Below are 115,343 nucleotides of genomic sequence, written 5' to 3'. Positions count from 1 at the left end.
AGTGAGGCAGACGCAACCAGTCGAACATTTGGGGATGTTGTTGTGACTGCAAACGGTTTTGTGTCTGACGAATCTGTGATGCTGGGAACAGCTGAAATCAATCAATCATCAGAAGGGATTGGCGTTAAAAGTTCTGGTAACAACGGCTTCCAATTAGAAAACGAAGTCGATTATCGATTCGCGGGTAATGAGGGTGTGTCAGAGCAGTTAATCATAGACTTAGGCAATAAAGTTGCTTACGGAGCAGAAATAGAATTTGAGAAAATGTTTGGTGGTGAACTTGAGAAAGGAATCGCATCTTTTTATAGAGATGGTGTATTAATTGCTCAGCAATCGTTCAGCTCTGACGCAAGCAGTGGTGATTACGCGGCAAATTTCAATGTTCAACAGGGAGGCTTTGATAAAATCATCCTCGAGGCGACCAGTAATGGCAATGGCCCGGATACTGAAGACAACAGTGACTTTACCGTTAAATCAATAACCTTTACAGGTGCGTACTCTGGCGTGCCAATTGCTAGTGCGGATGGGAACCTCGGTGCTGTATATGGAGCTGATGGCCCTGGTTCTATAGTCTTAAATGGAGGTGAGGCTGGTTTAGAGACTCTAGATGGTAAAGACGTGTTGATATACGTCGATCCACAAAACTCTAATAGACTGATTGCAGAGGCTGATGGAGAGCTTGCATTCGAAGTTCAACTTACACCTAGCACTGGAAAGTGGGAGTTCTTCCAATACTTGCCTTTGACCTCACCTTATGGCGATGGGGATATCGATTTTAACTACACGATTACTGATAATGATGGTGACAGTAAAACGGGGTACTTTTCTGTCAACCCTTACGCCCCACCAATTGTAGAAGGTGTAACACTAAACGTTTCTGAGGAAGGCTTAAGCAACGCCATTGCTGATGACTCTGCTCTAAACGGCTTTGATGACACAACTGACTCGAGTACTGATGTAGAACAATTGACGCTGGGTCAAACCGTTGATTCTGTTACGCTCAGTGAACCATCTACAGCTCTTACTAGTAACGGTATCTCTGTAACGTGGACGTTATCAAATAACGACCAAATGCTTATCGGTTCAGCGAACGGTGAAGAGGTTATCAAAATATCAGTCAATGATACTGGAGTGGTATCTACGGAGCTTCTTGGTCCGATTGATCACTCCAACCCATCTGGAGAAGACACCTTAAATATTGAGGTGCCTGTGCTTGTCTCGAATGCTCGTGGTCTTACTAACTCCACAACGGTCAACGTTATTGTGGAAGATGACTCACCAGATTCTGCATCTATTATTCACGATGTAGTTGCAGAAACTAAAGAAAGTGCCAACGTTCAGCTCATAATGGATGTCTCGGGTTCTATGCGAACGGATAATCGCTTGCAGATAATGAAAGATTCGGCAACTCAGTTATTGAATCAATATGAGTCTATCGGTCAAACGCGAGTTCAAATTATTACTTATAGCAGTACAGCATCCACTTACGCTATAGGTGCTGCGACGTGGCTGACGGTCGAGGATGCCAAAGCGTATATTGAGACGCTAACTGCGGGTGGCGCGACTAACTATAACAACGCGCTAAATGAAGCAAAACAGTCATGGGATGATGTAGGTAAGTTAACCAGTGCGTCGAATGTTAGTTACTTCTTGTCAGATGGTCAGCCAAACCCTGCGTCATCATTTATAAACGACGCTCGCGAGCAGAGTTGGATTGATCACCTAACCGATCCTGATAATCAGATAACAGCCCTAGCGTATGGTATGGGCGTTAATCTTATGCCGGAGCAATTAGATCGCGTAGCATATGATGGCTTTTTGAATCAAGACCTTGATGGTGTTGTGGTTCCTGACGTAACTCAATTACCTCCGGTTATGTTGCAGTCAGTGATTCAACCTGTTGGGGGGAACTTGATGTATACCACTTCTCCAGATACAGGTATTGGTGCAGATGGTGGTTATATTAGCGAAATAGAACATGACGGTGTCACTTATTCGTTTGATGGTTCAGACCTAATAGTAACTGACAATAACGATGGTATTTCGCATGCATTTGACGACACAACGATGCAGCTTACTATCTATATCGACAGCAAACATACTCTGGAAATCGACCTAAACGATGGTGCGTATGCATTTTATGGTGCGGTGGGTGATACAGTTGAAACGTTAGACTTCGATTATGTATTGACGGATAACGATGGCGATCAAAGTGAGAATACCCTGCAATTAATTATTGATGAAAACGGAGGAGTAAATGCTTCAAGTAATGGCTCTGCAAATATTATTGAAGCTGAAGTAGATGTAAGTCATGACATCTTGATCGGTAATGATAACGAGGCAGATGTCTTTAAATGGGTCAACGACTCCTTGGATACAGGAACAGATCTAATTAGAGGTTTTGAGAGAGATTTGGACACCTTAGATCTGAGTGAAGTAGTTGAAGATGCAGGGCACAATACGATAGAAGAACTTCTTAATAGTATTGACTTGAACATTGATGGCGATGACTTATCTCTAGAAATAACCCATAACGATGGAAACTCAATTCAAACTATCGTAATAGAAAACGGGGCGACAGAGTTTAGTGATTTAATCGTGGGAAATGCGGACTTTGAGAGAGATGTGTTATCCGCACTAACTAAGGTTAACTTAGAGCCATAATGAAAAAGGGCCAGTAGGCCCTTTTCTTCTGCTTTGTCTTACTTATTCGTAGCCTAAAGCACTTTACATGCAAAACCTTTTAAGTAGAAGCCTTCTGGATATGCTGTATCGGTTGGGTGGTCAGCGGCTTGCTCAAAACGCTCCACAAACTTTACTTGGCGGTTAGCGTCTACGGCTGCATCAGCGATGATTTTCTGGAACAGAACTTGATCCATCAAGCCAGAGCACGAGTAGGTCAGTAGCGTGCCGCCCGGTTTTAGAATTTGCATTGCTAGCATGTTGATGTCTTTGTAACCACGACATGCGCCGTTTAGTTGTGCTTTGCTCTCTGCGAACTTCGGTGGGTCCATGATCACAACATCGAACTGAGTTCCTTGATCACGATACTCACGAAGCAGCTTAAACACGTCTGCATTTAGGAAGACGGCACGCTTCTTCGAAATATCAAACTCGTTTAGTTCTGCGTTGAATTTTGCGGTATCTAAAGCAGGTTGTGACACGTCAGCGTTAATCACACGCTTTGCATCACCTTTTAGAGCGTAAAGTCCGAAGCCACCAGTGTAAGAGAAGCAGTTAAGAACTTCTTTGCCTTTCATATATTTCATCGCTTGCTGGCGACTATCACGTTGATCTAGGTAGAAACCTGTTTTGTGTCCGCCAACGATATCTACACTAATCTTTACGCCATTTTCTTCGATGACGACCGATTTAGGTGGCTCTTCGCCGTGCAAGACGCCCGTGATCTCTTTTAAACCTTCTTTTTTACGAACGGCCACGTCAGAGCGCTCGTACACATTACAATCAGGGAAGCACTCAACCAGAGCGTCAACAATAGCCTGCTTATTGTGTTCTGCGCCAGCACTGAGAAGTTGGCACACAAAGAAATTTTGGTAACGGTCGATCGTAACGCCTGGTAAGCCGTCAGACTCTGCTGCGATAAGGCGATAACCCGTAAGGCCATCACGTTCGATAATGTCTTCACGAAGAAGTTGTGCGTCTTTAAGTCGTTTAACGAAAAACGCGGTGTCGATTTCTTCTTTATCAAAACTCCAAATACGAGCACGAATTTGTGAAGCTGGCGAATATGCCGCCTTAGCTAGCCATTTACCGTCGTGAGTGAATACATCAACCGTTTCGCCAAGAGCAGGTTCGCCCTCAACTTTGTTGATGCCTCGAGAGAAGATCCAAGGGTGCTTGCGCTTGACCGATTTCTCACGACCTTTAACCAAATAGATAGCAGCTGTCATTTCATTAGCTCTTGTTGAATTTTGAAAGGGGCGTATTGTCCGGGATGTGAATGGTAAAAGCAATATCCCTCGGCAATCCAGTACATTGTAGTGACTTTTAAATACAAAAAAGGTCACTAAAGTGACCCTTTTATTTGAATTTGCTGTAACAGATTCCGTTGCTATGCTTTAAGTCCAGTAAGTAGTGTTTCCATGGTGTCGCTTTGCTTACGCAGTTGATCAACGTTTTGTGAAGTCGTGCTTATCATATTGCACACGTTATCTGCTTGAACTCGAATCTCTTCAACGCTTGAGGCGATATTGTCCGCGACTACACCTTGCTCTTCAGCTGCTGTTGCAATTTGAATGCTACTGTCGGAGATAGTTTGATTTTTATCTGCCAAAGAGCCGATTTCGTGATTCACTTCCGTCATGAGGTTTTGTCCCTCATTTGCATTATTAACTGTCACTTCCATCAGCTTAGTAAGCGACTGGCTGTTACGCTGTAATGATTCAATCATCGTTTGGATTTCAACTGTCGCTTGCTGAGTGCGTCCCGCAAGAGCGCGAACCTCATCCGCAACGACCGCAAATCCACGACCTTGTTCTCCAGCACGTGCAGCTTCAATAGCCGCGTTCAGAGCAAGTAGGTTGGTTTGCTCGGAGATCCCATTGATGGTTGTCACGACTTCATCAATTTGTGCTGCATTGGCATCTAACTCGGCAACGGCTTGAGACGCAGATTGAATCTCATTAGAAAGGTTCGAAATCGAGTGAAGCGTATTCTCAACTTTCACTTGTCCAGACTGAGCCACGTTTCGCGCATCATCGGTTTGCGTGCTTGAATCGTGAGCTAGTGTCGCGACTTCTCGAATCGTTGATGCCATCTGTTCAGTTGCACTCGCAAGAGAGTTGAGGTGTTCCTGCTGAGTCGCTGAAATATCTGAACTGTGATGAATCGATTGATTCAGGTCTGAGCTAATTTGTTGCATTAACGCCACAGACTCTTGAATCGACAGCACCATTTGTTGCTCTCGTTCTGCAACTTTGTCTATCGTAATAGCAATTTCACTAAACTCGTCGCGAACAGGGAAGAAGTTCATTCTCGCAGTTAAGTCGCCACCCGCAAGAGTGTTTAATGCTTTGTTCATCGTGAACATCGCGCCGCCAATAAACGTCATGATGTAGTAAACGCCAAGAGCGAGAATAAACAAGCTCACACAGATAATGCTTACTTGAGTCGTTGATAGGGCAGCCCATAAAGAAAGTTCATGGTTCGCAACCAAACTGTACGTACCATTTAAAACAGACACGGATTGCGAACCAGAGCCAATAGAAACGGTTTCTGAACCAGCGATGAGGCTTGCTACTTGAGATTGAGAAAGGTTGCCTGCCTCTATCAGACCTTTCATAAGCATGAGCTCTTCTTGGTACATACTTGAGATCAGTGTATTAGCCGCGCTATTAAGGACGAGAGTGAGAATGACTAAAGCAAGAAGAGGGAGAACGAAGAGCAAATAGAACTTTTCTTGAATCTTTAAGTGAATGAGATACTTATCAATCCAGCGGAATGGAATTTCTTTCATAATTATAATAACCGTGCAAAAACCCACTATCCTTAGTGGGGTGAATAGACGAAAAGAATATATCACTCAGTAAAAAGAAGCGGTACAAAGATGAACGTAAAGTGTGAGAGATTTATAGTAAAAGGTCACGTTCAAGGCGTCGGCTTTCGTTACCATACTTCCCATCAAGGATTGAAGCTAGGGTTAACAGGTTATGCGAAGAACCTAAACAATGGCGATGTTGAAGTGATGGCGTGTGGAACAGACGCGCAAATAGTTGCGTTTTCGGAATGGTTACAAGAAGGACCGCGAACGGCAACAGTAGAGCATGTGATGCAGGAACCTGCGTCGTATAAGCCGTTACGCGGTTTTAAAATTTTATGAATCTACAAGCATTTAGCTGGCTTTGGTAGGCCGGCTAATTTGGTTGCTTGTTTGGCTGGCCCCTTTTTAAACAGCTTGAATAGATACTTACTGTTACCTTTTTCTGGGCCGTGCGCTTTTTCCATCGCTTTCACAAGCATACGCACTGCAGGGGAGGTATTAAACTCTTCATAAAAGTCTCGCACAAAATGCACAACTTCCAAATGAGCATCCGTAAGCTCGATGTCTTCTTCTTTTGCTAAAAGCTCAATCATACCTTCTTCCCATTGAGTATGATCCAATAAGTAGCCTTGAGCATCCGTTTCAATTTCTTTGCCGTTGTAAACGAACATAACGTTTTATCCGTTAAGTAAACATGGATGTTTATAGATTAGCGACAGCCGAGAATGTTCTCAACAAAAGAATCTCGAAGTCGTATCGAGCGAAGCAAAAGCGTACAAAATGGTGAGTGTTTTTGACTGAGCTAGGCACTTTGATATAAATGCTCTTTTATTCAAATAAATAAGAAACTATTCAGTTTGTTAGAAATTTTACGGTGTGAGTACCAACGAAATTGCATGGATATCCAGGCTTATTCATTTTTGTTTTGGTTTTTTCTTGGCTACTTGTCTGATTATGGGATTTTATGGGTGAATGAATAGCTGACAACGTTGTGTTTGTTTTCATAGACCGATATTCTCTTTGATTGATGAAAAGCCTGTATTCAGGTTAGAAACAACAATGATGACAAGGAGTTAGTCATGTCGAAACAACGTTACATTGAGATTAATGACAATGTAAAATCCACTTGGTCCATCGAGCGAATTTGGCAACTTGCAGAATCCTTACCTGTAGAAGAAATTGCGATTGATGATATAAAAGGCCCAAATGAAGTGACTTGGTTTAGTCATGAAGGGCCACAGCCAACCTGCCGTGAAATTGCAAAACATTGCCGACGAATCAACAATGCTGATTTGTCGTATCCGGTAATCTTAACCAGTGACTATCGTGTTTTTGACGGTATGCACCGAATCGCCAAGCAAATCATGTTAGGAGAGGAAACGATCAAAGTGAGACGCTTTAGAGAAAATCCAGAAGCTGACGAAGTTATCGAGTTGTCAGTAGAGCAGGCGTAATACACTGAATTGCACACAAAGAAAAAGCCCGAAGGAATTACCTTCGGGCTTTTTTATTCTACTTAACGAGAAACGATTAATCGTCGTTCATAATACCTAGAATGCTTAGTAGGCTGATGAAGATGTTGTAGATTGATACATACAAAGTTACTGTCGCAGAGATGTAGTTTGTTTCACCGCCACGAATAATGCTTTGTGTTGTCATCAGGATCGCCATAGTAGAGAAAATGATAAACAAGCTGCTCAACGCCAAGTGTAAGAGGGTTGATTGAATAAAGAAGCTTGCAATCATGCCCACAACCAGCACAACAAATAGTGATAGCATTAAGCCACCCATCATCGATAGGTCACGTTTCGTTGTTAGTGCGTATGCCGATGCTGCCATGAAAGATAGTGCCGTACCACCGAGTGCGGTTAATACGATATCGCCCATGCCTGCACCAATGTACATGTTTAGAATAGGGCCAACGGTGTAACCTAAGAAGCCAGTAAATAGGAACGTAAACACAAGGCCAAGACTGTTGTTACGGTTTTTCTCTGTTAAGAATAATAGGCCGTAGAAACCAACCAGCATTAGGATGATACCTGGATGTGGAAGGTTAAATGCCATTGCAACGCCAGCAACGACTGCCGACCATAAAAGTGTCATTGAAAGTAGAGCGTAAGTATTACGCAATACTTTGTTCGTTTGTAGAGCACTTTCTTGAGTTGAAGTGCGGGTAAACATTGGACTGTTCATAATCTTCCTCGATAAGAGACTTTCTTTTAAGTACATTTATGGGATTGAAAGTTCAAAAAATCAAGCCCTAACCATACGTAACTTAGATAAAATAATAATAGAAATAAGATGTTATGTATTTGGCAACTTGTAACACAATATTACTGCCTAGCATAGCTATGTTGATTCTTACACAGATTTTTGAATTTAGTAACAAAAAGCACTGGCTTCATAGAAACCAGTGCTTTTTTATGTCGATTCGGCTAAATCTTAGTGGTGTAAGATTTGCGCTAGGAAATTTTGGGTCCTATCCGATTGAGGATTTTCGAAGAAATCAACAGGGTTGTTTTCTTCGATGATCTCTCCTGCGTCCATGAATATCACGCGATCGGCAACTTCTTTAGCAAAGCCCATTTCATGTGTCACACAAAGCATAGTCATGCCTTCCTCGGCGAGTTCGACCATTACATCCAGTACTTCGCGAACCATTTCCGGGTCGAGTGCAGATGTTGGCTCATCAAAAAGCATGACTTTAGGGTTCATACACAAAGAGCGAGCAATCGCCACGCGTTGTTGCTGACCACCAGACAACTGACCGGGATACTTCTCCGCTTGGTCTGGAATTTTAACACGTTCCAGATATTTCATCGCAACTGCTTCTGCTTCATCTTTTGGCATCTTCTTCACCCAGATAGGCGCGAGCGTACAGTTTTCCAGTACGGTTAAATGAGGGAAGAGATTAAAGTGTTGAAAGCACATGCCCACTTCTCGGCGTACTGCTTCAATGTTCTTTAAGTCTTCAGTTAATTCCGTACCAGAGACGTAAATGCTGCCTGCTTGGTGCTCTTCAAGACGGTTAATACAGCGAATCATCGTTGATTTTCCCGACCCTGATGGACCACAGATAACGATTTTCTCGCCGCGCTTAACGTCGAGGTTAATATTTTTTAGTACGTGAAACTCACCATACCATTTATTCATGTCCTTCAATTGGATCATGTAGTCTTGTTGTTGCGTCATAATACGTCCTTGATCTTGATGAGTTATCGTTTGTGACCGGTATGAAGTTTGTTTTCAAGCCATATCGAATAGCGTGACATGCCAAAACAAAATACCCAAAACACTAACGCGACAAATACATAACTTTCTGTAGCAAAGCCTAACCATTCAGGGTCGGTGTTTGCTGCTTGCCCTATACCGAGTACGTCAAACATACCAATGATGAGTACCAAACTGGTGTCTTTAAACAAACCGATGAAGGTGTTCACGATAGAAGGAATAGTAATCTTTAGCGCCTGTGGCAAGATAATCAGCCCAGTCTTTTTCCAGTAACTTAACCCAAGCGCATCAGCGGCTTCATATTGACCTTTCGGAATGGCTTGTAGACCACCGCGTACCACTTCTGCCATGTAAGCGGAGGCAAACATAACCACACCGATAAGGGCGCGAATCAGTTTATCTGTCTCTGAACCTTCAGACATAAACAATGGAAGCATAACCGAAGCCATGAACAAAACCGTAATAAGCGGAACGCCACGCCAAACTTCAATGTAGACGGTACAAATGCTGCGAATGATCGGCATCTCTGAACGTCTACCAAGCGCAAGCACCACACCAATTGGCAGTGAAACTACGATACCAACTAACGCAATAATGAGCGTAACGAGTAATCCACCCCATTTGTGTGTATCGACCACTTCTAGTCCAAAGACACCCCCGTATAACAGCCCAGCGATGATGAATGGGTAGATGTTTACGAAGAAAAGCCAAATCCACATCCGTTTCGGTGTCTTCTCATACGCGAGTAAAACAGTAAATATGGCTAATGTGATATAGAACAGGCGAGGGCGCCATAGTTCGGACTCTGGATAAAAACCATACATGAACTGCTCCCAGCGCACGCTGATAAATACCCAGCAAGCACCATCTCGGCTACAGTCGTCACGCGTTGAGCCAATCCAGTCTGCGTTAATAAACGCCCAATCCACGATATACCATATTGCAGTTACGACAATATACGCAAGAATGACAGTAACAATGGAATTGATAGGGCCATTAAATAGATTTTTCCGCATCCAACCAACGAAGCCTACAGTATTGGCGGGTGGCGGGAGATCCGGTTGAAATTGATGAGTACTCATATTATCTCTCCACCAGCGCGACTTTACGGTTATACAAGTTCATTAATGCAGACGTAATCAGACTTAATGTCAAGTACACGCCCATCGTCATCGCAATGATCTCAATCGCTTGTCCCGTTTGGTTCAGGGTAGTACCAGCAAACACAGAGACAAGATCTGGGTAACCAATCGCCATCGCTAACGATGAGTTTTTGGTGAGGTTGAGATATTGACTGGTTAAAGGTGGAATAATAATTCGTAACGCTTGAGGAATGACAACAAGCTTTAAAGTTTTCGAGCGTGGTAAGCCTAGCGACATCGCTGCTTCGGTTTGACCATGGCTAACCGCATTAATACCAGAGCGCACAATCTCAGCAATGAAAGAAGCTGTATAAACACTCAATGCCAAAAGTAGCGCAGCCAATTCAGGAATAATGCTAATACCACCTCGGAAGTTAAACCCTTTTAGTTCAGGATAATTCAGTGAAATTGGCATACCAGCAAGGAAGTACACAACCAATGGAAGGCCAACCACTAAACCCAAAACTATTCTTCCCATTGGGGTTTGTTGCCCAGTGAGACGTTGCTTATTGTTCGCCCATACATTAATTAATAAGCTTGCGATTACCCCGAAGATTAACGCGGCAATAACGTAGCTACTGCCAGGTTCCATAGTCGGTGCAGGGAAATATAAGCCACGAACGTTCAGGAAAATAGCTTCACCAAGACTTAAGCTTTGGCGTGGTGAGGGTAATGCTTGAAGAACAGCGAAATACCAGAAGAATATTTGCAGAAGAAGGGGGATATTTCGGAAAGTTTCGATATAAACTGCCGCTAAACGACTAACTAACCAGTTAGAAGAAAGGCGGGCAACCCCCATGGTAAAGCCAATCACAGTAGCCAGAATAATACCTAATACGGAGACTAACGCCGTATTAAGAAGGCCGATGATAAATGTTCTGCCGTAAGAGTACGTTTCATCGTATTCAATTAATGTTAACCCAATACCAAACCCGGCTTCTTGATTCAGAAAACCGAAGCCCGTTGCAATACCACGAGCATCTAAGTTATTGAGAGCGTTGTTTACAATCGTGTAAAAGAAAAATACCAGTGCAGCAATGGCAATGATCTGGAAAATAGCAGAACGAAAGGCAGGATTATAAATCAGGCTCTTGCTTCCGCTTGGTTTGGACATCGTACTTGGCGATGCATCTTGTGTCGGTTTCATACAGCGATAACCTCAAACCTTAGTTATAGATATCGGCCTGTATAACGAAGTTTCGTCCTTGCTGGCTAAAGAATAACTCTCTCATGTCTAGTGGCTTACGAACCTTTAAAGCCGTTCCACCAAGCGAGCGCTTTTCGCCATCCAATGAGCGATCCTTACTCATACAGTGAGATATAATCAAGAAAAAGGGCGGCATGAACCGCCCTGATTAACTCTTTCTATCGGATTGGTGGCGCGTACATAAAGCCGCCTGCATTCCATAGCGCATTAACGCCACGAGAGATTTCTAACGGCGAACCAGTACCGACTGTACGTTCGAAGCTTTCACCATAGTTACCAACTTGTTTGATAACCTGGTAGCCCCAATCGTCGCGGATACCCAACCCTTTGCCTTTAGGGCCATCAACACCGAGGATACGCTTGATGTTTGGATCTGTTGACTTCAGCATTTCATCCGCATTCTTCGAACTAATACCGTATTCTTCAGCGTTAATCATCGCAGACAATGTCCACTTAGCGATGTTAAACCATTGATCATCGCCTTGACGAACGACTGGACCTAGTGGCTCTTTAGAGATGATTTCTGGAAGAACGGCCGCAGAGGACGGATCTTTCAAATTCAAACGCAGTGCATAAAGGCCAGATTGGTCAGTTGTTAATACGTCACAGCGTCCCGCATCAAAACCTTTCGAAGTTTGCGCAGCTGTGTCGAATACCACTGGTTTGTACGCCATGCCTTGGTTGCGGAAATAATCTGCAAGGTTTAGCTCGGTTGTTGTACCTGATTGAACACATACCGACGCACCATCAAGCTCTTTAGCACTTGAGATACCAAGTTCCTTCTTCACCATAAAACCTTGACCGTCGTAGTAGTTCACACCTACGAAGTTTAGGCCCAGTGCAGTGTCACGGTGGAGAGTCCAGGTCGTGTTACGGGAAAGCACATCAATCTCACCAGATTGAAGCGCAGTGAAACGTTCTTTTGCGGTTAGGGGTACATATTTAACTTTCGTTTTATCCCCAAGAACGGCTGCAGCCAGTGCTTGGCAATATTCTACGTCGATACCTTCCCATTCGCCTTTTGAGTTAGGGTTAGAGAAACCAGGTAGACCGGTACTTACGCCACAAGTAAGAAAGCCTTGTTTTGTGACTTTGTCCAGAGTAGTGTCTGCTGCTTGAGCTGATGTTGCCATCATCGCAGTAGAAGCCGCTACGACGGAAGCAAGAACTGTGAGTTTATTTGCCATTTGTATCCTTCCTGTATGATCCATGTTTAATCAGGAGTGACCTGAAATAACGTGTCCAATTCGTTAGAGTTATCGTCCTACGTGATTGATTTTCGAAGAAACGGCATTCGATAGATCAACCAGTTATAAGCGTAGGAAAGGATCTGTTAATTCTCAAATATATAATTTAAATGAAGTTTTGAGAGAACTTACAAAGTGCCTTGAGATTTAGAATGACGAAATGTTAATTGTTTGTAAATAGTGCAATTCATGGACAATTTGGTGCATCAGAACAATCAATAGAAGAGTGAACAATACAAAAGAATAAAAAGTTGTTATTAAAACTGTCATTAGCTGAGCAAGGTGAAGTTCAGTAAAAATTCAAACAAAAATTATTTGTGATACCGAAACAGGGTGATGAGCTTGCCCCATTTTTGGTAGCATGGTCTACAACAGCTAATTAGAGTAATCATGGATTGAAATGCGATATTTTCCTCTGTTCTTAGATTTAATTAATAAACCCGTTCTCGTCGTGGGTGGCGGTGAGGTGGCAAGCCGAAAGGTGGAAGCGTTGCTAAAGGCTGGGGCGGATGTGACTATCGTTTCTCCGACGTTGGTTGATTTTCTGTCTAAGCTTGCTTCTGAGCATCAACTGCGCTGGGTACAACGTTTCTATTCGAGTGACATTGTCACTAAAAACTTTGTTCAAGTGTGGGCGACGACAGACAATCCTGAGCTAAATCACCAAGTGTACAAAGATGCCAAAGAGCTAGGCATCTTGGTTAACGTTGTGGATGATAAGCCTTATTGTGATTTCATCACGCCGTCAATGATTAATCGTGGCCGCATCCAAATCGCTATCTCTAGTGGTGGAGCTTCGCCAGTTTTAATTCGAAACATCCGTGAAAAGCTTGAATCGATACTGCCACAAAACATGGGGTTGATGGCGGATTTTGCTAACTCAAAGCGAAACTCAATTAAAGAGGCACTGCCTAGCGTCGATTTACGCCGCAAGTTTTGGGAGCAATTTTTCTCGAATCCCGAGGTGGAAAACGCGCGAGATAATCGTGAGTTAGAAGCAATTTACCAAGCGACCATGGCAACACCTTTAGATGAAAAGGGAAGTTGTACTTGGATACATGTTGGGAAAGATGTTGAGATGTTGCCAATAAAAGCCGTACGCTATATGCAACAAGCGGAGCTGGCTCTGTACTCAACTCGATGTGAAGCGAATGTGTTAGAACTAATACGCAGAGATGCAGAAAGAGAAGCTTTCTCGAGCGCTGCTGAGCTTTCGGATATGCTGGCCAAGGCTAAAGCTGAAAAGCTTCGAATTTGCGTGTTCATACCACAAGGAACGAGCGAATTCGTATTGCTGCAAGGGCAGGACTTGGTTATCTAGCAATGCCAAATGCTAAAAGTGGATACGTAGTTCGTTACACAAAAGCCAATAAAAAACGCCAGCGGATTATGCGCTGGCGTTTTTACTTACTTCTCAGATTGATTAATCACGGAAGTTGTTAAACTGGAATGGGATACCCATCTCTGCTTCACGAATCGCTGCCATTGTCGCTTGCAGGTCGTCGCGTTTCTTACCAGTAACACGTACTTTGTCGCCTTGAATAGAGGCTTGTACTTTTAACTTTGCGTCTTTGATAAGTTTCACTACTTTTTTCGCCGTTGGAGTATCAATACCTTGGCGGAAAAGCAGAGTTTGGTGCCAGTTTTTACCAGTAACGTCTGGGTCTTGTGCATCCATTGCGTTCGCGTCAATGTTACGCTTCGCTAAGTGGCCGCGTAAAATGTCGCGCATTTGCTTAAGTTGGAAGTCACCTTCCGCAGACATTTTTACGTTTTCTTCTACTAGCTCAAAGCTCGCATTTACGTTGCGGAAATCGAAACGAGTAGACAATTCACGGTTAGCGTTATCAACGGCGTTACGTAGTTCAACCGTATCGATTTCAGAAACAATATCAAACGATGGCATGAAGATTCCTTGATTATTTTGTTATAGGGACTTTCGGGACTTAACAGCGCTTGCCAGCATATCTAGCATTGTAGCAGTGTCTTCCCAACCTAGGCATGGATCTGTAATAGACTGACCATACGTTAGGTTATTGATGTCAGTCATTGGCTGATTGCCTTCAAGAATAAAGCTTTCAGCCATGATACCCGCAATACGAGTGCTGCCTGACTTAATTTGGTTACAAATGTCCTGAGCTACGTCGATTTGTTTTCTGTGTTGCTTCTGACAGTTTGCATGGCTGAAATCCACAACCAAACGTTGTGGCAATCCAAACTCAGCTAAAGCATCACATGCTTGTTTGACTGATGCTTCATCAAAGTTAGGGCCTTTTTCTCCACCGCGCAGAATAATATGACCATAAGGGTTACCACTTGTGCGGTAAACCGTCATTCGACCGTTCTTATCTGGCGAGTAGAAGTAATGCGATGCTTTCGATGCGCGAATTGCATCAATTGCAATTTTTACGTTGCCATTTGTGCCATTTTTGAAACCAACTGGGCAAGATAGTGCCGACGCCATTTCACGGTGAATTTGTGATTCCGTTGTGCGAGCACCAATCGCGCCCCAAGTGATCAAATCCGCGATGTATTGGCCAGTGATCATATCAAGAAACTCAGTAGCAGTCGCAAGACCAAGCTTGTTGATATCCAGTAGTAGTTTACGAGCTTTATGAAGACCAGCTTCAAGTGCGTAAGAACCATCTAGGTTAGGGTCCGTAATCAAACCTTTCCAACCAACTACTGTACGAGGCTTTTCAAAGTAAGTACGCATCACGATAAACAGTTCGTCTTTGTACTTGTCTTGGATTTCACTCAGGCGAGTGGCGTAATCAATGGCAGCTTCAGTGTCGTGAACAGAACACGGACCTACAATCGCAAGAAGGCGATCGTCTTCACCCGATAAAATGTTTTCAATCTGACGACGAGATTGAGCGATACGGTCTGCAACGTCATCCGTAATAGGATGTACACTACCTAGCTCTGCTGGGGTAGGCATTGGACCCAAAGGCTGGGTTCTCAATTCATCTGTTTTTATAGGCATGTTATAGCTTTATTCTCTATTGCGAAGGGGTAAAGATAACGGAATTACAGGCAGGAATAAACCGTTTCACGGGAATCTTCGCCAGGAAATACCGAATTGTATACAAAGGTGTAGGTATTCATTTAAATGACTTATGTATAAATGACAAAACTTGATCATTAAATCAATATATATACATTTGAATTTATAACCATTTTATCTATCTCGCTGTAAGATAATCTAAGTAACTGCGATAAACTTCATACCTCACGGGTGACGCCGTCACTTCATGAGGGTTAAATAACTCGTGAGATCGAGCTTTTGTTAACATTTCTTTGACATCTATTTCTTTCGTTGATTAACTGGTCTGACTAGATTGGTAAGGAGACCAAAATGTTATCAGCTCTACGTCGTGCGAATTTGTATCTAAATCTGTTTGGCTTTTCAAAAGTGCCGCTGATTTGGCTTTGCCACCCTAAAATCATTGCGATTGATAGCAAGCATGTTGAGGTTCGTATCCCATTGCGCAGAAGAACGAAGAACCACCTGAATAGCATGTATTTCGGCGCTTTAGCCGTTGGCGCTGATGTTGCTGGTGGTTTTCTTGCTATGAGTAAAGCGCAAGAAAAGGGAGAAGCGATCTCGCTAGCATTTAAAGGTGTGAAAGCCGAGTTTTTAAAGCGCCCGGAAGCCGATGTGCACTTTGTTTGTAACGATGGTCATGTCATTGATGAGATGCTCGAGCACACCTTGGCAACGGGTGAACGAGTAAATCGTGACGTAAAAATTGTCGCGCTGTGTCCTAACTTACATGGTGACGAGCCAATGGCTGAATTTTCGCTTACTCTTTCGATAAAAAAAGCAGCCCAACAAAGAAAAGAGGCTGCCTAGTGGTTTGTGGCTCGTTTGTTTAAAGGCGTTGGCTTAATTGAGTTCAATCTTCTCGATAGAGACGATTTTGGAGCGATTTAAGACCACTTTCCAGCGGTAATAAACAGGCTCATCGGTGTGGTTGTCCTCTTTGACAATCACATTGAGCAAATGACGTTTCTCTACTGACTCTTTGGTTACTTGACCTTCATTTAAACGGTAAACTCGGTTTGAGCTTTTATCCATCAAGCGGATGATAGGGCGCAAACTGATGTTCAATGTTTCTCTCGTTTGTTCGTAACCACTCAAGAAAAGAGAGGTCGCCATTTCGGTTTTCTCGTGATAATGAAGAATCTGCTCTTCACGTTGAACGACGCGTTTTTTACGTATTCTTTGAATCTTATCCGGCAAGCTACTTAAGGTACGATAATCGAGCCACTCCAATTTTTTGCCAACCACTTTTTTCGTCGTTGGATCAACGTACTTCTTACGCCATTTTGGTTTGCCTTTACGGATCCATCGCCACATGGCATCGCGTAAATCATCTTTAAAGATTTCTCGTAAAGCGTAAATAAAAGACATCGCGATAATGAATGAGGCAGAAATTTCCCCCAGATAATCGCGAGCGAGAATCACGGTCGAGGTCACGACAACCATCACTAAACCGGTTGCAATACCTTTGATAGCGCGCTTAATGTTGTTACCCATCGATATGGTTTCTTCACGAAGCACGATAGGGTGTTCAATCAATCGCCTTAGCAAGCGCATTTTGTTAGATAGGCGAGTAACGTCTTCAACGACTCTTGATGAGTTGTATTTGTTGAGTTTACGATGGGCTTGCTCTTTCTCACATAGCGTGATCAGGCGCTTCTTGATCGTGCCATAGTCGCCTTCACGTGGGAGATGAGCCACCAGTGACAGGAACTTTTGCTCGGTATACCAAGACAGATAGTTATCGATGTTAACGTAGTAGCGTTTTAAGTTCTCTTCATAAGGAATAGAACGCCGCAAGCGCTTTAAAATCTCAAGCGTGAGCTCGATAACTTCGTCCACTTCATCTTCCGTTACGGAGTTGTTCTCATGTTTGTTTAAACTTGCTACCGCTTTGTCTAGCGCGATAACGTATTGGTAAGCGAACAAACTCAAACTTACTCGGTATTGCTGATTCGACAGGCGTCCACGTTTGGCAAGCCGACTGTGTACTAGCGGAAGAAGGATTTCAGTACTGTAATAAGATCGTTGCTGTGTGATTGAGGTGTAATAAAATTCGGATTCACTGATGATATCGGCGTTTAAACCAAGCTCACCAGGTATAAAAAAGTAAATATCTAGGTCGACACTTTTGCTCTTTGCGAGTGCATGACTGATTTTTAATGTTATTGAGTCTTGTTTATCGACGGTGACCAAAGAAAGCTCCTGACTTTGCTAAAGCATTCTTAACTTATGCGTTCCGTTGAGCTGGTAAGTATAAGAGTGCTAAAAGAGTGACTGGGGCATATAGCTGAACGACAACAGCATAACAGAGCACTATGCTTTTCTCTCTGATTTTCTTGTTAGTTTAGGTATAATTCCACGTAAATTTAAAAAGAGACAAAATCAATGATTAAAATTGGTCAAATTAACAGCTTAGAAGTCATTAAAAAGGCTGATTTTGGCGTATTTCTGGATGGCGATGATTACGGTTCTGTTCTACTACCTAGTAAGTATGTACCAGAGGGTACTGAAATTGGTGAGCATGTAGACGTATTTCTGTACTTCGATTCAGAAAGCCAACTTGCTGCGACCATTGAAAGACCAATTGCCCAAGTGGGTGAATGGGGTTTAATGAAGATTGAGGGTGTGAACGCGACAGGTGCTTTTGTAAATTGGGGCATCAAAGAAAAGGACTTACTGATTCCTTTTAGTGAGCAACGCACTCGCTTCTCTGCCGGACAAACCATTTTAGTGTATGTTTATACCGACAAAGCGTCAGGTCGCATTGTTGGTACGACTAAGTTCAATAAATGGTTAGATAAAACTCCAGCGAATTATGAAGTTAACGAACAAGTTGATTTGATCATCGCAGAGCGTAGTCAACTTGGTTATAAAGCTATCGTTAACGGTAAGCATTGGGGCATGATTTTCCCATCGGATGTTTTTGGTAAGCTTTACATCGGTAAAAAGCTGAAAGGCTTTGTTAAGCACATTCGTGAAGATGGTAAAATCGACCTTGCTCTACAAAAAGTAGGTGTGGCGAAAATGGACGATCTTTCTAGTAAGATCCTTGACCTGCTAGAGAAGAAAGGCGGATTTTTGCCTTTGAATGACAAGTCGTCTCCTGAAGCGATTTTTGATGCTTTCCGCACAAGTAAAGGGACTTATAAAAAGACCATCGGTGGCTTATACAAGCAGGGTAAAATTGTCATTGAGAAAGACGGTATTCGTCTAGCGTAGTCCAAACTCACGTATAGCGGATCTACAGCCAAAAAAACGGCCCAAACTTTTCCTTTTTTTGGGCCTAGGGGAAACGGCTCCGCAGAGCCTGCGCTAAACTTGTCCAACAATAATTTTGTTGGAGAACATAGAGAGAAATGCCACATCAAAGCATTACTTTGATACAACTAGTTTAGTACAGCGTGTCCGGATCGCTAGCGAGCCCACTTGCTTTCATACTTACGAATTAAAAAGCCATCGCAAATACGATGGCTTTTCATTTATTTATGGTTCGTTACGTCTTTTAAAATAAGTTCTTATCTCGTACTAATTCGCGAGGGAGGCCATTCTTTATTCGGTTGCTTACCCACTTGCCAAGGCCAATAACTGCGCCTTGATAGGTGACAAGCACTTCGCCTTTACCTGTTTTCATTCCCTCAGGAATGGTTTGTGGGCGAACATCACGCCCCATGTACCATTCGCGCGCTTCTTCAATACTGAGTTCAATGGCGTTGCTTTCAGAACCTGTCGCCAGGGCGGTCGCGACTTGGTGTTGCCAACGGTAGCCATTTTTATGGGCTTCCGCGATCTTTATACCCATACGGGAGAAGCGTAATTCGCCGATCATCGCTTCTAAAGCATTAGGGAATAACCAGACATCTTTATCGCGAAGCCATACAGAACTGTCATTTGGAAGTTTAATACCTAACGCGCTTTGGAGTTGTTGAGCAATTTCTGTCGATTCTTTTTTTGATGTTTTGGCAAAGGGGAATTTCCCCATGCGCTTTTTGACTTCTGGCGCCTCAACAGCAGCCAGTTTGCGAATTCTTGCAACAAAGAACCCTTCACAGTCGTAGACCTGTGGGAAAATATGCAAAAAGCCTTCTTCAGTTAGGGCTGCCTCTGCGTTTTCAAACAAGTTCTCAAGGCTTTCAAACTCTACAGCATCCCCAAAGGTTTCTTTCAAGTGATGACAAACTTGTTGGTTTTCTTCTGTACTGAGCGTACATGTTGAGTAAACCATCACACCACCGGGCTTTAATGCATGGAAGGCGCTTTCAATAAGATCTTTCTGCGTGTCAGCGATGTCGAGTACGGAAGCTTGCGTCCAGTTTTTCATCGCATCTTCGTCTTTGCGAACGGTGCCTTCTCCAGAGCAAGGCGCGTCGAGCAAAACCGCATCAAATTGTTCTGGTAGCCAACCTCCAAAAACGCGCCCATCGAAGTTACTTAGTGCGGCGTTACGTACCCCACAACGTTCCACATTAGCGTGCAGTACTTTTACACGACTTGCGGCGTATTCATTGGCCACAAGTACACCTTCGTTGTTCATTAAAGCTGCAATTTGAGTGGTTTTTGAGCCTGGAGCGGCTGCGGTATCTAACACGGCATCGTAAGATTCATCATTCATAAACAGAGCAGATACCGGCATCATCGAACTAGCTTCTTGAATGTAGAATAAGCCAGACATGTGTTCTGCTGTGTTGCCTAATGGTACAACTGACTCGTCCGCTTCAATCCAAAACCCCGTGTCACACCAAGGCACAGGAGAAAGCTTCCAGCCTTTTGTTTCTGCTCGTTCTAAAAACGCTTCAACGCTGATCTTCAACGTATTAACTCGAATACTCTTGCGCAGTGGCTTTTGGCACGATGCGATAAAGTCTTCCATGTTGAGGTGAGCTGGAAGGATAGTTTGGATTTTTTCCAGAAACGCGTCTGGGATGTAAACATTAGGATGCAATGTGGGATCTCGTTTGCAGAATTAGTGGCAAATAATATACGAAAGCGAAGCAGAAACGAATAGTGACAAGGGCCAAGCAATAAAAAAGAGCAGCGATTGCTGCTCTTTTAAGGTACTCAAACTTCAATTGTACGTGAATTGAGCTTTATTCTACGGCTTAGGAATCGCTGTACGCCATTGAGTCCAACCTTCTTCAGCTTGTGGATACAAAAAGAAAGATTGCCCACTCTTTGCCGCTGGTGGAATAGTCGATTGCTCTGGCGTTGAAAACGCAATTCCTCCGCGAACTAAACTATCAAAGGTTCCCGCTTTGATGTTAGCGCCGGTAAGCCCGATGGAAACATCTACTCCTGAAACATTCCAGAACACACTGTTTTGACGAACGAGGTAAGCGTATTCAGGCTGTATTTTGATAGTCGTGACGATGCGATCAGCAAATTCTCCTAGGCTTACGTCGGTCACTTGGCCAACTTCCATCTGGCGGTAAAGAATAGGGGTACCGACTTGTACTGAGCCTCTTTGTTCACTTTGTAACGTAAACATGATTCCATGCACGCGTTCTGAATTATTTTCTAATTGAAAATCAAATTTAGCTTTACCTTTACCTGGTTCAACACTGATGGATTTCGACACCAACGCCCCGAGGTTTTTAACGCCACCTAAACCAATTTCTGGTTCAGTTAGCCAAAAATGTGAGCCTTCAACCGCAATGTTTTCTACGTATTCAGGTAGGATCCTTGCAGTGACTTCAACCATGTTACGACGAAAATTCGGTACAACCAGAGTGATTTCACCAACTTTAACACCTTGATATTCAATCGGCATTCCTTTAGCAATCTCTTGCGAACCGTCGGTTTCTAAAGCAATGACGCGCCCAAACTTGCGAGCGGTTTTTTGATCAGAATACAGCTTCCAGTTTTCTCCGATTTTGTTTTCAACGCCTGGTACGGAGTCAAAAGCGATGCCACCTTCGATTAACGACTTCAAAGGGTGAGCTTTCACACTGACGCCAGCTAATGATGCATCTATCTCAATCCCTGAACGATTCCAAAAAACGGTTTGTGGCGTTACAAGGTAAGCGAAGCGGTTTTCGATAGTAGCCTTAATTAGTACTCCGCCATCAACTAGTTGGAAATCGGAGACGTTACCAACTGGAAGATTACGATAGAGTAGAGGGCTGCCTTTGGAAATCGGCGGCAATTCAGAAGCAAATAGTGTTAGCGCCCTAGAGCCACTTTGATTGTACTGCGCCAATTCAGCCAATGATTCATTTTGGAACAGTTGATACTCTTTTTGAATATCCTGCTTGCCTTCGCTCACAAAACTAATTGACCCGGTTAACAACTGCTTTGCTGGAGGAACGGTAACGCTGAGCCCCGATTCAGTTAACTCTGCTGATGCACTGCCGGTTACATAAAAACGATTGTTTGATTTGATCAGATGTTTGTATTCATGGTCAATCAATACATCCATAAATACTTCGTGTTGTGATTTTTTATCTTCCTTAACTAGGCTCACTTTGATGATTGAACCAACAACGATGCCTTTATAAAGTACATTGGCACCGCTATCTAGGCCAAACGAATTGTCGGACACCAACCGAATCGCGATAGACTTTTCTTGCTGTTGGTTAAACACGTTTTTACGAATCGCAGTAAAGCGGCGAGAGCGTTCACCCGCGCCCGGCACGATCGTTAAGAAGTTTCCTCGCACTAAATTAGCAATGTTTTCAACACCAGAAAGGGACACCTTTGCTTCTTCTAAGACAAATCGAGTACCTGTCGTCAGCATGTCACTAAAAGCGGGTTGAATTGCCGCTGACGCCAATATCACTTCTCGACCTTCGGAAAGGCTCAAGTCCGTAACTTGGCCAATTTCAATTCCGCGATACATAATTGGAGCGCCTTCTCCGCTGATCTTGCTGTCATCAGGTAGGACGATTTTAACCGCGATGCCTCGACCAGCAGTTTTCAAATCTTTATACAAACGGAACTCGGTGTTCTCTTCTACAGGCTCACCATCATCCGGAGAGTCGACGGCGATGGCGCCACCTAGTAAGGCACTCATGCTTTCTAGTCTTACATCGACACCTTCAAAACCGATGCTGGCACCAATTCCACTGACGTTCCAGAATCGACTGCGGTTGTTAATGATATGTCGGTATTGATCCTGAATGTTGGCTTGAATAGTGATAGATTTTGCATCTTCATCTAGCTGGTAACTGTACACTTCACCGATTGGGATTTTCTTATAAACAATTTGAGAGCCAACCGATACACCACCTAAATCACGGCTTTTGAGCTTAATATTCAAACCTTGAGAAACGCGTAAATCTGTTGGGGCAGAGTCTAACGCATGGAATGTTGTCTCAAACTCTTGACCATCTCCGGGTTGAATCGAGATGTAGTTACCTGAGACGAGCGCATCCAGTCCGGAAACTCCCGTTAGGCTAGCTGTTGGTTTTACTAACCAAAAGCGTGTTTTATCGTTCAGTAACTTTGCAGCTTCAGGATAGATATCAGCATCGACATAAATACTGCCGAGATCTTCGGTGAGGTTAATGTCTCTTACCATGCCGACTTCTAATCCTTGGTAACGGATAGTGGTTCGGCCGGCGACAAGACCAGCGGCATCAGAAAAATAGATTTGCACTCGTTGTCCTGCATCGTGTATCGACTTCACAACAAGCCAGCCAGCTAAGACCATGGTCAAAATTGGCAACAGCCAAAGAGGAGATATGCCTTTACTCCGCTTTACATCTGGTACGTATGACGTTTGAGAACTGTTCTGATCACTCATTCATTGACTCTTTTTCTGATTGTTTTGGGCTTGTTTGGTCCCAGATTAGCCTTGGATCAATACTTTCTGCTGCAAGCATGGTCAACACTACGACAACACCAAATGCTACGGCGCCATATCCTGGTGTGAAATCCAGTATCTGACCACGATCGACTAACGTCATCATGATAGAAATAACAAACAAATCCATCACAGACCATTTACCGATCCATTTAACAACAAAGTAAACCATCATTCGTTGTCTCTTAAACACCGAACGTTTGAATTGGATGCAAAGCATGATGTAGGCGAGCCCAAGTATTTTAATCACCGGGACAACGATACTGGCAACAAAAATGATCGCAGCGATTCCATACATGCCGCTTTTTACCAAACCAGCCACGCCTGAAAAAATAGTGTCCTCCAAACGCTTACCATTGGTAAGCAAGATGGAAATAGGGATCAGGTTAGCAGGGAAGATGGCGACCGTTGCTGCGATGAGGTAAGCCCATGTTTTCTGAATGGAGTTTGGCTTGCGATGATATAACTCGTGATGACAACGCTGGCAATGGTCACCTTCAGGTTGGGACAAGTGGCATTCATGGCAATGCACATCTTTATGCTCAAAAGCATATAAACTTTCTGGCTTCCAAGCTTCCCAATAACGACGGACGCTGATTCTTGAAACTAACAAAACGGTAAATATCTGCAAAAGAACCAGACCAATTAACCCTGGACCGACGAAAATGTCGGAATAATCTTGGAGTTTAAAACAGGAAATGGCGATGCTAACTAAGAACACATCCAACATAACCCAATGCTTCAAATGTTGAATTAGCCACAGTGAGATACGAAGCCCACGGAACCATCGTTGATGTAAAGAAATATGTGCCGTTACCACTGAAACACAAACCGTCAGTGGCGCAAGAGAGCTACAAAATAGAATGAGCAATGAAAGAAGAACAAATCCTTCTTCCATCAATGTGATCATCCCTGAAGGTAGGGTTGCCGGAATCATCACACCAAAGAGTCGGATGCTAATAAAGTTAAAAAAGTGCGATGGAATAAATAGTAGGATGCAGGTTATCGCGACGGCTAGATTACCAGAGAGGCTAGGGCTACCTCCGCGATATAATTGTGTACCACAACGAGGGCAGTGTGCATTTTTGCCATGGGGTAAGTCGACGATGTCGACAGGCAATTCACAACCTTGGCACAAACGTACGTTATTGGGTTGCATGGCGTGCTTAGACAGAGAGGTCATAACGACCTCTCTAGCTTGAACGATTTAAGCGTGGGACTGTATGCCCCCATATAAGGTTTGATATAAGCCTTCTTGCTCAACTAACTCACCATGAGTACCTGTTTGCGTCACTTTCCCATCTTCAAGCACGTAGATCAAATCGGCTTGTTTAACAGCGGACAGTCGGTGCGCAACGATTAATGTTGTTCTACCACGTAAGAACTCGGTCAGTGCTTTGTGTAAAGCCGCTTCAGTAGCGGTATCTAGCGCAGACGTGGCTTCGTCTAAAATAACAAATTGAGGATTACTCAGCACCATTCTAGCAATGGCCAGCCGTTGTCGTTGACCTCCTGACAAACGAATGCCATTACGACCAACTTGAGTATCCAAGCCGTGGTTCAGTTGAGAAATAACATCTTGCAGCTGAGCCACTTCAAGCGCACGCCAAAGTGACATTTCGTCAAAATCCCCACCAAGCGTTAGATTATGCCTCAAGGTGTCGTTAAATAGTATAGGTTGCTGTAATACCACGGCAATTTTGTCGCGAATTACTTCAAAACCAATATCTTCTGTTAATTCATCATTAAAGCGAATGCTACCGGAGTTTTGACGGTAAACCCCAATAAGTAATTGTATCAAGGTTGACTTACCACCGCCGCTTGCACCAACTAACGCCACTTTCTTTCCTGCCGGCATATGTAAAGAAAGATTATCTAGGACTTTGTTTTCATTATTGTAAGAGAAATTAATGTTTTCTACTTTAACGTCAACTTCTCTACCTTCTTTGAAAGGATTTACCTTAGGAACCGGTCTCTGCTCTTCTTCTAACTCTAATAAGTCGTTGATGCGTTTTAATGCGGCTTTAGCGCTGTACCAAGAAAACTGAATCCCAAGCAACTCTTGAACAGGAGACAGCATGAACCATAGGTAACCAAAAACGGCAAATATTTGGCCAATAGTAAGGTCACTGAACATGACCATTAACATTGCGACAGCTCTGAATAATTCAAAGCCGATCAAAAAGAGAAGGAAAGATACGCGACCAGCCGCTTCAGATTGCCAAGCATACTTGTCTGCATCAACGCGAACTTGGTTCGCACTGTCTTTGAGTTGTTGGAGGAATTCTCGTTCTTTATTGGCCGCGCGTAGTTGGTAGATTCCATCTAATGTTTCAACTAAGCGGTTTTGGAAAATTTCAAAAGAATGATTTTCCTTCCGTTTCAGATGTTTAACCATACTGCCTAGTTTACGTGAGAAGTAAATGACAATAGGGTTAACTAACAGGATAAACAGACCAAGTCGCCAATCGAGCCAAAGTAGAACGATAGCAGTACCAATAACAGTCAGAAAACTGATAACGAATTTTGCTAACGTAGAACCAATAAATTTATCAATGGTCTCAATGTCAGTGATAAGGTGTGCGTTGATTCCTCCGCTACCTTTGGTTTCGTATTGTCGGATGCTGATACGGCCGAGTTTGTCGATCATTTTACTGCGCATCTCAAACGTGATGGTTTTTGAAACAAGCGTAAATTGTCGGCTTTGAAGGATATTTAATCCTTGGCTCGCAGCTCGCATAAGAACAACCAAGAACAGGGTGAAGAAAATATAGCCTGTCGGAGTGTGCCACGCTTCAGGGAGAATGGCATTCATGGCATCTAAGCCTTTTGCAGGTTGGTCCAATAAGACCTCATCAACCATCAAAGGCATGAGGAGGGGAATTGGAACACTAATCAAGGTTGCAAGCACCGCTATCAAGTTCGCTATGATCAGCTTGGACTTGTGCTTTTTTACTTGTGTTATCAACCAAGAACGGCTAATAGTGTCATTTTTCAGAAGCATTGTAATTGAGAATAAGTCCTATTATAAAGTAGGGCTGCATTTTAGCGCCATACATTGAGAATGGAAGCTTTTATAGTAAGTAGGAAGTTAATATGAACTTAGAACAATACCAAAGACTAACCAAACAAGCTGTTGCTCTAATTGAGTCTGAACCAGACTTTATTGCGAACCTAGCAAACTTGAGCTCATTGCTTTTCATGGAACTTGACGATCTTAACTGGGCAGGCTTTTACCTAACAAAAGGTGAAGAGCTTGTTCTTGGTCCGTTCCAAGGAAAACCAGCTTGTGTTCGTATCCCAATGGGTCGAGGCGTCTGCGGTACTGCTGCACAAACTAATACTATACAAAGAGTATACGACGTTCACGAATTTGAGGGGCATATTGCGTGCGATGCAGCGAGCAATTCAGAAATTGTGATTCCATTTTCTATTAATGGAAAGGTGGTTGGTGTACTTGATATTGATAGTCCAAGTATTGGCCGATTTAATGAAACAGACGAAGAAGGTCTCACTCATTTCATGGTTGAAGTAGAAAAGCTGCTTAATTCACACGCGAACGACGCATAAATTAGCCTTCGAGTGTGGTTTTTCCTTGGCATGTCACTATAATACGAGAATATTTTTTCTTAATGCTCGCGGAAATCCGCTCAAATCAGGACCCCTCATGACTGAAAAGTTAAAAAACAGCAAAGAAGTTATTGCATATATTGCTGAATGTTTCCCTAAGTGCTTTACTTTAGAAGGTGAAGCAAAACCTCTGAAAATTGGTATTTTTCAAGATCTTGCGGAACGTCTAAATGAAGACGAAAAAGTAAGCAAAACACAGCTTCGTGCAGCGTTAAGACAGTACACTTCATCATGGCGTTACCTACACGGTGTAAAACCAGGTGCAGTACGTGTAGACCTAGATGGCAACCCTTGTGGTGAGCTAGAAGAAGAGCACGTTGAACACGCGAAAGCGACACTTGCAGAAAGCAAGGCGAAAGTTCAGGCTCGTCGTAAAGAACAAGCACAAAAAGCTCGTGAAGAGGGTAAGGCGAAAGCGAAACCTGCGGCTAAAAAGCCTCAACAGCCTCGTCGTACTAATAAACCAAAAGTACAAAAACCAACTAAGCCTGTAGAAACGCGCGCTCTAAATGCTGATGAAATCACAGTAGGTAACGCAGTTAACGTGAACATGGGCAAAGGAAACATGGCAGCGACCATTGTTGAAATCAATAAGGATGATGTACGTGTTCAACTTGCTAACGGCCTACAAATGGTTGTGAAAGCGGAGCACTTGCGCGCATAAAGGAGATACTCCTACGCATGAATTGCCGTTCAAAAGTGACCCTGATTGCTGCTAGCTTATGGCTAGCAGCATCAGCTCAGGCTCTTGAAGCCAAACTACATAAAGATGACCTGCCGGTTCTTTCTCCTGAAGTTCAGCATGAAACAGCTAGCAAACGAGTCACCTCGCGATTTACCCGCTCTCATTATAAGCACTTCAGCCTCAATGATGATTTCTCTAAAGCGATATTTGAACGCTATGTAGAGTTGCTTGATTACAATAGAAATATTTTCACTCAAGCAGACATCGATTCATTTAAAAATTGGTCAGTCGAGCTTGATGATCAGCTTAAATCGGGCAACAACCAAATTGCTTTTGATGTTTACAACCTCTCAATGCAGAAGCGTTTCGATCGTTTTGCTTATGCGTTAACTCTACTCGATGAAGAGATCAAGTTTGATACCGATGACGAGATAGAGTTAGACCGCTCTGAGGCCGCATGGCCAAAAGACGAAGCAGAGCTCAACGAGTTGTGGCGCAAGCGTGTGAAATATGACGCGTTAAATCTGAAACTGACTGGCAAAGAGTGGCCAGAGATTAAAGAAGTTTTAGAGAAGCGTTATAACAACGCGATGAAGCGCATCACACAGACCAACAATGAAGACGCATTTCAGTTGTATATGAATGCCTTCGCGCGACAGGTTGACCCTCATACAAGCTACCTTTCTCCACGTAATGCCGAGCAATTCCAATCGGAAATGAACCTTTCTCTAGAAGGCATCGGCGCTGTTTTGCAAATGACAGACGATTACACAGTAATTCGTTCACTTGTTGTTGGCGGTCCGGCATCAAAGAGTAAGCAACTTGGTGAAGGGGACCGAATCACTGGTGTTGGACAAGACGGTGAAGAAATTGTCGACGTGATCGGTTGGCGTCTGGATGATGTTGTTCAGTTAATCAAAGGCCCTAAAGGCACAAAGGTTAATCTACAGATCTTGCCAGAAGGTAACGATGCGAAGAGTTACATTGTCACAATTGTTCGTGACAAAGTTCGCTTAGAAGATCGTGCGGTTAAGTCAGAAATCATCGAAAAAGACGGTAAGAAGATTGGTATTTTAGAAGTACCAAGTTTCTACGTCGGCTTATCGAAAGACACCGATAAATTACTAGCTGAGTTGAAAACCAAAAACGTTGACGGCGTAATCGTTGATCTACGCAACAATGGCGGTGGTGCGCTAACAGAAGCAACGGCATTGACAGGTTTATTCATTAAAGAAGGCCCTGTAGTTCAAGTCCGTGACAGCTATGGCCGCATCAAAGTGAATGCCGATACCGATGGAAAAGTGAGTTATGATGGCCCATTGACGGTATTGATTAACCGCTACAGTGCTTCAGCATCTGAAATTTTTGCAGCGGCAATGCAAGATTATAATCGTGCAATCATCTTAGGTGAAAACTCTTTCGGTAAAGGTACAGTTCAGCAACATCGTTCACTGAATCATATTTATGATCTTTTCGATAAAGAGCTAGGTTATGTTCAGTACACGATTCAGAAATTTTATCGTATTGACGGTGGAAGTACGCAAAATCGTGGTGTTGCACCAGATATTTCGTACCCAACGCCAATTGAGGCTTCTGAAACTGGTGAAAGTGTTGAAGACAATGCTTTACCTTGGGATCAGATTGATAAAGCACAATATCAAACGTTTCCAAGTAACGACGCCTTAGTTGAAAAACTTACTGCTCTTCATAACAAGCGTATTTCTGATGAAATGGAGTTCCGCTTTATCAATGAAGACATCGAGAAATATCGTAAAGAAAAAGACGATAATACTTTGTCTTTGAACGAAAAAGTTCGTAAAGCTGAATCGGATAAAGCGGAAGCCCTTCGATTACAACGCATAAATGAACGTCAAGTTGCTTTGGGTAAAAAAGCATTCAAAACATTGGATGACATACCAAAAGACTACGAGGCTCCTGATGTTTATTTAGATGAGTCTGTCGCGATTATGGTCGATCTACTTAAGCAGGAAAATCAGTCATAATAACTGGCAATTTAGAATAAAAAGAGTGAGTCTTTCAGATTCACTCTTTTTTTATGCCTTTTTGCCTTCCGCTGTCTCGATATCGAGCAAGATATTCGCTTATTTTCCCCCAATAATTTACGTGATCTACATCTAAAATTTCGCGAAAGTGAGGACTACTGGCTAAGCTAAAAGAAAACGATAAGGATGCCGATATGAAGTGGTTCTTTATTTTACTTAGCTTTTGCTGCTTTAGTGTGTTTGGTGGAGAAAACACCAGAGAAGATGAATTAAGTCACTTTGACACGCCGTTTCTCATCGGAGACTGGTATTTGATGAACCCAAACCCCGAAGAGTCGGCTGAAAACTTTCGTGCGATCAAACTCTCATTAGGTTCTGACTACAGCTTTTCTATTGATATTCAAAAGAAAGACTATTCCGTTGACCATTGGGAAGGGCTGTATAACGCAAATGAAGACACCATCGTTCTTGGTTTAAACACCGACGAGCCTCAAATTTATGCCTATCGCAACAACCATAATACGCTTGATCTTAATGGTGTAACATTCACTAAGGGATTATCCAATTCACTTGCAGGTATTTGGTCTAGCTCTCACGTATCTGGCGACGGTCTTGTGGCCAACAACATTAATCAGATGGATTTGATACTTCAACCTGATTTCGTGTTCATGTTTAGGGTTTCGAACGAAGAAGGGGATGAGTCCATCAAACAAGGTGTGTTTTACACAGAAGATGAGTTTTTGGTTCTGTTGTATGAAAATGGCGAGCATGGAACCACGTATAAGCTCAACAAGAATGAGCTAACGATCGAAGATTCCAATGGTGATATGTACGCCGTACTCAATAGAGTTACGCCATGATGCCTTTAACATGCGCCAAATTACGCGTGCGTACGGTAAGTCATTAATGTTGTTTAAATGTTAATCAAAAAACGGAGCTAGAGCACTAAAAGCTCCGTTTTTTGATGGAAAGACTTGTATTCTGATACCACAACCCCTACAAATAGCTTATATAGTGATACCAGAACTGCATTTTTGATCATGCAGTCTGGTATTTTTGTTGTTCGACATACAAGGATTTATGCTCATGTCTCAAGCTCCCCTGGCCAAATATCGTAAAGATTATAAAGAGCCATCTCATGCGATTACTGATATCGATCTTACTTTTGATCTATATGACAATGACACAATCGTTACGGCGGTATCAAAAGTTGCTCAAAAAGGCGATACAACAACGCTAGAACTCGATGGCGAAGGGCTTGAGCTACGCGCTGTAAAAGTAAATGGTGAGGATTGGGCTCATCACGAGGTGAAGGAGTCATCGCTGGTACTGACCGATCTTCCATCCGAGTTTGAACTTGAAATCGTCACCAAAATTGATCCTGAAGCGAATACAGCACTCGAAGGTTTGTACAAATCAGGCGGCGCATTTTGTACTCAGTGTGAGGCTGAGGGCTTCCGCCGTATCACGTACTATCTAGACCGTCCGGATGTTCTAGCAAAATACACAACAAAAGTGATCGCAGATAAAGCGGTTTATCCATATTTGCTGAGCAATGGTAACCGAATTGCAGAAGGCGATGCAGAGAACGGTCGTCACTGGGTTCAATGGCAGGATCCGCATCCAAAACCAGCTTACTTGTTCGCCCTTGTTGCAGGCGACTTTGATGTATTGCGTGACAAATATACAACGATGTCAGGTCGCAGTGTTGATTTAGAAATCTTTGTTGATAAAGGTAACTTAGATCGTGCAGGCCATGCGATGACATCGCTGATCAACTCGATGAAGTGGGATGAGGAACGCTTTGGCCTAGAATACGATCTGGATATTTACATGATCGTTGCTGTTGATTTCTTCAACATGGGTGCAATGGAAAACAAAGGCTTGAACATTTTTAACTCAAAATATGTGCTGGCGAACGATCAAACTGCGACAGATCGTGATTATTTAGGCATCGAAGCTGTGATCGGTCATGAGTACTTCCACAACTGGACTGGCAACCGTGTCACTTGTCGTGACTGGTTCCAACTAAGTCTAAAAGAAGGCTTAACCGTATTCCGAGACCAAGAATTCTCTTCTGACTTAGGCTCTCGTGCTGATAACCGTATTGATAACGTACGTATTATTCGTGGTCCTCAATTTGCGGAAGATGCAAGCCCAATGTCTCACCCGATTCGTCCTGACAAAGTCATTGAGATGAATAACTTCTACACGCTAACGGTGTATGAAAAGGGCAGCGAAGTTATTCGTATGTACCATACACTCCTTGGCGAAGAGGGCTTCCAAAAAGGAATGAAACTTTATTTTGAACGTCACGATGGTACCGCCGCGACGTGTGAAGACTTTGTTTCTGCAATGGAAGATGCCACCGGTGTTGATTTAAAACAGTTCCGTCTGTGGTACAGCCAATCGGGTACACCAACGCTGCGCGTAAATAGCGAATACAACGCTGATGCAAAAACTTACGCACTAACGGTAGAGCAATTTACGGAGCCGACGCAAGACCAAGCAGAAAAACAAGCGCTGCATATTCCGTTCGATATCGAGTTGTATGATTCGAAAGGTCGAGTTATCCCACTGGTGATTAACGGTGAATCAGTTAATAACGTGCTGGATATTAAACAAGATAAGCAAACGTTCGTATTTGAAAATGTCGAAGAACAGCCAGTGCCATCTTTGTTGCGTGAATTCTCGGCACCAGTCAAATTAGAATACGATTACAGCGATGACGAGTTAGTCTTCTTGATGAAGCACGCAACGAACGATTTTGCTCGATGGGACGCTAGCCAAATGCTATTGGCTAAATACATTCGTCAGAATGTGAAAAACGTTCAAGCGGGACAAGAAGTATCGCTTTCTGAAGGTGTGATAGATGCTTTCCGCGGTGTGCTGTTGGATGAAACGCTTGAGCCTGCTTTCATTGCTCAAGTTTTCTCTATGCCTTCAATCAATGAGATTACTGGTTGGTACCAGCAAATTGATATCGATGCCGTAGACAAAGTGCTAAACAGCATTACAGTGTCACTTTCTAAGGAATTAGAAGATGAGCTAAGTGCGACTTATCACACGCTTAAGCAAACAGAGTATACGATCGACCATGCTGCTATTGGCAAGCGTGCTTTACGTAACCGTTGCCTTCAGTACCTAGCATATACGGAAAAAGGTAATGATTTAGTCAACGCGCAGTACGCATCTGCAAATAACATGACAGATACGATTGCTGCGATGAGTGCCGCAAATAACGCTCAGCTCGAGTGTCGTGAAGCACTTATGGCTGATTATAGCGATAAATGGAAGCACGATGGTTTGGTTATGGATAAGTGGTTTGCACTGCAAGGTAGCAATCCTGCAGAGGATGCTCTTGAAAAAGTAAAAGCAACCATGAACCACGAAGCATTTAGTTTGAAAAATCCGAACCGTACGCGCAGCTTAATTGGCTCGTTCTTAAGTGCGAACCCTGTACGTTTCCATGATAAATCCGGTGTAGGTTACCAATTTGCCGGTGAAATTCTTCGCCAACTAAATGATTCGAACCCACAAGTAGCTTCTCGAATGATTGATCCTTTGCTTAAGTTCCGTAAATACGATGAAGCTCGCCAAGCAATGATTCGTGCAGAACTTGAAAAGCTCAAAGCAATGGATAATCTTGCTAAAGATCTATTCGAAAAAGTGACTAAAGCACTAGACGAATAGTAAACAACACAATAGGGTGGTCATTAAGACCACCTTATTTGTTTATGTCACTTAGTTTTCACTTCATGAACTATTACTACTTCAATCTCAACATTTCATATCAAACGTTTTTATCTCATTATTCTGGTGCGGCAAGTGTTGTTCAAGTTGTCACACACAACGGTTTGCGTTTGCAGTTACCCGCCGCGAGATTTAGACCATTTCTTAGTCAATTGGGCGTTAGAGGCCAGTTTAGACTAACAACTGACCAAAATAATAAGTTTCTTAAGTTAGAAACTCTGTGATGTATTGTATTTGCAGAGAGTTAAATAGGAATCTTAGTCACAGAATCGGACATTTCACCTCTTACCACTACGATTAGTTGTTAAACATTTGTAATTATGCTTTTACAATGGGCACATGCATTACCTATGCTTAGTTTCTAAGGTAACAACCTAGCTACTAAGTCCCCCTACAAAACAACAATTCTAATGTGGAGTGTGAATATGACCGCGCGTGAAAATGTAGTGCCGGTTCTGCTTGAAAAGGTTTACCAACTGATTCAAGACAAACTCGAGCTTTCTCACCAAACGCTTGTAACTAAACTTGCTCAACACTTATTCAGTAACATTGCTGATGATGATCTAATTCAGCGAAACGAATCCGACCTTTATGGTGCTGTCGTTAGCCTTTGGCACCATATCAATGAAAAAAAACCAGAAGAGATTTCGGTTCGAGTATTTAACCCGACCGTAAGTCGTCAAGGCTGGCAATCCACACACACAATCGTAGAAATTGTTGTTCCAGATAGTCCATTCTTAGTGGACTCAGTCAAAATGGCTTTAGCACGTTTGGATCTTGTTTGTCACCTAATGTTGAATAACCCAACACAGATTCAGCGTGATAAAAAAGGCCAAGTTACAGACGTAAACGGTGAGGGTGGTGTTCTTCAATCACTTTTCCACATAGAGGTAGACCGCCTTACTAGTAAAGACGAGATGCAAGCGCTTAAAGAAGAGCTGTTAAGAATTCTATCTGATACTCGCTTAGTCGTTGATGACTGGAAGCAGATGGTTGATAAGCTTAAGTTTGTTACTGATGAACTTGAGAAAAATAAAGATCGTGTTTCTATCCAAACTGATCGTATGGATGAAACGATCGCATTTCTTCGTTGGCTAGAAGATCATAACTTTACCTTTATGGGTTATAAAGATTATGACTTAAAAGAGGTCAATGGTGATACCGAACTTGTTCCTGCTAAAGAAAAAGGACTAGGTCTGTTTGCTGATGACAAGCGCGTGCGTAGCGTCAAGCTCTCTGAATTATCAGATTCAGCGCGATTAGAAGCGAAAAAACCATACGCTCTGATCATCACCAAAGGTAACAAAGCATCTCGTATCCACCGTCCGGCTTATACTGATTACATCGGTATTAAAAAGTTTGATGAAAACGGTAAAGTAATAGGTGAGCATCGCTTTACTGGTTTATATACCTCCGCCGTTTACAACCAAGCGGTACAAAGTATTCCTCTGATCCGTGAAAAAGTTGACCGTATCCTTGAAGCAAGTGGATACCGCCACGGATCATACTCATACAAAGCATTGCACAATATCTTAGAAAACTACCCACGCGACGAGTTGCTTCAAGCTAATGAAGAAGAGCTGCTTGAGGTGGGAATGGGTGTTGTACAAATGCAAGATCGTGACTTGCTGCGTTTGTTTGTTCGTAAAGACCCATTTGGTCGTTTCTTCAGTTGCATGGTTTATGTCACTAAAGATCGTTACAACACAGAATTGCGTCGTCAAACTCAACGCATTCTTAAGCAGTACTTTGGTTGCGAGCAAGAGGTTGAATTTACAACGTACTTCTCAGAAAGCCCACTAGCGAGAACACATTACATTGTTCGTGTAGACAATAACAACATTGACGTAGACGTGAAAAAGATCGAGCAAAATCTAATGGAAGTTTCTACCTCTTGGGATGACAGACTAAAAGAATCCATCATTGCTAACTTTGGTGAAAGTAAAGGCCTTCCTCTTTCAAAAGAATATATGAGTGCGTTCCCTCGCTCATACAAAGAGGACATGATGCCAGGTTCTGCGGTTGCAGATATCGAGCGCTTAGAAGCGTTAAGTGATGATAATAAACTTGGTATGTTGTTCTACCGACCTCAAGAAGAGGGAGCAGATTCCAAAGCTGTCCGCTTAAAGTTATATCATCGCGATGAACCAATTCACCTTTCTGACGTAATGCCGATGTTGGAAAACCTTGGTTTGCGTGTGATTGGCGAATCGCCATATGAGATCGAGAAAAACAACGGTCAGACTTTCTGGATCCTTGACTTCTCTATGCTGCATAAGAGCGAGAAAACCGTTGACCTTCGTGAAGCTCGTGATCGTTTCCAACAAGCATTTGCTGCCATTTGGGCGGGTAATCTTGAAAGTGATGGTTTCAACCGATTGTTATTAGGTGCGTCTTTATCTGGCCGTGAGATTTCCATTCTTCGCGCTTACGCACGATACATGCGCCAAGTCGGCTTCCCATTCAGTCAGCAGTACATCGAAGACACGCTAAGCCACTACCCAGACTTAGCGACAGGTCTAGTCAAGCTGTTCACCAAGCGATTTGATCCGAAACACAAAGGCAGCGAGAAAGGCCAAAACGATCTAATTAAAAAGCTAACAGAGCAGTTGGATCGTGTAGAGAGCTTGGATGATGATCGTATTATTCGTCGTTATATTGAAATGATCATGGCGACGCTTCGTACCAACTACTACCAAGTAGACGAGAATAAGCAGCCTAAGCCTTGGTTATCTTTGAAAATGAAGCCAAGCGATATTCCTGAGATTCCGCAGCCTGTACCTGCATTCGAGATCTTTGTTTACGCACCAGATATTGAAGGTGTTCACCTTCGTGGTGGAAAAGTGGCTCGTGGTGGTTTGCGTTGGTCAGATCGTCAAGAAGACTTCCGTACGGAGATTCTTGGCTTAGTAAAAGCGCAACAGGTTAAGAACACTGTAATTGTACCAGTTGGTGCAAAAGGCGGCTTCGTTTGTAAACGCCAGCCATCTCTCACCACTCGTGATGAAATTTTTGCGGAAGGTCAGCGTTGTTACAAACGCTTTATCCGTGCACTGCTAGATGTGTCAGATAACATCATTGAAGGAGAGGTGGTACCACCACAAAACGTTGTTCGTCACGATGAAGATGACCCATATCTAGTAGTGGCTGCCGATAAAGGCACAGCAACCTTCTCAGATTTGGCAAACTCTGTTTCTGCAGAATACAACTTCTGGCTAGGTGACGCATTCGCTTCAGGTGGTTCAAACGGTTACGATCACAAAGCAATGGGTATCACCGCAAAAGGTGGTTGGGAATCTGTTAAACGTCACTTCCGTGAAATGGGCATCAACTGTCAGACCACTGATTTTACTGCAATCGGTGTAGGTGATATGGCAGGTGACGTGTTCGGTAACGGTATGCTGTTATCGAAGCATATTCGATTGCAAGCTGCGTTTAACCACATGCACATCTTTATTGATCCAAATCCAGATTCAGCCAGCAGCTGGGAAGAGCGTAACCGCTTGTTTAATCTGCCAAGATCAAGCTGGGAAGATTACAACAAAGACTTGATCTCTCAAGGTGGTGGCATCTTCTCTCGTCGATCAAAATCGATCCAGTTGACGCCAGAAATTCAGAAAATGTTAGGTACTAAGAAAGCATCTTTAGCGCCTAACGATCTGATAAAGATGATCTTGAAAATGAAAGTCGATCTGCTTTGGAATGGTGGTATCGGCACTTACGTTAAATCATCAACAGAAACTCATACAGATGTTGGCGACCGTGCTAACGACATGCTGCGCATTGACGGCCGTGACTTAAGAGCCAAAGTGGTTGGCGAAGGTGGTAACTTGGGTATGACTCAGCTTGGTCGTATCGAATACGCACTAACTGGCGGTCGAGTGAACACGGACTTCGTTGATAACGTAGGTGGCGTTGACTGTTCGGATAATGAAGTCAACATCAAGATCTTCCTCAATGGACTGGTTTCAAATGGCGATCTTACGGTTAAGCAACGTAACCAAATTCTAGAGTCTATGGAAGACGAAGTGGGTGAAATTGTCTTGGATGATGCTTACCGTCAGTCGGAGTCGATCTCTGTTACTGAACAGCAAGGTGTTGGCATTGTTAAGGAGCAAATTCGATTCATCCACACTATGGAGAAAGCAGGGTACTTGGACCGTGCTCTCGAATACATTCCTGATGATGAAACGCTAATCGAGCGTGAAAAACAGGGACTAGGTCTGACTCGCCCTGAGCTATCAGTGTTAGTTGCCTACGGTAAAATGGTACTTAAACAGCAACTTGTTACGGATGAAATCGCAAATGATGAATTCCATGCAAAACAACTTGTTGAATATTTCCCAAGTGCGTTACGACGTAACTATAAAGATCAAATGGTTAATCACCCACTGCGAGCTGAAATTATCGCTACAGCATTGGCTAACCAGATGGTTAATGAAATGGGCTGTAACTTCGTTACTCGTTTGCAAGAAGAAACTGGTGCAAGTGTTGTCGATATTGCCAACGCTTACAGTGCGGCTAGAGAAATCTTTGATTTAGAAGAAATCCTCAAGCAAACTCGCAAACTTGATAACGTTGCGACAGCGCAAGCTCAATACGAAATTATGTTTTACGTGCGCCGAGCACTGCGTCGAATTGCACGCTGGTTGCTTCGTAACCGTAGCGGCAAATGCACGGTCGGTGAGTTGATTGCTATCTACAAGCAAGATGTCAATGTTATTACTGAAACCCTAGACACTATGTTAGTTGAGTCTGAAGTTGAAGAACACAATGAGTTGGCTCAAGGTTGGATAGAGAAAGGGGTTGAAGAGAAACTCGCTCACCAAGTTGCCCGCTTATCAAGCTTACAATCTGCACTGGATATTTCATCAGTAGCAAGTGAAACAGGTAAAACGGTTGAGCAAGCATCGAAACTCTACTTTAACTTGGGTGACCGTTTATCGTTGCATTGGTTCTTGAAGCAAATTAATAGCCAAGCCGTTGATAACAACTGGCAAGCACTTGCAAGAGCGGCATTCCGTGAAGATCTGGACTGGCAACAACGTCAACTTACCGCTCAGGTACTGACTTGTGGCTGCTCAACCGAAGAGCTTGACGTGATGGCTGCGTTAGAAGATTGGATTGAAACTAACGAGCAATCGTTGCACCGCTGGGAGAGTATCTTAAACGAGTTCAAAGTTGGCTCAGTACACGAATTTGCTAAGTTCTCTGTAGCACTTCGAGAGCTAGTACTTTTAAACCTCAACTGCTCATCGAAAGAGTAGTGGAATAATCAAGTCATAAGTAAAAGCCTCGTTATTTAACGGGGCTTTTTATTATCTATTATTCACATTTGGAACGAAAATAGTTACATTGTCACATTGAATTGAAATTAAAACAGAGTGAAATCGATTGCTTTTAAGCGGTTAGTTACGATTTTTTTCGCAGAAACTTGATTGTAATTGTTTGTTTTATATTTAAAAATCTTATAAAGATATAGGTTTTTACTTATTACGTTCATTTTCATTGAATTACGATGAAAAACGGTAAATAATATTGTCCCGTTTATACGGGGCTTTTTTCTTTCGGAGGCACAATGCTTTACCGTCTAGCCAGAACTGGCTTTTTCCAACTCGATGCCGAGAAGGCACATGATCTTGCAATCAAGAACTTCCAACGCTTTAACGGCACACCACTTGATCTCTTTTACCGCCAACAGTTACCAACTCGTCCAGTTGAGTGTATGGGTCTAACATTCCGTAACCCTGTTGGTCTTGCGGCTGGTTTAGATAAAAACGGCGAATGTATTGAAGCATTTGATGCCATGGGCTTTGGCTTTGTCGAAGTCGGCACTGTAACGCCACGACCACAACCAGGTAATGATAAACCACGCTTATTCCGTTTAGTGGAAGCAGAAGGGATCATCAACCGCATGGGCTTTAATAACCTAGGCGTTGATAATTTGATCGAGAATGTTAAACGAGCAAAATTCAATTGTGTTCTCGGAATTAATATCGGTAAAAATAAAGATACGCCAATTGAGAAAGGGGCAGAGGACTACCTGATTTGTATGGAAAAAGTGTATGAGTATGCTGGCTATATTGCAGTAAACATCTCATCGCCAAACACTCCAGGTCTTCGTTCACTTCAATATGGTGAAGCGCTTGATGAACTGCTTTCCGAATTAAAAGCGAAACAAGCGGAGTTATCAGAGAAGTACAACAAGTATGTCCCGTTAGCATTAAAGATTGCGCCAGATTTAAGTGACGATGAAATCTGCCAAATCTGCGATTCTTTATTGAAAAACAATATAGATGGTGTGATCGCGACTAACACAACTTTGGATCGCACGATCGTAGAAGGGATGAGACACGCCAATGAGGCAGGTGGCTTGAGTGGTCGCCCTGTGCAATCACGCTCTACGGAGGTCGTACGTAAGCTTCATGAAGAGCTTGGAGACAAACTTCCAATTATCGGTGTTGGTGGTGTAGATTCCTATGTTGCAGCCAAAGAAAAGATCATGGCAGGCGCTAAACTTGTTCAAGTCTACACTGGCTTTATTTACCACGGCCCAGGTCTCGTACGTGATATTGTTAAGAATCTTTAACATATACATCAAAAACTACTGAAAAATCAGTACCTGTTACATAAAAAAGAGGACTTTGTTTCCTCTTTTTTTTTATCCGTTCGTTTGTAGAATTTAAAAATCACGAGTAGGTAATTAAGCGTCTTACCTCTTTACCACTGATTTAACTAGTCAAGAGAGAACGGAATAATGCTTAAACCCAGCGACAAATGGAATTGGTATTTTGACGAGCAAAAAGCTTGCTTAATGCTGGATCTGGGGGAGGAAATGATTTTCCAAACCAATCTATCCCGAAAATTGTTGGTTAACTGTGCCTTCTCAAACAATGAATTTACCGTTGATGACGCCAGCGCATTTCAAACGTTTAATGAGCGCATTCGCTGTCTCGATATCAGTGAATATCGCCAAGCTGAATTAACACTGTATTGTGTTGCTGCAAAGCGTTTTCATAAACCTGTACAGCCTAAGAGCTGGTTCTTCGATGCACAGTCCTCTGATTATGAACCTCAAGAAGGGGACATGGTCTTTCTCACAAATCAATATTCTGATGGTATGTTCATCGTTCTAGAACCAGGCGAAACATCGAGCTTATGTGCTTATGTTAACCAAGAAGCCTTTGTTCTTGATGGCAATAAGGCGCTTCAATTTGGGCAGCCGATTAAAGTAATGCATGATCGCATGGCTTGTGCAAACCACCTCTTTGCAATGACCCCTATGGCAATGGTGGGTTAAAGCTGTTTAATTTTTCTTTATTTCGTTCCTTTGTTTGCCTTAATCGACCTTATTGGGTCGATTTTTTTTGTCCTTTCCTCTGACACTCCAATCCGAAAGACCATGAAACTGTTTGTTTTCTATGCATGCAAACATGAAGCTGGTCACTTTTATTTTACTTATTTCAATTTGATTACTCCTTTAATTAGGCAACCTAGCGCCTAAAACAACCCTATTTATTCCCCTATAAAGGGTATTTGTAAGTAATTTACATCAACCAATCCCAGCTGGTATATACCAAAATGCATGCAAATAAGTATTCACTTCTTCTAAAGGAAACAAAATACGTTCATGAATGAAAAACATTCAAACTAAAGATGTTGAAAGTTTTAGATCATTTGAGTGGTGATGATTTGAACTAACGGGTGGGAAAATACCTTTAAAAACGAGGCATTGATCGTAAAGTCAGGTATAATTGAAGCCATTTTTTATCAGCGAAAGAACACTATGAATCAATATCTCGCGGTAACTTCAAATGGCATGGAAAATTTGCTTGTTGAAGAACTGACTAAACTAGGCATTGAAAATGCGAAACCAGTACAGGCAGGCGTAAAATTTAAAGCGACAAACGAACAGGTTTATCGCTGTTGTTTGTGGAGCCGTTTAGCGTCTCGATTTGTACGTGTTTTATCTGAGTTCACGTGTAACAACGACATGGACTTGTATCTATCCACTTCCACTATTAACTGGGTTAACCAATTTCATAGCTCTAAACGCTTTGTTGTGGACTTTAACGGCACAAACCGTGAGATTAGAAATAGCCAATACGGAGCTATGAAGGTCAAAGATGGCATCGTAGATTGCTTTGAGAACAAAGGCTTGCCACGTCCTAATATCAGCAAAGAACGCCCAGATATTCGTATTCACGTTCGTTTGCATAAAGATAAAGCGTTGCTTGGGGTAGACATGGTAGGTAGTGGTCTTCATCAGCGTGGTTATCGACCAGAATCGGGTCGTGCGCCATTACGTGAAACGCTTGCTTCTGCGATTATCATGCGTTGTGGCTGGGATGGGCATCAACCATTACTCGATCCAATGTGTGGTTCTGGTACTTTGCTTATTGAAGCGGCAATGATGGCAGCCAACATGGCACCTGGCGTTAAGCGCAAACAATGGGGCTTCGAAGTTTTGGAAGACTTTGAACCGGAGACCTGGGCTGAGATTAAATCAGAGGCTAATGTTCAAGCTAGACGAGGTGTCAAGAAAGTTGACGCTAAGTTTTTTGGATTCGATAACGACCCCAAAGTATTAAAAGTCGCTCAAGAAAACGCCCGCAGAGCAGGTGTTGAAGAGTTGATTGAGTTTGCGCAAGGTGATGCTGCAACTATTACTCGTCCCGCAGGATTTGAACACGGTGTTATCGTTTCAAACCCACCTTACGGTGAGCGTCTAGGAACTGAGCCGGGGCTGATTGCGCTCTATACCGCGTTCGGTGGACAGCTAAAATCTGAGTTTGGCGGATGTAAAGCATCTATCTTCTCTAGCTCAGACGAGCTCTTGAGTTGCCTTCGTATGCGCGCTGATAAACAGTTTAAATTGAACAATGGTGCGTTACCGTGTCACCAAAAGAACTACAGCATTGCCGAGCGCAGCGCTGATGAAGTGAAAGGTGCAGATACTAACGTTCAAATCGCACCAGACTTCTCAAACCGTTTGAAGAAAAACATTGGCAAGATTGGCAAGTGGGCGCGTAAAGAGAAACTAGACTGCTATCGTATCTACGATGCAGACCTTCCAGAATACAACGTAGCGATCGACGTGTACGGCGATCAAATTGTGATTCAAGAGTACGCAGCACCTAAGAACATCCCTGAAGAAAAAGCCAAGCGTCGTCTAACGGACATTATCCGTGCGACGATTCAGGTGACCGGTGTCGAAGCGAACAAAGTTGTACTGAAAGTTCGTGAGAAGCAGAAAGGTCGAAGCCAGTACCAAAAATTAGGTCAGGTATCAGAGACGCTCGAAGTAAACGAGTACGGTGTGAAGCTGATCGTTAACCTTCATGACTACCTAGACACAGGCCTGTTCTTGGATCATAAGATCACTCGTCGTCGTCTTGGCGAAATGGCACAGGGTAAAGATTTCCTTAACTTGTTTGCTTACACTGGTAGTGCAACAGTGCACGCTGCAGTTGGTGGGGCGCGTTCCACTACAACTGTCGATATGTCAAACACCTACTTGAACTGGGCGAAAGACAATATGCAGCTTAATGGCTGTGTAGGGCGTCAACATAAATATGAACAAGCGGACTGTTTGCAATGGCTAGAAAACGCAAAAGGTGATTACGACTTGATCTTTATTGACCCACCTACGTTCTCTAACTCTAAGCGTATGGAAACATCATTCGATGTACAACGTGACCACATTAAGCTGATGAAGAACCTCAAACGTTTACTGAGAAGTGAAGGCACAATCGTATTTTCAAATAACAAACGTCATTTCAAGATGGATGAAGAATCACTCGCTGAATTGGGTTTGAAGGCTCAGAATATTTCTTCTCAAACGTTACCATTAGATTTTGCGCGTAATAAACAGATTCATAACTGTTGGCTAGTAACGCACGCGTAGTATAAACAAAAGGATTAATACGTGCTGATATTGTATAGCACGGAGGGATGCCATCTTTGTGAGATGGCATTTGCTCTAGTAGACCAAGTCGGTTTGGCCGAGCAAACAGATATCATCGATATTGCGTTCGATGATGTACTATTTTCTCGTTACGGCGTCACAATACCCGTCTTAAAATATCAAGATTCTGAGTTGAACTGGCCGTTTGACTTAGAACAACTCATACATTGGTTGGATAATAATGGCATTACTTACCATTCATAACGCACAACTTGCATTTGGTGACCACCCATTGCTAGATAAAGCGGAGTTCGCTCTTCAAGAAAACGAACGCGTTTGTTTAGTTGGTCGTAACGGAGCAGGTAAGTCCACGTTAATGAAAGTGCTTGCCGGCGACATTTTGTTGGATGATGGCAAGATTCAAATAACTCAAGACGTAGTAGTTTCTCGGCTTGAACAAGATCCACCGCGCAATCAAGAGGGTACGGTTTACGAATACGTATCTGGCGGTTTGGCTGAAATCGGCGAACAATTGAAGATCTATCACGATCTTCTCGATCTTGTTGCTCAAGACCCAAGTGAGAAGAACATTAACCGTTTGGCGAAAGTTCAAGAGCAACTTGATCATTCTAATGCTTGGCGCTTTGATGACCGTGTTAAGAACGTACTTGGCGCTTTAAAACTAAGCCCAGAAACCAAACTGGCCGATCTATCCGGTGGCTGGCAACGTAAAGCTGCTTTAGCTCGTGCGCTGGTTTGTGATCCTGATGTATTGCTTCTTGATGAACCAACAAACCATCTCGATGTGACAACGATCGAATGGTTAGAGAACTTCTTAAAAGACTTCAAAGGCTCGATCATCTTTATTTCTCACGACCGTGCATTCATCAAGTCGATGGCGACACGCATCGTCGACTTAGATCGCGGTCAATTAGCTTCTTTCCCTGGTAATTACGAACAGTATTTGAATGACAAAGAAGAAATGCTTCGCGTCGAAGAAATGCAAAATGCTGAGTTCGATAAGAAACTAGCTCAGGAAGAAGTGTGGATTCGTCAAGGTATTAAAGCACGTCGTACTCGTAATGAAGGCCGTGTTCGAGCCCTTAAAAAACTTCGTGAAGAGCGTCGTGACCGTCGTGAAGTTCAAGGTAAAGTTAACCTAAACATCGATGATGCTTCTCGTTCAGGTAAGATTGTATTTGAAGCAGAAAATGTATCTTTTGCTTACGAAGGCAAGACAATTGTCGACGACTTTAGCTTTAACATCATGCGTGGTGACCGTATTGCACTTATCGGACCAAATGGCTGCGGTAAGAGTACGGTACTTAAATTGCTATTAGGGCAATTGGAAGCGCAGTCTGGTCGTTTACACTGCGGAACAAAATTAGAAGTCGCGTACTTTGATCAGTACCGAGAGATTTTGGATCCAGAAAAGACAGTGATCGATAACTTAGCGGATGGGAAACAAGAAGTAATGGTTGGGGGACGTCAGCGTCATGCTCTGAGTTATCTCCAAGACTTCTTATTTGCACCTAAGCGCGCCAGAACCCCGGTTAAGGCACTTTCCGGTGGTGAGAAAAACCGATTATTGCTAGCCCGTATCTTGTTGAAACCAAACAACTTACTTATTCTTGATGAACCAACTAACGATTTGGATATCGAAACGTTGGAACTTTTAGAAGAAATGCTTGCCAATTATCAGGGTACATTATTGTTAGTGAGTCACGACCGTGAGTTCGTAGACAACACAGTAACAACCAGCTGGATTTTTGAGGGTAACGGTATAATCGAAGAGTTCGTTGGTGGTTATCATGATGCTAAACAGCAGCGTGACCAAGTTCTTGCTTCGCGCAGTCAGGTTGAAAAACCAACGAAGAAAGAGAAAGTGGTTGAGGAAACTCCCAAAACTACGCAACCTAAGAACAATTCGAAGAAGTTATCGTATAAGCTGCAAAGAGAATTAGAGGCTCTACCAGCTAAACTTGAACAATTAGAGTCGGATATCGAGAGCCTTCAGGAGCAAGTGAACGATCCAGAGTTCTTTGCTAAACCTGTAGAGCAAACTCAGCCGGTATTGGAACAGCTTGCTGCACTAGAGCAGGAGTTGGAAATCGCATTCGAGAGATGGGAAGAACTCGAAGCAATGCAACAGGATAGTTAAGAATTCAATGAATTGTAGTAATAAATTCAAATTGACCGCCATTGCAATGATGGTTGGTACCACAATGAACGCACAGGCGGCATTGTATCAAGTTGTTGAGGTTTCACCTCAGGATCATGGTTCAAACGGTGACTACCAAACGGCTTACGGGGTTGCAATTCAACAGGGCGATGCAGGTACAGAACCTTCAACAGGTTCACCTTTCGCTTTAGGCTGCTTTGATGCAGCAGCAAACTGCACGCCAGAGCAGTTTAAACTTGCAATGGAAACTCGCACTACGCCGATTTCAGCGACACAAGCCGTGGATGGGAACAGCTATCGTGAAGAAATCCCATTCGGATTAGACGCTGGCTTTTATTACATCCAAGAACTCAAAGACTTTGAGCGTTACTGTTACAACCAGCTTCGCTATTCCACCTGTGACTCATGGGCTTCAGTAAACTGGACGCCGTGGAATAAAGAACGTAGTAAAGACTTTACTTCTAATGCGTTAGCGTTCATAGAAGAAGATTCTGCTGCTTATAAAAATGAATATAACAATGTTATTAACCAGCTTACCGAGGGTGGTGCAGCTGTCGGTAATCAGAGTAAAGTTAGCACAGAAAATACTTCTACATTAGAAACACGAAATACCGTAGTTGCACCAGTAGAGCCAAATATTCTTACTGGCGATAGTGACGCAAGTGTTGTGCAAAGCCATGCTTGGAGCACAGACGGCATTTTTACTGTTGGCAGTGTTTCTCGAACAGCAAGCAATACCAATGGATCTCACCACACATCAAAAGCAGCGATTTGGGATCAAAGCGGAACCGTCAGTGAATTGGCTTGGCCTAGTGGCACATCTAAAGATGGAGAAAGGTTAGCTCAAGGGAGCATGCGTGACCTTGTCACTGATGGAACAACGGTCTATGGCGTAGGTTACAACACTTACAGTGATGATAACTACCTGAATGCGACTGTTTTTGTCGGAACTCTAGAAGCCGAAGGTAGCGTTGAAAACGCAACTTGGAAAAATAAAGTTGTTGTAGGAGCTAGACAGCGCGAAGGTGATGATACGGTTCATACAAACTCACGCTTAACCGACGTTAACTCTAATTTTGTTGCTATTGGTGAAGCGAAACGTTCGGGCGGATACTTAATGCCAACGGGCTCTGCTCCGAATCGTCTCTTTATCGTAGATGATGTTCGTAAGGATTCTATTAGCGCTTTTTACCCAACTACTGGCATTTTCTTTAGCGGTGCGGGCGGTAAGATGGGCGGTATCAACTCTTACAATGAAATCGTCGGGCAACTTGATGCGGAAACGACTCGTGAAGACGATGGCAAGCCACGTCGTAAGCGCGGTTTTATCTATCCATATAGCCTAGGTGGCGAGACTAGTGAACGTGCTGCAACATTGTTTAATGGAAAAGCTTGGTTCCTAGACAGTTTGACTAATGGCGGTGATTACTCTGAACAAAACAATCAGTTCCGTATTATCGACGCAACTGATATCAATGATGCAGGTGTGATCTCTGGTACTGCTATGAAATGTGCAGGTGGTTATAGCACAACAGCAAACAATGCGACATGTAGCTCTGAAGAGCAAATTGTAGCAGTCAAACTAGTACCTATTGCTGCCGCAACTAAGGACGACATCGTATCTCGAAGCATTGACTCAACGACGACAGAGCGTCAAGGTGCAGGCCTTGGTTGGTTAGCTTTGACCATGCTTGGATTGTTTGGGTTCCGTAGAAAATAGTTAAAAATCGTCAGTAATTTTTAAATCAAGCAGAGGCTCACACATTTGAGTCTCTGCTTTTTTTATGCCTTGAGAAATTGCCTACTTTGATCGATTCTTATAAGTGGAGTCATAAAAACTCCATCAAAGTTTCACAATAACAGCTGTACGTTAGTAAATGGACCTGTATGAGGAATTAACTATGAAGAGACAAAAGCGTGATCGCCTAGAACGAGCTCAATCTCAAGGCTACAAAGCTGGATTGAATGGAAGGTCTCAAGAGGCTTGCCCATATCAACAAGTTGATGCTCGGTCGTATTGGTTAGGTGGTTGGCGTGATGCCAGAGATGAAAGACAATCTGGTCTCTACAAATAAACTCTCCACATACAAAAAGAAGGATTCGAAAGGGCTCTACGGAGCCTTTTCTACATTATAGGGACATAGGGAAGTAGGTTAACACTCGATAACAAAAAGGCTCCTAAATAGGAGCCTTAATAAATCGATTAAAATCGTGATTAGAAGCTTGAAGTGTCTTGGAACAAGCCAACTTTCAAATCTTTTGCTACGTAGATTTCTTTGCCGTCCACACATACACGACCGTCAGCCAAACCCATCACAAGCTTACGGTTTACAACGCGTTTCATGTGGATTTCGTACGTCACTTTTTTCGCTGTTGGCAGGATCTGACCTGTAAACTTCACTTCGCCAACACCCAGAGCACGACCTTTTCCTTTGCCACCAACCCAGCCAAGGAAGAAACCAACAAGTTGCCACATCGCATCAAGGCCAAGACAACCCGGCATTACAGGGTCGCCAGGGAAGTGGCAGTCAAAGAACCACAAATCTGGAGTAATATCCAATTCCGCCAAGATCAAACCTTTACCAAAATCGCCTTCAGTCTCAGACATTTTAGTAACACGATCCATCATTAGCATGTTTGGCGCAGGAAGCTGAGGGTAACCAGGCCCAAACAGTTCGCCTTGGCTAGAAGCAAGTAGATCGTCACGGTTATAAGAATCACGTTTGTTTTGCATTATCAATTACTCCAATTTTTGATAGCTGCATCTTAGTGAACACGTGTACGCTAAACAACTCCGATCAGTACTAGACAAACCAGTTTTTGATGCGCTGCACAATTCCTTCTGGATGCTCATGTCTTTCAAAGTTTTCAATACGTTCCGCTATTTTGCCAATAATGCTATCGTCTTCACCTCTAAAAGGTTTATTCATTACAATCGGAATAGCTTCATCTACGGTAGAAACGGACCAAATATGGAACTCACCATTTTTAATGCTTTCTATTACATCTTTATGTAATGCAAGGTGTTTAAGGTTTGATTTTGGCATCACAACACCTTGATTTCCTGTAAAACCTTGATGTTTACAAACCTGATAAAAACCTTCAATTTTTTCGTTCAAGCCACCAACGGCTTGCACTCGACCAAACTGATCAACAGCCCCTGTAACCGCAACTTGTTGATTAATTGGAGATTCAGATAAAGCACTTACCAAGCAACAAAGTTCTGCAAGAGATGCGCTGTCACCATCAACTTCACTATAAGACTGTTCAAATACGATGGAGGCTGAGTAAGGCAGTGGTTCATCCAGTTTCAGAGCAGAGCTCAAGAAAGCTTGCATAATCATCATGCCTTTTGCATGTAGATTGCCTCCAAGCTCAGCTTTGCGCTCAACATCGGAAACATCGCCATCACCAAAATGAATTACACAAGATATTCGCGCAGGCTCACCATAGCTGACAGGGTGCCCAGCCATATCAATAACGGTTAGGCCATTGATTTGACCAACTTGTTCCCCAGTTGTCTCAATGATGACTTGTCCATCTAAAATATCGTACACGGCACGCTGAGGAAGGTAAGATTCTCGGTAATACTTATCGTCAATCGCTTTATCTAACGACTTGTAATCTAATGCGTGGCCATCACTGAACTGGCTAGCAAGCGTTAGAAGTTGAGAGTGCCACATTACTCCTAAAGGCAGATAATGTTGATCTTCAGTAAATCTCATACCGGCCAGCAACAATCTTCTAAAACCACATTCAGTTAAGTGAGGCAGCTGATATTGAGAACATATCCAGTTCACTAAACCAAAGTAATCTGTCAAATTCTGCTCTGACAGATGAATATCTTCTTCAACTTCCGTATACATGGCAAAGCCAGAACAGAAGTCTTCATCGATGTATTCTAGCTCTGCTAACTGACTTCTTTCTCCTGTTACAATCAGTTTTACATCATAAGCTTTAGCTTGCGGTACTGAAGTAGGTAAACGAGTAGGGCTTAGGTTCAGTGGCTCGATAAGGTTTTGTTGAATTGCAGACTTTATATTTGGCCAAAGCCCTGGGTTAGCCAAAATTAGATTAGCCGGTACAATTAAGTAACCGTTATCTGCCTGTGAAATTAAACCAGGTTGGAAGGCAATATCACCACTTACATCAACACTGTAACGGTCAAATAAACGTTTGGCATCAAGTGATTCCGAAAAAACTATCGCAGCGTTAGACTGGCTCTGAAGAGCTTTACTGATGAACTCTCTATATACAGAATTATCTACGCAGTTAATGAGTAGTACTCGCGTCAATCCGGAAATTTTTGAAAAACGAGATATCGTTGCCGACATTCTCGGTTGGAGATCAGTAAAAGACTTCTTTGGTAACGAAGGTGCAGACTTTAAAAGTGCTTCGTACTGCTCAAGTGAAGGTGTTACGTCTTGCCAATTAAGTTGGTTCATTAAAATTCATCGTAATTCAATCTTGCCGACATTATAACGAAACGGACTATAACACCCTAGCACCAATTTGGTTTGCTCTCGGCATTCATCTCTCAATGAACAATACTTAGACAAATGAGTGATCAACATCGATACTTCTAAGAGTTTTATTTGCCCAAGTAAACCATCTGGGTTACGCTGTCACTAGGTTATGTTTATGGGTCGGAACAAATGAAATATCAGCAGCTTGAGAATCTAGAATGTGGGTGGAAATGGAAGTATCTCATCAAAAAATGGAAAGATGGTGAAGCGATTACCCGACATATTGATACAAGCGAAGCAGATGCAGCGGTCGCAGAACTAAAACGCCTTGAACACGAGCCTACACTTGTCTTGGCTTGGATAGAAAACCACATGTCAGAAGAGTTAGATAATAAACTCAAGCAGGCTATCCGAGCGAAACGGAAACGTCACTTCAATGCAGAGCAAGTCCATACAAAGAAGAAATCCATTGATTTAGATTACCGAGTTTGGGAAAAGCTTTCTAGTAGAGCGAATGAACTTGGTTGTACGTTATCTGACGCAATTGAATATTTGCTTTCCGAAGCGTCGAGAAGTGAAAAAGCGAGTCAAAAAGTTACCTCAATTAAAGAGGATTTGAGTAAATTGCTATCTAGCTAGGATAGGGAGTGCCAAATGTTATATGTAATCTTAATTGCAGCCATCGTGATCTTTTGGTTGATCGCAGTCGATAGGCCGGTGTTAAAAGTAAAGTTCGATAATGGCCATATTAGTAACGTAAAAGGGCATCTACCTCCTTCTTTCAAACACAACTTACAGGATATTAGTGAGCATAACCCGTTTACTGGTGAAATGAAGGTGTATAGCCAACGAACAGGAATGCGCTTAAGCTTTTCCAAAGGCATTCCCAAAAAAGTTCAACAGAGGATTCGTAACGTTTTTCCGCACCAGGGCTTCAAAGCAAACAAAGGCAAGAAGCGCGCTTAATTACATATCAGTTACTTCATCATGTTAAATGGGACGCAATGTGGCGTCCCATTTTCGTATCTACAGAAAAATTACTTATCATCGAACAATCAACAACATAAACGGACCAAAACGATGAGATACGTTGTAACTTTAATGATATTGATCTTTGCAAGTAATTCAGTTTTTGCTGACGATTCAGAAACGAACCTGTTGGCTAAAAAGATTAAGACTAAGCTTCAAAAGAAAGTAGACAATAAGTTTGATAGCTATCAAGGTTATTGTGACGTCATGATAGAAATGGAGCACAAAAGTAAAAACGCAGTAATAAAAAGAGTAACCAGTAGTGGTGACCAAAAAGTGTGTAGGTACGTTAAGTCCAACTTGAAGAAAGGAAAACGCTATCGTTACAAATTCCCCGAAAAGTACATTCGCCTCCATATAACCACAGGCTTATAAATGTTTCAGAACGCCTTGATTAAGAGCGAGTGAACTGAGCTCGTGATTTTTGGCAGATTTCGTTGCGGAGCGATTAGAGCGTTTAGCTGATTTTTGCTGTTGTACGAGGCGAGTATGAAAGGCTTTTTTGTTTGGTAGCGCTTAAGTTAGTAATCGTGATGCCATTGAATGGCAAATTCAGTGAGTTGGCCATCATCACCATACATAGATTGATTCAGGTACTTACGGAAGAACACGCCAGTAAGTCGAGGACTACGCGCGCATCAATTTTCAATAAGAGATTTGATTTGCTTCGTAAGCATAACCACAAACCAAACTAGCGATTGCAAGTCCACAGGAACCTCGGTTAAAGCCTCAAAAGCCAACAATGTTGTTAATCTTAGGATGACATTTTAAAGTGTCTAAAACCGGACATTATTGCCTTGAGTTTACACTCTCCTCAGTGCGCATTATATGTGTTATGTTAAATTATATATCGCCGTACGCTAAATATTATCTGAGTATGCTCCTATTCCCTTGCAGATTTTAAATTTAAGGGCTTTAGCATTAAACATAATGGTTATTTACCATAAAATACTTAATATAGATCTTAATAATCTATCGATTGTTAAGATCTATATTAACGCCTTTTTACTTATTGAAATGACTGTATAGCTTCAAAGATATCTTGTCTTCTAACTGGCTTGGAAATGAATCCGTCCATACCGGCATCCAGGCATTTATCTCTATCGCTTTCTAGCGCATGTGCAGTTAACGCTATAATTGGGGTCCTGAGACCTTTATCTCGAATAAGTCTTGTTGCGGTAATTCCATCCATCACTGGCATCGAGACATCCATGAGAATCAAATCGATTAAATCCTCATTCTCTTCTAAAAATGTTAATGCCTCTGCTCCATGGCTTGCGATATGAACATTATGGCCAAGCTTATTTAAGATAAGCTTTATTACGAACTGATTCGATTCGGTATCTTCTACGACGAGAAGTTCCATTGCTTTTGTCGGTTGATTGGTTTCGATTCTAACTGGACGATTTTGATTACAACGAGTCAAAACTGGAATCGAAATCGTAAAGGTTGAACCAACATGCTCATCACTTTTAACGGCAATCTTTCCACGCATCATTTCGACTAAATGCTTGGTTATTGCGAGCCCCAGTCCTGTACCACCGAAGCGTCTCGTGATGGAACGGTCTCCTTGATGAAATGCCGTAAACAAATGCTCTTGCTTTGCTTTAGATATACCAATTCCAGTGTCAGATATTGAGATCACAAGTTCAGCATCTTGCTCAGATACAGAAACTTTTACTTCACCTTCGTCTGTAAACTTTATTGCATTCCCTATTAGATTAAACAGAATTTGAGATAACCGCGTGGAGTCAATCCAAAATTGTTTGTCATTAGTGACAGTACAGTTGAGCTTGAATTTAAGATTTTTCTTCTTAGCTATTTGTTTTTGCTGAGAAATAACAAAAGTGACAGTGTCTCTTAAGTTAATCCATTGTTCATTGAGCTGAAAGCGACCTGACTCGATTTTAGAAAGATCAAGAATGTCACTGATTATCGCGAGAAGTAACTCTGCAGAGCACTCCATTTGGCTCAAAGCATCAATTTGTTCTTCTGACAAGGTTGATTGCTTCAGTATATCTAGCATTCCAAGAACGGAATTTAAAGGGGTTCTTATTTCATGACTCATCATCGCTAAGAACTCCGACTTAGACCGGTTCGCAAGCTCTGCTTCTTCTCTTGCTTTAGCGAGCTGAGTTGTTCTTACTTCAACGATACGTTGTAACTTCTCTTTGGTCTCGATATCAATGACCGCCCTTTCAATTAAGGGACGAAACCGCCTCAAGGTTTCCTTATTCTCTATGCTAAAGTGCCCTTTCTGAGCTCCAATAAGTAGGATTACGGTTTGCGTTACTTCTGAACGTATACCAGTTAAAACGACCGAGTTTACATGGCTTTTTATAAAGCTGTTTAAGTTAACAAACTCAGCGAGTTTATCTGGCTCGAACAGTAGAATGCATTCACCATTGAGAGCTCTTTGATAGGTGTTACCGTGTAACCAGGATACATTATCAAATACGCTATTAGTTGATATCAATGTCTTGAAGGGATATCGTTCACCATCACGAGTCAGTACAATAAAATCATCGAAGTTGATGTACTTTTTGAGGACATTGTTTAATCCCGTAAATATCTCATGCCGATTCTTTGCCTCACTCATCGCAGATATCGCGGAAAGAATGGCCTTGTTTTCATCGGCGAGTAGTCGTTCTCTTTGTCTAGCCTGCTTTAGCTCAACTAACGCTTCTTGAAGCGCTTCCTGTTGATATATGTCTAAGTATTTATCTTTCATAAGGTTTATGGAATATAGCCGATGAAATCATCAGGTTTCCATGTCCATTCTCACCACCAATAAATCTACCTTGCTCGCCGAAAGTAAAAGGGCAAATAAAAGGCAAATGTTCTAGTTCTTGGTTAATTTGTTCACAAACGCTATTCATGTCTTGCATTAAGTGCAACATGGGACCTGCGCAAAAGATATTTATCACTCCAATTTTTCGAGACTCTTCTAATTTTTGGTTAAAAGCGGCATTGACGACTTTTGCAGCGCGCGCAACGAGATGCTCACGACTTCCTTTCATTAATGTGAGCTCGTCACCCTCTTCTATTCGTGTAAACAACTCGATTCCACCATCTTGCGTCTCACGGATCGGATGGGATAACTTGTAATATGGGCGATCATAGAGATGACCTGCGATCCGCCCTAATGGATAAGCACTCGAGTTTGTAAACAGCATATTATCTTTACCTACTTGGTTATCCTGGTGATTTGTCCACCTTCTATAAACATTGAGCGCAGGTTCGTTATCAATTTCAAGTAAGCATCTATCGTTGGTCTTGGTTGCAACACCTTTGATATTAGTTGGTGTATGTCCAGCGCTAAAAGCGATATCAACAGGTTGAGAGGAGTAAAAGAGAGTTAAGCTTAAACCTGAAGTTTGAGAACCTTGGGCGGTTATCACAGACCATTTCCCAGCGATGTTATTATCAGCGGCCGAACCACCAATAATTGGAATTAGAGTTCCAAATCTTTCATCTATAGACGCAATGATTGATTCCTCTTGCCCTGGTGTAGCATGAAGTAGAATTAAGTTTGGTACCTCTCCTACACGGTTTGCGTTCTCAAGGGCCATATCCAAAGCCTTGGTGACGCTGTCACCTGAGTTGTGATTAGAAATACCAGTACCATAAGCATGAGGACCTGTATCATAAACAGCAAGTGCCGCAATTACTGGGCCTGTATGAAAGCCCTGATCTGTCATTACGGCTTGACATGAACTGGCGCCATGAAAAGGCACACCAGGAAAATGCGCAAGAAACGCTTCTCGAATCAACTCGAAATTGTATTCTTCCGTGTAGTAACACATCACGTAAGACAAGTTCTGTTGTGTCAATTCGGACCTGAGCGTTTTTATCGCTGAGTCTTCATCTTTAATATGAGTAAAAACTGATTGGCAATGCATACGATTTTATAATTGGATATCACTCTGCTGTTATACCATTCCAACCAATTTTCTCTAGGTAAGAAGGTGTTAATTTCATTAATAAGTTACGATTATCTCGTGATAGATCGTATTTATAATTGAACTACAACAATGTTTTCACCTTTTTTAAAGGTGATTTTTTTCGATTCAGGCATGATGTCCCATTCTACTGACTTATGCTTTTCGTTGAGATTGATAAAATTACCAGATTGATTTAGATCAATTTTTAGAGTGCTACTTTCTGTCGTTTCGAGCGAAATTCCCATTGAGTCACGATTAATCGTGATTATTTCTCCTTCAATTGTTACATCGCATCGTTCTTTTTGTGAACAGTCAACGCTATTAACACTCTCGTGTGTAAAGGTACGCCAGAAAAATGCGCTTATTAAAACACTGAGCATGATTAAGATTTGTGCAAGTCGCGCCTTTGTTAACTTTTGTGCAGGCATAATTACTAATATCCTTGTTACAAACTTCAAACTTTTTAAATAAAAAATGATTTCCAGAGGTCCAGTAAGGTTACTACCCTGTCATTGAATTGTTAATTCAAGTATAGTGTCACGCTGAAAATGCCACTTTTTATTAAAGTCAGCAATGGAAATAAGGTGATGATAACACTTGAATTCTAGAGTTTACTTGGGTGGTGTTACGACGCAAGTCGTGTTGGAAGTAAAAGTGTAGTTAATTAGAAATTGGAAGCATGCAAATGAGCCAAGTAAAGCAGCTTGAACAAAACTACAACTATACAGTCGTTCGCCAATTTACCCTTGTGACCATTTTATGGGGCATAGTTGGTATGGCTGTTGGTGTTTTGATTGCCGCTCAATTAGTTTGGCCACAGCTAAACTTTGATACGCCGTGGTTGACGTACAGTCGCTTACGTCCACTGCATACTAATGCGGTAATTTTTGCGTTTGGTACCAGTGCTCTGTTCGCAACGTCTTATTATGTTGTACAGCGCACATGTCAAACACGTCTTTTTGGTGGCCCACTCGTTGCCTTCACCTTTTGGGGTTGGCAAGCAATCATCCTGGCAGCAGCCATTACTTTGCCTCTCGGTTTAACATCGGGTAAAGAGTATGCTGAGCTAGAATGGCCTATTGATATCGCAATTGCGCTAGTATGGGTATCATATGCGGTGGTGTTCTTCGGCACACTAGTGAAGCGAAACACGTCACATATTTATGTGGCAAACTGGTTCTTCGGTGCCTTTATTATCACAGTAGCAGTACTTCACATCGTGAACAGCATGGCTATTCCTGTGTCACTTGGTAAATCTTACTCGATTTACTCGGGCGCAGTGGATGCGATGGTTCAGTGGTGGTATGGACACAATGCGGTAGGTTTCCTACTGACCGCTGGTTTCCTAGGTATGATGTACTACTTCGTTCCTAAACAAGCTGAACGTCCTGTTTATTCTTACCGTCTATCTATCGTTCACTTCTGGGCACTTATTTCTCTATATATTTGGGCAGGCCCTCACCACCTTCATTATACAGCGCTACCAGACTGGACTCAGTCTCTAGGTATGGTTATGTCGCTGGTTCTATTTGCTCCTTCTTGGGGTGGTATGATCAACGGTATTATGACGTTATCTGGTGCATGGCATAAGCTTCGTTATGACCCTATCCTACGTTTCCTAATCGTTTCACTGTCGTTCTACGGCATGTCTACCTTTGAAGGCCCGATGATGTCGATTAAGACGGTTAACGCACTTTCTCACTACACAGACTGGACCATTGGTCACGTTCACTCTGGTGCGTTAGGTTGGGTTGCGATGGTCTCTATCGGCTCTGTATATCACTTGGTACCTCGCCTATTTGGCCAAGAGCGTATGTACTCTGTTGGTCTAGTTAATGTGCATTTCTGGCTAGCAACAATCGGTACCGTTCTTTACATCGTTGCGATGTGGATCTCTGGTGTAATGCAAGGTCTTATGTGGCGCGCGGTTAACTCTGACGGTACGCTAACTTACAGCTTTGTTGAGTCTGTAGAAGCGTCTTATCCGTTCTACTTTGTACGTTTCCTAGGCGGATTTATCTTCCTATCAGGTATGTTCCTAATGGCATACAACACGTACAAAACGGTAAGTGCACCTAAAGAAAGCCTAAAAGCTATCCCACATCCGGCATAAGGAGATTTAAGAATGAGTAATAATTCTAATAATCGCCATGAAATCTTAGAACGTAATGTCGGTTTGTTGGCTATTTTTATCGTGTTTGCTATCAGTTGGGGTGCTCTTGTAGAGATCACTCCTCTGATTTTCCAAAAGCAAACGACTGAACCTGTAGAAAATCTGCGCGCTTACACTCCTTTGGAGATGGAAGGCCGTGATATCTACATCCGTGAAGGTTGTAACGTCTGTCACAGCCAGATGGTTCGTCCTTTCCGCTCAGAGACTGAACGTTACGGTCACTACTCTGTTGCTGGTGAGAGTGTTTGGGAACACCCATTCCTTTGGGGCTCTAAGCGTACAGGCCCGGATTTAGCTCGTGTTGGTGGTCGTTATTCTGACGAATGGCACCGTGTTCACCTGTTAGATCCTCGTGAGCTTGTACCTGAGTCAAACATGCCAGGTTTCCCGTGGCTAGCTGAAAACGTTTTAGACGGTAAGCTAACTCAGAAGAAACTTGAGCTATTTCGTGATCAGTTCGGCGTTCCATACACTGATGAAGAGATCGCGAATTCGGCTAAAGAAGTAGAAGGTAAAACAGAGATGGATGCAATCATCGCTTACCTTCAGTCTCTTGGTCATGCAATGAAGTAAGGGGATCATATGGATTTCGGTACAATTCATAGTATTTATACCGTTGTACTCTTCGCTAGTTTTATTGGCATCGTATGGTGGGCATTTAGTAAAAAGCGTAAAGCACGCTTTGAAGAAGATGCCAACTTGGTGTTTGCTGACGAAGAACAAAAGACCCCTAATAACCAAGGAGTGAAGAAGTAATGACTACATTCTGGAGTCTCTGGATTATCGTGATTACTGTCGGTACGCTAGTAGGCTGTGCGATTCTCCTGACTTGGTGCGCTAAAGATAAAATGGGCGTCGAGGAAGGGGAAGACATGGGCCACGAGTACGATGGTATTCGCGAGCTAAACAACCCTCTACCAAAGTGGTGGACTTACCTGTTTGTAAGCACATTTGTGTTCGCAGCAGTTTACCTTGCCCTATTCCCAGGTCTAGGTAGCTTCAAGGGCTTTTTAAACTGGCAGAGTTCGGCTCAAACCGTTCGCTCACTAGAAGAGTCAAAAGAAGCCATCGCTGCAGCACAAGAGAACAAGCAACTAAACCAATATGCAAAAGAACTGGATGATGCCGACGCTTACTTCGGCGAAGCATTCCGTAAACTTGCGCACAATGACAGTGGTCTACGCCCAATTCCTGAAATTGCGCAAGATCCTGAAGCATTAAAAGTTGGTCAGCGTTTGTTTTTGCAAAACTGTTCTCAATGCCATGGCTCTGATGCACGTGGTCAGAAAGGCTTCCCTAACCTGACTGATGATGCATGGCTATATGGTGGCGAGCCAGCAGCGATCGTTACAACCATCATGCACGGCCGTATTGGTCAAATGCCAGCATGGAAAGATGCCCTTGGTGAGCAAGGTGTTCAAGAAGTTGTAAGTTACACACTTAGTCTATCTGGTCGTAAAGTAAATGCTCGTGAAGCCGCGGCAGGTAAAGCACGCTTCGTAGTGTGTGCAGCTTGTCATGGTACCGATGGTAAGGGTAACCCTGCAGTCGGTGCGCCTGACCTTACAGACCAAGACTGGTTATTTGGTGACTCTCGTGCAGCTGTAACAGAAACCGTAATGAACGGACGCTCAGGCGTAATGCCTGCGTGGAAAGACATTTTGGGTGAAGATAAAGTTCAGCTCGTTGCCTCATATGTCTGGAGTTTAAGTAACTCAGAGAGTAAGTAACTGAGATATTACGTAACATAGCAATAACAGCCCCTTTCATAGGGGCTGTCTTTCCTTTAAATTTAACGCCTTACATTTTTTCATTTAGCTGTTGAGAACTTTTTTATGGTAAAGCCTTGGTATAAACAATTTTGGCCGTGGTTCCTAATCATCCTTCCTCTTACTGTCGTAGTTTGGACTGTGATTACTGTGGTCGTTTTCTCGAACAACTCTGTTTCTTTAGTCGCCGAGGATTACTATAAAAAAGGCAAAGGCATTAATATCGACATTAGTAAAATGAATGTCGCTCGTGACCTAGGTCTTAACGCTGAGATTTCCTCTGAAAATAACAATGTTGTGATTGTTTTCGCTAAAGGGAAGCTACCTCATTACCCTGCTCTAACGGCCACTTTCACTCATCGTACTCTTCCTGATCGTGACTTCACAAAGCTTGTAACAGCGGATGCATCTGGTAATTACCGACTAAAAGCTGAGGAATCTATTCAAGGACCATGGTTTGTTGAACTACAACCACACGACAAGCAATGGATGATCCAAGGTAAAGTTGAGTTTCCTGCCTCTTCAACACCGTTAATGAAGTAAGCATATGTGTAAATCCTGTTATCACTGCGGTGAAGATGTACCAGCCAACACGGATTTCAAAGTAGAAATATTGGGTGAAATTCGCGACATGTGTTGTCCGGGCTGCGAAACTGTGGCGCAGACTATTGTCGATAGTGGTCTTGTATCATATTACCAATACCGCACTGCGCCTGCAGAAAAGGCAGACCTAGTACCAGAGCAACTCCAAGCTTTAATTCATTATGACAATGCGGATGTACAATCTGAATTCGTACGAAATCGCGAAAATGTTTCTGAAGTAACCCTTTCTTTGGAAGGCGTTTCATGTGCCGCTTGTGCGTGGTTAATCGAAAAGCAAGTTTCTAATACGGCCGGGTTGGTATCTATCCGTGTTAATACAACCACCAATCGAGCGTTACTAGCCTGGGATAAAACTCAGGTACGGTTAAGCGAGCTCCTTTCCGTTATTCATAAACTTGGTTACAAAGCTGCACCTTTTGAAGCAGATAAGCAAGAAGCCTCTTACCATCGAATGATGAAGCAATATCTATATCGGCTAGGTATTGCAGGTTTAGCAACCATGCAGGTCATGATGCTCGCCGTTGCACTGTATCTCGAAGTCTTTGGTGATTTAGAGCCAGAGTTTAAAAGTTACTTTCGTTGGGTAAGTTTGATTTTTGCTACTCCTGTTTTGCTTTATTCCGCTCTTCCATTTTACTTAAACGCATGGCGCAGTATCAAAGGCCGAACCCTTGGTATGGATGTCCCGGTTTCTATTGCGTTGATCTTTGCCTATGTTGCAAGTTTAGTTGCAACAGTAACTGAACAAGGCGAAGTCTTCTTTGAATCTATCTCGATGTTTACCTTCTTTTTGTTAGTAGGTCGATTCTTAGAGATGCGCGCTCGTCGCAAAGCTGCTGCAGCGAGTGGTAACCTTCTTAAGTTGATTCCGGCAATTGCTACAACGCTGGACGGTGATCAGATACCCGTGAAGACGCTAAAAGTTGGCGATCGTATTCGCGTTCTACCTGGTGAACATATCCCCGCTGACGGTAAAGTTATTTCAGGCCGTATTCATATTGATGAATCCATGCTAACGGGTGAGTCAGTGCATGTTGTGAAACGAGAAGGCGATATTGTTTATGCGGGAACGCTAAACGGAGACGAATCATTTGAACTTGAGGTAGTAAGCTCAAAGGCCGATTCAATGATTTCTAACATCGTGCGTTTACAAGATGAAGCTCAACACTCCAAACCTAAAATTGCGGAAATTGCAGACATTGTCGCCCGTTACTTTGTTGGTGTGATTCTTATTATCTCTGCTGGTACTTGGTTTTACTGGCATCAAACAAAACCAGATGATGCGTTTTGGATCATGCTGTCTGTGCTAGTCGCTACGTGTCCATGTGCGCTATCTCTGGCCACACCGACCGCACTCACTTGTGCTACCTCTAGAATGGGTAATTTTGGCATTTTACTTCGTAAAGGCCATGTGTTTGAGACATTATGTAAGATCAACCACTTAGTTGTAGATAAAACAGGCACTCTAACGAAAGGTGATATTGAGATCTGTGATACAAAAGTGTTGAGTGATCTTCCAAAAGAAGATTGTCTCTCTCTAGCCGCAGCATTAGAAGCTCATGCAAACCATCCTATCGCTCGCTCTTTTGCAAGTTACGCCAATGATGACTTTATCGTGTCTGATGTGCAAAACGTGATTGGGTCAGGGATTGAAGGGATATGGAATGGCAAAATCGTTAAGATAGGCAGTGCGGCTTTTGTTCAAGGCAAAGAAAGTGGTGAAAGCCAGGCGGTCTATCTGTCGGTTGATGGCAAGCATGTCGCTAGCTTTTACTACCGCGACCCTATCCGAAAAGAAAGCAAAGCCTTTATTCAACGTTTTGCTGACGCTGGAATTAAGACAACCCTGCTAACTGGTGATTCTCTCTCAAACGCCCAACCAGTGGCGAATGAAATTGGTATCGATCACATCGTCGCGTCAGCAAAGCCAGAAGATAAGCTTGCATACCTTAAGAGCTTGGACGAAAACAGTATCACTATGATGGTTGGTGATGGAATCAATGACGCGCCGACTCTCGCCGGAGCTCACCTTTCTGTCGCAATGGGCGGTGGTACAGATGTCGCTAAAGCTTCTGCAGATATGACGTTACTTGGGGATAATCTCGAAAAGCTACTAGAAGCACGTTTGCTTGCACTGCGTACAAGAAAGATTATTCGAGAAAACTTGGCTTGGTCTTTGGGTTACAACCTGTTAATTTTGCCTTTGGCGGTCGCAGGTTTAGTGGCTCCCTACATTGCAGTAGTTGGCATGTCTGCAAGCTCAATTATCGTTGTATCTAACTCTTTGCGCCTGCTCAAAGAGAAATAAGTAGAGAAAGCAAACATGGAAAGTCTTTATATATTGATTCCCATCGCTATCGTTCTCGTTTGTGTTGCTGTCGCCGTTTTTCTTTGGGCGGTAAGAAGCGATCAGTTTGAAGATCTTGAACGGCAAGGGCACAACATTCTTCTCGACGAAGAAGACCAATCTAATAGTGATAAAAAGTAGCGACCTTTATGACTCCTGATTTTATCGGTGCGTTGATGATCGGCTTAGTAGGAGCCGGTCATTGTATGGGTATGTGTGGTGGTATCGCGTCTCTGCTTACCATGGGCTCTTCTGCTAAAAATAAAACCACCCCTCTTATCCCCCTCTTCTACAACCTCGGACGATTGATCAGTTATACCTTAATAGGAGCATTAGTGGGTGGTGCTATATCAGGTTTATCTGAGCTTAGTGGGTTAACGCATTCTCTTGCTTGGTTAAGGCTGATTGCTGCGTTATTCATGATTCTGGTCGCGCTGTATATTGCTAAATGGTGGCAAGGCTTACTTTTAATAGAAAAGCTAGGGCAGTATCTCTGGTGCTTTATCTCGCCGGCAGGGAAGAGTTTGTTGCCATTAAAGCATCCTCTTCACGCGTTGCCATTTGGCTTTATTTGGGGTTGGTTACCATGTGGTTTAGTTTATTCAGCGCTTACTTGGTCGGCGGTTTCTGGTAGTGCGATGAACGGCGGCCTAATTATGCTTGCGTTTGGGCTCGGAACGCTACCTGCAATGCTTATTATTGGATACGGTGCCAATCATTTTCAGAAATTACAAAAATCATTAATATTTAGAAATATTTCAGCATTAATCCTTATTGGCTATGGTACGTATACCGCTGTAGGAGCCTTAGCATTACTCGGTTTCATATAACGTTAAACTCTATTGAGGTGACATTTTTGCTACCCTTTAGGATTAAGCGATGCTAAAATATTGATGTATATCAAATAGTGAAAGGTTGTTATGATTTCTGAAAAACCTGCAACAAAGCGTATCCAATCAGGCGGTTGCGCCATTCATTGCCAAGATTGTAGCATTAGTCAACTGTGTATCCCGTTCACTCTAAATGAGGCAGAACTTGACCAGCTTGACCAAATCATCGAACGTAAGAAGCCTATTCAAAAAGGACAAGAGCTTTTTAAGGCCGGTGATGAACTAAAATCGCTATACGCTATCCGCTCTGGTACCATCAAGAGCTATACGATCACAGAGCAAGGTGATGAGCAAATCACAGCGTTTCACTTAGCTGGAGACTTAGTCGGTTTCGATGCTATCACTGGTGACTCCCACCCTAGCTTTGCTCAAGCACTCGAAACGTCGATGGTATGTGAAATCCCATACGAAATTTTAGACGATCTATCGGGTAAAATGCCTAAGCTTCGCCAGCAAATCATGCGTTTGATGAGTAACGAAATTAAAGGTGATCAGGAAATGATTTTGCTTCTTTCTAAAAAGAACGCAGAAGAGCGACTAGCTGCTTTCCTTTACAACCTATCAACGCGTTTTTCTCAGCGTGGCTTCAGCCCTAGAGAGTTTCGTTTAACTATGACTCGTGGTGATATTGGCAACTACCTTGGTCTTACAGTCGAAACGATCAGTCGTTTGTTAGGTCGTTTCCAGAAATCTGAGATCCTAAGCGTAAAAGGTAAATATATCACTATCTTAGACCACGATGCATTGATGGAACTTGCTGGTGTAACTAAAGAATAATACACCCTAATTATTGATGTAGCTCGAAAATGAGCTACATCATATTTCTCATAAATTCCTTTCGAAAGTCCTCAAAAAGTTCTCCAAACTAAGCTACAGTAAAAATGTACGGTGAGTACTCCAAAATACTGATTTAATTTACATTCAGAATCTGGTTTTGCAATAGAAGTGGGCTTAGTTATGAGTATATACAGTAAGATCCTTGTTGTAGCTGACATCAATAATGATGAGCAGCCCGCACTTGCAAGAGCTGTTCAATTAGCTCAGAAAAGTGTATCTAGAAGCCGAATCACTTTCTTTTTATCCATTTACGATTTCTCGTATGACATGACGTCAATGCTATCAGTGGATGAAAGAGATGCTATGCGTCGAGGTGTCATTCATCAGCGTGAGCAGTGGATGCGTAAAATTGCTCAACCATACCTAAACGATGGCTTCGACTTTGATGTTTGTGTTGTCTGGCACAACCGTCCTTATGAGGCGATTATTGCTGAAGTCTATGCAGGCAATCATGACCTAGTCATCAAAGGCACACGTAAGCATGATGTTTTAGAGTCTGTCATTTTTACACCGACAGATTGGCACTTGTTGCGAAAATGCCCTATTCCAGTGCTTCTTATTAAGAATGCTGCTTGGCCGGAACAAGCAAGTATCCTTGCCTCAGTACATGTGGGCTCAGAAAACCCGACTCATATTGATCTCAACGATACGATGGTCGAGCGATTAAAAGAAATCACCACTCGGCTTGAGGCCAAGCCATATCTTGTTAACGCCTACCCCGTTACACCGGCGAACATTACGATTGAACTTCCTGAATTTGACCCAACGACTTATACCGATGCAGTGCGAGGTCATCATTTAACGGCTATGAAAGCACTACGCCAAAAACATGGTCTTGATGAAGAACAAACGATAGTTGAGCAAGGTTTACCTGAAGATGTCATTCCGGCAGCTGCAGAGCGCTTGAATGCTGCAATGGTTATTTTAGGTACTACAGGGCGAACTGGGCTTTCTGCTGTCTTTATTGGTAATACAGCGGAGCACGTAATTGATAAAATAAATTGCGATGTGTTGGCTCTAAAACCAAAAGGCTACATTAGCCCTCTCGACCCAAATACAGCAACCTAATCTCTCCTTAGTATTGCTATGTATTGAGCGCTTTCAAATAAGCGCTAATAAATCCCCCCAATACAGGGGGATTTTTGTTTGGGAACAGTTAAAGCGTTGGGTACAAAAAAGGAGGTCTAATTGACCTCCTTTTTTACGAGTTAGATGTTCGTAACATCGATGAACATTGATTCATCAATATTCGTCGAAGAAACGACAGCCTCATTAAATTCATACTCTTCGCGGTTACCTTCACGATCTAGCGGTAAGTTAACAAAGTCGAACAATTCGCGGTCTGCTAGTTGGCTTGGGCTTACGTTTTGAATTGATTTAAAAATCGCTTCCACACGCCCTGGCGTCTTCTTATCCCATTCAATCAACATTGCTTTTATAGATTGACGCTGAAGATTCTCTTGAGAGCCACAAAGGTTACACGGAATAATTGGGAAATCCTTGTGCTCAGCGTATTTGATCAGATCTTTTTCACGACAGTAAGTCAATGGACGAATGACCACGTTACGACCATCATCAGAGCGTAGCTTTGGTGGCATCGCTTTAAGGCGAGAGCCGTGGAACATATTCAAGAACATTGTTTCGACGATGTCATCCATGTGATGACCTAGCGCAAGCTTAGTTGCACCAATCTTCTCTGCAAATGAATACAGCGTACCACGTCGCAGGCGTGAACACAGACCACAAGTGGTTTTGCCTTCTGGTACCTTCTCTTTTACGACGGAATAAGTGTCCTTATCGACAATATAGTAAGGGATATTCAGTGTTTCGAAATACTCTGGCAGAATGTGCTCAGGGAAGCCCGGTTGTTTTTGGTCTAGGTTTACCGCAACCACTTCAAATTTGATCGGTGCGGCTTTTTGAAGATTCAGCAGGATATCAAGCATCGCGAATGAATCTTTACCACCGCTAATACATGCCATCACAACATCGCCTTCTTCGATCATGTTGTAATCAGTAATGGCATTTCCAACATGTCTTCTCAGGCGTTTCTGAAGCTTGTTGAATTCTAGGGTTTCTTTTCTTGTATCTATTTGGTTCATTGCGGGCTCTCACATCGCCGATAAATCGACTAGGACTTCCTAACATGGGTTTCTTTGGGGCGTGGATTATACGAGCTTTTTACGCAGGATTAAATGCTTGTCTTATTGAGTCTTTAAGAAAAGAGTGTGAAAGATACTTTAGTTACGGTCACAACTGAAAAAAGAGCCGCAATTGCAGCCCTTTCTAAACTCTCAGTGTTCACTTCTTTGCGTTAGGCAGATAAGGTAGCACTCGCATCGTCGGTTCTGGTAGTGTCATTGTGCCACCTTGCCCTATTTCACTTAGTGCGACTTGTATCTTGCCATTGACAATTGGCTTTTCGGTTCCGTTTGAGAAAATCACTTTATCATTCAGTTGATTTGCAAACTCCATCGTCACACCTTGAACTTCCGGTGTAAACCAACCCGCAAATATACCGCCTAAATCTTCCAGCATCGTCTGCATTTGAGGTAGAAGAGGCTTAAGTTGCTCGTAAGAAACGTTACCCTGTAATGGTTCTTTGGTCATCACGACAAGTGAGTAATCGCAACGTGTATCTTTTGGGGTATCGACAAAAACCAACGGATTCGCTGACTTTAAGTTTTTATCAACTGGTAAAGGCAACTCTTGTGAAGCAGGGATAACAAACTCTTCATAGTGCTCTTCTTTTTCCATCCAAGCTTTTTCTATCGTACAAATTTGTTTAGTTTTTGCGTCCACAAAAAAGACACCAACTTTCACATCGTCATGCCCTTCTTTATTGTTGTTTTTTAGTTGAGTATATAACTTTGAGTACGTGAACATGTACTCTTGAGCTTGGGTTATCGGCGATGCAAGAATTAGCGCCGCACTTCCCAACAGACTTAGGCTTAACTTTTTCATTTTATCCGTTATTTTATTGCGTCCAGTAGGCGTTGTTATGACGAATCATAGCGCGAAGATCGTGTACATAGGCGATGCCACGTTCAGAATAGGCTAGCAACCCATGCGTTAACTCTGACGCGGTTGCGACCGTTAACAAGCCCTTGTTCTTTTCAGCCAGAGATGTTCTGATTTCACGCAGGTCTGCATACGCTGGGTTTCGATTAACATTCATAAAGTAGCCATGAACAGACTGTTGTACAGAATCGAATTTTTCAACTTCATGAACTTTGTTAGCGCCACGTTGCGCTGGAACAATTCCACAGCCCTTTTTATAACACCATTGGCCGAACAAGTTGTTTGCTTGAGTAGCAAAACGAGAAGTGCCCCACGCAGATTCATTTGCCGCTTGAGTTAGAACCAACGCTTCTGGTAAGACGTTCACTCTCACAAGCATCTCGTCTAGCCATGCTTGATCAATCTTATCGTTACTCAAGGGCAACGAATACAGAGATGATAACCGCTGAGCATACTCTTGTTGTTCTTGCGTCACTTGTCCCACCTTTAAAGAGGTAAGAAAGGCCCGCTCATGACGAATTCGTTGATTCTCAAGAGCAATTTTAGGCCTTAAAAAATCAAAAAAAGCAGCTTTTTTCTCTTTCGTATCTTTTATTGAATTGAAGTCTGGGATATCACCGATGTATGGCAAGTGTGATAAATCGACATGCTTAATCTTGCCAGAGAGTACGTCAGGATTTTCCACATATTTAAACTGTTTCTCGTAGTGTAAATATGGGCCTATAGAAATGAAAGTGGCGGCTATACAGGTTGCCGCCACTCGTAAACTTATTGATTTCAAAGAATTAGGCATCAAACACCTGTGAGTTACCATCGTGATCATTATCGTTTTTCTGTGTTGTAACGATCTTAAGCTTAATTCCAAACATTTCGCGGTAGAGTATGCCTTTCAAATGGAAGAAGAATGGCAGCACAAAAATCAAGCCAATACCGTAGAACATTGCTGCAATAATAAACATTAACATCACGCCTAAGTAAAGCCCCGCGACCACAAAAATCTTCTTGTTGATTGCGCGAAGTGATAACAGCAACGCTTGCATTGGTGGCACCCTTTTCTCACAAATCAACAAAATAGAGTGACTAAATGCCAAGGAAAGATACAGCGACAGTAAAGGAAAAATCATACCAACTACACCTTGTAGCATTAAGCTCATGAGCGTTGCTAGAATAACAGGAATGGTGAACTGCAACCCCTTTCCAACATGGCGCAACTTAGTCTTCAGGCCAGCGACATGGCTCATAGCCATCAAGCTGATCCCCGCATAAATTGGTGCGCTAATCACCTCATAACTGAAATTCGCGACATAAATAGAAGACACAATATCGTTTGTGAACGACTCTGGGTTCTCAAATGCATCAAGAATAACGGTCAAATCGCCCAACTGCAGTTTTAATGCAATATAGAAAATACCTAATTGGACAAAAAGCAATACAATAATGGCAGGAGAAAATGATAAAAAGTGCTGGATGGTTGCTCGCCAAGCTTCGTTAAAAACCGCGCCAGCTTTAAGCTCGTAGTTGCCAGACAAAGCTCGCTCTACACTCCCCCCAAGATTGAAATCTTTCTCAAAATCGTCGTTCATAGTTTATCCAAGACTAACTTGTAAAATTTTGACTGGAATTCCAGTCAATTAATGTAATCGTCATTATAAAGAAATCTTTCCACATCTAACATCACAACTCACCTACAATCCTTGCAATCTCAACTGTATGGTTGATAATTAACCACTTTCAAGGTCATGAAATTGAAACAATTGTTGAACAAAGTTTAGTGCTATCAAACTGTGTCTAGATGCCAATTAATCTCATAAAAACAGTATGGTAAGGAATGATGGCTTTTTCCTGCAAAATTATTTCTGTTTCAAGATAAGAAAATGCTTTAATTTCACACTTTTGGTGATTATGATGCGCGCCTCAAAAGTGAATGGTTAGTGTCACATCAGCTGGGATAATCCCGGCTTGAACGTGGGGGAAATACAGACGTTGAACGCAAAACCGCAAGCAGGAAAGCCAGTTATTCGTTTATCTGGTATTAGTAAAAGTTTCGATGGTAAGGAAATCATCGGTAATTTAAATCTGGATGTTAATCATGGTGAATTTCTGACGATTCTCGGGCCTTCTGGTTGTGGTAAGACAACAGTTTTACGCATGATTGCAGGTTTTGAAACGGCAGATAACGGTCAAATTATTTTGGATGACCAGGATGTAACACAGGTTCCTGCAGAGCAAAGGCACGTCAACACGGTATTTCAAAGTTACGCATTGTTTCCACACATGACCGTATATGAGAATGTCGCTTTTGGTCTTCGTATGCAGAAAACGCCTACTGCGGACATTGAACCACGAGTAATGGAAGCGCTACGCATGGTGCGCCTAGAAAAAATGGCACAGCGTAAGCCTCATCAGCTTTCTGGTGGTCAGCAACAACGTATCGCCATTGCGCGTGCGGTTGTTAACAAACCAAAAGTACTGCTGCTAGATGAATCTCTATCTGCACTTGATTACAAACTGCGTAAGCAAATGCAAATCGAGCTTAAACAGCTTCAGCGTCAACTTGGTATTACCTTTATCTTCGTTACGCACGATCAGGAAGAAGCCCTATCGATGTCTGACCGCATTATTGTTATGCGCGACGGTGTTATCGAACAAGATGGCTCTCCACGTGAGATTTACGAAGAGCCGAAGAACCTATTTGTTGCTCGCTTTATCGGTGAGATCAACGTATTCAACGCAACAATGCTAGAGCGTATCGACGAGAAACGTATCCGTGCAGAAATCGAAGGTGTCGAGTCTGTTGTTTACTACGATCAGGAAGCGCAAGCAGGTGAAAAACTGCAAGTACTACTTCGCCCAGAAGACTTACGTATCGAAGAGATCAAAGAGTCTGAAGAAAAAGGCATCGTAGGTCACGTAACAGAGCGTACCTATAAAGGTATGACGCTTGATTCAGTTATCCAATTGGATTCAGGCATGCGTGTAATGGTTAGCGAATTCTTTAACGAAGATGATCCTGATGTGGACCACTCACTTGGCCAGAAAGTCGCTATCACTTGGGTTGAGAGCTGGGAGGTAGTCCTCAATGATAAGCAAGAAGATTAATCTTCAAAACGCGATCATTACCTTAATCGTCGGTTGGTTAACACTTTTCGTGTTGGTACCAAATGTGATGATTATCGGTACGAGTTTCTTAACGCGTGATGAAGCAAACTTAATCGAAATGACATTTACTTTCGACAACTACTTACGTCTACTCGATCCCTTGTATGCGAAAGTGCTGATGCACTCGTTCTACATGGCGATTGTGGCGACGTTGTTGTGTTTAGTAATTGGTTACCCATTTGCTTACATCATAGCGAAAATGCCAGAGAAATTGCGCCCATTCATGTTGTTCTTAGTTATCGTACCTTTTTGGACAAACTCTCTTATCCGTACTTACGGCCTGAAGATTGTTCTGGGTACACAAGGTATTTTGAACAAATCATTAATGGCGATGGAAATCATCGATAAGCCATTACGTATTATGTACACCGAAACAGCAGTAATGATTGGCCTTGTGTACATCCTGCTTCCATTTATGATTCTGCCGCTTTACTCGGCAATCGAGAAGTTGGACAACACTTATATCGAGGCGGCGAAAGATCTTGGTGCGAACAAGTTCCAAACCATTACGAAAGTGATTCTACCTCTTACAATGCCTGGCATTATCGGTGGTTGTTTGTTGGTTCTGCTACCAGCACTAGGTATGTTCTACATCTCTGACCTTCTTGGTGGTGCGAAGAACCTACTGATTGGTAACGTTATTAAGAGCCAAGTATTGAACGCTCGTGACTGGCCATTTGGTGCTGCGACCAGTATCGCCCTCACCTTCGCAATGGCTGTGATGCTTTACGCTTACTACAGAGCAGGCAAACTATTGAATAAGAAAGTGGAGCTAGACTAATGGGACGCACAGTTAGATTTAGCTTTATGGCGCTGGTGTATGCATTTTTGTATCTGCCAATCATCGTCTTAATTGTTAACTCATTTAATGCCAACAAATTTGGTATGAAATGGGGTGGTTTCACCACGAAATGGTACGAAACCTTAGTAAACAACGATAGCCTAATGCAAGCTGCATGGCATTCATTGAACGTAGCGGTATTCTCAGCGACAGCAGCAACCATCATTGGTAGCTTAACGGCCGTTGCCCTATTCCGTTACTCGTTCAAAGGTAAGGGTGCGGTAAACGGCATGCTGTTTGTCGTGATGATGTCTCCAGATATTGTAATGGCGATTTCATTACTTGCTCTGTTCCTGGTATTGGGCGCACAGCTTGGCTTCTTTACACTATTGATTGCTCACATCACCTTTTGTCTACCATTCGTTGTGGTAACTGTATACAGCCGCTTAAATGGCTTTGATGTGAAAATGTTGGAAGCAGCAAAAGACCTTGGTGCAAGCGAGTGGGTTATCTTGAAACAGATCATCCTTCCTCTCGCTAAACCAGCGGTTGCCGCAGGTTGGTTATTGAGCTTTACCCTGTCTTTGGACGATGTGATCATCAGTTCGTTTGTAACGGGTCCAACATACGAAATCTTGCCATTGAAGATTTACTCAATGGTTAAGGTGGGCATTTCACCGGAAGTTAACGCCCTAGCAACGGTGATGTTGATTGTTTCTTTGGTCTTGGTAGTAATTTCTCAGTTGCTAGCAAGAGAAAAAGTGAAGTAGAATCCGCACCTGTTAACATCACGAAACAGAATGGTTACATGCCATTCTGTTTTTCTATCTATCGTCCAAAATTGGACAACGTTTGGTTTGGAGCTAACGTCAATGAAAAAATGGGCTACTCTATTAGCTGGTAGTGCATGTGCGCTTTCTCTGTTCTCTGGTACAGCGACAGCGGATGAGAAAGAACTAGTATTTATGAACTGGGGTCCTTACATCAACAGTAATATCCTAGAGCAATTTACTAAAGAAACTGGCATCAAAGTGATCTACTCGACTTACGAGTCGAACGAAACTTTGTACGCAAAGCTAAAAACTCATAACCAAGGTTATGACCTAGTAGTACCTTCAACGTACTTCGTGGCGAAGATGCGTGACGAAGGCATGCTACAAAAGATCGATAAGACTAAGCTGAAAAACTTCGGCAACCTAGATAAAAACTACCTAGACAAGCCTTACGATCCAAGTAACGACTACTCTATCCCACACGTTGTTGCGATTACAGGCCTAGCGGTTAACGCAGATATGTACGATCCAAACGACTTCCAAAGCTGGGCTGACCTATGGAAGCCTGAGCTTGAAGGTCAAGTAATGTTGATGGACGACACTCGTGAAGTGTTCCATATCGCTCTGCGTAAACTTGGCTACTCAGGTAACTCAAAAGACCCTAAGCAAATCGATGAAGCGTACGCTGAGCTACAAAAGTTGATGCCTAACGTTTTAGTTTTCAACTCTGACAACCCTGGCGCACCTTACATGTCTGGTGAAGTGGGCGTTGGTATGCTTTGGAACGGTAGCGCCGCAGCGGCACAAAGTGAAGGCCTGAACCTTAAACTCGTTTTTCCTAAAGAAGGCGGTATCGGCTGGGTTGATAACTTCGCTATCTCTTCCGGTGCGAAGAACGTAGAAGCCGCTCACAAGATGATTGACTTCCTACTGCGCCCAGAAATCGCAGAGCAAATCTCTCGTGATACTGGCTACCTAACGGCGGTGGAAGAATCGAATGCTAAGTTTAAAGACGTTGCACCACTGTTCCCTTCTCAAGAAGACCTTGACCGCGTTGAATGGCAAGATGCGGTTGGTGATCTAACCGTTAAATACGAAGATTACTTCCTAAAGCTGAAAGCGGGACAATAATCTAGCTTGTGTAACAAGTCATCAACCATAGGAAAATAGGCAGCAATACGCTGCCTATTTTTGTCTTAGGCTGATATAATCGCGCGTTGCTAGGTTTGTTTGTCTTGGTATCATAGATTTATCGTCTCATAACAAGGAGACAACGATATTCAAGCTAAATGAACATATTTGTGCTTACTGCGATTTGGCTCAACTTGATAACTCCAGCTAGTATTGACTTGTCCAATCGCGAAACAAAACGGAAAACAAATGAAAAGTAAATTCTACGCAAGCGCTCTATGTGCAGCGACGCTCATCGCTACCCCTGCAATGGCTGCTGATCAAGAACTGTATTTCTACAACTGGTCGGAATACATTCCAAACGAAGTTCTTGAAGACTTTACAAAAGAAACTGGAATCAAAGTTATTTACTCTACATACGAATCTAACGAGAGTATGTACGCAAAACTAAAAACTCAAGGTTCTGGTTACGACTTGGTAGTACCGTCTACCTATTTCGTCTCTAAAATGCGTAAAGAAGGCATGCTACAACAGATCGACAAAGATAAATTATCTCATTTTACCGATCTTGATACTAACTTCCTAAACAAACCGTTCGATCCGAACAACAACTACTCTATCCCATACATTTGGGGTGCGACCGGTATTGGTATCAATGCTGACATGCTAGACAAGTCATCGGTTTCTAAATGGGATGATTTCTGGGATAGCAAGTGGGAAGGTCAACTAATGCTGATGGATGATTCTCGCGAAGTATTCCACATTGCATTGACTAAGCTTGGCTACTCACCAAACACGACTAACCCAGAAGAAATCAAAGCCGCTTACGAAGAACTGAAAAAGCTAATGCCAAACGTATTAGTATTTAACTCAGACTTTCCTGCAAACCCTTACCTTGCGGGTGAAGTTTCACTAGGCATGCTTTGGAACGGTTCTGCATACATGGCTCGTCAAGAAGGCGCGAACATCGACATCATCTGGCCAGAAAAAGGCACTATCTTCTGGATGGACAGCTTAGCTATTCCAACTGGCGCGAAGAACGTTGGCGCCGCTCATAAGATGATCGATTTCCTACTACGTCCTGAGAATGCAGCTAAAATCGCACTAGAGATTGGTTACCCTACTCCAGTTAAAACGGCACACGATCTGCTACCGAAAGAATTTGCTAATGATCCAAGCATCTTCCCACCACAAGAAGTGATGGACAGCGGTACTTGGCAAGATGAAGTTGGCGAAGCGAGCGTAATGTACGATGAGTACTTCCAAAAGCTAAAAGTGAATAACTAATTCGTTAGTTTTAAAGATATGAAAAAGCGGCTCATGAGCCGCTTTTTTGCTCTTAATGACAAGACAAAAACTCTTCCTGTTGAAGTTATTACGCTCTTTCTTTTCCTTCTAGAGCCAGTATCTCGTCAACTAATTTTGGAACCTCAACGCTTGCTTTTCCGTAGCGTTTCTCCTCAAATTCACTTTCTACCGCACTAGGTTCTAGGTTAATTTCAATGGTATGTGCGCCGTGCATTTTTGCATCATGAACAAAACCTGCTGCGGGATACACAACGCCAGAAGTCCCAATAGAAATAAACAAATCTGCTTCTTCTAATGACGCGTAGATATCACCCATTCGCAGTGGCATTTCACCAAACCAAACAATATGTGGTCGCATTTGTGAAGGGATCTGACAACAGTGACAAAGTTCGCCTGTCTTAATGTCCTCATTGTGCTCTACTACTTGGTTAGATTCACTACAGCGGGCCTTGAGCAACTCACCATGCATGTGAATCACATTCTGACTGCCGCCTCTTTCGTGAAGGTTATCTATATTTTGAGTGATGACCGTCACTTTACCTTCTAACTCAGCCTCTAGACGACCTAATGCTTCATGCGCTGCATTAGGCTTTATCGCATTATCTTGAAGTTTCTTGCGGCGTTGGTTGTAAAAGTCTTGAACAAGGTCCGGATCGCGAGCAAACCCTTCAGGCGTTGCTACATCTTCGATACGGTGATTCTCCCATAGGCCATCTTGCGCACGAAATGTTTGAATACCAGATTCGGCCGAGATACCTGCACCAGTAAGTACTACAATATTTCTATAAGGGAAATTCATAACTCATCCTTGCTGTTTTTTCATTAGCTTAACACTGAAAGAATAGCAACAGTAGTAATATGGATTAGACCATAGTCGTAATGGTCACTATTAGAATTACAATTTAAGAGGAACAGCAATGAGACAAGTATCTCTAACGTTTACATTGCTTCTGACTTTGGCAGGCTGTCAACTTACCAATGTTGACAGCGAAGTCGATGATGTAAAGGTAAGAGTCAGCACCAATGATGATGACCATCGAGGTAATGGTAATTTCTGTCCTCCAGGCCAAGCCAAGAAAGGCAATTGCTAAAAGAGCGGCTTTATGCCGCTCCCATATTGGCCTCAATCCTCGTTGGTCGAAGATATTTTATGAATGGCTAGGTCAGCGCCATTGAATTCGTCTTCTTCTGAAAGCCTTAGTCCCATACTGGTATTAATCGCGCCGTAGACTGCAAGCGCCCCAAGCACTGCGATGGAAAGGCCCAAAAGCGTTCCTAGAAGCTGAACGATAATGCTCACGCCACCTAGCCCACCCAATGCGCTTTGACCAAAAATCCCAGCGGCAATACCACCCCAAGCGCCACATACACCGTGTAAAGGCCAGACACCTAGCACATCATCAATCTTGGTTTTGTTTTGTAGGTGGGTAAAAAGATAAACAAATAGCACGCCAGCAATCGCACCTGTCACTAAAGCACCGATAGGATGCATTAAGTCTGAGCCCGCACATACAGCAACCAAGCCAGCTAGTGGGCCGTTATGAATAAAGCCAGGGTCATCCTTACCAGCCAACAGTGACGCGACAATGCCCCCGACCATTGCCATCAATGAGTTCATAGCCACCAAGCCACTTATGCCTGACACGGTTTGAGCTGACATGACGTTGAAGCCAAACCACCCCACACATAAGATCCAAGCTCCCAAAGCCAAAAACGGAATATTCGAAGGTGCAAAGTTGGTATGCTTTCCTGCTCGAACTCTGCCTTTTCTCATGCCCAAAAACACAACGGCAACCAACGCTATCCAGCCGCCAACACCATGCACAACAACTGAACCTGCAAAGTCGTGAAAGCCATAACCAAAGGTATTTTCAAACCAAGCTTGAACACCAAAGTTTCCGTTCCAGATCATTCCCTCAAATAACGGGTATACGATGCCGACAGTGAAAAATGTTGCGATTAGAATCGGATAAAAACGAGCTCGTTCTGCGATACCACCAGAAACAATAGCAGGAATCGCTGCAGCGAAGGTCAGCAAGAAAAAGAACTTCACCAACTCGTAACCATTGCCTTGAGATAATGTCTCTGCATCAGCAAAGAAGGTGCCGCCATAAGCGACCCAGTATCCAATAAAAAAATACGCGATGGCGGATATACCGAAATCAGCCAATATTTTAACTAAAGCATTAACTTGGTTCTTTTGGCGCACGGTTCCTACTTCAAGGAAAGCAAAACCAGCATGCATCAAAAAAACCATGATTGCGCCAAGTAGTAAGAAAAGTGTGTCGGAACTTTGCGTGAGAGTTTGTACAGCGCCGTGTACCTGATTGGCAGTTACACTCATTATGATTGTCTCCGTTGATCTGTAGCGCACTTATCCTGTGCATCAAAGTTAGGCTCATCACCAATTTGGTGAACTTAATTTATAGAGCGTCTAACAGAGCAATTCTCATTCCATAATTTATATTTCTAACACTTACGCTTTAATTTATTGTTTTGTATGAACTTTAATAAAATTACGTATTCTTGAAATGGTGTTTAACATGCTAATAAATGCACCAATATGGTTTTAGTGCACCAACATAATGCGCACTATATGGTTCAACAAACAGCAAACTCTCTACCATAAACGTAAAAGCCACCCCATGAGAGGTGGCTCATATACGGAATTGCTAACTAAAGGGGTTTATCGAGTGATCTTCCCTGCTTTTACATCTTCTAACCAACGTCCTTCGACAAGATAGGGAGGAAGCCAACCAGTTTCAACAGATAGACGGTTGCCTTTGTCGTACCACATGCAAGCCATGCCAAGCAGAGGGAAGTTGATAAAAGTTCTGATGCCTATCCTATCTGGTCCTAATTCTCTAAGATGATATTTCTCTTGGAACTGTAGGTTTTTAACGAGCACTTCCTCAAAATCATAACCAATGTTAGTAGTGAGCGCTGCGAAGGTTTCTAGGATCCCCATCGCAATTTCCAACGCCCAGTTATCCCCTTGGGCTACCGCTGCGTCCATTGCTGCGACGAGCTTATCAGGATAGTCCGATGTGCGATTATGAAACGACTGGATGACATCTACTAACATGTAAGACAATTCACCCGCTTTAGTAGAGCTTTGTCTCATCAAAGAAATCGGAAAGTTCGCCAATACGTCCATGCTAGGTTTATCACGCACAATCACCGAAGTAAAATACGCATCTAGCCACATTGAAGGACAAATGAAGCCTGTTTTTAAAATACCTTCCCCATCCCATGTCACTTCTGGATAGCCGAGTATCTGGATACTTAATGGTTCTTTCTGATACATAGCGAGCCGATGATAACATGCGCCCATTAGCGAAGTTTCATAAAGACGCAAGGTACATATTTGCTCATCTTCATGTGAGGCTTGAAACCAGGTATACCAGCGAACCTGGTCAATGGCAAAATCACCAAGACTGACCAGGTTTTCCCGCCTGATTTTAAGACCTTCTTTTCTGTTATCTAAGAGCCGGTTTATAAATTTTTTCCGATTCACAATGGCTTGAGTGTCAAGTTCAGGATTTGCTTTGCGCTCTACAACTTTGACCGATTCTTTGCTTTGCATTTTTACTTTAGTCCTTCTGAATCAATTTTAAATTCTGCCACTTCTAGTTTTACGTCCGAGGCTTTTCCACTTTCTGGGATGCTTGCTTGAGTATGTATATATCGAATAGGTATGCCGGAGAAAGCTGCAAATTGGATTTCGTCGGCAGCTAATTTTTCAGTCGTTCCTTCTTTATTCTCTGACATTAACTTAACTATTTCCGCCGCATATTTACTTGTCCCTTGCTGATATGCTTCATTGCCAATTTTACGACTGCCGAGCGGGCTGCTGCCCCCCTTAGCCTCAACGATGATGATTTCTTCAGGATCATCTGAGAGGTAAACCATATCAAAGTCGCCCGGCTTCGAAATTGAGGTTCCAATATCTTTGGGATGAAGCAGCTTAGCATTAGGACGTTTACTCCGGACAAAGTCATCCGCGGCCAACTCACCTATTTTTGCAGACTGTTGGTTAATATTACCAATTTGAGCGTTATATCCCTCTTCGCCAGCTCGAGCGTCGATTGCCTCTTGACGCTCTTTTAAGCATTCGTCAATTTTTTCTTTGTTTCTTTCTGTTAGCTCATAATCACTCGTATTGAGTTCAGAGTTTTCTTTATACTCTGCTTTATTCAGCACAAGATCTTCAGTAAAGATCGTGCAACCTTCTTCCCCGCCAACTTTCTCTGAGTCAAAAACATGCGCATTTACAAATTCCTCAATCCCAACAACATACTGCACTTCGTGTCGGCTGCCATCTGAATGATTGATATGACGATAAAAAGTAATTTCATTTTTCTCGCAATCAATATGGTCTAAATCGTATTCATATCGAATATGATTTTTACCTTTGGGTTTTCGGATTTTGACTTGCGATCGAACGCCATCTTCTCCGACGGATGACTCTTTTGCTGCTTCTAAAATCTGATCGCAAACCTCTTGGGGGACATCGCTTTGCGCTTGATACTCTGCCAACATTTGACCCAAGCGTTTTAGCCCTTCTTCACAAAGGAAACCTGTTGGATCAATCCACTGGATAGGGTTGACTGCATATTGGTAATGATTAATACCACCAACAATAGATATCGGATCTTGTTGGATAAAACGTCCTAGTTTAGGATCGTAATACCGAGCGAGGTTGTAATGTAAGTTGGTTTCTTGATCGAAGTACTGTCCTTGAAAACGCAGTGGATTTGCTACATTTTCAATATGTACATGAGCAAAGCCGTTAGCATCGTAGCTGGCACTCCATACAACATTCCCTTCGCAATCGATCAGTCGCTCTGGTTTACCAACTTGATCGCACTGGTACCAATAAATAACGTCATTTTCTAGCAGTGCCACTGGCGTGTAAGTTTCGGGTTGATATAGGTACCAACGGAAAGCACCTGAAGAGCGTTCACCAATTAAACGTTCACCTTCCCACAGGAACTCCGTAACGCCTTTTTGTGTAATTTTTTTCGTTCTGCGCCCTAATGCATCATATTCATATTGACTGATACCATCGTCGGTGTGAACTTCAATGAGCTGATTTAACGCATCAAATACGCGAGTCTGAACGTGTCCTTGCCCCTCACGTTTTGTCTGGTTTCCTTGCGCGTCATATTTGAACCTGACACCATCGTGTACTTCAATACGATCAGCGAATACCTCTGAAGTTGGCAAAGTAGGATTGCCAAAACTATCGTATTCAAATTTAGTCACATCTCCGGAAGCATTGACTCGTTTAAGTTGCCCTAAGGCATCGTACTGATAGTGTGTTGCTCCTGCCGTATTATCAATGATTGATGAAATACGGTTTTGCGCATTGTAAACGTACTTTTTCTCTCTATCTGGCCAATGCTGTTCAACCAAACGACCAACACCATCATAAATGATGCGCTCATTAAAATATGCCGTTTCAATTTGGGAAACTCGTCCCATTTCATCGTAATGAAATTTGATTTGAGGTAAATCTAGGTTTCCAAACCGAATCGCTGAAAAACGCCCATATCGATCATAAGAGAAGTTCAGCTCCGTATTATCTGGCAGTACCTGAGATACGCGTTGGCCAACTCTGTTAAACTCCTGCGTTATCTCAAACTGGCCTTGAATGCGCTTTGTTAAATGCCCGAATGAAGAGTATTGGTATTGCAATGTGTGATGGCGATTGGATGCGAAAGTAAGTCGCCCACCAAGCGTATAATTGAAGTGGTTCTCTACAATACTGCTACCATTTCCTGCTTTGACGTGCTTGAGATAACCCGCAGCGTCATAGCGATACAGCACCGTCCTATCGGCGACTTGCTTACGATGGATTCGCCCCATATGATCATAATCAAATTGGCTTTGTAGATTATCAAACCCGACAGTTCCTGACAGCTGGCCTTCATCGTCATACAGGAATTCGAACTCTAAGCCGTCACTCCGAACTAATTTAGTCAGGTTACGTTGTTGATCGTATTCGTAAGAAATATGGCTGCCATCGGGAAAGATGACTGCTTCTTGTTGCGCGAGTGCTCCCCATTGATACGAGGTAATGCCTGCTGGCGTTCGAATCTGAGCAACACGGCTGTGCTCATCGTAAGAATATTCTTCGCTATAACCGACTTTGTCTTCGTCGTTAAAATAACGAACTGATGTACGCCTGCCAAATTGATCATAAGCGAGTTGAGCAATACACCCATCGGGATAAGCAACGCCATTCACTAAATCTTCTTCATTGTAGCTATAACGAAGTAATGTACCGTCTATTTCATTCGCGATAAGTCTTTGTTGTTCATCCCACCACCACTGACTTTTCTTACCATCTTCAGACTCTTTTTTGACGACTTGACCGTGTTTATCGTAATCATATTCCGTGACACAGCCGAACTGATCGGTATCCCAAACTCTTTGACCGAGGCTATTGTAGTAAGCCTTCTCGATATCCCCGTCAGGTGAAACCGTTTTAACTAACTTACCTAAGCCGTCATAACCATATTGAATTTCTTTGCCAGAGGAATGAAACTTAGAAACTAATTGACCATGCTGATTATATTGATAATTGACCGTTGACTGATCAGGATAGATAGCTTGCGCTTTTCGCCCTAATTCATCATATTGCCATCGCCAAGTTCTACCTGTGGGGCTTATTTTCTCGAGTAAGTTACCCTGCTCGTCATGCAAGAAAGACCATTGATGATCTAACGAGTCAGAATAAGAAGAGTGATTTCCTTGATAATGGAAGCGATAGTCATAAATTCCTGCGTCCCCAACGTTTCTGATGCATTTCGCTTTTGCACCTTCGCCATCCCATTCAAAATAATGAGTAAAGCCAGTTGGTCGTACACGTTTAACAATTAAATGCCCGCGGTATTGATACTGTTCCTTTAAGCCTAAATGATTAGTTGCACTGACCAAATCATCGTGCTCATCATAGGTATAAGTTGTCAGAACTTTTTGGGACTTTGCATTTAGCAGTTCTACAAGGCGTCCTTGCTTATCATATTGACATTCAAGAACCGGACGCTTGTTGTATGCAATCTCGATCAATCGATGGTTTCGAGAATACTGCAGTTGAAACGTTGAAAACGTGCCATTTCTGACTTGTTTAACAACCCAACGATCATCTTTCTGTTCAAATCGATATTGATGCCCACTAGCGAGCGTCACGATCCGAGTTGCTGAATTTAGGAAATAACAGCTCGCACCAGCGTATATCTGGTAACTTGTTGCTCCAATATCTACTGGCTCAAATTCTGTGATATCGGCCTTATCGTCAACAAACTCCCAAGCGATAACATTGTCTTTCTCGTCCGTCTTTTCGCGTAATTCAAACTGAAATGCATGTCGCCAACCAAAGCCCATTCCATGATTTACATCCGACTGCGAAGAGCGGTAAGTACGCTGCCAAGTAGTACCTTGTTGTAGCTCGATATCATAGAGTTCGAGAATTTCTTCACCCGTCACAAGTGATACAGGATCACCGGCTTTCTCATGTTTTTCGCTGCTTTGTTGCTGAGGCTTGGCGGATGCGGCACTTCTGCCACTCTTTTTATTCGACTTCCCCTTTCCCTTCGATGGTTTTGCATTGACGGTATTTTGAGTCGGTGGAGGCGTAACCGCTGACGAGAGTGCGTAGTTTTCGCCGGTAGGTACAATTCGAGCGACATGCAAATCACCGTTCACCAAAGCATTGGCAAACGTTGAATTATAGTGTTGGGAAGTAAGCTCACCGTCAGGTATGTTTGGCTTGAATTGACCAATCGTATAGAACAAGTCCTCGACAGAGCGAAGGTCAAGCTCACCAAAGCTCTCAAGAAACTCTATTGCCTCTTGTTTGGTCACGAATGTTTTAGGTTCGCCGCTAGTAAGTAACTGACCAGAGAAGTGATAACTTTCGCCAAAGCGATTCGTGATAGGAATGACGAATTGAGGGATCATAGCCGTAACGTGTTTGTCCTTTTCTTACCTTGCCGCATCATTTAATGCTCGTTTCGCTCTTTTTATTTGTGAGAGCAAGATGCCTTAATCAAACATCCTCCGATAGAGATTCCTCTGTATGCGTAGACTGAATGTATTGATGGCAATTTTCACGTATGCAACTCTTTGAATTTCTGAGCGCAGCGTACTTTAACGGGACGATGAATCCTGAGTAAATGAACAATAGCGTGAGTGAGACTAATGTCTCATCGTGACGCGATTTTTTTACATGTTTCTTACTTAACTATGATTTTCTGCCCAGTTACGTAAATTCACTCAATAAGTTGCATCAAGTATCACCACTGCGACTCAACGCTTCATATTTGAGACAAAACAGCAACAAAAAAACCGCCTATTACGGCGGTTTTGCTTAAAGAATACTGATTAAAGGTTTGGACCTGTCGATGGTCTGTGTGGTTGGTTATTGAGCAGTTGCTGCATCCCTTGAAACATTCGCATAAACCACACCAAGATGGCTAATGCAGCAAACACCATCCCTACCCAAGGAATAAAGTAAGCGATGGTTTCAAGCAAAGTACTATGCAACCAATAATCACTCACGCCAACGAGTACACCGTTAGAAGTCGCGACGGTGACGATCAACACAACAAAAAACGTCAGGTAGAGAAAGAAGGTGCGAATTAAACCGTAGTAATGAGAAATCACTACGTCGCTGTCTTCTCCCTTATCTAATCGGTAACCCGCATAGATAATTGCGATAACGCCTGAGATCAGAAACGTAAACGGGGTCAGACAGCTCAGGATGTACGCAACCCAAATCCCGTTATGAGGTTTGTTCATTCGCTTTCGCTCCTTTTACTTCCGTTTGTGCCGTATCTGTTTCACCCATCGCTTCTTTGGACTTCACTTCCTCATACCAAAGATCGTGATGCTCTTTCGCCCATGTTTCATCAACTTCACCTGTCACCATGCCTTCTAGCGCACCTTCCATACCGAATAGACCAATATAGATGTGGAAGATAAAGCCACAGATTAGAATCAGCGCCGAAATCGCATGAACTAAGTTAGAAAGCTCCATGTCACGGCGAGTTTGGCCAAAGATAGGAAAGTCCAGAACTAAGCCACTCACTGCCGCGATAGCACCAAAGAAGATTAACAACCAATAGATTGCCTTCTCACCACCGTTTGAGAAACCAGCTGACGGATGTGTGCCTTTGTGTTTACCAACCATGCCGCCCATTTTCATAAACCAACGAACATCTGTCATGTTTGGAATCGACTTGCGCCACCATTTAAAGAGCACGAGCATCAGTAAAATGAAGAACAATGGTCCCATGTAATTGTGGTACTGCTTCGCCAACATGACGATAAAGCCCCAGAACTCAGTAGGAACGTACGGTTTTAAGAAGTGCTTACCGTAAACTAGCATCAAACCACTGAATGCCAGCGTTAAGAATGTAAACGCCACACTCCAGTGAAGCGCGCGGTCTAAACGAGACCAACGCTTCATTTTTTTACCAGTACGCGGCTTGCTAAGCATCAAAGGACCAACGAATACGTAAGCCATGATTACCATTGCAATACTGCCGAAAATCGCGACAGCACCAGCAGGAGACATCCATTTTTCTTTTAGAATGTACCAAGTCTCACCAGGTTTACTGATCAATACGCCATGTTCTGGCGATTGAGACGTGGTGTAGCCTTCTTGCCCCTCTCTGACTTCGCGCCAATAGTCTGCCCCGGCGAGTTGCGTGATCTCCTGTTGAATAACTTTAGAAGATTGTCCCTCTGCTGAAGCAGGCATTGCAAAAGTCAGCAGCAATGCCGTCATCATTGACAACATTGCTAGAGATGCACGTTTAAGCGTGTTTAACATGTGCCTCTCCTTACTTAGCTTTTCGTCGCATCGTAAGAAAGATCGTTTCCGTCTGTCCAACCTGCGTTTTTCGCGCCGCGTTCTACCACACGTTGACGGAAAATGTCAGAGACTTTCTCTGCGTCACCCGCAAGCAGCGCTTTGGTTGAACAAAGCGATGCACACATCGGTAACTTGCCTTCTGCGATACGGTTCGCACCGTACTTTTGGCGTTCTTCCTCAGAGCCAGGCTCTGTTTCTGGGCCGCCCGCGCAGAAAGTACATTTATCCATTTTGCCACGTTCACCAAACGCCTCTTGTTTAGGAAATTGAGGTGCGCCAAACGGACAAGCAAACAAACAGTAACCACAACCGATACACAGATCTTTATTGTGAAGAACGATGCCGTCTTCAGTATGTTCGAAACAATCAGCTGGACAAACTGCCATACAAGGCGCATCGGTACAGTGCATACAAGCAACAGAGATAGAGTTTTCACCAGCTTCACCGTCGTTTAGTGTTACCACGCGGCGACGCTGAATGCCCCATTCAAGCGCATCGTCGTTTTCGTTCTTACATGCAGTAACACAGCCGTTACACTCGATACAGCGCTTGGTGTCACATAGAAATTTCATTCGTGCCATTGTCAGACTCCTTACGCTTTACGAATGTTACATAGGGTTACTTTGGTTTCCTGCATCAAGGTAACCGGGTCGTAACCGTAAGTGGTTGCCGTGTTGGCCGATTCGCCAACAACGTAAGGCTGTGTACCTTCTGGGTATTTAGGACGTAGGTCTTCACCTTCGAACTTACCGCCAAAGTGGAACGGAATGAACGCCAAACCAGGTTTCACACGACGTGTTACCATCGCTTTCACCTTGATTCGTCCCTTCTCTGCACCTTCTACCCAAACATCATCACCATCTCTGAAACCAAGGTCGTTCGCGTCTTTCGGATTTACTTCGACAAACATTTCTTGTTGAAGCTCGGCAAGCCATGGGTTTGAACGCGTTTCTTCACCACCACCTTCGTATTCAACCAGACGACCAGAAGTCAGAACGATTGGGTACTCGCCCGATTTGTCTTGCTCTTGAATGGATTTATACAACGTAGGAACACGGAAGATTGCATCTTTGTCTTCCCAAGTTGGGTAATCCGTTACAAGGTCACGACGTGGTGTGTAAAGTGGTTCACGATGCAGTGGCACACGGTCTGGGAACGTCCAAACAATCGCACGCGCTTTCGCGTTACCAAATGGAATACAACCGTGCTTGATCGCGACACGCTGAATACCGCCAGAAAGGTCAGTCTTCCAGTTTTTACCCTCTGCTGCCACTTTCTCTTCAGCAGTTAAGTCGTCCCACCAACCAAGTTGTTTCAACAACTTGTCAGTGAACTCTGGGTAACCGTCTTTGATTTCACAGCCTTTCGAATAACTGTCTTCTGCAAGAAGGCTCTTGCCTTCAAATTCCACACCAAAGCGCGTACGGAAGTTACCGCCACCTTCTGCAACCGTCTTGGACGTATCGTACAGAATGTGTGTACCTGGGTGTTTCATTTCTGGTGTGCCCCAGCATGGCCAAGGTAGACCATAGGTTTCACCGTTGACAGGGCCACCTTCCGCTTCCAGTGTGGTTTTGTGGAACGTATGCCAGTTTTGTTGGTGCGCTTTCAAACGCTCTGGGCTTTGGCCTGTGTAACCAATCGTCCACATGCCTTTGTTGAATTCACGCGTTAGGTCTTCAATCACCGGCTGGTTGTTTTCAACACGGATGTTTTTGAACAGAAGATCGGAATAGCCCAGTTTCTTCGAAAGCAGGTACATGATTTCGTGGTCTGGTTTTGATTCAAACAAAGGTTCAATCACCTGATCACGCCATTGTAGAGAGCGGTTAGATGCGGTAACGCTGCCGTGTGTTTCAAACTGTGTTGTTGCAGGAAGCAGGTAAACGCCGTCGGTACGGTCGTTCATTACCGCAGCAACCGTTGGGTATGGGTCCACAATCACCATCATGTCCAACTTCTGCATCGCTTTTTTCATCTCAACACCACGTGTTTGAGAGTTCACTGCGTGTCCCCAGTAGAACATTGCACGGATGTTTTCGCGTTGACGAATGTTGTCTTTGTTTTCCAGTACACCATCAACCCAACGAGATACAGGAATACCTGCACTGTGCATTGGTTTCTGACCGCTATAAGCGTTGTCATCGAAACGACCTTTGATCCATTCGTAATCGATTTCCCACACTTTTGACCAATGACGCCAAGCGCCTTCAGAAAGGCCGTAGTAGCCCGGTAGCGTGTCAGAGAGCACGCCAAGGTCGGTTGCGCCTTGTACGTTATCGTGACCACGGAAGATGTTTGCACCACCGCCTGATTTACCAATGTTTCCAAGCGCTAGCTCAAGCACACAGTAAGCACGTGTGTTGTTGTTACCAGTAGTATGCTGAGTACCACCCATACACCAAACAATACAGCCCGGGCGATTTTCAGAAAGCAGTTTTGCTGTTTGGTAAACGTCTTCTTCGCTTACGCCTGTTACGCGCTCAACTTCTGCTGGCGTCCATTTCGCCACTTCAGCACGGATCTCATCCATACCGAATACACGTTGACGGATGAACTCTTTATCTTCCCATTGGTTTTCGAAGATGTGCCACAACACACCCCAAATGAATGCTACGTCAGAACCAGGACGAAGTGAGACATAGTGATCCGATTTTGCTGCCGTACGTGTACGACGAGGATCCGCTACGACGATCTTACAGTTGTTCTTCTCTTTTGCGATCAGAATGTGCTGCATCGCTACTGGGTGTGCTTCAGCTGGGTTTGAACCAATGAATAGCATCGACTTACAGTTGTGCATGTCATTGAAAGAGTTGGTCATCGCACCGTAACCCCAAGTATTCGCTACACCCGCCACGGTTGTTGAGTGACAAATACGCGCTTGGTGGTCAACGTTGTTCGTACCCCAAAGTGATGCCATTTTTCGGAACAAATACGCTTGTTCGTTGCTGTGCTTTGCGCTTCCCAAGAAGTAAACCGAATCAGGGCCGGACTCTTTACGGATGTCCATCACCTTGTTACCGATTTCTTCGATCGCTTGATCCCAAGAAAGCTTTTTCCACTTACCGTTTTCAAGCTTCATTGGGTATTTAAGACGGCGCTCACCGTGGCCATGTTCACGCAGTGCTGCACCTTTTGCACAGTGACCACCGGCGTTAAATGGGTGGTCGAATGCAGGCTCTTGACCCGTCCAAACACCATTTTGAACTTCTGCGTAAATACCACAACCCACTGAACAGTGAGAACAGATAGTACGTTTTACTTCTGTTTTCGCTTCTGGATCGACTGATTTTGCTTGCGCTTTTTTCATCATTCCCGGTGCGAATAGACTAGCACCAACCACTGCGCCACCAGCGGCAAGCGAAGTGTTTTTCATGAATGCACGACGAGATACGCCAAGCTGGTTCGTTTCTTTGCTCACACTGTCGGAGCGTTTGACAAGTTTCATCCGTTATCTCCTAAAGTGTGTCGTAGTAATCGCGAATGTGTTGAGTTTCACGATACCCTTTCTTCTTCACGTCGTTTTCAGAAGGCTCAACCGTTTCTGAAGCAACGGCCACTTTCGTGGTTCCCGCAACAACAGCACCGGCAACGGCAGCGGTTGTGAAGCCTTTTAGGAGATCCCTACGGCTTGTGTTTATTTCTTTATTATCTTTCATCATTGCTTCCTTACCTTACGGTAGATCTTTGGAGACTCATGCCTCTCTATCGATATGACCAAGTACTGCTCGATTACTCGTAATCAGTGACGTTTTTCACATCAATTTTTAATTTGTTCTTACTGCTTTTGGTGTTCACGCTAAAGCGCACTTGCTCTAACGTTAAAAACGCATCGCAAAGCTGTGCAGCTGGCTTGTAGAAGTTCACGCTTTCTGCGCTCTCTAGTTGGCGCGTAAAAGATTGGAACCAAGGGGCAATGTGTTTGTTAAACACCGCTTGTTGAAGTTCTTCCTCTTCACCTGTCAGCATTGCCATCACTTCGCACAGTGCAGAAATATGGTCTTCAGGCTCTTTCACGTTCTCTTCTCGTTCGATGCCTAAAAGATCCAAATCGCGACGAATTTCCGCTAACGGCTTTTCCATCATCGAGCCAGTACGATGCCAAGATCCGAATGGCACAACTTCACCACGTCCAATGCCAATAAACAGATCTTGATATTCTTCTTCTAACGCTTCTCGCTGCGCTTCGTTCGCGGCTTGTTGCAGTGCGAGCCAAGCTTTTTGCATCGCGCTCTCAGACGGCTCAATTTCTAGCGATTTCAGGAACGCCAGCATTTCATCACTAGGCGCACTACGAAAAAGTGCGGATAAAACGAGATAAATGTCTGTTCTCAGTGTTTGTTCTTGTTGTGTGTCCACTGCGAGCTCCTAGTATTTCAGTTGTTTCATTGGGTCTTCTGCCATCGACTCAAACATGTCGATCACACGGCAGTCTTCACACATCGCGATACGATTGATCGCCGCTTCATCAGAGAAATGAGAGTGACCGCGTAACTTGTTTTGTAGCATGTCGATCATAGACTGAGGTGCGAATGGCTTATGACAGCGAATACATTCCGCTGCTTTCTCTTCGTGAATCACAACCGCTTTTTGGCGCTCTTTTTTCACCCAGTTCATACGAGGCGTAAGCGTCAGCACTTTCTCTGGACACGCTTTCTCGCACAGCCCACATTGAATGCAGTCTTGCTCGACGAATTTAAGCGACGGAGATTGACCATCGGTATGAAGTGCACGTGTAGGACAAACTGCCACACAGCTCATACACAACGTACAATCTTTGCTCTCACAAGAAACATTGCCGTAAGGCGCGTTTGCTGGCAGCTCAACAATGTTCTCGACTGGAATACGAGAAGACGACAACGCATCCAACGCCGTAAATAGACGCTGACGTTTGTTACCTTGCAAATCACCTAATGCCAAATCAAAAGACTCAGTACAAAGTGTCGGAGCACCTTCACGTAGTGACTCTAGATACAGAATGTCGATGGTTTCTTTGGCGATACCAAGCTGACCGAGCAGCTCTTGAGCAATACCAACTTCGCTATTAAGCACACGAATAATGGTTTGAGGCATAAAACGTGAAGCCGCAAACAGCACCTGAGTAGCACCATTCACAAGCGCGGCGAACCAAGTATCAATACCAACCGAAGGCAGTTCTTCCACCACAATTGGAATCACATTATCTGGCAGTGCTTTTAGTGCCATCACGTTGTAGCTCTCGTGGCGAGAACTGCAAATCAATACGATAGGATCTAAACCACCCGCTTGCTCATAGTTGGCGAGCGTACGTTCAATAAACTTTTGCGTATCTTCAGGGTTTGGCAGTGCGTAATGAATTGCTTCTGTCGGACACGCTGTAGCACAAGTACCCACGCCTTGACATAGGTATGGGTTGATCTCGATGCGATGGCCCGTTTTGTCGCTGCCTTCACTCGATAGTGCCCCTGCCGGACAAGCATCCACACACCGTTCGCAACCTTTTACGCCACGAGAGCTGTGTGCACATAAATCGGTATCTAAACGGAAGAATTTCGGTTTATCGAACGTCCCCATTAAGGTTGGAATCTCTTCCAACGCTTCAGCCAGTTTCGGATAGCCACGACCTACTGGGTAGTAGCCCGGTACTGGGACTTCTTCCGACATGCAGCTGTTAAGGCAAAGATCGAGTACGATATCGAAACAATCGCTATTGATCGCGACCTTGGCAAGATTGTTGGTCGAACCATGATTTTCAATCAGAACTTCAAACGTACCTAAGAACCCTGAAACCTGAACCGAATTGGCGTAATAAAGCTCGGGATTTGTGCCCTTTTCGCCATCGGTAGAAAGCAGCGTTAGGCTGTTCATTTGCGACAATTGCGCTGCCGCACTTTCGATGATTGCTGTTGGGCCCACAATCAAAGTATTACCGCCGCTTTCATAGCTTACGGTTGGTGGAATAAGATTGGTCAACTCTACGGTATTTTCGAAAGCGTACAGCCTCGCTTTACCGTTATTGGAAGTTGCTTGTTCTAATAATTGTTTCAGCATTGCTCAATTCCATTTATGAACATGGATAGTCTTTTCCATCTCTTAGTGTAGTTAGCGCCGGAGATTCTGCTGATTAACTTATCAATGAGAATTCTTATTCCGCCATCTATAGGCGATGAATACTACGCAGTGCGTCCGTACTAACTTCAACCAGATTGGTATTGAGCAACAAATAGCAAGTGTCATGCCAATAAAATATCAACTGAAAATCAATAGGTTATCAATTTTACTGACAAATAGTAGGGATAAAAAAACCGGTTGAGACATTTTGTCTCAGCCGGCTCATTGAGTGTTTAGTCAAAATGTACCTATTATTTATGTGGTATATTTTGTCTCACCTCGTTAGACTGTGATTCTTCAGCAAAAGTATCACTTTCACTAGACACTGTGTTTATATACAGTTCATTTTCATCTTGAGTAATTTGGGCATTTTTGTCGGTGTTTGACTCTGCGTCTTCAACTACCTCAGATGCGATATCGTTAGCGTTAAGCTCAGACCCTTGCGCAGTTTCAGCGTCTGGTTCGTCTTCCACTTTGTCTTTAACCCAATCACGCAGCGTCTCAGCGACGTCTTGAGAAAGTGACTTTAAGTTACTGTAATCATCATCGTAATCGTCTAGGCCGTCACGCACGTTAAATTCTTCGGACAAGAACATTTTGCGCAGCGCAGCTTTCTTGACACTTTCTGAAGCTTCAGAAACCAGCAGTTGCGCCACAGACATTTTTTCGGTTTTTTCAGTCTCTACACTCGCGGTAATGTCTGGAGCCTGACTATCCTCATTGACGTTCAAAGCATCTGAGCTTTCGTCAGCGTTTGAAAGCGCTGTGACACTATCTTCGGATTGCGCCGTCTCTGCTATCGGCGTGATCTCTTCATCATGTTGGGAAGATTCTTCTAACTTACGTTTCGACCAACGGCTTAAAAAACTAGTTGCCATTTGCTCTGCCCGCTCCTTTGCGTTTCTTACGTCTTACTTCTAACAACTCACCGTGGCGACCGATAAAGGCTTCCATCCAAGCCTGAACGGCTAACGGCATATCGTTAGATAGTACAAGGTTATCACCATCCATATATTGCGCCGCAACAGATTGTGAAGCCGTCAGTAACTGTATCGCTGGTTTTTCACCAGACTCGACGTTATCCATCACTAAAAAGAGTTTAGGTTGCAGAGAGCTTAAGTTAAAGCGGTAGTCTGTACGTTCATCTTTATGTAATTGCAACGGACAAACATCTGGAGTCTCTTCCGTCGGATTCAGCGCAAATCCTGTCAACTGCCATTGGGTTGTCACCCAAATCCCTGTACTGATCTCATGCTCAACAAGCTCTACGCCGATTGGCCATGTATCCTCAGTCTTTTCGTAATTTTTTTCGAAATCTTTCTTATCCGACATAACTCACCCAGTCTTTCTATTTTTGGTCTGAAAACACACAGGACATTTTGCCCCCGTTTTCGACCATTTTTATTGTCTTCGAAGCAATAAACGCGCCAAGCTGATATAACTTAGTCTATATACTCCCTCAGGCTATAAGTACCAAACTAGACGAAACTCAAATGTATTGATGTGTCATTACTGCGAACTCGCAGTTTTAATGCATTGTTGACATAAAACCTCGCAATTTCTGTGGGAACCGCTATTTTGGAATGAGATTTGCTAGCCATTTAAAAAGCTAAAATGCGTAGCAACCTAACGCTCTTAATCACTAGGACACGACTGTGCTGAAACCAAATATTATTAAAACCAGTGAAAATCCCCTGCAAACCATTGAAGTCGATGTGTATGACGAGTACGGCGAAAAGCTCACGAAGCAAATCGCTTGCGAGCGTCCTCTTACGGTCATGCTGAACTGGAAAGAAGTGGTCACGCTCATGACGCTAGGTTCGCGTCCAGAAGCACTAGTACTGGGTTATTTAAAAAACCAAAGCTTCCTGTCCGATCCAGCCGCGATTGAATCCGTTATTATTGACTGGGAAACGCATTCCGCAGCGGTGATTACTAAAGAAAACACTGAGCACTTAGAAGGCGCCCTGAAAAAGAAAACCGTCACCTCAGGTTGTGGCCAAGGCACTATGTATGGCAACGTGATGAAGCAGCTTGAAAATTATCAAGTGCCTCAAGTTCCTCTTAAGCAGTCAGAAATTTATTCTGCGCTGGAAGCGTTAACTCATTACAACGACACCTACAAAAAAGCGGGCGCAGTACACGGCTGTGCGGTTTGCAAAGGTAATGAGGTGTTATCATTTGTGGAAGATGTCGGCCGTCACAACGCAGTGGATACACTTGCAGGTGAGATGTGGCTCAAAGAAGAAACAGGTGAAGATAAAATTTTCTACACAACTGGTCGCCTTACATCAGAGATGGTGATTAAAGTGGCTCAAATGGGCATTCCTGTTCTGCTTTCTCGCTCTGGCGTTACTCAAATGGGGTTAGATCTAGCGAAGCAATTTGGTATTACGACCATTGCGCGTGCGAAAGGTTTGCGCTTCCAAGTGTTTACAGGAGCCGACAAGGTTGAATTTGATGTAAAAGGCAACCAATAACACCTTTTCAGTGTAAACTAAAACCAATAATGCGGATTCACAGAGGATGTGGACTATGAATAATGACCAATTGTGGAATTTTCTGCTTACGCCCAGCGGTATCATGCTTTCTATGATTATTACCTTTGGCGTGGTCGGGATCTATGCGTATATAACCGGTCAGTTTAAGGATTAAGGCCAAATATCAAAAAAGCCTCGCTAAATAGCGAGGCTTTTGCTTTTTAAACGCTTTGCGAGTAATTACGCGTCAACGCCACGAGATTTTAGGAACTCAGAGTAAGTGCCTTTAAAGTCTGTGATTTTACCATCGCGGATTTCGATAATACGCGTTGCTAGTGAGTCTACGAATACACGGTCGTGAGAGACGAAGAACAACGTGCCTTTGTATTGCTCAAGCGCCGTGTTCAAAGATTCAATTGATTCCATGTCCATGTGGTTGGTTGGTTCGTCCATTAGCAGCATGTTTGGCTTGTGCATCATTAGCTTACCAAGCAGCATACGACCTTGCTCACCACCAGACAGTACTTTTACTGACTTCTTAATGTCATCTTGACCAAACAGCATACGACCAAGGAAACTACGAACGACTTGCTCGTCATCACCTTCTTGACGCCATTGACCCATCCAATCCGTTAGATTCATATCTTCTGCAAAGTCATGCGCGTGGTCTTGCGCGTAGTAACCGATGTTTGCATTTTCAGACCATTTGAACTCACCAGCACGCGGTTCAAGTACACCAGCAAGCGTGTTTAGAAGTGTTGTTTTACCCACACCATTTTCACCGATGATCGCAACGCGCTCTCCCACTTCAAAAATTGCATTGAAGTCTGAGAACAAGTCCTCTTCAAAACCTTGGCTCAGGTTTTCTACAATCAGAGCGTTACGGAACAGCTCTTTAGACTGTTCAAAACGAATAAATGGGTTTTGACGGCTAGACGCTTTCACTTCGTCCAGTTTGATCTTGTCGATTTGCTTCGCACGAGATGTCGCTTGTTTTGCTTTCGATGCGTTTGCAGAGAAACGCGCAACGAAAGTTTGTAGCTCAGCGATTTGTGCTTTCTTCTTAGCGTTGTCGTTTAGTAGACGTTCGCGAGCTTGAGAAGCCGCCGTCATGTACTCGTCGTAGTTACCTGGGTAAACACGTAGTTCACCGTAGTCCAAGTCAGCCATGTGTGTACATACTGAGTTTAGGAAGTGACGGTCGTGCGAAATGATGATCATTGTGCAGTTACGCGCGTTTAGCGTGTCTTCCAACCAACGGATTGTGTCCATGTCCAAGTTGTTGGTAGGTTCGTCAAGAAGCATCACATCTGGGTCTGCGAATAGAACCTGCGCTAGAAGCACACGAAGTTTCCAGCCTGGTGCTACTTCACTCATTAGACCGAAGTGCTGCTCCATTGGAATACCCACCGCAAGAAGAAGTTCGCCCGCTTTGGCTTCTGCCATGTAGCCGTCCATTTCCGCAAACTGAACTTCTAGGTCAGCCACTTTCATGCCGTCTTCTTCACTCATTTCAGCAAGTGAGTAGATACGGTCACGCTCTTTCTTCACTTCCCATAGCTCTTTATGACCCATGATAACGGTATCGATTACCGTAAATTCTTCGTAAGCGAACTGGTCCTGGTTCAGTTTTGCAACGCGCTCGTTTGGATCGTAGCTTACGTTACCACTGGTTTGCTCAAGCTCGCCGCTGAGGATCTTCATAAAGGTTGATTTACCACAACCGTTAGCTCCAATTAAGCCATAGCGATTGCCTTCGCCGAACTTAACTGAAATGTTTTCGAATAGCGGCTTAGCGCCGAATTGTTGAGTAATATTCGCTGTGGAGATCAAAACCTTTACCTTAGCAATTGGGGTGTATTTAGAAAAACCGGGCAACGGTACTTGTTCATGCTACATACTGCAAGTGTTGTTTTTATTAATTCACTCCAAGTAAAATCATTGTAAGGTTTCTAAGAAGCAAAAGCGCAAACATAAATGCGTCATTAAATACAAAAAAGAGCCACTATCGTCAGTGGCTCTTTTTCCATTAATACTTCAAAAAAGTGACTAAGCGATGTTCGTCACCTCTAGGATCAGTTCGGCTTTTTTAGGTAAATAAATACTGAATTTACTGCTTTTTCCCCATTCAGACTCTGCTTTTAACTCACCACCCGTTTGGCTGAGAATACTTTGGGAGACCGATAGCCCTAACCCTGTGCCTTCTCGTTTCGTTGTGTAAAATGGCGAGAAGATTCGACTCAAGTTTTCTGGTTTAATACCGCAGCCCTCATCGATAACATGAATCGCGGCTCCTTTCACTTCTCCCTCGTCAATCCAGTCTTCACTGACTACTGTTAACGTGCCTTTACCGCTCATTGCGTGAATGGCGTTCATTTGCAAATTAACTAAGATTTGTAGCAAGTGGTGACGGTTTATCTCGACGGACGTATGCGCTTGTAGGTCAGTCACAAACTCAACGTCGCGTTTCTTGGTGCCAGTTTTAACCAAGGTGATGCTTTCATCAATGATAGGATTGACATGTTGCCAAGTGATTTCATCTTGAACACCGCCTTGGCGACTGTATTGCAATAAACTGCGTGTGATATTGCGGATACGATCAATTTGCGCGTGAATCGCATCAATTTCTTCTTGTACTCGACTTGCATCGTCACCCAACTCAAAATGGATCAATTCTACGTTGCCAAGAATCACGGCGGTTGGGTTATTAATTTCGTGAGCAATCCCCGCGGTGAGTTCTCCCAATGCTGCCAGTTTTTCATGAACAACGAGTTTGTCGCGAGTTTGGTTAAGCAATTGAATATGCAGCTCAAGATCTTGGGTTTTTTCTCTCAGGCTTGCCGTACGCTCTTGAACTTTGCATTCAAGTTGAGCTGCGGAGTTTTTCAGTTCAATTTTGCGCTCTTCTAGCGCGTCTAACATATCATCAAACTGTCTGGCTAACTGCGCAAGTTCATGATCGGCATCTAATCCTAACGGGCCAATCCGTTTTTCTTTACCTTGTTGGACCTGCTTCACCACTTTGTGAATGCGTTCGATCGGTCGAAACAGATCATAAGAACCGCGATATACCATCACGCCAGAAACCAGCAATAACATAACCGTAATCAAGCTGATTTCGGCAATGTTGGTCATGTAGGCTTTAACGAATGGCCACATTAGGTAACCGGTATAAAGCATACCAATGACGTTGTCGTATTGGTCTTTGATCGGTTGATACGCCGTAATATACCAAGCGTCATACACATATGCTCGGTCAACCCACTGTTCACCCTTCGAAAGTACTTGGTTATACACTTCTGCGCTCACGCGAGTGCCTATGGCGCGCCCTAGTCTATGATCGCTGTCTAGAGGAACGTTGGTGCTCACACGCAAATCATCGAGAAATACCGTCAACGTACCCACAGGGCGAAGGCGGTCATTATCACTTAAGTAAATGAGATCGCGGATTTGATCCACCAGCACTGTACTATTGTTAAGGAGCAAACCACCATCCAGAAAGCCGATCAAATCATTCGCTTGGCTGTATACCGGAATCACGGTTCGACTGACTAACCCACGCGCCTCCCTGTCACCATCAGCAAGAATAGGCACTTCTGCTCGTTTGGCGAGTTCAGGATCGAGGCGTTCGAGTTCTTCTTTATTGAGTACATCAAAAAACGATTCGCGCTTGGTGAGATCCATAAAGCGGAATTTGTTTTCCATGGAATTAACGCGTTGGAAAGAGAGAAAATCTAAAGCATATCTTTTCTTCTGCTCTGTGACCCACTTTTGCAGGTCACCTTGTGGCGTTCCTTTATTAATGCGAATACGGAAATCGTACGAATCGGCAAACGCCCGCACGTAATTGGCTTGCTTTTGCTGTAACAACGTTACACTGTTATTTGCAACACCAAGACGTTCCGAGACATCAAGCAGCGCATTTTGCCACGTGTAATGAATAGACCAATAAATGGTAATGCCGATCAGAGCTAACAATGTGAGGAAAATCGGCGCAGAGGTTAAGAATAACAAGCGATAACGCACCATGGTTTTAAAACGGTGCGTCCATTTTGACAATCCTTTGTACTGTGGGCCGTTAGTCGGCATATTCCTCATCCTCAGAATCCCATTCTTTGTATTTACGTTCTAAGGTCTTGCGAGCTACGCCCAAGTCACGAGCAGCAGCAGACTTATTGCCTTCATGCAAGTTAACGACTTGTTTAATATGTGCTTTCTCGACTTCTTTTAACGTCCAGCTGTTTGGATAGCCTTCGCCAGTAAATTCTTTGCCTTCTCTAAAGGTTGGTAACTCAGCAGAGTGAGAAACAGTAATCGATACATTAGGCAGTGAATGCCCGCCATTCAGCTCTCGCCAATAGTGTGCAGGTGGTTTGCCAAGCAAGATACAACGCTCAATCAAGTTTTTCAGCTCACGAATGTTTCCCGGCCAATCGTACTCACTCATGGCTTCCATGTCCTCGTGCGCCCATTTGGGCGCAGGCATACCGAGCTCGCGCGTCAGCATGTTGCTGAAAAATGGCACCAACTCAAATAAGTCGGTTTTGCGCTCTCGCAGCGGACACACTTCAATTTTCAGAACGTTTAAACGGTAATAGAGGTCACTGCGGAAATTACCTTGATTGACCTCTTCTTGCAGGTTTCGGTTGGTTGCCGCTACGATACGGACATCAATACTGATCTCTCTTTCTGAACCGACAGGGCGAATCGTACGCTGCTCTAACACACGTAATAATGATGCCTGCATTGCAAGTGGCATCTCCCCGATTTCGTCAAGAAATAAGGTGCCACCGTTCGCAACACGGAACAAACCTTCACGCGATTTTTTTGCACCGGTAAACGCGCCCGATGTATGACCAAATAACTCACTCTCTAAAAGCTCAGGTGCAATCGCGCCGCAGTTGATTGGCACAAACGGGCCCGTTCTCCCACTCGCCTGGTGGATACCTCGTGCAACTAGCTCTTTACCCGTACCCGACTCACCTTCCACCAAAACAGAAGCGCGTGATGGTGCAAATTGGTTAATAAGTTGCTTAAGCAGGCGCGTTTTTTCTGAGCCGCCGATGATCTCTGAGGTATTGTGACGTTGGTAATCGCGTGTCATGGCGTACTGCATGCGTTCGTTCAAACGGCGATCCATACAGCGACTGACCGCTTTTAACATCTGCTCAAGGTTGAATGGTTTGAGGATAAAGTCGGAAGCACCGAGCTGTAGCGCTCGAATGGCAATTTCTAAATCCGCATAACCCGTCATAAAAATCACATCGGCACGTTTGTCATCATCTTCAAACGCTTCTTCCCACTCAATTCCAGAACGCCCTGGCAGATTAATATCCAGTAAGATCAGATCATAATGTCGAGAATTACGCAGTTGTTCTGCTTCTTCGATGCTACCAGCTGTATCGACATGTGAAAAAAGCTTACCCAATGCCTTTTTCAAGATGGCTTGCATGCCTAATTCATCATCGACGACCAGTACGGAAAAGGCGCTATATTGTTGGTTTGTACTAAGATGGGATTGAGTAGACATATTTACCCCAGATGGATTTCGATGGGACAGAGTGTACCAAGTTTAAACAGAGATACCCTACAAAAAGTGCGACATTTTGTACCAACGCAAACTTTTATGCAAATAACCCCATGATTTAGTGCATAAACCAAGCACTTTAAGCTTGTAAAAGGTTGGCATCTTGTTTGCTATAAGGTGGATACGGAGCCCATTTAAGTGATCTCAGGATGTTGATGTTTGCTTATTCCAACACCCTGAGACAACTTGCGTATTACGCTAATCGCTCTCGTCCAAAAAGGCTTCTCCCTAAAACCTGGAGAGATTCCAAAGAATCATTGGAAAGGAACACATAAAAATGAAAAAAATTGCGCTAACTCTGGCTGCAACGTCAATCACGCTTGTAAGTTACTCTGCGTTTTCTGCTCAAGACGGAGAACACGTTCGCCTTGCAACCACAACCAGTACTTACCATTCAGGTTTACTTGATTACCTGCTTCCACAATTTGAAAAAGACACGGGCTACAAAGTCGATGTTATTGCTGCAGGTACTGGTAAAGCCTTAAAAATGGGCGAAAACGGTGACGTAGATTTGGTGATGACACATGCACCAAAAGCTGAAGGCGCATTTGTTGAGAAAGGCTACGGCGTTTTACCTCGCAAGCTAATGTACAACGACTTTGTGATTGTAGGCCCGAAAGCTGACCCAGCAACAATCAAAAATGACGAAGGCGTGTTAGATGTATTCAAAGAGATCGCAAACAAAAACGCAACGTTCATCTCTCGCGGCGATGATTCTGGTACACACAAAAAAGAAATGGGCTTCTGGGCTCAAACTAAAATCGAACCGAACTTTGGTGGCTACCGTAGCGTAGGTCAAGGTATGGGCCCAACTCTAAACATGGCGTCTGAAATGCAAGGCTACACCATGACGGATCGCGGCACATGGCTGGCTTACCAAAACAAATTGGATCTAGAAATTCTGTTCCAAGGCGATGAAAAACTGTTTAACCCGTACCAAGTTATTCTTGTTAACCCTGAGCGTTACCCAACGATTAACTACCAAGGTGCGAAGGCATTCAGTGATTGGTTGGTAAACCCTCGCGGACAGGAACTTATCAATGGTTTCCGCCTAAACGGTAAACAACTGTTTGTTGCGAATGCTGAGAGCAAATAACGCAATATGAATCTTGCTGATACAACACTGGAAGCGCTTCGCTTACTGGTGAATTTTGATGCAGACCTATGGGAGATCGTTGCGGTCTCCTTTAGTGTTTCTATTACGGCAATATCTTTGGTGGTATTGCCGTCTATTTTGATGTCCTTTGTCCTTGCCTACACCGACTTCCGTGGTAAGTGGTTCTTGCTGTCCATTGTGAACACCTTACAGGCGGTGCCAACGGTCGTGATTGGTTTGCTGTTGTACATGATGCTTTCAAGAGCAGGGCCTTTGGGTGATTGGCAAATGCTGTTTACGCAAAAAGCCATGATCTTAGGACAAATGATCGTCTGTTTTCCGGTTCTGGTTTCCATGATGCACGGCGCGCTTCAATCGAGTGACCGTCGCGCAGTTGAAACAGCGATTACGTTAGGTGCGTCAATCCCTCGTATCGCTGCTACTATGATCTGGGAGACACGTTTTCCTTTATTGGCGGCTATCATTGCGGGATTCTCACGAATCGTCACAGAGGTAGGCTGTTCAATGATGGTTGGTGGCAACATTATGGGCGTAACCCGTAATATTCCGACTGCCATTGCTATGGAAAGTAGTAAAGGTGCTTTTGCGCAAGGAGTTGCATTAGGAATTGTATTACTATCGTTAGCGTTAGCGCTCAACTTCCTCTTATCGAGCATGAGAGGCAAAGGCTATCTAAGAACATGAAGCAAGCAATCGACTCGCCATCGACCCAATGTAAGGGTGAATTATGACTATAAAAATTACCGCCGAGCAATTGTCCATGCGCTTTAAAGAGCGTGTGCTTTTCCACATCCCTGAATTGGCCATTGGTCCAAACGACGCGATTTACCTAAAAGGTGACAATGGCGTTGGTAAAACCACCCTACTCAAGATCCTTGCAGGTTTGCTCAAGCCTTCAACGGGTAAAGTGGTGGCACCGAAAGATACTTGGTTGAAGAAGTGGACGCGTCGCAATGGTCGTGTTGACGTGATTTATCTCCATCAGTCTCCTTACCTTTTTGACGGCACTGTTTATGAAAACGTCGTTTATGGAGTAAAATATCAACAAGACACGGCAAAAGATAAGCGAGCTCAAGTTATTAGTGCGCTACGCATGGTAGGGTTAGAAACCTTAGCCGACGAACACATCTCTGTATTGTCCGGCGGTGAGAAGCAACGCGTAGCAATGGCACGAGCTTGGATCTTAAAACCATCGATTTTGTTGATGGACGAACCAAGTGCCTCTCTCGACCAAGAGTCGATTGAACGTCTGGTTATCATGGCAAAAGATCTGCTTGATCGCGGTTCTAGTATTGTTGTGACTAGCCACCAAGCGAACGCGTTGACGGATTTATGTAAAAAACAGTGGTGGATTAAAGACAAGACTTTGGTAGAGTCTCCACTCTTGTATGTCATACCAAAAGAAACATCCCAAGAGAACGCATATGCTTCAGCCAACACAAACTAGTTGGGTCATTTTGGCTGGTGGTCAAGCCAGCCGTATGGGTGGAAAAGACAAAGGTCTGATCGAACTGAATCAGAAGCCACTCATCGAACACGTTATCGAACGTTTATCTCCGCAAACACCACGCATTCTAATCAATGCGAACCGAAACCAAGACGCCTACCGTGCGTTTGGTTTCGTCTTCAGCGATCAATTTAAAGATTTCCCAGGTCCGATGGGCGGTATCCACGCGGGCTTGGTTCATGCAGAAACCGATTGGGTTGGCTTCGTCCCTTGTGACAGCCCTCAAATCAACACTGATCTTGTTGAACGTTTTTGCAGCGCAGTAAAAGAAGACACCGATATTTTGGTTGCTCATGATGGCGACCACCAGCAGCCTGTCTTCACGCTTTATCACAAGCGCGTACTGCCAAAGCTGACCGCGTTTTTAGAACGTGGCGATCGTAAGATCATCCTACTCTACAAAGAGTGCAACACCAGTTACGTTGACTTTAGCGACTCACCAAACTGTTTCGTCAACTTAAATACGCCTGAAGAATTGGCGCAATTTGGACAACTCGAATCATGAAACACACGCTAAACATCCCTATTCTTGGTTTTGCTGCCTACTCTGGTACGGGCAAAACCACGCTACTTGAAGCCCTATTGCCAAAGCTGACCGAAGCAGGTTTACGCATTGGCATGCTAAAACATGCGCACCACAACTTCGATGTCGATAAGCCGGGTAAAGACAGCTACCGTTTACGCAAAGCTGGCGCATCTCAAATGCTGATTGCTTCTCGCAACCGTTTTGCGTTAATGACAGAAACGCCAGAAGCCGAAGCGGAGTTTGAATTCCTATTAACACGTTTTGATGAAGACATGCTTGATGTGGTTTTGGTCGAAGGCTGCAAAAACATCGCGTTTCCTAAAATCGAATTGCACCGTGAAGAAGTCGGCAAGCCTTGGCTTTATCCAAACGATGAAAACATCATCGCTATCGCTTCAGACGGCGGCGAGTTGGACTCTGAACTGCCACAAATGAACATCAATGATCTTGAAGCGATTGCTCAGTTCGTTATTCAGTATGTTCAAGAAGCGAAAGCACCAAAAAACAAAGAGAAAGAAGCCGCATGTTGCGACACACTTTCTCCTGCTTTCCTTTCTGTGGTTCAAGGCCAAGAGAAAATCCTTTCTTTGGTGAACACGGTTTCGGAAATAGAAGCATGCAAGATTGAAAACGCCTATGGCCGCGTTCTTGCGGAACATATCGTTTCACCAGTAAATGTGCCGCAATACACCAACTCCGCGATGGACGGTTATGCCATCCGCAGTGATGATGTTGACCGTGATAGCTACCAAGTGGTTGTTGAAGTGATGGCGGGCCATGCTTACGATCAACCTCTGGACGTTGGTCAAGCGGTGAAGATCATGACTGGCGCACCAACACCACGTAACGGCGACACAGTGGTCATGCGTGAGCAAGCCTCTCAAGAAGGTGACAAGGTCACCTTTAACGGTGCGAATATCAAAGCAGGCCAAAACGTTCGTCAAGCAGGTGAAGATCTCGCTATCGGCAGTGACGTCTTTACCGCAGGCACTCGCCTAGCCTCTCCAGAAATGGGCATGATCGCTTCGCTTGGTTTTGGTGAAGCGAATGTGTTCCGCAAAGTGAAAGTTGCCGTGTTCTCCACCGGTGACGAAGTACAAGCGCCGGGAACAGAGCAAAAAGCGAATTCTATCTACGATTCCAACCGTTTTACCATCATGGGCATGCTTGAAAAGCTCGGCTGCGAGATCTTGGACTTCGGTATTCTGGAAGACAACGAAAAGTTAATGATTGAAGCGTTGGAAAACGCATCGGCGCAAGCGGACGTGGTTATGACTTCTGGTGGCATATCTGTTGGTGATGCGGATTACATCAAACTTGCCTTGGATAAACTTGGTCAAATAGATTTTTGGCGAATCAACATGCGTCCGGGACGTCCATTAGCGTTTGGTCAAATCAACAACAAGCCGTTCTTTGGTCTGCCGGGCAACCCTGTTGCCGTGATGGTTTCATTCATCAACTTTGTCGAGCCTGCACTGCGTAAGATGCAAGGCGAACAAGGCTGGAAGCCTCTGAAAGTGAATGCCATCGCGACTGAAAACCTTCGCTCTCGCCAAGGTCGTACCGAGTTTAGTCGAGGAATCTATGAACTGGATAACACTGGCCGTTTAACCGTTCGTACAACAGGCAAGCAAGGCTCTGGTATTTTACGCTCAATGAGTGAGGCAAACTGTTTGATCGAAATCTCCCCAGCTATTGATACAGTAAAGGCGGGAGAAAGCGTGACAATTATCCCACTTCAAGGCAGAATCTAGCTCAAACTAGAAATTCAAAGGTCAGCGAGTCTGGCCTTTTTGTTTAATATACAGAAACCTTTTCAGAGAGACAGCTATGGCTCGCACCATTCTTTACACTTACAAAGACCAAGACAAAGAACTGACGTTCTCATACCAGCAACACCGCAACATTCAAGAAGCAGTTGCAGAAGCCGAAGGTATCGATATCACTGAGTTCCTAAAGATGGAGCAACAAATCGAAGCAGTGTCTGACACTAAAGCGGTGCGAAACTACCGCGACAACTACTTCAGAAAATTAGGCTTTAGCAAAATCACCCTAGCTCAAAAAGAAAACCTGGGCGTAGGCAAAAAGAACAAATAAGCTTAGCTGCAAACAGAAAACTCACGATTCGTCGTGAGTTTTTTATGCATGCTACTTTTGTTCATGATCCATACCCGAGCATACCGAAATTACTTAGGTATATGAGTTACTTGGGTATACAAGTTACTTCGGTATATAAGTAAAAGCCCCGTTTAACCTTGAAAGTCTAAACGGGGCTTTAAATTTCTTCTTACTTTATATCGAGTAAGGTTTAAGTCATTACTTGATGTTTAAGAACGCAGCGCCGCGTACACCACCTGAATCACCGTGTTTTGCTTTGATGATCTTAGGACACTTAGCCACAGACAATAAGTGTTTAGGGATGCGTTTTGGCATCTCTTCGTAAATCAATTCGAAGTTAGATAAGCCGCCACCAAGTACAACGGTGTGTGGGTCTGTTGCAGTAAACAGGTTTGCAAAGCAGATCGCTAGCAGCTCCATAAAGCGCTCGACGTGCTCTACTGCTTTCTCTTCACCCTCTGCGTGCGCTTTAATAATGTCGATCGCTTTCTTCTCTTCGCCGTAGTAATGCGCGTAAAGAAGCTCGAAACCACGACCAGATAGGTAACTATCTAAACAGCCTTTGTTGCCACAGCCACAACCCAGTAATGGTGCGTTTTCGCCTAGGTGGAACCATGCGTCGATAGGAAGACGTGTGTGACCCACCTCACCCGCTACGTGGTTGCGGCCAGAGAATACTTTGCCTTCGTAGATAAAGCCGCCACCAAAACCAGTACCAAGGATCAAACCTAGTACAGATGGTTCATCTTGAAGATCTTCGTCCCAGGCTTCAGAAAGCGCGAAACAGTTTGCATCGTTTTCAATTTTTACGCTGCGACCGATTTTAGCTTCTAGATCAGCACGAAGTGGTTTGCCTTTTGCCGCAGGAACGTTAACTGTTAGTACCGTTGCATCATCGGCGTCTTCCATACCTGGTAGGCCAAGACCAATCGTACCTTCGCAGCCAAACTCTGTATCGTATTTATTCACCAATTCCGTAATGGTATCAACCAGCAGCTCGTAGTTGTCTGTTGGTGTAGGTACACGTTCCGTCGCTACACGCTCAAGCTTCTCGTTAAATGCACCAAATTCAATTTTAGTGCCACCGACATCAAAGCCGTAATACATGTATTTCTCTCCTAAAAAATGCTTCAAACGACTCTCAAAAATGGCTAGAGTCAAAAGTATAAACTGATGGCATTATCCATATCTGTACGCCTGCAAACCGTGACCGAATGCAGATTTATCCCCTCACCGAAGCCAGTTGAACAACATACCATCAACAAAAGCTCATTCCTTAGAGTCAGCTCTCGGTTTTCATCCACTCTTTGAAACGTTTCAAGTGTGGCTGGTTAGGGTCGTTTTTGACTCGAGTCTTGCTCAGCATGTAAGTTTCTCTGAAGGCTTCAAACCACAATTGAAGGCATTCCGCAGCTTTCGGCTCACCAGCTTGTTTTAAAACTAATGTCGCGACTTCGGCGGTTGAAAGATGCTGCTCATTCTCGGAGCGGCGCATGATGTATTCAGACAGAGATTCCGGCTCAATGGAAAGCACAGGCAAAGATTTAAGAAAATCAGAACGACGGAATATCTTTCGCGCCTCACGCCAGCTACCATCAATAAAGATCAGCAACCATTTTTTGTTCTCGACATCTTCTTTTACCAATCGCCCTGGCTCTAGATCTTCAATTAAACGAGAGGGATCATCCACATAGTCTGCAGGAAATACAATCACCGGTTGGTAACTGTCATCCTGTAGTAGCGCTAGCATCTCTTCAGACGGTTCTGTTCGGTTCCATTGATACACGTAAGTCTCTTGAATCGTATCAGCGATTAGACGACCGGTATTACTTGGCTTAAACACTTCGTTTTCAGAAACAATCAACATACATGCAATATTGGCCTTGATGTTTGGCTGAAGGTCGCACAAACAGTGTTGCTCAGAAACCTGGCAATATTGACAACGAACCACTTTACATCCACGCGCGTTGAAAGGCTTGGTTGAGATAGATTGTCGGTACTGATATAAACGGTGGAAAGCGTGAATTCTCATGGTAAGTAATGCCAAGTAAAAAGTAGAGCGCGATTCTACTGATATTATGGTTTCGCCTCAAGATAAGCCCATCAGCAGTGTGTTGAAATAATTTCACTCTTATCTCGGTCATAGATAAAGAAATAAATAAGGGAATGACAGTGACAGAAACGACATTTCAAGAACCCTCATGGCTCAGATTAGGCTTTTTCCTTGGCGTATTATTGCTTTGTGCCATTTGGGAGAACAAATTGCCTAGAAAAACACTGACCGCTTCGCGCAGGTTTCGCTGGGTCAATAACTTGTCATTGGTTGCTTTTAACAGCCTAGTTATTGCTTTAATCATGCCTATCGCCGCCTTTCAAGCTGCGGTCATAGCTCAGGAGCAACAATGGGGGCTGCTGAATATTCTGTCCCTCCCCGCTTGGTTAAATATTTTTCTAACCGTCATTTTGCTTGATTTCGTCATTTACGCTCAGCATGTTGTCTTTCATCATGTAAAACCGCTGTGGAAGATTCACCGAATGCATCACGCCGATCTCGACATAGACGTCACTACAGGCGCACGCTTTCATCCCTTCGAAATAATCATTTCAATGGGAGTAAAAATTGCAGCCGTGTTTATCTTAGGTGTTTCACCTATCGGAATTGTGGTATTTGAAATTGTGCTTAATGCGAGCGCGATGTTTAATCACAGTAATGCAAAACTGGCTTTATCTATGGACCAAAAACTGCGAAACGTCATCGTTACACCAGACATGCATCGCGTGCACCATTCAGTGATAGTAAAAGAGACCCACTCAAACTTTGGTTTTTTCCTTTCAGTTTGGGACCGCTTTCTTGGGACATACCGAGCTCAGCCTAAGTTGGGTCATGAAGATGTTGTTATTGGTGTGCCGGAAATTAGAGACGAAGAAGAGCAAAGATTAGATAAGCTGTTAACGCAGCCCTTTCGCTACAATAAAGAGAAGAAGTAATGGTTGAAAAAATATTGTTGGATGAAGTATGTCAACAAAACGAATAGACCAAGCCTAAACCCCAGTTAAACACTACTTCATCCTCATGATGTGTAAGAACAGATTAGTTTTCTGCTAGCTGACGCTTTTTGTTTAGCTGAGTAATACCAACAAATAAACCAACAACACCAAGCACTGCAGATGCCAAAGCATTGGTGTTCATTACTTGCTGTGCCTCTATTGAGCTGTATAGAAAAGCAAGGCTGAAGAAAGTGGTGGCAAAGCTCAAACCTGTCAGTACGCTGAAACCAGCAAAACTGGCCAAGTCTTTAAAATCGTTCATAACGAGTCCCTGTTTACAATCCTTAATCGAGTGTTGTGAAAATAATAATTAACGAAATATTTGGCGCGATTGACTATGTTTTCGCGCATTCCATAACCAGATAGATACCCCAAATGAGAACCCTAAAAACAGTGTCTTCATTTGTAGGGCGACGTTGTTATCTAATATTTCTAATGTATAGTGAGCGTGGGAACTAAAGATAACATTGGTTATAAGAATCAATAACATAACGACTATGCCAGAGCGGCGATGCTTGACCAATAGATACACTGCTAATAAGTCCAATAGTCCCAAAGCGCTCCAATACATATTCAACCAGCGTGGCGCAAAATCGTAAGGTAAAAAGCCACCAACAATGTTGTCATAAAGATGAACCACTCCGCCAACTGTCATAAAAAGGCATAAGAGAAACAAGACGAATTTATCCATTACCGTTTCCTTATCTGAATGAATGAGCAAAGCATATAGAAGTCACTTAAACATTTGTAATCTCATCGCCATTTTTGAGATCGACAGTGCCATTATCAACACGATGAGAACAGTAACGGCTACTCTACCTTCTTTATTTGCTTCTAGTAGAAGCATAGTGTTTGCTTTGTCATTGTCCCAAATCCGCCAATGCAACGACAGAATCCTCCTTTAAATCACGCCTTGGTTTAGCAACTCTCGTACCTTTTCCAACCCGCGCTGAAACACAGTATGTGCATTCGCGGGAAGGCCGCTCTCGACATCGTGCCAGAAGAACGCGAAATCATGTCCACCATCGTCTTGCGTATGAAACAGCCATGAATTAGCGAGATCAGCACACTCACACAAAACAAAATGCCATGCTTGATTTTGAAAGCCACTGTCCCATGAGCATAAATATCGTGCGGAACGAACATGTGTGATACCAGACTCCTCAGCGAGCTCCCGCTTGGCCGCTATGATGTAACTTTCATCAAACACTTCAACAGTGCCCTTGACGAGCTGAACACCCGCCAACGGATGTTTAAAAAGTAGGATCTCTTGATTTTGATTACGTAGAACGACGGGGCAAACTTTATCGATCACAAAACCACTCCTTCTTATGGCTTTAGCTTTCTCTGGATATAAAAAAATCGCATGAAGCTGCATGATTCATTCCTTTGAATTCTGGCGACATTCTAGTCAACGAGTCCCTCGAACAAAGCATTAACATCACGTTGTGATAACTAAACCCTTTAGAAATGAACGAGATGAGATGTAACTCACTTTTGCGATGCAAATAGGAGCCATTAAATGAGTAGCCGTAACAAAAAAGCAGAACCGAGGTTCTGCTTTTAGTCGGTGGAAACATCTCATTTACTTGGTCTGATGAAGCTCATACTTGTGCAGCATTGCTTGCTGGTGCCCAGCAATTTCCGCCACTTGCTCAGAACTCTCAACCATAGACTCAAGCTGCAGCTTTGTGCGTTCGCCAAGATCAGAAATATGTGTGATGGATTGAGATACATCTGCCGTCGCTCGTTCTTGTTCTTCTGTAGCAACTGAGATTTGCTCAACACGTTCTTGAATGTGCTTAACCGCGAGGTTGATATCAGAGAATGTCGATTTCACTTCATTGCTGGACTGTAGCGCGTGGGTCATTTCTTCTCTTGAATCATTAACTGCTTGGCGCGAGCGCTCTGCGGCAGTAATAAGCTCGCTCATCATTTCTCGGATGTTCGTAGTTTGTTGAGAGGTATCACTTGCAAGTTTGCGAACTTCATCAGCGACAACCGCAAATCCACGCCCTTGCTCACCAGCACGGGCAGCCTCTATTGCCGCGTTGAGAGCAAGTAAGTTGGTGTTGTCCGCGATCCCACTGATCATATCCACCATTTCACGAATCTGTTTAACACGCTGGTCTAGCTCTAACATTGACTGTTCATTTACATCCAAAGAGCTTTCTAATGACTCCAAACGTTCGCGGTTTTGTTCCACGACTTGAACCCCTTTTTCAGTGTGTTGGGTTGCAAGGAGCGAGTCCTGTGAAGATGCATTTGTCACCATTGCTATTTCACGAATAGAGGCTTCAAGCTGCGTTATGGTCGTGATCATACTCGACAACGCTTCATTTTGTGTTGCCAACCCATCACTTGTTTGTTCGGCTGCACTGTGACTTACTTCTGCCGTCTGATAAAGCGTTTCACAATTGCGCGTCACCGTTTGAATGGAGTCATGTGTGGAATCGATTACTTGATTCAACTTTCGTGCTACTTCTTTCAGCTCATAGGGGCCGACTTCTTCTGCCTTGTCACGAAAATCATGTTCGGTAAGTGCTGAAAGACGCGTTAGTACATTCCTTAACCCTCGGTTTGTCCATGACTTGAGACTAAACCAAGTAACCAGAATAATAAAAGAAATCACACACGCCGCAAACACGAGCACAACGCTGACCGATTCAATGGTCTCGTTGACCACCCGCTCTTTTTCATCGATCAACTGACCAGCGGTTTGGGAGATTTGATCAAGTAACCGCATGGTTTCATCCGCAAGCATCGAAGCCTGTTTAAACTCTGAACGTTGCAATTCCCCTTGTTCTAGTTTGGCGAGGATCAAACGCAGCACGCCCTTTTCACTAAAGCCTTGTTTCACCATCTCATATGGTGCGGTTAAGCTTGCATATTCACTTACTTCAGGATGGAAAGATTGGAAGTCTTCATAGGCGAGTTTAATACCTGCTATGCGATTTCGCATTTCTCGGTATTCTTTTTCGGCTTTGTTTAATTCTGAGTGCATCATCATGACTAAGAACGTACTTTCCATTGAGCTTGCAGAAGCAATGAAACGGTTAGCGGCATCGCTCGACTCAGGATTATCAGCACTAAGAAACGAACTGATTCGATTCATTTCCGGACCGATAGAGCTAAGCCCATAGCGAAACCCACCAACAGCGGCATCAATATCCATTTGAATTTGTATCACCGAAGATTGCTTCAACAAAATGGACTGCGTGATGTTATGTAAACGCGCTAGTTTGGTGTCTAACTCCTCCGAGAGTTGCTGAGCTACACCAGACGCTTTCACAACCAAAGTTGTGCTTTGAGTTGCAAGAGAGTCGATTTGCTCTTTTATGAGAGGCAACTCTTTCGGCTCAGTAATCTGCATACCATGGTTGAGTAGCTTAACCATCTCCAATACATTCCTGGTTAACTTTGCGTTTGCCATCGCGATTGGTAATGCTTTTTGCGACAAGTCTTCAAATTGTTCCCCTACCTGTTCCATTCCTTTGAAACTTGAGACAGAAAGGGCTATAACAAGAGCAATGATAGTTAAAAATGTTGCACTGACAGCCTGAATCAGTGAGAGTGATGTGCGTGAGCGTTTTCGCTTTGCCATAATCAATTTTTATTCTTTCTTAAGGTCGAATCGGTTCTGCAGTGATTCCGTCACATTTGTGAGACAAAACCGTGATTTGCAGCCCATACTATGGATTGGTTATGACACTAATATTTCAGTTGTGAGTCATAGAGATGACAGGTGGTGATTTGCGTCGAGTATATTTTCCTTTGATAATCAGTGTGCTACTAAGCGCCTGCTCTTCTGGGCCTGAGCCTAGTGAGCAAGCACAGGTGACAACACCTACAAATCAGCTATTGTCGGACAACCCTGACTTGTTCGACTTTTACACAGAGTGGCACGGCACGCCTTATCGCTTAGGCGGGACACAGAAATCTGGAATTGATTGCTCAGCATTTGTACAAAAAGCGTTTATTGAGGCTTATCAGCTCTCGTTACCAAGGACAACGAAGCAGCAATCAAAGCAAGGTGTGGAGTTAAGTTGGACGGATGCCAAGCAAGGGGATCTAGTGTTTTTTAAAACAAGACGTACAACTTATCATGTCGGAATTTACTTGGGTAACAAGCAGTTCATGCATGCATCGACGTCTAGAGGTGTGATTATTTCAAGAATCGACAACCCATACTGGGCATCTAAGTTTTGGCAAATAAGAAGAGTTACAATGTAACTCCTCTCACTCTTTAACCGGACATTGCTGTAAGTTAAAACAATATCAGTCGTAAGTCGCAACAGCATTATCGAACAGATTTTTGACCAGAGCGATGTATTCATCAAGGAACGTGATCTGTTCATTGGTCGCTTTTTTATGCCATACCCCAGCCAATATCTCACCAAGATCTTCAACAACTGCATCAGCCTCTTTCAACAATTTGAAGCGTACGCTCGAGTGAAGTTCTGGATTTTGCTCAAAAATCGCCATGATGTTTGAAGCCACCATATCGGTGACAACATCTTCGATGCTTTCGGATCCAGTGTCGCCAATTTCGGTCGTAAAAATATCTAGATTTAGAGACAAGTGCTCGATAAGAGCGAGATATCCATCGGTTTCTAAAACCACTGTTTTTCTCCGTTTATTGCAAGCCTTCGAAGCTGAAAGCAGAATAGTTTCAATAGTAAGACATGCCGAGAAAATTTCATTAACTTATTTCATATTAACAAACATTCACGAACCAACTGGATGATTTTCAAACAATTGAGCTTTGCTTCACTGAATTCGGATACAGGGTTTCTTCAAACCTTTTTATATTTCAGTCATTTTCATGCAAACAGGTTTGGTTACGACCATTTTCTTTTGCACGATACAGCGCAGCATCGGCACTCTTTAACCATTGAGTGTGAGTTTCAAAATAAGGCTTATACTCGCAAACACCAATACTTATCGTGTAATTAATCAAAAAATCTTCCACTTTCACGATCTCTTGCTCAATTCTTTTGCGCAAACGCTCTGCGAAATAGCAAGCTTGCTCCTGGTTTGTGTGAGGAAGTAGTACCGTAAACTCTTCACCACCAAAACGACCGCAGATGTCACTGCTTCTTGCTGTTTTTCTCAACAAGGCAGAGGTTCGACGAATGACTTCGTCCCCTGTCGGGTGACCATAAGTATCATTCACCTTCTTAAAGTGGTCGATATCGAATATTACTAATGAGCATGGTCCGTCGATAACTTTTAAGTGAGCAAACTCATCTTTCAATGATTGCTCCCAATAAGCGCGATTAAATAAACCTGTTAAACCATCTTTGCGACTGATTTCCGACAAATGTTGATTTGTTTCTTTCAAATGAATGCGATTTCTCGCAGTTTCAGAAACATCATTGACTTGAATCGCTATGTGGCTGACCTCTCCTGAAAGCCCAATTAACGGCGTGATCACGATATCTTGATACATAAAATCACTGCTGTTTGAAACCGGAGAAAAATTGTTGAACTTAAAAAGGTACGGTCGGTTTTCCCAGCTAGAAAAAGAACGAGTTTCCAGATCGGCGGCAGCTTTTATCTTGGTTTCTAGCCAAGTTCTTGGCAGCTCTTCAAAATGCTCAAATAAACATTCACCAAGAATTTCTTGTGATAGAACGCCACTGTATGACTGCATAAAACTGTTCCACACACACACTTTATACTCTTGATCCAAAACAATAAGCCCTGAATCCATCGTATCGAGAATTTGTGTGACCCAATGAAAGTCTGCTATGTCCAGCGTGATATCGGACATTAGATTAGCTCCATGATTTCATAGATTATTTCTACGGATGGCTTATCAATTAAAAACAGTACCTCGCACTCGAAATCGAGCGCTTCTGCCATGTAGGTGTATTCAATAGTAAAGAGCTCGCCCAACTCGCCTTGCTCTTCACAATAAGGTGTTAAGGTATCCACAATGCCTGGCTGACGAAGTGAGAATTGCTTGTCGAGTTGATCGCCTAACGACGTGAGAAATGACGAAACCAGTAGGTTAGAGATATTCAAGATGATTTCATTATGAGGCGTAAACTCAAGAAGGTAACCTAATTTTTCCCCAATCTGATTGATATCCCTACCACGTAAGCACACCAGTGCCTCCCCGTGAATACCACCACCGACAAACCTCTGCGCTACCGCAACGGAACTGTCACGCCCAACCACATCAACCAGTGTCATATGAAGCTCGCCGTAGGACAAAGGTCCAACATGAGGAACAGGAAGTTGGATGAACTCATGTAAATGGTCGGCCATAATCGCAGCCCCTTTACCAAGGGCAATGTTCGCAATTTCACGGAATTTGGCTAGTAAGGAAAGCTCTTCGCAACCCTGGTTTTTAGAATCAACCGAATGACTAGGTTTGAACGCATAATGCAGTCCTAATTGTTCGTATAGTGGGAGCACCTGCTCTTCTGTCAGAGGCTTAGCGATAAAAGCTTGAGCACCAAGATCGAGACAGCGCTGTTTTGCCTCTTGTTGAACATCTCCAGAAATAATGACGATGTTGGTCGGGTACTGACTAACAGGTAATGATTCGAGGACCTCAAAACCATCCATTATGGGCATCGTTAAATCGAGAAACAAAATATCGATATTTTGCTCAGCAAGAATATTAAGCGCCTCATAACCATCTTGCGCTTCAATAAGATGCAATGATGTATCTTGTACGATAGAACGCGCAATAAGCTTTCTTGCAACAGCTGAGTCATCACATATCAGTATTTTCATGCCACCAATGGAACTAACGTCAAAAAAATCATAATACCTGTTGTAAACGTTCATCTCCATATGCTAAGCCAACAAATCAGAGGCTTATAAGCGATTTGATTCACATTTATACAAATTGACTACACTAAGAGGAAGGTTTCTTTACTAAGTATGCTCAACATAGCGCCAACTCCCTGCTATTTATCCTAAACTATTGGTGGTCAAATAGATTCGCGAGGTTTTGTATGTGGCAAGCAATATCGCAACAGCTTTCTGATACTTTATTGTTCGATTACCAGATCACGGAAAAAGTAAGGCTGTCTGGGGGGGATATCAGTGAAAGCTACATGATCAATGATGGCGAGCAACGTTATTTTGTGAAAATTAACGATCGCGAGTTTTTGTCTAAATTTGAGGTAGAAGCTGAAAGCCTGCATCTTTTGCGTGAAACATCAACCCTATTTGTACCTGAGGTGGTATTGGTTGGTAAAACCAAAAATGCCTCATTCCTAATTCTTAACTACCTTCCAACGAAACCATTAGAAGATGGTCCCAACAGCTTTAAATTTGGGCAGCAATTAGCTCACCTACACCAGTGGGGCGAGCAAAAAGAGTTTGGTTTTGATACCGACAACTATCTCGGTTCGACTCTACAGCCCAACAAATGGCACAAGAAATGGTGTGTATTCTTTGCTGAGCAACGCATAGGTTGGCAATTACAGCTCCTTAAAGAAAAAGGCGTCACCTTGGTTGATATCGATGACTTTATCGACGTCGTAAAACAGCGGCTAGCAAACCATGCTTCGAAACCTTCTTTGTTGCATGGCGATTTATGGAATGGAAATGCGGCACTCACTGCATTCGGTCCTATCTGTTACGATCCTGCGTGCTATTGGGGGGACAGGGAGTGTGATATTGCGATGACAGAGCTTTTTGGTGGATTTCAGCCAGAATTTTATCAAGGCTACGAATCGGTTATGCCACTTTCTTCAAGCTATGAGGAACGTAAAGATATCTATAACCTTTACCATGTTCTCAACCATTGTAATTTGTTTGGCGGCCATTACTTGGAACAGGCTCAACTGGTTATTAATAAAATCATTTCTTATTAATTTGGAAGCCACTGCATATTTCAAGATGTAAAATCTCGAGGCACATCACTACAGAAAATCACCCTAAGCTCAAGGTTGAGTTTGGGGTCAAGTTTTGTACTTATTTCGACTCAATTAGCAACAACTCTGCCTAATATCAAAGGAGACTTAACTTTGGATTGTGCCTATTTTCCTTGTAGGCAAAGTAAGTAAAGGGCTGTACTTCATTGATGAATAGTGTGTTTAAAAGCCCTGCGAGATTAGGAGTTGTTGTATGAAAAATTATACCGAAAGGTATGTAAAGTGCCCGCATTGCGGACACTCTATCGGCATTACATTAGATGCAAGTAATGGTGACCAAGAGTTTTATGATGATTGCCCAGCTTGCTGCCACGCTATCCACCTAAATATGCGAGTGGATGAGTTACAAGATAAGGTCGAACTATTTATCGATGACAATTACGAATAACAGCTCGAGCATGTGAACATCAGAAATATAAAAACGCTTAAATGAAAAAGGAGCACTAGGCTCCTTTTTCTCATTCTAAAGCTGTTTTGCTGCAAGAACGCGCTCAACAGTATCAACAATTGCTTGAGTCTGAGGATCAAACTCAATATTAACACGCTCCCCTACTTGTCTCACTCCGAAAAGCGTTCGCTGCAAGGTTTCTGGAATTAGGTGTACCGAAAAACGACACGCTTCAACTTCACCAATAGTTAGCGAGCAGCCATCTAAACCAATGTAACCTTTCGCTAATACATATTTCATTGATTCTTGCGGCAGTTGGAACCAAATCGTGCGGTTATTGGGCGTATCGATGATATCGACAATATCTGCCGTTAAACTAATATGACCAGACATACTATGCCCGCCTATTTCGTCACCAAACTTAGCCGCGCGCTCAATGTTTACGCTATCCCCTTCCACCAGCCGACCTAAATTAGTAAGAGCCAATGTCGCTTGCATTAAATCAAAACTGATAAGGTTGCCTTCGATCTTAGTCACAGTTAGACAACATCCGTTGTGTGCAACGGATGCACCAATTTCTAACCCTTTACAAAGTTCATCGCTTAACTCGACAACGTGCGTTTGAAAGCGTTCTTTTTTATCAATTTTAACGACCTTCGCCGTACCCTGAACTATTCCTGTAAACATTTCTTTTTACCTATTGATTTAATACCAACTGTAGTCGAAGACTAAGCCCTAAACACTGCGCTACAGGTCGGAAATAAAGACCGCAGACGATAAAGCCATGGCTTAATGAACACTGGTTTGTTCTCATGCATGCTTCAACATTACCATGATTCGCTGCTGTTCTCAGTAAAAGCGTATCCTTAGCGTGGAGAGCGTCCAGTCAGTGTTATCGACTATTAGCTACCTAGCTATGGAATATAAACATACAATTGTTTATCATTTGCGCGGAGTTTCTCCGAGGCATTTTTTCACCTTATCGTGACTAAAATCAACCATCAGATCCGTTCACCACATCTTTTGCCCTCGAGTACTCTCATTCTTTCAACTTATTGTTCCGCTCTGGAGTATTTTTCGTGCATCGCTATAAAGAAGAAGCATCAAGTCTTATCAAATTGGCGACCCCG

At 43.4% G+C, this 115,343-nt stretch carries 102 protein-coding genes (2 of these 102 running past the window's edge); 51 read left to right on the top strand and 51 right to left on the bottom strand.

Annotated features, from left to right (window positions below; all coding sequences use genetic code 11):
• Nucleotides 1–2,664: part of a VWA domain-containing protein coding region (locus tag R8269_RS06745; protein WP_318222488.1), annotated on the top strand (this coding region is incomplete at its 5' end). 804 nt of the annotated region lie to the left of the window's left edge; the window shows 2,664 of its 3,468 annotated nt.
• A gap of 53 nt (nt 2,665–2,717) precedes the next feature.
• Here the strand turns inward: R8269_RS06745 and R8269_RS06740 are convergent.
• Together R8269_RS06740 and R8269_RS06735 are read right to left on the bottom strand one after the other, a co-directional pair.
• On the bottom strand, nt 2,718–3,911 hold the full coding sequence (locus tag R8269_RS06740; RefSeq protein WP_054574168.1) for a class I SAM-dependent methyltransferase: 1,194 nt from the start codon (nt 3,909–3,911) through the stop codon (nt 2,718–2,720).
• A 161-nt stretch (nt 3,912–4,072) separates the two neighbouring features.
• A complete protein-coding gene (locus R8269_RS06735) occupies nt 4,073–5,476 on the bottom strand; it encodes a methyl-accepting chemotaxis protein (protein WP_054730265.1) in 1,404 nt (467 codons plus the stop codon).
• A 90-nt stretch (nt 5,477–5,566) separates the two neighbouring features.
• Here R8269_RS06735 and yccX point away from each other — a divergent pair, with 90 nt between their 5' ends.
• Complete coding sequence (yccX, locus tag R8269_RS06730) at nt 5,567–5,839, top strand: acylphosphatase (RefSeq protein WP_017634611.1); 273 nt, start codon at nt 5,567–5,569, stop codon at nt 5,837–5,839.
• Nucleotides 5,840–5,841: 2 nt separating this feature from the next.
• On the opposite strand, the gene R8269_RS06725 is transcribed toward yccX, so the two are convergent.
• Nucleotides 5,842–6,171 carry a TusE/DsrC/DsvC family sulfur relay protein gene (locus R8269_RS06725; protein WP_005377396.1) on the bottom strand — a complete coding sequence of 110 codons (330 nt, stop codon included), beginning with the start codon at nt 6,169–6,171 and terminating at the stop codon, nt 5,842–5,844.
• A 408-nt stretch (nt 6,172–6,579) separates the two neighbouring features.
• On the opposite strand from R8269_RS06725, the gene R8269_RS06720 reads away from it, so the two are divergent.
• On the top strand, nt 6,580–6,954 hold the full coding sequence (locus tag R8269_RS06720; protein WP_025766606.1) for a chromosome partitioning protein ParB: 375 nt from the start codon (nt 6,580–6,582) through the stop codon (nt 6,952–6,954).
• A 76-nt stretch (nt 6,955–7,030) separates the two neighbouring features.
• On the opposite strand, the gene R8269_RS06715 is transcribed toward R8269_RS06720, so the two are convergent.
• The 6 genes from R8269_RS06715 to R8269_RS06690 all read right to left on the bottom strand — a co-directional run bounded on the left by R8269_RS06715 (nt 7,031) and on the right by R8269_RS06690 (nt 12,267).
• On the bottom strand, nt 7,031–7,693 hold the full coding sequence (locus R8269_RS06715; protein ID WP_025766607.1) for a Bax inhibitor-1/YccA family protein: 663 nt from the start codon (nt 7,691–7,693) through the stop codon (nt 7,031–7,033).
• Nucleotides 7,694–7,942: 249 nt separating this feature from the next.
• A complete protein-coding gene (locus R8269_RS06710) occupies nt 7,943–8,692 on the bottom strand; it encodes an amino acid ABC transporter ATP-binding protein (RefSeq protein WP_005377400.1) in 750 nt (249 codons plus the stop codon).
• Between the two features lie 23 nt (nt 8,693–8,715).
• Complete coding sequence (locus R8269_RS06705; protein WP_005389988.1) at nt 8,716–9,813, bottom strand: amino acid ABC transporter permease; 1,098 nt, start codon at nt 9,811–9,813, stop codon at nt 8,716–8,718.
• A 1-nt stretch (nt 9,814) separates the two neighbouring features.
• On the bottom strand, nt 9,815–11,020 hold the full coding sequence (locus tag R8269_RS06700) for an amino acid ABC transporter permease (protein WP_005377402.1): 1,206 nt from the start codon (nt 11,018–11,020) through the stop codon (nt 9,815–9,817).
• Nucleotides 11,021–11,039: 19 nt separating this feature from the next.
• The gene (locus R8269_RS06695; RefSeq protein ID WP_256895753.1) at nt 11,040–11,165 is read right to left on the bottom strand and encodes a hypothetical protein; all 126 of its coding nucleotides are present in this window, start codon (nt 11,163–11,165) and stop codon (nt 11,040–11,042) included.
• 73 nt (nt 11,166–11,238) lie between these two features.
• Complete coding sequence (locus tag R8269_RS06690) at nt 11,239–12,267, bottom strand: amino acid ABC transporter substrate-binding protein (RefSeq protein WP_005377403.1); 1,029 nt, start codon at nt 12,265–12,267, stop codon at nt 11,239–11,241.
• A gap of 460 nt (nt 12,268–12,727) precedes the next feature.
• Between R8269_RS06690 and R8269_RS06685 the strand changes: the two genes are divergently transcribed.
• Nucleotides 12,728–13,648, top strand: a complete 921-nt coding sequence (locus tag R8269_RS06685) for a bifunctional precorrin-2 dehydrogenase/sirohydrochlorin ferrochelatase (RefSeq protein ID WP_033905330.1) — start codon at nt 12,728–12,730, stop codon at nt 13,646–13,648.
• A 102-nt stretch (nt 13,649–13,750) separates the two neighbouring features.
• On the opposite strand, the gene R8269_RS06680 is transcribed toward R8269_RS06685, so the two are convergent.
• Nucleotides 13,751–14,233 (bottom strand): YajQ family cyclic di-GMP-binding protein, encoded by a 483-nt coding sequence (locus R8269_RS06680; RefSeq protein WP_005377415.1) that lies wholly within the window; start codon nt 14,231–14,233, stop codon nt 13,751–13,753.
• A gap of 21 nt (nt 14,234–14,254) precedes the next feature.
• Nucleotides 14,255–15,313 carry a 3-deoxy-7-phosphoheptulonate synthase gene (locus R8269_RS06675; protein ID WP_005390197.1) on the bottom strand — a complete coding sequence of 353 codons (1,059 nt, stop codon included), beginning with the start codon at nt 15,311–15,313 and terminating at the stop codon, nt 14,255–14,257.
• A gap of 372 nt (nt 15,314–15,685) precedes the next feature.
• Between R8269_RS06675 and R8269_RS06670 the strand changes: the two genes are divergently transcribed.
• Complete coding sequence (locus R8269_RS06670; RefSeq protein ID WP_005377418.1) at nt 15,686–16,183, top strand: DUF4442 domain-containing protein; 498 nt, start codon at nt 15,686–15,688, stop codon at nt 16,181–16,183.
• Between the two features lie 33 nt (nt 16,184–16,216).
• On the opposite strand, the gene R8269_RS06665 is transcribed toward R8269_RS06670, so the two are convergent.
• The gene (locus R8269_RS06665) at nt 16,217–17,569 is read right to left on the bottom strand and encodes a hypothetical protein (protein ID WP_005377421.1); all 1,353 of its coding nucleotides are present in this window, start codon (nt 17,567–17,569) and stop codon (nt 16,217–16,219) included.
• A 192-nt stretch (nt 17,570–17,761) separates the two neighbouring features.
• Here R8269_RS06665 and R8269_RS06660 point away from each other — a divergent pair, with 192 nt between their 5' ends.
• Complete coding sequence (locus R8269_RS06660; protein ID WP_054702704.1) at nt 17,762–18,595, top strand: S1 RNA-binding domain-containing protein; 834 nt, start codon at nt 17,762–17,764, stop codon at nt 18,593–18,595.
• 283 nt (nt 18,596–18,878) lie between these two features.
• Here R8269_RS06660 and rsmF read toward each other — a convergent pair whose 3' ends face one another.
• From rsmF to R8269_RS06640, 4 genes are all read right to left on the bottom strand, one after another.
• On the bottom strand, nt 18,879–20,315 hold the full coding sequence (gene rsmF / locus R8269_RS06655) for a 16S rRNA (cytosine(1407)-C(5))-methyltransferase RsmF (protein ID WP_031781146.1): 1,437 nt from the start codon (nt 20,313–20,315) through the stop codon (nt 18,879–18,881).
• A gap of 150 nt (nt 20,316–20,465) precedes the next feature.
• Complete coding sequence (locus R8269_RS06650; RefSeq protein WP_170897057.1) at nt 20,466–23,114, bottom strand: PqiB family protein; 2,649 nt, start codon at nt 23,112–23,114, stop codon at nt 20,466–20,468.
• On the bottom strand, nt 23,107–24,357 hold the full coding sequence (locus R8269_RS06645; RefSeq protein WP_005377429.1) for a paraquat-inducible protein A: 1,251 nt from the start codon (nt 24,355–24,357) through the stop codon (nt 23,107–23,109). The genes R8269_RS06650 and R8269_RS06645 overlap by 8 nt, the downstream gene beginning before the upstream one ends.
• Before the next feature lie 24 nt (nt 24,358–24,381).
• Nucleotides 24,382–26,178, bottom strand: a complete 1,797-nt coding sequence (locus R8269_RS06640) for an ABC transporter ATP-binding protein (protein ID WP_021033889.1) — start codon at nt 26,176–26,178, stop codon at nt 24,382–24,384.
• A 92-nt stretch (nt 26,179–26,270) separates the two neighbouring features.
• On the opposite strand from R8269_RS06640, the gene R8269_RS06635 reads away from it, so the two are divergent.
• The 14 genes from R8269_RS06635 to rmf all read left to right on the top strand — a co-directional run bounded on the left by R8269_RS06635 (nt 26,271) and on the right by rmf (nt 47,409).
• Nucleotides 26,271–26,744, top strand: a complete 474-nt coding sequence (locus R8269_RS06635; RefSeq protein ID WP_005377433.1) for a GAF domain-containing protein — start codon at nt 26,271–26,273, stop codon at nt 26,742–26,744.
• A 97-nt stretch (nt 26,745–26,841) separates the two neighbouring features.
• Nucleotides 26,842–27,468 (top strand): RNA chaperone ProQ, encoded by a 627-nt coding sequence (gene proQ, locus R8269_RS06630; protein ID WP_005377435.1) that lies wholly within the window; start codon nt 26,842–26,844, stop codon nt 27,466–27,468.
• 17 nt (nt 27,469–27,485) lie between these two features.
• Nucleotides 27,486–29,492, top strand: a complete 2,007-nt coding sequence (gene prc, locus R8269_RS06625) for a carboxy terminal-processing peptidase (RefSeq protein WP_017634279.1) — start codon at nt 27,486–27,488, stop codon at nt 29,490–29,492.
• Nucleotides 29,493–29,686: 194 nt separating this feature from the next.
• Nucleotides 29,687–30,352 carry a hypothetical protein gene (locus R8269_RS06620; protein ID WP_005377438.1) on the top strand — a complete coding sequence of 222 codons (666 nt, stop codon included), beginning with the start codon at nt 29,687–29,689 and terminating at the stop codon, nt 30,350–30,352.
• Nucleotides 30,353–30,578: 226 nt separating this feature from the next.
• Nucleotides 30,579–33,185, top strand: a complete 2,607-nt coding sequence (gene pepN, locus R8269_RS06615) for an aminopeptidase N (protein WP_025766613.1) — start codon at nt 30,579–30,581, stop codon at nt 33,183–33,185.
• 65 nt (nt 33,186–33,250) lie between these two features.
• Complete coding sequence (locus R8269_RS06610) at nt 33,251–33,469, top strand: DUF2835 domain-containing protein (protein WP_005377440.1); 219 nt, start codon at nt 33,251–33,253, stop codon at nt 33,467–33,469.
• 201 nt (nt 33,470–33,670) lie between these two features.
• Nucleotides 33,671–38,512, top strand: a complete 4,842-nt coding sequence (locus R8269_RS06605) for an NAD-glutamate dehydrogenase (RefSeq protein WP_005377441.1) — start codon at nt 33,671–33,673, stop codon at nt 38,510–38,512.
• Nucleotides 38,513–38,823: 311 nt separating this feature from the next.
• Nucleotides 38,824–39,834, top strand: a complete 1,011-nt coding sequence (gene pyrD / locus R8269_RS06600) for a quinone-dependent dihydroorotate dehydrogenase (protein ID WP_005377443.1) — start codon at nt 38,824–38,826, stop codon at nt 39,832–39,834.
• Between the two features lie 168 nt (nt 39,835–40,002).
• Nucleotides 40,003–40,545: a cell division protein ZapC gene (locus tag R8269_RS06595; RefSeq protein ID WP_215810531.1), complete on the top strand. Its 543-nt coding sequence runs from the start codon at nt 40,003–40,005 to the stop codon at nt 40,543–40,545.
• Between the two features lie 486 nt (nt 40,546–41,031).
• Nucleotides 41,032–43,152: a bifunctional 23S rRNA (guanine(2069)-N(7))-methyltransferase RlmK/23S rRNA (guanine(2445)-N(2))-methyltransferase RlmL gene (gene rlmKL, locus R8269_RS06590; RefSeq protein WP_005390075.1), complete on the top strand. Its 2,121-nt coding sequence runs from the start codon at nt 41,032–41,034 to the stop codon at nt 43,150–43,152.
• Between the two features lie 21 nt (nt 43,153–43,173).
• A complete protein-coding gene (locus tag R8269_RS06585; protein ID WP_213961979.1) occupies nt 43,174–43,416 on the top strand; it encodes a glutaredoxin family protein in 243 nt (80 codons plus the stop codon).
• Nucleotides 43,394–45,313, top strand: coding sequence for an ABC transporter ATP-binding protein (locus tag R8269_RS06580; RefSeq protein ID WP_213893859.1), 1,920 nt, complete (start codon nt 43,394–43,396; stop codon nt 45,311–45,313). The genes R8269_RS06585 and R8269_RS06580 overlap by 23 nt, the downstream gene beginning before the upstream one ends.
• A 7-nt stretch (nt 45,314–45,320) precedes the next feature.
• On the top strand, nt 45,321–47,054 hold the full coding sequence (locus R8269_RS06575) for a DUF3466 family protein (protein WP_258476656.1): 1,734 nt from the start codon (nt 45,321–45,323) through the stop codon (nt 47,052–47,054).
• A 181-nt stretch (nt 47,055–47,235) separates the two neighbouring features.
• Nucleotides 47,236–47,409, top strand: coding sequence for a ribosome modulation factor (rmf, locus tag R8269_RS06570; protein ID WP_005377453.1), 174 nt, complete (start codon nt 47,236–47,238; stop codon nt 47,407–47,409).
• A 140-nt stretch (nt 47,410–47,549) separates the two neighbouring features.
• On the opposite strand, the gene fabA is transcribed toward rmf, so the two are convergent.
• On the bottom strand, nt 47,550–48,068 hold the full coding sequence (gene fabA / locus R8269_RS06565) for a bifunctional 3-hydroxydecanoyl-ACP dehydratase/trans-2-decenoyl-ACP isomerase (RefSeq protein WP_005390081.1): 519 nt from the start codon (nt 48,066–48,068) through the stop codon (nt 47,550–47,552).
• Between the two features lie 70 nt (nt 48,069–48,138).
• The gene (locus tag R8269_RS06560; protein ID WP_005377458.1) at nt 48,139–49,779 is read right to left on the bottom strand and encodes an AAA family ATPase; all 1,641 of its coding nucleotides are present in this window, start codon (nt 49,777–49,779) and stop codon (nt 48,139–48,141) included.
• A gap of 210 nt (nt 49,780–49,989) precedes the next feature.
• Here R8269_RS06560 and matP point away from each other — a divergent pair, with 210 nt between their 5' ends.
• The 3 genes from matP (at nt 49,990) to R8269_RS06545 (ending at nt 51,204) form a co-directional block, all read left to right on the top strand.
• Nucleotides 49,990–50,439 (top strand): macrodomain Ter protein MatP, encoded by a 450-nt coding sequence (matP, locus tag R8269_RS06555; RefSeq protein WP_005396497.1) that lies wholly within the window; start codon nt 49,990–49,992, stop codon nt 50,437–50,439.
• A 15-nt stretch (nt 50,440–50,454) separates the two neighbouring features.
• The gene (locus R8269_RS06550; RefSeq protein WP_005377468.1) at nt 50,455–50,766 is read left to right on the top strand and encodes a DUF3634 family protein; all 312 of its coding nucleotides are present in this window, start codon (nt 50,455–50,457) and stop codon (nt 50,764–50,766) included.
• A gap of 114 nt (nt 50,767–50,880) precedes the next feature.
• Nucleotides 50,881–51,204, top strand: coding sequence for a hypothetical protein (locus R8269_RS06545; protein ID WP_031778962.1), 324 nt, complete (start codon nt 50,881–50,883; stop codon nt 51,202–51,204).
• Nucleotides 51,205–51,838: 634 nt separating this feature from the next.
• Here the strand turns inward: R8269_RS06545 and R8269_RS06540 are convergent.
• From R8269_RS06540 to R8269_RS06530, 3 genes are all read right to left on the bottom strand, one after another.
• The gene (locus tag R8269_RS06540) at nt 51,839–53,560 is read right to left on the bottom strand and encodes an ATP-binding protein (RefSeq protein ID WP_005377471.1); all 1,722 of its coding nucleotides are present in this window, start codon (nt 53,558–53,560) and stop codon (nt 51,839–51,841) included.
• The gene (locus tag R8269_RS06535; protein ID WP_005377472.1) at nt 53,550–54,731 is read right to left on the bottom strand and encodes an FIST signal transduction protein; all 1,182 of its coding nucleotides are present in this window, start codon (nt 54,729–54,731) and stop codon (nt 53,550–53,552) included. The genes R8269_RS06540 and R8269_RS06535 overlap by 11 nt, the downstream gene beginning before the upstream one ends.
• A gap of 113 nt (nt 54,732–54,844) precedes the next feature.
• A complete protein-coding gene (locus R8269_RS06530) occupies nt 54,845–55,201 on the bottom strand; it encodes a hypothetical protein (RefSeq protein ID WP_213907248.1) in 357 nt (118 codons plus the stop codon).
• A 257-nt stretch (nt 55,202–55,458) separates the two neighbouring features.
• Here R8269_RS06530 and ccoN point away from each other — a divergent pair, with 257 nt between their 5' ends.
• The 10 genes from ccoN (at nt 55,459) to uspE (ending at nt 64,460) form a co-directional block, all read left to right on the top strand.
• Nucleotides 55,459–56,886, top strand: coding sequence for a cytochrome-c oxidase, cbb3-type subunit I (gene ccoN / locus R8269_RS06525; protein ID WP_005396488.1), 1,428 nt, complete (start codon nt 55,459–55,461; stop codon nt 56,884–56,886).
• Between the two features lie 12 nt (nt 56,887–56,898).
• Entirely contained in the window at nt 56,899–57,519 is a 621-nt protein-coding gene (ccoO, locus tag R8269_RS06520) for a cytochrome-c oxidase, cbb3-type subunit II (protein WP_005377475.1), read from the top strand.
• A 9-nt stretch (nt 57,520–57,528) separates the two neighbouring features.
• Nucleotides 57,529–57,702 (top strand): cbb3-type cytochrome oxidase subunit 3, encoded by a 174-nt coding sequence (locus R8269_RS06515; RefSeq protein WP_005377485.1) that lies wholly within the window; start codon nt 57,529–57,531, stop codon nt 57,700–57,702.
• Nucleotides 57,702–58,676: a cytochrome-c oxidase, cbb3-type subunit III gene (gene ccoP, locus R8269_RS06510; protein WP_005377487.1), complete on the top strand. Its 975-nt coding sequence runs from the start codon at nt 57,702–57,704 to the stop codon at nt 58,674–58,676. Before R8269_RS06515 ends, ccoP begins: the two co-directional genes overlap by 1 nt.
• A gap of 105 nt (nt 58,677–58,781) precedes the next feature.
• Entirely contained in the window at nt 58,782–59,258 is a 477-nt protein-coding gene (locus tag R8269_RS06505; protein WP_005377489.1) for a FixH family protein, read from the top strand.
• Nucleotides 59,259–59,262: 4 nt separating this feature from the next.
• Nucleotides 59,263–61,626, top strand: coding sequence for a heavy metal translocating P-type ATPase (locus R8269_RS06500; protein WP_213907247.1), 2,364 nt, complete (start codon nt 59,263–59,265; stop codon nt 61,624–61,626).
• Between the two features lie 15 nt (nt 61,627–61,641).
• Entirely contained in the window at nt 61,642–61,806 is a 165-nt protein-coding gene (gene ccoS / locus R8269_RS06495) for a cbb3-type cytochrome oxidase assembly protein CcoS (RefSeq protein WP_005377493.1), read from the top strand.
• A gap of 8 nt (nt 61,807–61,814) precedes the next feature.
• Nucleotides 61,815–62,495, top strand: coding sequence for a sulfite exporter TauE/SafE family protein (locus R8269_RS06490; protein ID WP_213885302.1), 681 nt, complete (start codon nt 61,815–61,817; stop codon nt 62,493–62,495).
• Between the two features lie 90 nt (nt 62,496–62,585).
• Nucleotides 62,586–63,332 carry an FNR family transcription factor gene (locus R8269_RS06485; protein ID WP_005377497.1) on the top strand — a complete coding sequence of 249 codons (747 nt, stop codon included), beginning with the start codon at nt 62,586–62,588 and terminating at the stop codon, nt 63,330–63,332.
• Nucleotides 63,333–63,512: 180 nt separating this feature from the next.
• Nucleotides 63,513–64,460 (top strand): universal stress protein UspE, encoded by a 948-nt coding sequence (gene uspE / locus R8269_RS06480; RefSeq protein ID WP_005377500.1) that lies wholly within the window; start codon nt 63,513–63,515, stop codon nt 64,458–64,460.
• A gap of 140 nt (nt 64,461–64,600) precedes the next feature.
• On the opposite strand, the gene ttcA is transcribed toward uspE, so the two are convergent.
• The 4 genes from ttcA to R8269_RS06460 form a co-directional block, all read right to left on the bottom strand.
• Nucleotides 64,601–65,494 carry a tRNA 2-thiocytidine(32) synthetase TtcA gene (gene ttcA / locus R8269_RS06475; RefSeq protein ID WP_005377502.1) on the bottom strand — a complete coding sequence of 298 codons (894 nt, stop codon included), beginning with the start codon at nt 65,492–65,494 and terminating at the stop codon, nt 64,601–64,603.
• Nucleotides 65,495–65,693: 199 nt separating this feature from the next.
• Nucleotides 65,694–66,356 (bottom strand): DUF2987 domain-containing protein, encoded by a 663-nt coding sequence (locus R8269_RS06470; RefSeq protein ID WP_005377504.1) that lies wholly within the window; start codon nt 66,354–66,356, stop codon nt 65,694–65,696.
• A gap of 13 nt (nt 66,357–66,369) precedes the next feature.
• On the bottom strand, nt 66,370–67,206 hold the full coding sequence (locus tag R8269_RS06465; RefSeq protein WP_017634900.1) for a glucosaminidase domain-containing protein: 837 nt from the start codon (nt 67,204–67,206) through the stop codon (nt 66,370–66,372).
• Nucleotides 67,199–67,996, bottom strand: a complete 798-nt coding sequence (locus R8269_RS06460; protein WP_005377508.1) for a hypothetical protein — start codon at nt 67,994–67,996, stop codon at nt 67,199–67,201. The genes R8269_RS06465 and R8269_RS06460 overlap by 8 nt, the downstream gene beginning before the upstream one ends.
• A 400-nt stretch (nt 67,997–68,396) precedes the next feature.
• Here R8269_RS06460 and potA point away from each other — a divergent pair, with 400 nt between their 5' ends.
• The 5 genes from potA to R8269_RS06435 all read left to right on the top strand — a co-directional run bounded on the left by potA (nt 68,397) and on the right by R8269_RS06435 (nt 73,544).
• Complete coding sequence (gene potA, locus R8269_RS06455; RefSeq protein WP_017634901.1) at nt 68,397–69,512, top strand: spermidine/putrescine ABC transporter ATP-binding protein PotA; 1,116 nt, start codon at nt 68,397–68,399, stop codon at nt 69,510–69,512.
• Complete coding sequence (gene potB / locus R8269_RS06450; RefSeq protein ID WP_318222487.1) at nt 69,493–70,353, top strand: spermidine/putrescine ABC transporter permease PotB; 861 nt, start codon at nt 69,493–69,495, stop codon at nt 70,351–70,353. Before potA ends, potB begins: the two co-directional genes overlap by 20 nt.
• Nucleotides 70,353–71,123: a spermidine/putrescine ABC transporter permease PotC gene (potC, locus tag R8269_RS06445; protein ID WP_005389180.1), complete on the top strand. Its 771-nt coding sequence runs from the start codon at nt 70,353–70,355 to the stop codon at nt 71,121–71,123. Before potB ends, potC begins: the two co-directional genes overlap by 1 nt.
• A gap of 102 nt (nt 71,124–71,225) precedes the next feature.
• Nucleotides 71,226–72,257, top strand: coding sequence for an extracellular solute-binding protein (locus R8269_RS06440; protein ID WP_161440757.1), 1,032 nt, complete (start codon nt 71,226–71,228; stop codon nt 72,255–72,257).
• 249 nt (nt 72,258–72,506) lie between these two features.
• Nucleotides 72,507–73,544: an extracellular solute-binding protein gene (locus R8269_RS06435; protein ID WP_258476651.1), complete on the top strand. Its 1,038-nt coding sequence runs from the start codon at nt 72,507–72,509 to the stop codon at nt 73,542–73,544.
• A gap of 88 nt (nt 73,545–73,632) precedes the next feature.
• On the opposite strand, the gene cobB is transcribed toward R8269_RS06435, so the two are convergent.
• Entirely contained in the window at nt 73,633–74,364 is a 732-nt protein-coding gene (gene cobB, locus R8269_RS06430; RefSeq protein ID WP_005377522.1) for a Sir2 family NAD+-dependent deacetylase, read from the bottom strand.
• 118 nt (nt 74,365–74,482) lie between these two features.
• On the opposite strand from cobB, the gene R8269_RS06425 reads away from it, so the two are divergent.
• Complete coding sequence (locus tag R8269_RS06425) at nt 74,483–74,656, top strand: hypothetical protein (protein ID WP_258476650.1); 174 nt, start codon at nt 74,483–74,485, stop codon at nt 74,654–74,656.
• 32 nt (nt 74,657–74,688) lie between these two features.
• On the opposite strand, the gene R8269_RS06420 is transcribed toward R8269_RS06425, so the two are convergent.
• The 12 genes from R8269_RS06420 to R8269_RS06365 form a co-directional block, all read right to left on the bottom strand.
• Nucleotides 74,689–75,909: an ammonium transporter gene (locus R8269_RS06420; RefSeq protein ID WP_258476649.1), complete on the bottom strand. Its 1,221-nt coding sequence runs from the start codon at nt 75,907–75,909 to the stop codon at nt 74,689–74,691.
• 342 nt (nt 75,910–76,251) lie between these two features.
• Nucleotides 76,252–77,151 (bottom strand): immunity 49 family protein, encoded by a 900-nt coding sequence (locus tag R8269_RS06415; protein ID WP_258476648.1) that lies wholly within the window; start codon nt 77,149–77,151, stop codon nt 76,252–76,254.
• 2 nt (nt 77,152–77,153) lie between these two features.
• Nucleotides 77,154–81,533: an RHS repeat-associated core domain-containing protein gene (locus R8269_RS06410; protein WP_258476647.1), complete on the bottom strand. Its 4,380-nt coding sequence runs from the start codon at nt 81,531–81,533 to the stop codon at nt 77,154–77,156.
• 423 nt (nt 81,534–81,956) lie between these two features.
• Complete coding sequence (locus tag R8269_RS06405) at nt 81,957–82,373, bottom strand: membrane protein (RefSeq protein WP_005377532.1); 417 nt, start codon at nt 82,371–82,373, stop codon at nt 81,957–81,959.
• Nucleotides 82,357–83,409 carry a formate dehydrogenase subunit gamma gene (locus R8269_RS06400; RefSeq protein WP_258476646.1) on the bottom strand — a complete coding sequence of 351 codons (1,053 nt, stop codon included), beginning with the start codon at nt 83,407–83,409 and terminating at the stop codon, nt 82,357–82,359. The genes R8269_RS06405 and R8269_RS06400 overlap by 17 nt, the downstream gene beginning before the upstream one ends.
• Before the next feature lie 14 nt (nt 83,410–83,423).
• On the bottom strand, nt 83,424–84,032 hold the full coding sequence (gene fdh3B, locus R8269_RS06395) for a formate dehydrogenase FDH3 subunit beta (protein ID WP_005377536.1): 609 nt from the start codon (nt 84,030–84,032) through the stop codon (nt 83,424–83,426).
• Between the two features lie 11 nt (nt 84,033–84,043).
• Nucleotides 84,044–86,899 (bottom strand): formate dehydrogenase subunit alpha, encoded by a 2,856-nt coding sequence (locus R8269_RS06390; protein ID WP_005377539.1) that lies wholly within the window; start codon nt 86,897–86,899, stop codon nt 84,044–84,046.
• A gap of 10 nt (nt 86,900–86,909) precedes the next feature.
• Nucleotides 86,910–87,110: a twin-arginine translocation signal domain-containing protein gene (locus R8269_RS06385; RefSeq protein WP_005377542.1), complete on the bottom strand. Its 201-nt coding sequence runs from the start codon at nt 87,108–87,110 to the stop codon at nt 86,910–86,912.
• A gap of 73 nt (nt 87,111–87,183) precedes the next feature.
• Nucleotides 87,184–87,810 carry a molecular chaperone gene (locus tag R8269_RS06380; protein WP_017820684.1) on the bottom strand — a complete coding sequence of 209 codons (627 nt, stop codon included), beginning with the start codon at nt 87,808–87,810 and terminating at the stop codon, nt 87,184–87,186.
• Between the two features lie 9 nt (nt 87,811–87,819).
• On the bottom strand, nt 87,820–89,481 hold the full coding sequence (locus R8269_RS06375) for a 4Fe-4S dicluster domain-containing protein (protein WP_017820683.1): 1,662 nt from the start codon (nt 89,479–89,481) through the stop codon (nt 87,820–87,822).
• A gap of 311 nt (nt 89,482–89,792) precedes the next feature.
• The gene (locus R8269_RS06370; protein WP_017820682.1) at nt 89,793–90,419 is read right to left on the bottom strand and encodes a DUF3306 domain-containing protein; all 627 of its coding nucleotides are present in this window, start codon (nt 90,417–90,419) and stop codon (nt 89,793–89,795) included.
• On the bottom strand, nt 90,409–90,873 hold the full coding sequence (locus R8269_RS06365) for a DUF3305 domain-containing protein (RefSeq protein ID WP_017634910.1): 465 nt from the start codon (nt 90,871–90,873) through the stop codon (nt 90,409–90,411). Before R8269_RS06365 ends, R8269_RS06370 begins: the two co-directional genes overlap by 11 nt.
• 323 nt (nt 90,874–91,196) lie before the next feature.
• Between R8269_RS06365 and R8269_RS06360 the strand changes: the two genes are divergently transcribed.
• The gene (locus R8269_RS06360; RefSeq protein WP_017820681.1) at nt 91,197–92,021 is read left to right on the top strand and encodes a formate dehydrogenase accessory sulfurtransferase FdhD; all 825 of its coding nucleotides are present in this window, start codon (nt 91,197–91,199) and stop codon (nt 92,019–92,021) included.
• Nucleotides 92,022–92,261: 240 nt separating this feature from the next.
• On the opposite strand, the gene R8269_RS06355 is transcribed toward R8269_RS06360, so the two are convergent.
• The 3 genes from R8269_RS06355 to R8269_RS06345 all read right to left on the bottom strand — a co-directional run bounded on the left by R8269_RS06355 (nt 92,262) and on the right by R8269_RS06345 (nt 97,551).
• The gene (locus R8269_RS06355) at nt 92,262–93,854 is read right to left on the bottom strand and encodes an ABC-F family ATPase (protein WP_017820679.1); all 1,593 of its coding nucleotides are present in this window, start codon (nt 93,852–93,854) and stop codon (nt 92,262–92,264) included.
• 216 nt (nt 93,855–94,070) lie between these two features.
• Nucleotides 94,071–96,110 (bottom strand): cache domain-containing protein, encoded by a 2,040-nt coding sequence (locus R8269_RS06350; RefSeq protein WP_017820678.1) that lies wholly within the window; start codon nt 96,108–96,110, stop codon nt 94,071–94,073.
• Complete coding sequence (locus R8269_RS06345) at nt 96,100–97,551, bottom strand: sigma-54-dependent transcriptional regulator (RefSeq protein WP_017820677.1); 1,452 nt, start codon at nt 97,549–97,551, stop codon at nt 96,100–96,102. The genes R8269_RS06350 and R8269_RS06345 overlap by 11 nt, the downstream gene beginning before the upstream one ends.
• A gap of 334 nt (nt 97,552–97,885) precedes the next feature.
• On the opposite strand from R8269_RS06345, the gene R8269_RS06340 reads away from it, so the two are divergent.
• The 6 genes from R8269_RS06340 (at nt 97,886) to R8269_RS06315 (ending at nt 102,855) form a co-directional block, all read left to right on the top strand.
• Nucleotides 97,886–98,704: a substrate-binding domain-containing protein gene (locus R8269_RS06340; protein WP_005389522.1), complete on the top strand. Its 819-nt coding sequence runs from the start codon at nt 97,886–97,888 to the stop codon at nt 98,702–98,704.
• 6 nt (nt 98,705–98,710) lie between these two features.
• Nucleotides 98,711–99,409, top strand: coding sequence for an ABC transporter permease (locus R8269_RS06335; protein ID WP_005427748.1), 699 nt, complete (start codon nt 98,711–98,713; stop codon nt 99,407–99,409).
• A gap of 43 nt (nt 99,410–99,452) precedes the next feature.
• Entirely contained in the window at nt 99,453–100,172 is a 720-nt protein-coding gene (locus R8269_RS06330) for an energy-coupling factor ABC transporter ATP-binding protein (protein WP_005441550.1), read from the top strand.
• A complete protein-coding gene (mobA, locus tag R8269_RS06325; protein WP_318222486.1) occupies nt 100,150–100,737 on the top strand; it encodes a molybdenum cofactor guanylyltransferase MobA in 588 nt (195 codons plus the stop codon). Before R8269_RS06330 ends, mobA begins: the two co-directional genes overlap by 23 nt.
• Nucleotides 100,734–102,512 carry a bifunctional molybdopterin-guanine dinucleotide biosynthesis adaptor protein MobB/molybdopterin molybdotransferase MoeA gene (locus R8269_RS06320; RefSeq protein WP_318222485.1) on the top strand — a complete coding sequence of 593 codons (1,779 nt, stop codon included), beginning with the start codon at nt 100,734–100,736 and terminating at the stop codon, nt 102,510–102,512. Before mobA ends, R8269_RS06320 begins: the two co-directional genes overlap by 4 nt.
• A gap of 76 nt (nt 102,513–102,588) precedes the next feature.
• A complete protein-coding gene (locus R8269_RS06315; protein ID WP_005377584.1) occupies nt 102,589–102,855 on the top strand; it encodes a DUF2960 domain-containing protein in 267 nt (88 codons plus the stop codon).
• Between the two features lie 219 nt (nt 102,856–103,074).
• Here the strand turns inward: R8269_RS06315 and nagK are convergent, their stop codons facing one another.
• Together nagK and R8269_RS06305 are read right to left on the bottom strand one after the other, a co-directional pair.
• On the bottom strand, nt 103,075–103,983 hold the full coding sequence (nagK, locus tag R8269_RS06310; protein WP_318222484.1) for an N-acetylglucosamine kinase: 909 nt from the start codon (nt 103,981–103,983) through the stop codon (nt 103,075–103,077).
• Between the two features lie 175 nt (nt 103,984–104,158).
• On the bottom strand, nt 104,159–104,908 hold the full coding sequence (locus R8269_RS06305) for a tRNA-uridine aminocarboxypropyltransferase (RefSeq protein WP_021033873.1): 750 nt from the start codon (nt 104,906–104,908) through the stop codon (nt 104,159–104,161).
• Nucleotides 104,909–105,048: 140 nt separating this feature from the next.
• Here R8269_RS06305 and R8269_RS06300 point away from each other — a divergent pair, with 140 nt between their 5' ends.
• Nucleotides 105,049–105,864: a sterol desaturase family protein gene (locus R8269_RS06300; RefSeq protein WP_115386406.1), complete on the top strand. Its 816-nt coding sequence runs from the start codon at nt 105,049–105,051 to the stop codon at nt 105,862–105,864.
• A 103-nt stretch (nt 105,865–105,967) separates the two neighbouring features.
• Here R8269_RS06300 and R8269_RS06295 read toward each other — a convergent pair whose 3' ends face one another.
• From R8269_RS06295 to R8269_RS06280, 4 genes are all read right to left on the bottom strand, one after another.
• Nucleotides 105,968–106,186 (bottom strand): hypothetical protein, encoded by a 219-nt coding sequence (locus tag R8269_RS06295; protein WP_258515460.1) that lies wholly within the window; start codon nt 106,184–106,186, stop codon nt 105,968–105,970.
• 48 nt (nt 106,187–106,234) lie between these two features.
• Entirely contained in the window at nt 106,235–106,615 is a 381-nt protein-coding gene (locus tag R8269_RS06290) for a hypothetical protein (RefSeq protein WP_258515461.1), read from the bottom strand.
• A 210-nt stretch (nt 106,616–106,825) separates the two neighbouring features.
• Entirely contained in the window at nt 106,826–107,239 is a 414-nt protein-coding gene (locus R8269_RS06285; RefSeq protein WP_025766662.1) for an NUDIX hydrolase, read from the bottom strand.
• 270 nt (nt 107,240–107,509) lie between these two features.
• Nucleotides 107,510–109,528 carry a methyl-accepting chemotaxis protein gene (locus tag R8269_RS06280; protein ID WP_005377618.1) on the bottom strand — a complete coding sequence of 673 codons (2,019 nt, stop codon included), beginning with the start codon at nt 109,526–109,528 and terminating at the stop codon, nt 107,510–107,512.
• A 134-nt stretch (nt 109,529–109,662) separates the two neighbouring features.
• Between R8269_RS06280 and R8269_RS06275 the strand changes: the two genes are divergently transcribed.
• The gene (locus R8269_RS06275) at nt 109,663–110,157 is read left to right on the top strand and encodes an NlpC/P60 family protein (RefSeq protein ID WP_025998640.1); all 495 of its coding nucleotides are present in this window, start codon (nt 109,663–109,665) and stop codon (nt 110,155–110,157) included.
• Nucleotides 110,158–110,202: 45 nt separating this feature from the next.
• Here the strand turns inward: R8269_RS06275 and R8269_RS06270 are convergent, their stop codons facing one another.
• From R8269_RS06270 to R8269_RS06260, 3 genes are all read right to left on the bottom strand, one after another.
• The gene (locus R8269_RS06270; protein ID WP_005377620.1) at nt 110,203–110,547 is read right to left on the bottom strand and encodes a DUF3802 family protein; all 345 of its coding nucleotides are present in this window, start codon (nt 110,545–110,547) and stop codon (nt 110,203–110,205) included.
• Between the two features lie 190 nt (nt 110,548–110,737).
• Nucleotides 110,738–111,700: a GGDEF domain-containing protein gene (locus tag R8269_RS06265; protein ID WP_025766666.1), complete on the bottom strand. Its 963-nt coding sequence runs from the start codon at nt 111,698–111,700 to the stop codon at nt 110,738–110,740.
• Nucleotides 111,700–112,674, bottom strand: coding sequence for a response regulator (locus tag R8269_RS06260; protein WP_042523017.1), 975 nt, complete (start codon nt 112,672–112,674; stop codon nt 111,700–111,702). Before R8269_RS06260 ends, R8269_RS06265 begins: the two co-directional genes overlap by 1 nt.
• A 224-nt stretch (nt 112,675–112,898) precedes the next feature.
• On the opposite strand from R8269_RS06260, the gene R8269_RS06255 reads away from it, so the two are divergent.
• Together R8269_RS06255 and R8269_RS06250 are read left to right on the top strand one after the other, a co-directional pair.
• The gene (locus tag R8269_RS06255) at nt 112,899–113,765 is read left to right on the top strand and encodes a fructosamine kinase family protein (RefSeq protein WP_258476644.1); all 867 of its coding nucleotides are present in this window, start codon (nt 112,899–112,901) and stop codon (nt 113,763–113,765) included.
• A gap of 253 nt (nt 113,766–114,018) precedes the next feature.
• Entirely contained in the window at nt 114,019–114,213 is a 195-nt protein-coding gene (locus R8269_RS06250; RefSeq protein ID WP_017634925.1) for a CPXCG motif-containing cysteine-rich protein, read from the top strand.
• 75 nt (nt 114,214–114,288) lie between these two features.
• Here R8269_RS06250 and R8269_RS06245 read toward each other — a convergent pair whose 3' ends face one another.
• Nucleotides 114,289–114,900, bottom strand: a complete 612-nt coding sequence (locus R8269_RS06245) for a riboflavin synthase (protein ID WP_005377625.1) — start codon at nt 114,898–114,900, stop codon at nt 114,289–114,291.
• Nucleotides 114,901–115,292: 392 nt separating this feature from the next.
• On the opposite strand from R8269_RS06245, the gene R8269_RS06240 reads away from it, so the two are divergent.
• Nucleotides 115,293–115,343, top strand: the start of a protein-coding gene (locus tag R8269_RS06240) for an MATE family efflux transporter (RefSeq protein WP_005377626.1). Its footprint extends 1,320 nt past the window's final position; the window shows 51 of its 1,371 coding nt (coding positions 1–51); the start codon lies at nt 115,293–115,295; its stop codon lies beyond the right edge, outside the window.

The organism is Vibrio sp. Vb0667 (assembly GCF_033391095.1).
This window is presented reverse-complemented; position numbering and strand designations above follow the sequence as displayed.

What these genes read in the sequence shown, in the direction of transcription:
- R8269_RS06370 (WP_017820682.1), bottom strand. Translation starts at nt 90,419, where the DNA reads ATGGCAACTAGTTTTTTAAGCCGTTGGTCGAAACGTAAGTTAGAAGAA.
- R8269_RS06425 (WP_258476650.1), top strand. Translation starts at nt 74,483, where the DNA reads ATGAGACAAGTATCTCTAACGTTTACATTGCTTCTGACTTTGGCAGGC.
- R8269_RS06650 (WP_170897057.1), bottom strand. Translation starts at nt 23,114, where the DNA reads ATGAGTGATCAGAACAGTTCTCAAACGTCATACGTACCAGATGTAAAG.
- R8269_RS06335 (WP_005427748.1), top strand. Translation starts at nt 98,711, where the DNA reads ATGAATCTTGCTGATACAACACTGGAAGCGCTTCGCTTACTGGTGAAT.
- R8269_RS06350 (WP_017820678.1), bottom strand. Translation starts at nt 96,110, where the DNA reads ATGCCGACTAACGGCCCACAGTACAAAGGATTGTCAAAATGGACGCAC.
- R8269_RS06640 (WP_021033889.1), bottom strand. Translation starts at nt 26,178, where the DNA reads ATGCTTCTGAAAAATGACACTATTAGCCGTTCTTGGTTGATAACACAA.
- R8269_RS06545 (WP_031778962.1), top strand. Translation starts at nt 50,881, where the DNA reads ATGAGATACGTTGTAACTTTAATGATATTGATCTTTGCAAGTAATTCA.
- R8269_RS06705 (WP_005389988.1), bottom strand. Translation starts at nt 9,813, where the DNA reads ATGAGTACTCATCAATTTCAACCGGATCTCCCGCCACCCGCCAATACT.
- R8269_RS06550 (WP_005377468.1), top strand. Translation starts at nt 50,455, where the DNA reads ATGTTATATGTAATCTTAATTGCAGCCATCGTGATCTTTTGGTTGATC.
- R8269_RS06720 (WP_025766606.1), top strand. Translation starts at nt 6,580, where the DNA reads ATGTCGAAACAACGTTACATTGAGATTAATGACAATGTAAAATCCACT.
- R8269_RS06250 (WP_017634925.1), top strand. Translation starts at nt 114,019, where the DNA reads ATGAAAAATTATACCGAAAGGTATGTAAAGTGCCCGCATTGCGGACAC.
- R8269_RS06725 (WP_005377396.1), bottom strand. Translation starts at nt 6,171, where the DNA reads ATGTTCGTTTACAACGGCAAAGAAATTGAAACGGATGCTCAAGGCTAC.
- R8269_RS06740 (WP_054574168.1), bottom strand. Translation starts at nt 3,911, where the DNA reads ATGACAGCTGCTATCTATTTGGTTAAAGGTCGTGAGAAATCGGTCAAG.
- R8269_RS06620 (WP_005377438.1), top strand. Translation starts at nt 29,687, where the DNA reads ATGAAGTGGTTCTTTATTTTACTTAGCTTTTGCTGCTTTAGTGTGTTT.
- potC (WP_005389180.1), top strand. Translation starts at nt 70,353, where the DNA reads ATGGGACGCACAGTTAGATTTAGCTTTATGGCGCTGGTGTATGCATTT.
- R8269_RS06605 (WP_005377441.1), top strand. Translation starts at nt 33,671, where the DNA reads ATGACCGCGCGTGAAAATGTAGTGCCGGTTCTGCTTGAAAAGGTTTAC.
- R8269_RS06280 (WP_005377618.1), bottom strand. Translation starts at nt 109,528, where the DNA reads ATGGCAAAGCGAAAACGCTCACGCACATCACTCTCACTGATTCAGGCT.
- R8269_RS06460 (WP_005377508.1), bottom strand. Translation starts at nt 67,996, where the DNA reads ATGAACGACGATTTTGAGAAAGATTTCAATCTTGGGGGGAGTGTAGAG.
- R8269_RS06410 (WP_258476647.1), bottom strand. Translation starts at nt 81,533, where the DNA reads ATGATCCCTCAATTCGTCATTCCTATCACGAATCGCTTTGGCGAAAGT.
- R8269_RS06465 (WP_017634900.1), bottom strand. Translation starts at nt 67,206, where the DNA reads ATGCCTAATTCTTTGAAATCAATAAGTTTACGAGTGGCGGCAACCTGT.
- R8269_RS06670 (WP_005377418.1), top strand. Translation starts at nt 15,686, where the DNA reads ATGTTATCAGCTCTACGTCGTGCGAATTTGTATCTAAATCTGTTTGGC.
- R8269_RS06440 (WP_161440757.1), top strand. Translation starts at nt 71,226, where the DNA reads ATGAAAAAATGGGCTACTCTATTAGCTGGTAGTGCATGTGCGCTTTCT.
- R8269_RS06305 (WP_021033873.1), bottom strand. Translation starts at nt 104,908, where the DNA reads ATGAGAATTCACGCTTTCCACCGTTTATATCAGTACCGACAATCTATC.
- R8269_RS06400 (WP_258476646.1), bottom strand. Translation starts at nt 83,409, where the DNA reads ATGTTAAACACGCTTAAACGTGCATCTCTAGCAATGTTGTCAATGATG.
- yccX (WP_017634611.1), top strand. Translation starts at nt 5,567, where the DNA reads ATGAACGTAAAGTGTGAGAGATTTATAGTAAAAGGTCACGTTCAAGGC.
- pepN (WP_025766613.1), top strand. Translation starts at nt 30,579, where the DNA reads ATGTCTCAAGCTCCCCTGGCCAAATATCGTAAAGATTATAAAGAGCCA.
- R8269_RS06295 (WP_258515460.1), bottom strand. Translation starts at nt 106,186, where the DNA reads ATGAACGATTTTAAAGACTTGGCCAGTTTTGCTGGTTTCAGCGTACTG.
- R8269_RS06330 (WP_005441550.1), top strand. Translation starts at nt 99,453, where the DNA reads ATGACTATAAAAATTACCGCCGAGCAATTGTCCATGCGCTTTAAAGAG.
- R8269_RS06540 (WP_005377471.1), bottom strand. Translation starts at nt 53,560, where the DNA reads ATGAAAGATAAATACTTAGACATATATCAACAGGAAGCGCTTCAAGAA.
- R8269_RS06635 (WP_005377433.1), top strand. Translation starts at nt 26,271, where the DNA reads ATGAACTTAGAACAATACCAAAGACTAACCAAACAAGCTGTTGCTCTA.
- R8269_RS06315 (WP_005377584.1), top strand. Translation starts at nt 102,589, where the DNA reads ATGGCTCGCACCATTCTTTACACTTACAAAGACCAAGACAAAGAACTG.
- R8269_RS06375 (WP_017820683.1), bottom strand. Translation starts at nt 89,481, where the DNA reads ATGCTGAAACAATTATTAGAACAAGCAACTTCCAATAACGGTAAAGCG.
- prc (WP_017634279.1), top strand. Translation starts at nt 27,486, where the DNA reads ATGAATTGCCGTTCAAAAGTGACCCTGATTGCTGCTAGCTTATGGCTA.
- R8269_RS06415 (WP_258476648.1), bottom strand. Translation starts at nt 77,151, where the DNA reads ATGCAAAGCAAAGAATCGGTCAAAGTTGTAGAGCGCAAAGCAAATCCT.
- R8269_RS06320 (WP_318222485.1), top strand. Translation starts at nt 100,734, where the DNA reads ATGAAACACACGCTAAACATCCCTATTCTTGGTTTTGCTGCCTACTCT.
- R8269_RS06710 (WP_005377400.1), bottom strand. Translation starts at nt 8,692, where the DNA reads ATGACGCAACAACAAGACTACATGATCCAATTGAAGGACATGAATAAA.
- proQ (WP_005377435.1), top strand. Translation starts at nt 26,842, where the DNA reads ATGACTGAAAAGTTAAAAAACAGCAAAGAAGTTATTGCATATATTGCT.
- R8269_RS06345 (WP_017820677.1), bottom strand. Translation starts at nt 97,551, where the DNA reads ATGTCTACTCAATCCCATCTTAGTACAAACCAACAATATAGCGCCTTT.
- R8269_RS06610 (WP_005377440.1), top strand. Translation starts at nt 33,251, where the DNA reads ATGAACTATTACTACTTCAATCTCAACATTTCATATCAAACGTTTTTA.
- uspE (WP_005377500.1), top strand. Translation starts at nt 63,513, where the DNA reads ATGAGTATATACAGTAAGATCCTTGTTGTAGCTGACATCAATAATGAT.
- R8269_RS06275 (WP_025998640.1), top strand. Translation starts at nt 109,663, where the DNA reads ATGACAGGTGGTGATTTGCGTCGAGTATATTTTCCTTTGATAATCAGT.
- R8269_RS06515 (WP_005377485.1), top strand. Translation starts at nt 57,529, where the DNA reads ATGGATTTCGGTACAATTCATAGTATTTATACCGTTGTACTCTTCGCT.
- R8269_RS06715 (WP_025766607.1), bottom strand. Translation starts at nt 7,693, where the DNA reads ATGAACAGTCCAATGTTTACCCGCACTTCAACTCAAGAAAGTGCTCTA.
- ccoN (WP_005396488.1), top strand. Translation starts at nt 55,459, where the DNA reads ATGAGCCAAGTAAAGCAGCTTGAACAAAACTACAACTATACAGTCGTT.
- R8269_RS06645 (WP_005377429.1), bottom strand. Translation starts at nt 24,357, where the DNA reads ATGACCTCTCTGTCTAAGCACGCCATGCAACCCAATAACGTACGTTTG.
- R8269_RS06265 (WP_025766666.1), bottom strand. Translation starts at nt 111,700, where the DNA reads ATGTCCGATATCACGCTGGACATAGCAGACTTTCATTGGGTCACACAA.
- R8269_RS06490 (WP_213885302.1), top strand. Translation starts at nt 61,815, where the DNA reads ATGACTCCTGATTTTATCGGTGCGTTGATGATCGGCTTAGTAGGAGCC.
- ccoO (WP_005377475.1), top strand. Translation starts at nt 56,899, where the DNA reads ATGAGTAATAATTCTAATAATCGCCATGAAATCTTAGAACGTAATGTC.
- fabA (WP_005390081.1), bottom strand. Translation starts at nt 48,068, where the DNA reads ATGCAAAACAAACGTGATTCTTATAACCGTGACGATCTACTTGCTTCT.
- R8269_RS06420 (WP_258476649.1), bottom strand. Translation starts at nt 75,909, where the DNA reads ATGAGTGTAACTGCCAATCAGGTACACGGCGCTGTACAAACTCTCACG.
- R8269_RS06680 (WP_005377415.1), bottom strand. Translation starts at nt 14,233, where the DNA reads ATGCCATCGTTTGATATTGTTTCTGAAATCGATACGGTTGAACTACGT.
- cobB (WP_005377522.1), bottom strand. Translation starts at nt 74,364, where the DNA reads ATGAATTTCCCTTATAGAAATATTGTAGTACTTACTGGTGCAGGTATC.
- R8269_RS06245 (WP_005377625.1), bottom strand. Translation starts at nt 114,900, where the DNA reads ATGTTTACAGGAATAGTTCAGGGTACGGCGAAGGTCGTTAAAATTGAT.
- R8269_RS06675 (WP_005390197.1), bottom strand. Translation starts at nt 15,313, where the DNA reads ATGCCTATAAAAACAGATGAATTGAGAACCCAGCCTTTGGGTCCAATG.
- nagK (WP_318222484.1), bottom strand. Translation starts at nt 103,983, where the DNA reads ATGTATTACGGCTTTGATGTCGGTGGCACTAAAATTGAATTTGGTGCA.
- R8269_RS06575 (WP_258476656.1), top strand. Translation starts at nt 45,321, where the DNA reads ATGAATTGTAGTAATAAATTCAAATTGACCGCCATTGCAATGATGGTT.
- R8269_RS06365 (WP_017634910.1), bottom strand. Translation starts at nt 90,873, where the DNA reads ATGTCGGATAAGAAAGATTTCGAAAAAAATTACGAAAAGACTGAGGAT.
- R8269_RS06595 (WP_215810531.1), top strand. Translation starts at nt 40,003, where the DNA reads ATGCTTAAACCCAGCGACAAATGGAATTGGTATTTTGACGAGCAAAAA.
- R8269_RS06435 (WP_258476651.1), top strand. Translation starts at nt 72,507, where the DNA reads ATGAAAAGTAAATTCTACGCAAGCGCTCTATGTGCAGCGACGCTCATC.
- R8269_RS06260 (WP_042523017.1), bottom strand. Translation starts at nt 112,674, where the DNA reads ATGAAAATACTGATATGTGATGACTCAGCTGTTGCAAGAAAGCTTATT.
- R8269_RS06340 (WP_005389522.1), top strand. Translation starts at nt 97,886, where the DNA reads ATGAAAAAAATTGCGCTAACTCTGGCTGCAACGTCAATCACGCTTGTA.
- matP (WP_005396497.1), top strand. Translation starts at nt 49,990, where the DNA reads ATGAAATATCAGCAGCTTGAGAATCTAGAATGTGGGTGGAAATGGAAG.
- R8269_RS06255 (WP_258476644.1), top strand. Translation starts at nt 112,899, where the DNA reads ATGTGGCAAGCAATATCGCAACAGCTTTCTGATACTTTATTGTTCGAT.
- R8269_RS06535 (WP_005377472.1), bottom strand. Translation starts at nt 54,731, where the DNA reads ATGCATTGCCAATCAGTTTTTACTCATATTAAAGATGAAGACTCAGCG.
- R8269_RS06470 (WP_005377504.1), bottom strand. Translation starts at nt 66,356, where the DNA reads ATGAAAAAGTTAAGCCTAAGTCTGTTGGGAAGTGCGGCGCTAATTCTT.
- R8269_RS06530 (WP_213907248.1), bottom strand. Translation starts at nt 55,201, where the DNA reads ATGCCTGCACAAAAGTTAACAAAGGCGCGACTTGCACAAATCTTAATC.
- R8269_RS06690 (WP_005377403.1), bottom strand. Translation starts at nt 12,267, where the DNA reads ATGGCAAATAAACTCACAGTTCTTGCTTCCGTCGTAGCGGCTTCTACT.
- R8269_RS06290 (WP_258515461.1), bottom strand. Translation starts at nt 106,615, where the DNA reads ATGGATAAATTCGTCTTGTTTCTCTTATGCCTTTTTATGACAGTTGGC.
- R8269_RS06700 (WP_005377402.1), bottom strand. Translation starts at nt 11,020, where the DNA reads ATGAAACCGACACAAGATGCATCGCCAAGTACGATGTCCAAACCAAGC.
- R8269_RS06560 (WP_005377458.1), bottom strand. Translation starts at nt 49,779, where the DNA reads ATGAACCAACTTAATTGGCAAGACGTAACACCTTCACTTGAGCAGTAC.
- ccoS (WP_005377493.1), top strand. Translation starts at nt 61,642, where the DNA reads ATGGAAAGTCTTTATATATTGATTCCCATCGCTATCGTTCTCGTTTGT.
- R8269_RS06505 (WP_005377489.1), top strand. Translation starts at nt 58,782, where the DNA reads ATGGTAAAGCCTTGGTATAAACAATTTTGGCCGTGGTTCCTAATCATC.
- ccoP (WP_005377487.1), top strand. Translation starts at nt 57,702, where the DNA reads ATGACTACATTCTGGAGTCTCTGGATTATCGTGATTACTGTCGGTACG.
- R8269_RS06660 (WP_054702704.1), top strand. Translation starts at nt 17,762, where the DNA reads ATGATTAAAATTGGTCAAATTAACAGCTTAGAAGTCATTAAAAAGGCT.
- R8269_RS06580 (WP_213893859.1), top strand. Translation starts at nt 43,394, where the DNA reads ATGGCATTACTTACCATTCATAACGCACAACTTGCATTTGGTGACCAC.
- ttcA (WP_005377502.1), bottom strand. Translation starts at nt 65,494, where the DNA reads ATGAACCAAATAGATACAAGAAAAGAAACCCTAGAATTCAACAAGCTT.
- rmf (WP_005377453.1), top strand. Translation starts at nt 47,236, where the DNA reads ATGAAGAGACAAAAGCGTGATCGCCTAGAACGAGCTCAATCTCAAGGC.
- mobA (WP_318222486.1), top strand. Translation starts at nt 100,150, where the DNA reads ATGCTTCAGCCAACACAAACTAGTTGGGTCATTTTGGCTGGTGGTCAA.
- rlmKL (WP_005390075.1), top strand. Translation starts at nt 41,032, where the DNA reads ATGAATCAATATCTCGCGGTAACTTCAAATGGCATGGAAAATTTGCTT.
- R8269_RS06735 (WP_054730265.1), bottom strand. Translation starts at nt 5,476, where the DNA reads ATGAAAGAAATTCCATTCCGCTGGATTGATAAGTATCTCATTCACTTA.
- R8269_RS06390 (WP_005377539.1), bottom strand. Translation starts at nt 86,899, where the DNA reads ATGAAACTTGTCAAACGCTCCGACAGTGTGAGCAAAGAAACGAACCAG.
- pyrD (WP_005377443.1), top strand. Translation starts at nt 38,824, where the DNA reads ATGCTTTACCGTCTAGCCAGAACTGGCTTTTTCCAACTCGATGCCGAG.
- R8269_RS06385 (WP_005377542.1), bottom strand. Translation starts at nt 87,110, where the DNA reads ATGAAAGATAATAAAGAAATAAACACAAGCCGTAGGGATCTCCTAAAA.
- R8269_RS06500 (WP_213907247.1), top strand. Translation starts at nt 59,263, where the DNA reads ATGTGTAAATCCTGTTATCACTGCGGTGAAGATGTACCAGCCAACACG.
- R8269_RS06405 (WP_005377532.1), bottom strand. Translation starts at nt 82,373, where the DNA reads ATGAACAAACCTCATAACGGGATTTGGGTTGCGTACATCCTGAGCTGT.
- R8269_RS06685 (WP_033905330.1), top strand. Translation starts at nt 12,728, where the DNA reads ATGCGATATTTTCCTCTGTTCTTAGATTTAATTAATAAACCCGTTCTC.
- potB (WP_318222487.1), top strand. Translation starts at nt 69,493, where the DNA reads ATGATAAGCAAGAAGATTAATCTTCAAAACGCGATCATTACCTTAATC.
- R8269_RS06485 (WP_005377497.1), top strand. Translation starts at nt 62,586, where the DNA reads ATGATTTCTGAAAAACCTGCAACAAAGCGTATCCAATCAGGCGGTTGC.
- fdh3B (WP_005377536.1), bottom strand. Translation starts at nt 84,032, where the DNA reads ATGGCACGAATGAAATTTCTATGTGACACCAAGCGCTGTATCGAGTGT.